98 protein-coding genes (2 of these 98 running past the window's edge) are annotated in these 115343 nt (G+C 70.8%); 52 read left to right on the top strand and 46 right to left on the bottom strand.

The genetic code is table 11. The annotated features are described in order from the left end of the window. Both yczE and LIU39_RS02305 read left to right on the top strand, forming a co-directional pair. Positions 1-485 carry the 3' portion of a membrane protein YczE gene (yczE, locus tag LIU39_RS02300; RefSeq protein ID WP_443742993.1) on the top strand. It extends 100 nt beyond the left edge of the window, so the window shows 485 of its 585 coding nt (coding positions 101-585); the start codon falls outside the window, past its left edge; its stop codon occupies positions 483-485. Positions 486-614: 129 nt separating this feature from the next. Further along, complete coding sequence (locus tag LIU39_RS02305) at positions 615-1382, top strand: SDR family oxidoreductase (protein ID WP_227043962.1); 768 nt, start codon at positions 615-617, stop codon at positions 1380-1382. A 66-nt stretch (positions 1383-1448) separates the two neighbouring features. Here the strand turns inward: LIU39_RS02305 and LIU39_RS02310 are convergent, their stop codons facing one another. The 8 genes from LIU39_RS02310 to LIU39_RS02345 form a co-directional block, all read right to left on the bottom strand. After that, entirely contained in the window at positions 1449-2762 is a 1314-nt protein-coding gene (locus LIU39_RS02310) for a cation:proton antiporter (RefSeq protein ID WP_227043964.1), read from the bottom strand. 222 nt (positions 2763-2984) lie between these two features. Then, positions 2985-4250 carry an ATP-grasp domain-containing protein gene (locus LIU39_RS02315; protein ID WP_227043966.1) on the bottom strand — a complete coding sequence of 422 codons (1266 nt, stop codon included), beginning with the start codon at positions 4248-4250 and terminating at the stop codon, positions 2985-2987. 33 nt (positions 4251-4283) lie between these two features. Further along, positions 4284-5693: a hypothetical protein gene (locus LIU39_RS02320; protein WP_227043967.1), complete on the bottom strand. Its 1410-nt coding sequence runs from the start codon at positions 5691-5693 to the stop codon at positions 4284-4286. Between the two features lie 28 nt (positions 5694-5721). After that, positions 5722-7029: an MFS transporter gene (locus LIU39_RS02325; protein WP_227043969.1), complete on the bottom strand. Its 1308-nt coding sequence runs from the start codon at positions 7027-7029 to the stop codon at positions 5722-5724. A gap of 102 nt (positions 7030-7131) precedes the next feature. After that, positions 7132-8328, bottom strand: coding sequence for an acetylornithine deacetylase (gene argE, locus LIU39_RS02330; protein WP_227043971.1), 1197 nt, complete (start codon positions 8326-8328; stop codon positions 7132-7134). Positions 8329-8497: 169 nt separating this feature from the next. Then, positions 8498-9421: a TauD/TfdA dioxygenase family protein gene (locus LIU39_RS02335; protein ID WP_372463776.1), complete on the bottom strand. Its 924-nt coding sequence runs from the start codon at positions 9419-9421 to the stop codon at positions 8498-8500. 58 nt (positions 9422-9479) lie between these two features. Continuing rightward, positions 9480-9953, bottom strand: coding sequence for a GNAT family N-acetyltransferase (locus LIU39_RS02340; RefSeq protein WP_227043974.1), 474 nt, complete (start codon positions 9951-9953; stop codon positions 9480-9482). 204 nt (positions 9954-10157) lie between these two features. Next, on the bottom strand, positions 10158-11090 hold the full coding sequence (locus tag LIU39_RS02345; RefSeq protein WP_227043976.1) for a phytanoyl-CoA dioxygenase family protein: 933 nt from the start codon (positions 11088-11090) through the stop codon (positions 10158-10160). 389 nt (positions 11091-11479) lie between these two features. Between LIU39_RS02345 and LIU39_RS02350 the strand changes: the two genes are divergently transcribed. Both LIU39_RS02350 and LIU39_RS02355 read left to right on the top strand, forming a co-directional pair. Continuing rightward, positions 11480-11713 (top strand): hypothetical protein, encoded by a 234-nt coding sequence (locus LIU39_RS02350; protein ID WP_227043978.1) that lies wholly within the window; start codon positions 11480-11482, stop codon positions 11711-11713. A 665-nt stretch (positions 11714-12378) separates the two neighbouring features. After that, positions 12379-13167, top strand: a complete 789-nt coding sequence (locus tag LIU39_RS02355; RefSeq protein WP_227043980.1) for a VOC family protein — start codon at positions 12379-12381, stop codon at positions 13165-13167. Positions 13168-13311: 144 nt separating this feature from the next. Here LIU39_RS02355 and LIU39_RS02360 read toward each other — a convergent pair whose 3' ends face one another. From LIU39_RS02360 to LIU39_RS02375, 4 genes are read right to left on the bottom strand one after another with little or no spacing between them, the layout of a single operon-like run. Continuing rightward, positions 13312-14337: a GNAT family N-acetyltransferase gene (locus tag LIU39_RS02360; protein ID WP_227043981.1), complete on the bottom strand. Its 1026-nt coding sequence runs from the start codon at positions 14335-14337 to the stop codon at positions 13312-13314. Further along, positions 14324-15859 (bottom strand): glutamine synthetase family protein, encoded by a 1536-nt coding sequence (locus LIU39_RS02365; protein ID WP_227043982.1) that lies wholly within the window; start codon positions 15857-15859, stop codon positions 14324-14326. The genes LIU39_RS02360 and LIU39_RS02365 overlap by 14 nt, the downstream gene beginning before the upstream one ends. Beyond that, positions 15856-17262: an amidase gene (locus LIU39_RS02370; RefSeq protein WP_227043984.1), complete on the bottom strand. Its 1407-nt coding sequence runs from the start codon at positions 17260-17262 to the stop codon at positions 15856-15858. The genes LIU39_RS02365 and LIU39_RS02370 overlap by 4 nt, the downstream gene beginning before the upstream one ends. Continuing rightward, a complete protein-coding gene (locus LIU39_RS02375; protein WP_227043986.1) occupies positions 17255-18883 on the bottom strand; it encodes a hypothetical protein in 1629 nt (542 codons plus the stop codon). Before LIU39_RS02375 ends, LIU39_RS02370 begins: the two co-directional genes overlap by 8 nt. 549 nt (positions 18884-19432) lie before the next feature. On the opposite strand from LIU39_RS02375, the gene LIU39_RS02380 reads away from it, so the two are divergent. The 11 genes from LIU39_RS02380 to LIU39_RS02430 all read left to right on the top strand — a co-directional run bounded on the left by LIU39_RS02380 (position 19433) and on the right by LIU39_RS02430 (position 31053). After that, a complete protein-coding gene (locus LIU39_RS02380; protein ID WP_227043988.1) occupies positions 19433-20770 on the top strand; it encodes a phosphotransferase family protein in 1338 nt (445 codons plus the stop codon). Positions 20771-20780: 10 nt separating this feature from the next. Continuing rightward, a complete protein-coding gene (locus LIU39_RS02385; protein WP_227043989.1) occupies positions 20781-21521 on the top strand; it encodes a class I SAM-dependent methyltransferase in 741 nt (246 codons plus the stop codon). After that, complete coding sequence (gene purB, locus LIU39_RS02390; protein WP_227043991.1) at positions 21518-22810, top strand: adenylosuccinate lyase; 1293 nt, start codon at positions 21518-21520, stop codon at positions 22808-22810. Before LIU39_RS02385 ends, purB begins: the two co-directional genes overlap by 4 nt. Further along, a complete protein-coding gene (locus tag LIU39_RS02395; RefSeq protein WP_227043994.1) occupies positions 22797-23201 on the top strand; it encodes a GNAT family N-acetyltransferase in 405 nt (134 codons plus the stop codon). The genes purB and LIU39_RS02395 overlap by 14 nt, the downstream gene beginning before the upstream one ends. Then, positions 23198-23986 carry a gamma-glutamyl-gamma-aminobutyrate hydrolase family protein gene (locus LIU39_RS02400; RefSeq protein WP_227043996.1) on the top strand — a complete coding sequence of 263 codons (789 nt, stop codon included), beginning with the start codon at positions 23198-23200 and terminating at the stop codon, positions 23984-23986. Before LIU39_RS02395 ends, LIU39_RS02400 begins: the two co-directional genes overlap by 4 nt. After that, complete coding sequence (locus tag LIU39_RS02405) at positions 23983-25365, top strand: methyltransferase domain-containing protein (protein WP_227043998.1); 1383 nt, start codon at positions 23983-23985, stop codon at positions 25363-25365. The genes LIU39_RS02400 and LIU39_RS02405 overlap by 4 nt, the downstream gene beginning before the upstream one ends. Next, positions 25362-26609 carry an MFS transporter gene (locus LIU39_RS02410; protein WP_227044000.1) on the top strand — a complete coding sequence of 416 codons (1248 nt, stop codon included), beginning with the start codon at positions 25362-25364 and terminating at the stop codon, positions 26607-26609. The genes LIU39_RS02405 and LIU39_RS02410 overlap by 4 nt, the downstream gene beginning before the upstream one ends. Before the next feature lie 290 nt (positions 26610-26899). Beyond that, the gene (locus tag LIU39_RS02415; protein ID WP_227044227.1) at positions 26900-27685 is read left to right on the top strand and encodes a glutamate racemase; all 786 of its coding nucleotides are present in this window, start codon (positions 26900-26902) and stop codon (positions 27683-27685) included. 57 nt (positions 27686-27742) lie between these two features. Then, the gene (locus LIU39_RS02420) at positions 27743-27985 is read left to right on the top strand and encodes a hypothetical protein (protein ID WP_227044002.1); all 243 of its coding nucleotides are present in this window, start codon (positions 27743-27745) and stop codon (positions 27983-27985) included. A 337-nt stretch (positions 27986-28322) separates the two neighbouring features. Next, the gene (locus LIU39_RS02425; protein ID WP_227044003.1) at positions 28323-29705 is read left to right on the top strand and encodes a family 2B encapsulin nanocompartment shell protein; all 1383 of its coding nucleotides are present in this window, start codon (positions 28323-28325) and stop codon (positions 29703-29705) included. After that, complete coding sequence (locus LIU39_RS02430; protein WP_227044005.1) at positions 29692-31053, top strand: SufS family cysteine desulfurase; 1362 nt, start codon at positions 29692-29694, stop codon at positions 31051-31053. The genes LIU39_RS02425 and LIU39_RS02430 overlap by 14 nt, the downstream gene beginning before the upstream one ends. A gap of 67 nt (positions 31054-31120) precedes the next feature. Here the strand turns inward: LIU39_RS02430 and LIU39_RS02435 are convergent, their stop codons facing one another. Further along, positions 31121-31396 carry a hypothetical protein gene (locus LIU39_RS02435; RefSeq protein WP_227044008.1) on the bottom strand — a complete coding sequence of 92 codons (276 nt, stop codon included), beginning with the start codon at positions 31394-31396 and terminating at the stop codon, positions 31121-31123. A 143-nt stretch (positions 31397-31539) separates the two neighbouring features. On the opposite strand from LIU39_RS02435, the gene LIU39_RS02440 reads away from it, so the two are divergent. Then, the gene (locus tag LIU39_RS02440) at positions 31540-31980 is read left to right on the top strand and encodes a CBS domain-containing protein (protein ID WP_227044230.1); all 441 of its coding nucleotides are present in this window, start codon (positions 31540-31542) and stop codon (positions 31978-31980) included. Positions 31981-31998: 18 nt separating this feature from the next. Here the strand turns inward: LIU39_RS02440 and LIU39_RS02445 are convergent, their stop codons facing one another. After that, positions 31999-33246 (bottom strand): M20 metallopeptidase family protein, encoded by a 1248-nt coding sequence (locus LIU39_RS02445; RefSeq protein WP_227044010.1) that lies wholly within the window; start codon positions 33244-33246, stop codon positions 31999-32001. Positions 33247-33365: 119 nt separating this feature from the next. Between LIU39_RS02445 and LIU39_RS02450 the strand changes: the two genes are divergently transcribed. The 6 genes from LIU39_RS02450 to LIU39_RS02475 all read left to right on the top strand — a co-directional run bounded on the left by LIU39_RS02450 (position 33366) and on the right by LIU39_RS02475 (position 39655). After that, positions 33366-34412 (top strand): Lrp/AsnC family transcriptional regulator, encoded by a 1047-nt coding sequence (locus LIU39_RS02450; protein ID WP_227044011.1) that lies wholly within the window; start codon positions 33366-33368, stop codon positions 34410-34412. A 207-nt stretch (positions 34413-34619) separates the two neighbouring features. Beyond that, complete coding sequence (locus LIU39_RS02455) at positions 34620-36443, top strand: pectate lyase-like domain-containing protein (RefSeq protein ID WP_227044013.1); 1824 nt, start codon at positions 34620-34622, stop codon at positions 36441-36443. Positions 36444-36590: 147 nt separating this feature from the next. Next, positions 36591-37832: a cytochrome P450 gene (locus tag LIU39_RS02460; protein ID WP_227044015.1), complete on the top strand. Its 1242-nt coding sequence runs from the start codon at positions 36591-36593 to the stop codon at positions 37830-37832. Positions 37833-38042: 210 nt separating this feature from the next. Next, the gene (locus tag LIU39_RS02465) at positions 38043-38522 is read left to right on the top strand and encodes an Lrp/AsnC family transcriptional regulator (RefSeq protein ID WP_227044017.1); all 480 of its coding nucleotides are present in this window, start codon (positions 38043-38045) and stop codon (positions 38520-38522) included. 22 nt (positions 38523-38544) lie between these two features. Beyond that, complete coding sequence (locus tag LIU39_RS02470; protein ID WP_227044019.1) at positions 38545-39264, top strand: HAD family hydrolase; 720 nt, start codon at positions 38545-38547, stop codon at positions 39262-39264. 148 nt (positions 39265-39412) lie between these two features. Next, positions 39413-39655 carry a DUF2087 domain-containing protein gene (locus LIU39_RS02475; protein WP_227044022.1) on the top strand — a complete coding sequence of 81 codons (243 nt, stop codon included), beginning with the start codon at positions 39413-39415 and terminating at the stop codon, positions 39653-39655. 21 nt (positions 39656-39676) lie between these two features. Here the strand turns inward: LIU39_RS02475 and ligD are convergent, their stop codons facing one another. Next, positions 39677-40681, bottom strand: a complete 1005-nt coding sequence (gene ligD, locus LIU39_RS02480) for a non-homologous end-joining DNA ligase (RefSeq protein WP_227044024.1) — start codon at positions 40679-40681, stop codon at positions 39677-39679. Between the two features lie 100 nt (positions 40682-40781). Between ligD and LIU39_RS02485 the strand changes: the two genes are divergently transcribed. Then, positions 40782-41843, top strand: coding sequence for an ATP-dependent DNA ligase (locus LIU39_RS02485; protein WP_227044026.1), 1062 nt, complete (start codon positions 40782-40784; stop codon positions 41841-41843). A 120-nt stretch (positions 41844-41963) separates the two neighbouring features. Here the strand turns inward: LIU39_RS02485 and LIU39_RS02490 are convergent, their stop codons facing one another. After that, a complete protein-coding gene (locus LIU39_RS02490) occupies positions 41964-42614 on the bottom strand; it encodes an SDR family NAD(P)-dependent oxidoreductase (RefSeq protein WP_227044027.1) in 651 nt (216 codons plus the stop codon). Between the two features lie 80 nt (positions 42615-42694). Here LIU39_RS02490 and LIU39_RS02495 point away from each other — a divergent pair, with 80 nt between their 5' ends. Both LIU39_RS02495 and LIU39_RS02500 read left to right on the top strand, forming a co-directional pair. Further along, complete coding sequence (locus tag LIU39_RS02495) at positions 42695-43423, top strand: class I SAM-dependent methyltransferase (protein ID WP_227044029.1); 729 nt, start codon at positions 42695-42697, stop codon at positions 43421-43423. Between the two features lie 304 nt (positions 43424-43727). After that, positions 43728-44831: a chitinase gene (locus LIU39_RS02500; RefSeq protein WP_227044031.1), complete on the top strand. Its 1104-nt coding sequence runs from the start codon at positions 43728-43730 to the stop codon at positions 44829-44831. A 300-nt stretch (positions 44832-45131) separates the two neighbouring features. Here LIU39_RS02500 and LIU39_RS02505 read toward each other — a convergent pair whose 3' ends face one another. The 4 genes from LIU39_RS02505 to LIU39_RS02520 all read right to left on the bottom strand — a co-directional run bounded on the left by LIU39_RS02505 (position 45132) and on the right by LIU39_RS02520 (position 48914). Continuing rightward, positions 45132-45659, bottom strand: coding sequence for a DUF4232 domain-containing protein (locus LIU39_RS02505; protein WP_227044033.1), 528 nt, complete (start codon positions 45657-45659; stop codon positions 45132-45134). Positions 45660-45971: 312 nt separating this feature from the next. Continuing rightward, the gene (locus LIU39_RS02510; protein ID WP_372463777.1) at positions 45972-46841 is read right to left on the bottom strand and encodes a D-alanyl-D-alanine carboxypeptidase family protein; all 870 of its coding nucleotides are present in this window, start codon (positions 46839-46841) and stop codon (positions 45972-45974) included. A 215-nt stretch (positions 46842-47056) separates the two neighbouring features. Next, on the bottom strand, positions 47057-48160 hold the full coding sequence (locus tag LIU39_RS02515; RefSeq protein WP_227044037.1) for an NAD(P)-dependent alcohol dehydrogenase: 1104 nt from the start codon (positions 48158-48160) through the stop codon (positions 47057-47059). Between the two features lie 94 nt (positions 48161-48254). Further along, complete coding sequence (locus LIU39_RS02520; protein WP_227044039.1) at positions 48255-48914, bottom strand: GntR family transcriptional regulator; 660 nt, start codon at positions 48912-48914, stop codon at positions 48255-48257. 95 nt (positions 48915-49009) lie between these two features. Here LIU39_RS02520 and glyA point away from each other — a divergent pair, with 95 nt between their 5' ends. From glyA to LIU39_RS02540, 5 genes are read left to right on the top strand one after another with little or no spacing between them, the layout of a single operon-like run. Further along, positions 49010-50362 carry a serine hydroxymethyltransferase gene (glyA, locus tag LIU39_RS02525; RefSeq protein ID WP_227044041.1) on the top strand — a complete coding sequence of 451 codons (1353 nt, stop codon included), beginning with the start codon at positions 49010-49012 and terminating at the stop codon, positions 50360-50362. Continuing rightward, complete coding sequence (locus tag LIU39_RS02530; protein ID WP_227044043.1) at positions 50359-51579, top strand: sarcosine oxidase subunit beta family protein; 1221 nt, start codon at positions 50359-50361, stop codon at positions 51577-51579. Before glyA ends, LIU39_RS02530 begins: the two co-directional genes overlap by 4 nt. 12 nt (positions 51580-51591) lie before the next feature. Further along, positions 51592-51942: a sarcosine oxidase subunit delta gene (locus LIU39_RS35170; protein WP_308409334.1), complete on the top strand. Its 351-nt coding sequence runs from the start codon at positions 51592-51594 to the stop codon at positions 51940-51942. Then, positions 51939-54833: a sarcosine oxidase subunit alpha family protein gene (locus LIU39_RS02535; protein ID WP_308409335.1), complete on the top strand. Its 2895-nt coding sequence runs from the start codon at positions 51939-51941 to the stop codon at positions 54831-54833. The genes LIU39_RS35170 and LIU39_RS02535 overlap by 4 nt, the downstream gene beginning before the upstream one ends. Continuing rightward, positions 54826-55443: a sarcosine oxidase subunit gamma gene (locus LIU39_RS02540; RefSeq protein ID WP_227044045.1), complete on the top strand. Its 618-nt coding sequence runs from the start codon at positions 54826-54828 to the stop codon at positions 55441-55443. Before LIU39_RS02535 ends, LIU39_RS02540 begins: the two co-directional genes overlap by 8 nt. Positions 55444-55494: 51 nt before the next feature. Here the strand turns inward: LIU39_RS02540 and LIU39_RS02545 are convergent, their stop codons facing one another. Further along, on the bottom strand, positions 55495-56331 hold the full coding sequence (locus LIU39_RS02545) for an arylamine N-acetyltransferase family protein (protein ID WP_227044047.1): 837 nt from the start codon (positions 56329-56331) through the stop codon (positions 55495-55497). Positions 56332-56538: 207 nt separating this feature from the next. Between LIU39_RS02545 and LIU39_RS02550 the strand changes: the two genes are divergently transcribed. The 3 genes from LIU39_RS02550 to LIU39_RS02560 all read left to right on the top strand — a co-directional run bounded on the left by LIU39_RS02550 (position 56539) and on the right by LIU39_RS02560 (position 61982). Next, entirely contained in the window at positions 56539-59169 is a 2631-nt protein-coding gene (locus LIU39_RS02550) for a PA14 domain-containing protein (protein ID WP_227044049.1), read from the top strand. A 126-nt stretch (positions 59170-59295) separates the two neighbouring features. Continuing rightward, positions 59296-61560 (top strand): FUSC family protein, encoded by a 2265-nt coding sequence (locus LIU39_RS02555; protein ID WP_372463779.1) that lies wholly within the window; start codon positions 59296-59298, stop codon positions 61558-61560. 98 nt (positions 61561-61658) lie between these two features. After that, positions 61659-61982 carry a putative quinol monooxygenase gene (locus tag LIU39_RS02560; protein WP_227044051.1) on the top strand — a complete coding sequence of 108 codons (324 nt, stop codon included), beginning with the start codon at positions 61659-61661 and terminating at the stop codon, positions 61980-61982. A gap of 72 nt (positions 61983-62054) precedes the next feature. On the opposite strand, the gene LIU39_RS02565 is transcribed toward LIU39_RS02560, so the two are convergent. Further along, complete coding sequence (locus LIU39_RS02565) at positions 62055-63362, bottom strand: glycosyltransferase 87 family protein (RefSeq protein WP_227044054.1); 1308 nt, start codon at positions 63360-63362, stop codon at positions 62055-62057. 457 nt (positions 63363-63819) lie between these two features. Between LIU39_RS02565 and LIU39_RS02570 the strand changes: the two genes are divergently transcribed. Then, positions 63820-64254, top strand: a complete 435-nt coding sequence (locus tag LIU39_RS02570) for an Asp23/Gls24 family envelope stress response protein (protein ID WP_227044055.1) — start codon at positions 63820-63822, stop codon at positions 64252-64254. 13 nt (positions 64255-64267) lie between these two features. On the opposite strand, the gene LIU39_RS02575 is transcribed toward LIU39_RS02570, so the two are convergent. Further along, positions 64268-65029 (bottom strand): LysR family substrate-binding domain-containing protein, encoded by a 762-nt coding sequence (locus LIU39_RS02575; protein ID WP_227044057.1) that lies wholly within the window; start codon positions 65027-65029, stop codon positions 64268-64270. Positions 65030-65087: 58 nt separating this feature from the next. On the opposite strand from LIU39_RS02575, the gene LIU39_RS02580 reads away from it, so the two are divergent. After that, a complete protein-coding gene (locus tag LIU39_RS02580) occupies positions 65088-65492 on the top strand; it encodes a DUF5997 family protein (protein WP_227044059.1) in 405 nt (134 codons plus the stop codon). An 84-nt stretch (positions 65493-65576) separates the two neighbouring features. On the opposite strand, the gene LIU39_RS02585 is transcribed toward LIU39_RS02580, so the two are convergent. Genes LIU39_RS02585 through LIU39_RS02605 form a run of 5 tightly spaced genes read right to left on the bottom strand, consistent with a single transcriptional unit; the run spans position 65577 to position 70938 of the window. Then, positions 65577-66743 (bottom strand): MFS transporter, encoded by a 1167-nt coding sequence (locus LIU39_RS02585; RefSeq protein ID WP_227044061.1) that lies wholly within the window; start codon positions 66741-66743, stop codon positions 65577-65579. A 6-nt stretch (positions 66744-66749) separates the two neighbouring features. Continuing rightward, positions 66750-67319, bottom strand: coding sequence for a GNAT family N-acetyltransferase (locus tag LIU39_RS02590; protein ID WP_227044063.1), 570 nt, complete (start codon positions 67317-67319; stop codon positions 66750-66752). Beyond that, complete coding sequence (locus tag LIU39_RS02595) at positions 67320-68564, bottom strand: type III PLP-dependent enzyme (protein WP_227044064.1); 1245 nt, start codon at positions 68562-68564, stop codon at positions 67320-67322. After that, complete coding sequence (locus LIU39_RS02600; protein ID WP_227044066.1) at positions 68561-69892, bottom strand: DUF6271 family protein; 1332 nt, start codon at positions 69890-69892, stop codon at positions 68561-68563. The genes LIU39_RS02595 and LIU39_RS02600 overlap by 4 nt, the downstream gene beginning before the upstream one ends. Further along, a complete protein-coding gene (locus LIU39_RS02605) occupies positions 69874-70938 on the bottom strand; it encodes a phytanoyl-CoA dioxygenase family protein (RefSeq protein ID WP_227044069.1) in 1065 nt (354 codons plus the stop codon). The genes LIU39_RS02600 and LIU39_RS02605 overlap by 19 nt, the downstream gene beginning before the upstream one ends. A 646-nt stretch (positions 70939-71584) precedes the next feature. Between LIU39_RS02605 and LIU39_RS02610 the strand changes: the two genes are divergently transcribed. The 4 genes from LIU39_RS02610 to LIU39_RS02625 all read left to right on the top strand — a co-directional run bounded on the left by LIU39_RS02610 (position 71585) and on the right by LIU39_RS02625 (position 76762). Further along, positions 71585-73096 carry a glycoside hydrolase family 3 protein gene (locus LIU39_RS02610; protein WP_227044070.1) on the top strand — a complete coding sequence of 504 codons (1512 nt, stop codon included), beginning with the start codon at positions 71585-71587 and terminating at the stop codon, positions 73094-73096. A 658-nt stretch (positions 73097-73754) separates the two neighbouring features. Further along, on the top strand, positions 73755-74309 hold the full coding sequence (gene ssuE / locus LIU39_RS02615) for an NADPH-dependent FMN reductase (protein ID WP_227044072.1): 555 nt from the start codon (positions 73755-73757) through the stop codon (positions 74307-74309). Positions 74310-74408: 99 nt separating this feature from the next. Next, complete coding sequence (locus LIU39_RS02620; protein WP_227044074.1) at positions 74409-75590, top strand: SfnB family sulfur acquisition oxidoreductase; 1182 nt, start codon at positions 74409-74411, stop codon at positions 75588-75590. A 26-nt stretch (positions 75591-75616) separates the two neighbouring features. Next, positions 75617-76762, top strand: a complete 1146-nt coding sequence (locus tag LIU39_RS02625) for an LLM class flavin-dependent oxidoreductase (protein ID WP_227044075.1) — start codon at positions 75617-75619, stop codon at positions 76760-76762. Positions 76763-76991: 229 nt separating this feature from the next. Here LIU39_RS02625 and LIU39_RS02630 read toward each other — a convergent pair whose 3' ends face one another. The 10 genes from LIU39_RS02630 to LIU39_RS02670 all read right to left on the bottom strand — a co-directional run bounded on the left by LIU39_RS02630 (position 76992) and on the right by LIU39_RS02670 (position 87429). Further along, positions 76992-77420 carry a hypothetical protein gene (locus tag LIU39_RS02630; protein WP_227044233.1) on the bottom strand — a complete coding sequence of 143 codons (429 nt, stop codon included), beginning with the start codon at positions 77418-77420 and terminating at the stop codon, positions 76992-76994. A 286-nt stretch (positions 77421-77706) separates the two neighbouring features. Beyond that, positions 77707-79065, bottom strand: a complete 1359-nt coding sequence (locus LIU39_RS02635; RefSeq protein WP_227044077.1) for an LLM class flavin-dependent oxidoreductase — start codon at positions 79063-79065, stop codon at positions 77707-77709. Further along, positions 79062-80729 carry a dipeptide ABC transporter ATP-binding protein gene (locus LIU39_RS02640; RefSeq protein ID WP_227044078.1) on the bottom strand — a complete coding sequence of 556 codons (1668 nt, stop codon included), beginning with the start codon at positions 80727-80729 and terminating at the stop codon, positions 79062-79064. Before LIU39_RS02640 ends, LIU39_RS02635 begins: the two co-directional genes overlap by 4 nt. Next, the gene (locus LIU39_RS02645) at positions 80729-81580 is read right to left on the bottom strand and encodes an ABC transporter permease (RefSeq protein ID WP_308409336.1); all 852 of its coding nucleotides are present in this window, start codon (positions 81578-81580) and stop codon (positions 80729-80731) included. The genes LIU39_RS02640 and LIU39_RS02645 overlap by 1 nt, the downstream gene beginning before the upstream one ends. A 3-nt stretch (positions 81581-81583) precedes the next feature. Then, the gene (locus tag LIU39_RS02650) at positions 81584-82540 is read right to left on the bottom strand and encodes an ABC transporter permease (RefSeq protein WP_227044080.1); all 957 of its coding nucleotides are present in this window, start codon (positions 82538-82540) and stop codon (positions 81584-81586) included. After that, positions 82537-84186, bottom strand: a complete 1650-nt coding sequence (locus LIU39_RS02655; protein WP_227044082.1) for an ABC transporter substrate-binding protein — start codon at positions 84184-84186, stop codon at positions 82537-82539. Before LIU39_RS02655 ends, LIU39_RS02650 begins: the two co-directional genes overlap by 4 nt. 65 nt (positions 84187-84251) lie before the next feature. Beyond that, positions 84252-85427 carry an acyl-CoA dehydrogenase family protein gene (locus tag LIU39_RS02660; RefSeq protein WP_227044083.1) on the bottom strand — a complete coding sequence of 392 codons (1176 nt, stop codon included), beginning with the start codon at positions 85425-85427 and terminating at the stop codon, positions 84252-84254. Between the two features lie 189 nt (positions 85428-85616). Next, on the bottom strand, positions 85617-85712 hold the full coding sequence (locus LIU39_RS35465) for a putative leader peptide (protein ID WP_372463783.1): 96 nt from the start codon (positions 85710-85712) through the stop codon (positions 85617-85619). Between the two features lie 221 nt (positions 85713-85933). After that, positions 85934-86806 carry a YceI family protein gene (locus LIU39_RS02665; RefSeq protein ID WP_227044084.1) on the bottom strand — a complete coding sequence of 291 codons (873 nt, stop codon included), beginning with the start codon at positions 86804-86806 and terminating at the stop codon, positions 85934-85936. A gap of 200 nt (positions 86807-87006) precedes the next feature. Further along, positions 87007-87429 carry a secondary thiamine-phosphate synthase enzyme YjbQ gene (locus LIU39_RS02670; RefSeq protein WP_227044086.1) on the bottom strand — a complete coding sequence of 141 codons (423 nt, stop codon included), beginning with the start codon at positions 87427-87429 and terminating at the stop codon, positions 87007-87009. 133 nt (positions 87430-87562) lie between these two features. On the opposite strand from LIU39_RS02670, the gene LIU39_RS35470 reads away from it, so the two are divergent. From LIU39_RS35470 to LIU39_RS02695, 6 genes are all read left to right on the top strand, one after another. Beyond that, complete coding sequence (locus LIU39_RS35470; protein WP_372463791.1) at positions 87563-87646, top strand: putative leader peptide; 84 nt, start codon at positions 87563-87565, stop codon at positions 87644-87646. A gap of 261 nt (positions 87647-87907) precedes the next feature. After that, on the top strand, positions 87908-88807 hold the full coding sequence (locus LIU39_RS02675) for an ABC transporter permease (protein ID WP_227044088.1): 900 nt from the start codon (positions 87908-87910) through the stop codon (positions 88805-88807). Next, positions 88780-89574, top strand: coding sequence for an ABC transporter ATP-binding protein (locus LIU39_RS02680; RefSeq protein WP_227044090.1), 795 nt, complete (start codon positions 88780-88782; stop codon positions 89572-89574). The genes LIU39_RS02675 and LIU39_RS02680 overlap by 28 nt, the downstream gene beginning before the upstream one ends. Positions 89575-89668: 94 nt before the next feature. Continuing rightward, positions 89669-90718: an ABC transporter substrate-binding protein gene (locus tag LIU39_RS02685; protein ID WP_227044092.1), complete on the top strand. Its 1050-nt coding sequence runs from the start codon at positions 89669-89671 to the stop codon at positions 90716-90718. A gap of 1 nt (position 90719) precedes the next feature. After that, positions 90720-91913, top strand: a complete 1194-nt coding sequence (locus LIU39_RS02690; RefSeq protein ID WP_227044094.1) for an LLM class flavin-dependent oxidoreductase — start codon at positions 90720-90722, stop codon at positions 91911-91913. Positions 91914-91972: 59 nt separating this feature from the next. Beyond that, entirely contained in the window at positions 91973-93130 is a 1158-nt protein-coding gene (locus LIU39_RS02695; protein WP_227044096.1) for an NAD(P)-binding domain-containing protein, read from the top strand. Positions 93131-93428: 298 nt separating this feature from the next. Here the strand turns inward: LIU39_RS02695 and LIU39_RS02700 are convergent, their stop codons facing one another. Next, positions 93429-94742, bottom strand: a complete 1314-nt coding sequence (locus tag LIU39_RS02700; protein ID WP_227044098.1) for an MFS transporter — start codon at positions 94740-94742, stop codon at positions 93429-93431. 274 nt (positions 94743-95016) lie between these two features. On the opposite strand from LIU39_RS02700, the gene lacZ reads away from it, so the two are divergent. Beyond that, a complete protein-coding gene (gene lacZ, locus LIU39_RS02705; RefSeq protein ID WP_227044100.1) occupies positions 95017-98214 on the top strand; it encodes a beta-galactosidase, LacZ type in 3198 nt (1065 codons plus the stop codon). Between the two features lie 60 nt (positions 98215-98274). Here the strand turns inward: lacZ and LIU39_RS02710 are convergent, their stop codons facing one another. After that, positions 98275-98661 carry a DoxX family protein gene (locus tag LIU39_RS02710; RefSeq protein WP_227044102.1) on the bottom strand — a complete coding sequence of 129 codons (387 nt, stop codon included), beginning with the start codon at positions 98659-98661 and terminating at the stop codon, positions 98275-98277. A gap of 108 nt (positions 98662-98769) precedes the next feature. Next, positions 98770-100614 (bottom strand): ABC transporter ATP-binding protein, encoded by a 1845-nt coding sequence (locus LIU39_RS02715; RefSeq protein ID WP_227044103.1) that lies wholly within the window; start codon positions 100612-100614, stop codon positions 98770-98772. 107 nt (positions 100615-100721) lie between these two features. On the opposite strand from LIU39_RS02715, the gene LIU39_RS02720 reads away from it, so the two are divergent. The 4 genes from LIU39_RS02720 to LIU39_RS02735 all read left to right on the top strand — a co-directional run bounded on the left by LIU39_RS02720 (position 100722) and on the right by LIU39_RS02735 (position 106479). Continuing rightward, a complete protein-coding gene (locus tag LIU39_RS02720; protein ID WP_227044106.1) occupies positions 100722-101180 on the top strand; it encodes a MarR family winged helix-turn-helix transcriptional regulator in 459 nt (152 codons plus the stop codon). A gap of 28 nt (positions 101181-101208) precedes the next feature. Continuing rightward, positions 101209-104151: an FAD-binding and (Fe-S)-binding domain-containing protein gene (locus tag LIU39_RS02725; RefSeq protein ID WP_227044108.1), complete on the top strand. Its 2943-nt coding sequence runs from the start codon at positions 101209-101211 to the stop codon at positions 104149-104151. Between the two features lie 276 nt (positions 104152-104427). After that, positions 104428-105321, top strand: a complete 894-nt coding sequence (gene sigJ / locus LIU39_RS02730) for an RNA polymerase sigma factor SigJ (protein ID WP_227044110.1) — start codon at positions 104428-104430, stop codon at positions 105319-105321. 54 nt (positions 105322-105375) lie between these two features. Next, positions 105376-106479 carry an NAD(P)/FAD-dependent oxidoreductase gene (locus LIU39_RS02735; RefSeq protein WP_227044112.1) on the top strand — a complete coding sequence of 368 codons (1104 nt, stop codon included), beginning with the start codon at positions 105376-105378 and terminating at the stop codon, positions 106477-106479. 145 nt (positions 106480-106624) lie between these two features. Here LIU39_RS02735 and LIU39_RS02740 read toward each other — a convergent pair whose 3' ends face one another. The 3 genes from LIU39_RS02740 to LIU39_RS02750 form a co-directional block, all read right to left on the bottom strand. Next, a complete protein-coding gene (locus tag LIU39_RS02740; RefSeq protein WP_227044114.1) occupies positions 106625-108067 on the bottom strand; it encodes a pyridoxal phosphate-dependent aminotransferase in 1443 nt (480 codons plus the stop codon). A 319-nt stretch (positions 108068-108386) separates the two neighbouring features. Then, a complete protein-coding gene (locus tag LIU39_RS02745; RefSeq protein WP_372463784.1) occupies positions 108387-108560 on the bottom strand; it encodes a hypothetical protein in 174 nt (57 codons plus the stop codon). Positions 108561-108666: 106 nt separating this feature from the next. Beyond that, complete coding sequence (locus LIU39_RS02750) at positions 108667-110034, bottom strand: alpha-amylase (RefSeq protein WP_227044116.1); 1368 nt, start codon at positions 110032-110034, stop codon at positions 108667-108669. 360 nt (positions 110035-110394) lie between these two features. Between LIU39_RS02750 and LIU39_RS02755 the strand changes: the two genes are divergently transcribed. Next, on the top strand, positions 110395-111894 hold the full coding sequence (locus LIU39_RS02755; RefSeq protein ID WP_227044118.1) for a Gfo/Idh/MocA family protein: 1500 nt from the start codon (positions 110395-110397) through the stop codon (positions 111892-111894). A gap of 61 nt (positions 111895-111955) precedes the next feature. On the opposite strand, the gene LIU39_RS02760 is transcribed toward LIU39_RS02755, so the two are convergent. After that, positions 111956-113326 carry a cation:dicarboxylate symporter family transporter gene (locus LIU39_RS02760; protein WP_227044120.1) on the bottom strand — a complete coding sequence of 457 codons (1371 nt, stop codon included), beginning with the start codon at positions 113324-113326 and terminating at the stop codon, positions 111956-111958. Positions 113327-113658: 332 nt separating this feature from the next. Beyond that, positions 113659-114417, bottom strand: a complete 759-nt coding sequence (locus tag LIU39_RS02765) for a L,D-transpeptidase family protein (protein WP_227044122.1) — start codon at positions 114415-114417, stop codon at positions 113659-113661. Between the two features lie 747 nt (positions 114418-115164). Here LIU39_RS02765 and LIU39_RS02770 point away from each other — a divergent pair. After that, positions 115165-115343: the start of an ABC transporter transmembrane domain-containing protein gene (locus tag LIU39_RS02770; RefSeq protein WP_227044123.1), read on the top strand. The gene runs 1960 nt beyond the window's last position; 179 of the gene's 2139 nt are visible here — the first part of the coding sequence; its start codon is at positions 115165-115167; its stop codon lies off the right edge, out of view.

Below are 115343 nucleotides of genomic sequence, written 5' to 3' on the forward strand. Positions count from 1 at the left end.
GGGTGCTCGTCCTGCTGCTGTGGATCCCGCTCAAACAGGCGCCGAAGCTCGGCACCTTCGCGAACATCGTGGTCCTGGCGTGCTTCTCCGACCTCGGCCTCTTCCTCATCCCCCCGGACCTCGGGCTCCCGGCTCGGGCCGGCCTGCTCGTCGGCGGGATCCTGCTCAACGGGCTGTCCGTCGCCGTCTACGTCGGCGCGCGCTTCGGCCCCGGGCCGCGGGACGGCCTGATGACCGGCGCGTCCGCGGTGACCGGGCGTTCCATGCGACTCATCCGCACCCTGATCGAGATCAGCGTGCTCGCGGTGGGCTGGCTGCTCGGCGGGACCGCGGGCATCGGCACGGTGCTGTACGCGCTCACCGTCGGCCCCATCACCCAGTTCTTCATGCCGTGGTTCGCGTACCGCAGCATGGCGGAAGGCGGGGGCGAGGCGGCGTGTTCCGAGGCGGCTCTGTCCAACGAGGGGTCCAGTCAGGGTGTTTGAAGATTCCGTTCAGCGGGAGGAGCGGGCCGGATGCCTGCCAACCTGCCATCTTCCACTGCCCGTTCGGACAGACCCGGTTCATCGATTCCGGCATCGCACTCGCCGGGCGGGCCAAGGCAGAATGAGGCTATGGATCTTGGACTGAAGGACCGTACGTACATCGTCACCGGAGCGACCCGCGGGCTCGGCCACGCCACCGCACGCGAGTTGGTCGCCGACGGCGCGAACGTCGTGATCACCGGCCGCACGTCCGAGGCGGCTGCGGACGCGGCCGCCGCGCTCGGCCCGCGGGCCCTGGGCATCGGCGCCGACAACGCCGACCCGGCCACGGCCGAGCGCCTGGTCACCGCGGCGCGTGACCACTTCGGCGCCCTGCACGGCATCTTCATCAGCGTCGGAGGACCGCCCCCCGGCAGCGGCGCATCCGGGGAGACCGCCAACACCGACGAGCAGTGGCAGGCCGCCTTCTCCGCCGTCTTCCTCGGCGCGGTCCGGCTCGCCCGCACGGCCGCGGGCGCCCTGCCCGAGGGAGGCGTGATCGGCTTCGTCCTCTCCCGCTCCGTCCACGAGCCGATCCCCGGCCTCACGCTCTCCAACGGTCTGCGCCCCGGGCTGGCCGGTTTCGCCAAGTCCCTCGCCAACGAACTCGGCCCGCGCGGCATCCGCGTGCTCGGCCTCATCCCCGGCCGCATCGCCACCGACCGCACGAAGCAGCTGGACGAACTGTCCGGCGACCCGGAAGCCGCCCAGGCCCGCAGCTCGGCCGCCATCCCGCTGCGCCGTTACGGCTCCCCCGAGGAGTTCGGGCGCGCGGCCGCCTTCCTCCTGTCCCCCGCTGCCTCTTACGTCACCGGCGTCATGCTTCCGGTCGACGGCGGTGCCCAGCATGGTTTCTGAGGTGTATTGCGGGGGCGGATTCTCTGGGACACGTGACCGCTGCCGCTGAATCGACAGGGCTCGGAATCAGAGGGATGGGGACATGAATTCCCGCTCGCGTTCTCTCTCGGCGTCGGTTTTGGTCATGCGCTGAGTGGTACGGCGCAGGATCGGCGGAGCCATGACCGAGGTGACCACCGCTACCAGAACCACGATGGTGTACGAGGCGGTCGTCAGCACACCGAGTTGCAAACCGACGGAGGCGAGGATGATTTCCACCACGCCGCGGGCATTGAGGCCGGCGCCGATGGCGACGGATTCGGTGTGCGCCAACCGGCCGGCGCGGGCCCCCAGATAGCCGCCTGCGAATTTCGCCCCGATGGCGACAAGGAGCGTGATCAACGCGGCGACGAGTACCTGGGGCTCCGCCAGAGCGGTCAGGTCCACCTGGAGGCCGGCCGTCGCGAGGAAGAGAGGGGCGAGCGTCGCCATGATGAATGCCCGCATGGAGTCCAGCGACCTCCGGCTTTCCGTGCCGAGGGAGCCGACCACGATGCCGCAGAGGAATGCACCGAGGACGGGTTCCATGCCCAGTGCGTGGGTGCCGGCCGCGGACAGCACGATCAGCACCGCGATGGCGGAAAGGCTGACCTCACGCCCGGCCGACCGCTCGACGGTACGCAAAAGCCGTCCGATCAAGGGCCGGGCCACATAAGCCGTGGCCACCAGCACGAGAATCAGGTAGCCGACGGATTCCGTCAGCACCCCGATCCGGAATCCGAACGTCGCCATGGCGGACACCACCGACAGCAGCAGCCAGCCGATGATGTCGCTCACCGCGGCCGCCCCGATGATGATCTGGCCGACATTACGGTGCAACAGCCCCATGTCCAGCAGAGTTTTGGCGATGACGGGGAGCGCGCTCACGGCTACGGCCACGCCCATGAACAGGCCGAACGTCAGGCGGTCGCTGGCTTTCCCCATCAGCGAGTCAGGAAGCAGCAGACTGAGCACGAATCCGATGACGAGCGGCAGCAACACGCTTCCTGCACTGACCCAGCTGATGGCCCGCCGCTTGCGCCGGAGCAGTCCCAGGTCGATGTGTGCGCCCGTGATGGCCACGAGAAATATGACGCCCAACTGTCCGACGGCACCGAGGAGATGTAATTGCTCGGGATTCCGCGGCAGCAGCCAGTTCGATACGTCCGGTGCGAGATTGCCCAGCAAAGAGGGGCCGAGCACGACTCCGGCGGTGAGTTCGCCCACCACGGAGGGCAGGCCCACGCGTGCCGCAAGCCGGCCGAGTCCGACGGCAACGGTCAGAAGAACACCTATCTGCACGAGAAACACGAGCATCTGATGATGACTGATAGCGGGCACGGGCCCCATGGCCAGTGTCATCGAGTTCCTTTCACAGCTGATCCATGAGCCTCAGCTGTCCCCCTGACATAACCGGCGGCCCTGAGACATCGATCCGTTTGATGAGCGAGAGGTAGCTGGTGAGGGTCGCACGGCCATCCCGACGCGGCGATGAACCGACGGGCCCCGGCCGCCCGCCGCCAGGATTCACCGCGCGAACGGCTCGGCCCGGCGGCGGCCGCCGGCTGCCACAGATCCTTGCCCTCAGACGTGCCGCCCGGCAGAGCCGGTGCGAACACCGCCGGTGTAAAGGCCCTCTTCCTCCATGTCCCGCAGCGCGCGGTAGTCACGCTCGATGTCCTGCGGGTCCTCGGCAGCGAGATACACATATCCCGGCGAATTGATCAGATCAGTGGTCGCCGCGAGATGTTCCCCCACCTTGACTCCATGGGTGAGCGTGACCAGCGTGGGCAGCGCCTCGATCCGCTCCGTCCAGTCCAGGGAACGCACCTGCCCGGCAACGGGATTGATGAGTGCGACGTTCCGGACCGTGCGGAACCACGTGGTGGCCGCGTCGTCGAATTCTTCGAGACGCCGGGGATCGATCAGGGTGTCGGCGAGGAGACTGGTCTGGGAATTCCCGGAGAATTTCTCCACGACGGCCGGTGTGGTTCCGCCACCCAGCCGGGCACCGCTTTCGATGAGCACCGGACCGCGGGCCGTCATCATCACCTCGGTATGGGCGGCGCCGGACACCACACCCAAGGCGTCAAGGGTCGCGGCGACGAATGCACGCAGCGGTACCGCCTCGGCCGAGGCCACCGGTACCGGCTCTTCGTAGTCGTATATCGGGTACCCCGCGCTGCCGACCCGCTTGGTGTACCGCCACAGTTCCGCTATGCGGTGCACACCCTCGTGGGAGACGGTGTTCGCGTAATACTCGATGCCGCGCACGCGTTCCTGGACCAGTGCCACGGTATTGCGCTGCCCGTACAGGTTGACCGAGTTCAGCACCGCCTCACAGGCGCTGTGCACCTCGGCCGGTGTGCGGCAGAACCGCACATTGTCGGTGCCCGCGCTGCTCGTCGGCTTGACGACGCCTTCTTCCAGGCCGTGGGACACGAACCATTCCGCGGCCGACGCCGCATCGGCGAATGCCCCGCCGAGAGGAGTGGCCACGCCTGCGGCGGCCGCGGTATTGCCCATCAGAACCTTGTCGCGGCGGGCCGCGATGGTTTCGTACCTGTTGCCCGGCAGTCCCATGAGATGCGTGAGGGTGTCGGCGAGTATGACGCCTGATTCCGTTCCGGCCACCACGCGCTGCGCGCCCAACCGGGAGAGTTCAGCGGCGAGTTCGGCGGGATCACCGCTGCTCAGTACGGCTTCGTAGTCGTCCGCGTGGAATCCACGGGTGAAGTAGTCCGACATGTCCGGGGAACTCTGCACATGAATACAGGCGCTTCCGCGGTTGCGAAGTGCACTGACGAGTGTACGTCCGGTTGAATAACCGTCGACAACTGCGATCTTCATGATGTACGGCGTCCTCGATATCCCGCCGGCTGTTTAAGCCGGCTCGCTGGTTTCATGGAAGGCGCAGGCGACCCGAGCGCCACCCGACATGCTGACGACGCCGACCTGGGGATCGGTGCTTCCCCGTACCAGACACCCGTTGTATCCGTCCTCTCCGGTGACCGTGGGATCGGTGAGGAAGACGCCCCAGTTGAGGAAGAGTTCCTGAGTACCGTTGCCCTCGTCGGCGGGGAATGTCTCGGGCAGCGGGCGAATGCGCTGCTGCACCACGTAGGGGCCGTCCATCGCCTCGGAGAGACGGGCCTTCCATTCGTCCGCGGTGACGGTCCAGCCGGGAACGATGCCGTTGCCGCCGTGCAACAGCGTCGGCTTGAGAATCAGATCCTGCTGCTGGGCAACGGCGTGCTGTACGAGGTCGATTTCCTGCCCGTGCAGGTCGGTTGCGGTGCGCCTGACGTACCGGGTCCACGGAAGGAAGCGATCGATGCAGGCGCGCTCCTCCGCCGAGAAGGCCGACCTGTTGCGGTCGTCGGACAGCATGGCGAGTGCGCCCTTGTTTCCGTAGAGCTCGGCGTCGAGCCGGCTGAAGAGCCCGACCGTGCCCTTTTCGACCGCACGCAGAATGGGTTCGACGAGCGCGGCGTCGGCGGGGGTGACGATCTCTTCGACGAGGAAGAAGCGGTACACCACGTCAATGCGCTGGCCGTCCAACTCAAGGTGCCCGTCATTCTCCCGGATATGGCCCACGTGGCAGGGAATGGCGTCGATTCCCATGCCGTCGAACAGCGCGGCCATGACCTTCAGGCGGGGCTCGTACGACAGGAAGCTCTCGGGCCAGTCGACCAGCGCGACGACGGGCCGGCGGCCTTCTTCGATATGCGCCGCGCATTCGGCGAAGAGGGTGTCGACGATGCCGCGCAGCGTGTCGACGTATCCGAGCCGGTGTTCCGCGACGAACTCGGACAGGGCCGGGTGCGTCAGCATGGCCCGGTTGATTCCGGCGTTCTCGAAGCCGCCGAGGGCACTGGTGATGTTGAGTTCGAGGAGCTTGAAGCCGTCGGCTCCGCGGTAGAGGTCGGACCGTGCGAGCGGGAGCAGTTGCGGGCCCGCCTTCGCCGCGCGCTCGACCACGGAAGCCTGCGTGTCCGTCATGCCGACGGCGCGGGCCAGGGCGCCTATGTCGCCGCCGAAGAGGCGCTCGGGAAGCTGGGTCAGCAGGGTGTGGACCATCAGCAGATCGGCAGCGAGCGTGCGGCGTTCCGCGGCCGAAAGGAATACCGGCGAGGCGAGGAAGCGGCCTTGGTAGGCCACCGTCACCAAATCGTCGGCGACAACCTGCTTGATCAGGTCCGCAGGGTCGGCGTCGCGCTGGGAAAGGGTCTTCAGGTATTCGGCGCCCATTTCCGACCTGGGAACGTGCGGAGCGGGGAGGGGCTGCGTCATGGCGGGGTTCTCTTTTCGTTCGGGGATTTCACAATTTCTGCGCCTGCGCGTCGGCGAACCAGTGCCTGCGGGCGCCGATCACGAGGCGTACGGCGACGGCGGCCATGATTCCGGCGCCGAGTCCGTACACGGCGGTCGCGCCCAGCCCTTTGGAGACCACTCCGGCCAGTCCGGCGCCCACCGGCATCGCGCCCCAGGCGAAGAGCCGGTAAATGCTGTTGACGCGGCCCTGGAGGGATGGGGGAATTATCGTCTGGCGCAGGACAACCACGACGACATCCCAGGTGATGCTGGCACAGGCGCCGAGGGCGAGGGCGAATCCGACCACCCAGGCCGTGGAGGTCTGCCAGATCACCGCATCGCCGACCGCCATGGTCGTCACGACGCATACCAGTGTCCATTCACCGCCGATGCGCCGGACCAGTAGCGGAGACAATTTCGCCGCGGCGACGGCGCCGATTGCCTGGCAGGCCAGCAGCACGCCGTACCCGAGATCGCCGAGTCCCAGCACCTTGTGCGCGTAAACGACGAGCACCGCCAGCGAACCGGTGTAAACAAGGTTGATCGCGCCCGCGGTCAACGACAGGTTGCGCAGCAACCGGTGGCGCATCAGCCACCGGGCCCCGGTGGTCATGTCGGCCAGCAGTCCGGGGCGCTCCGCCGGTGCGACGCGGTCGTGGGGAGTGGTGGTCCGCAGGCGGGTGAGCAGCACGGCGGAGACGAAGAAGGTGACCGAGTCGAGCCCGAACGGTACGGCCGGCGCCAGCACGAAAAGGGCCGATCCCACCAGTGGCCCGACGAATTGATTGGCGGCGGTCTGCGCTCCCAGAAGCCGCCCGTTGGCGTCGACCAAGCGGTCGTCCGCGACGACGGACGGCACAAGAATCTGTGAGGCGTTACGGAAGAATGTCTCGCAGGTGCCGATCAGGAAGAAGCACCCGTACATCACGCCGAGGCCGGCCCAGCCGAAGGCGACCGACAAGGCGAACATGAGCACCAGGCCGCCGCGGAAGAAGTCGATGCGGGCCATGGAACGCCGCAGGTCGACCCGGTCCGCAAGGACTCCCGCCGGAATTCCGAAAAGGGCGTACGGCAGGGTCAGGGCCATGGTGACACCGGCGATGAGCCGGGGGTCGTCCGTGAGTGTGCTGGCTATGAGCGGCGCGGCGGTGAGCGATATCCCGTCGCCGATGGCCGAGGTGGAAGAGGCGGTCCACAGCTTCCCGAATTCCCGGCCGAGGCGGCGCGACGCTGCGACGCCGACGGCCGCACCGGAGGCGGACGCCCCGCCACTGACGGTCTTCGTGTCAGGGCCGCGAGGGCTGTCACAGGTCAACAGTTCTCCTTATCGAAAGGGGCGCACGCAGTGGGTTGGCCGCCTGGTGCGCATCCCCTGGGGACCGGCCGGATGGTGACCGGCCGGACCGACGGTTTTCCTTCAGGCGAGCGGCAGTTGCTGAAGCCGCGACAGACAGAGCTTCAGCTGTTCCAGCGGCACGGATTCATCGGCCGTGTGGGCTTGGCTGATGAATCCCGGTCCGCACACGACGGCCGGAACGCCGGCCTTCCCCCAGATGAGTCCGGCTTCCGTTCCGAAGGGCACGTATTCCGGAGGCTCTTCCTCGCCGAAGGCCGACCTGACCAGGTCGACGAACGCATGCGACTCGTCAATGGCGAACGAGGGTGTATCGGAGAGCTGTTCCACGGAAATGTCGGCCAGTTGAGACTTCTTCTTCATCTTCGCCAGCAGGCTTTCCGCGGCGAAGCGCCTCAGCTCGTCGGCGATACCGTCGCAGTCATGGCCCGGAACGGCTCGGATTTCCAGCTCCATGAGGCAGTTGTCCGGGACGATGTTGGGCTTGACGCCGCCGTCGATCCTGCCGATGTTGATCCAGGAGTGGTCGATGGAGAATCGCTGGTCGTGCGGCCCTTCCGACTGGAACTGCTCGTTCAACGACTGGGCGAAAGCGGCCAGTTCGGATGCCGACACGATGGGGTTGGGCATTTCCGGCGCAAGGGCGGCGTGCTTCGGCTCGCCCTTGAACCGGATCCGGTAGTTCTGCTTTCCCTTGTGGCCGATGACCACCTTCATGCCCGTGGGCTCACCGACGACGCACCCGATGCTGTCGTCGGCCCACGTCTGCATCTCCGGCACCAGCCGGCGTGCTCCCACACAGCCCACTTCTTCCTCATAGGTGAGGAGGAGCGTGACGGGAACGGTCAGGGCCTCGTGATCGACCTGGGACAGGATAGCCAGACAACAGGCGATGAAGCCCTTCATGTCCGCGGTGCCGCGGCCGATGGCCTGACCGTCCGTCACTCGCAGTGTGAAAGGATCCGCCGTCCATTTCTGCCCGTCCACGGGGACCACGTCCGTATGGCCCGACCAGATGATTCCGCGCTGTCCGCCGCTGCGCGGCCCCGCGGTCGCTACCAGGTTGGCCTTGGTGCGCTCGTCATTCCAGTGGAGAGTGCTGTCGATGTTGTTGCTCGAAAGGAGCCCCTGGACGTAATTGATCAGCTCTAGATTGGACTTATGGCTCGTGGTGTCGAAGCCGACCAATCGCTCAAGAATGCTGAGCATCCGGGAGTACAGCTCGCTGCTTGAGCACCGTACCGGGAACCTGGCAGACATGATGACTCGCTAACGTCGGGTAGGGCCTGGGTATCGAGGATGTGCGGGCGCCCCGGCGGGTGCGACGCAGGGCGCCCGCAACAGCGCACGTTTCGCTATCGCAGCGGATGTTCCTGCCCCGGCGAAGGCGAAACAGGTGGCCTCGCCGTTCCGTTCATCCGCCGCGGTTTCACTTCGCGGGTGACCGCCTGCTGTGGCCCACTTCCGGAAGGGACGGCGTGACCGGCTGGCCGTGCGTGGTCAGGCGCAGCAGCCGCCGTACGTGCTTTTCGTCGAGGTCCTTCGTCGTTGCCGAGTGCAGCACACACCGGTTGTCCCAGACCACCACGTCGAGCGGGCTCCACTTGTGCCGGTAAACGAAGCGTTCGCTCGTGATGTGCGTAATCAACTCCTCAATGAGAGCGGTGCTTTCCTTCTCTTCCATGTCATCGATCGCCACCACACTGCCGATGATGCGCGGCTGGATGAACAGCGTCTCGCGGCCCGTGTCGGGGTGCCGGCGGACGAGCGGGTGGGTGATCTCCGGAGTCTGCTTCCGCTCTTCCGGGCCGATGTACTTCCAGCGCGCCCAGGGGTCCTCGCGGTCCGGCGACCACCGGTACTGGTGACGGACCCGCAGCGTCCTGAGATATGTCTTCCGGTCCTCGGGGAGGGCCGCAAAGGCCGATTCGGCATCGGCGAAGAGCGTGTCCCCGCCCTCGCCCGGAATGCTGGTGCCGTGCAGCATCGTCGCGCTGCCGGGCACCAGCTTGTAGGAGTAGTCGGAGTGCCATCCCTGGCCCGACGTCTTCATCTCCTTGTTCCTACCGGGCTCGTCCTGGTTGGAAAGGAGGGTGAGGGTGGGCTCTTCCGGGTGGCGCAGCTTGATGACGTGGTGCTCTTCGGGACGCCCGAAGATGGTGCCGAACTCGGCGAACGTGCGGGCCGAGATGTCCTGGGCCCGGAAAACCAGGACCTTGTGGTCGAGGTACGTCTCGTAGATCGCCCGGCCCATTTCCCGGATGACGTCCTGCGTGATGACGGGCTCTTTCACCTCCGCGGCGAAGGTCTCGGCGAGTCGATTCGCAATCGGCGTAGACTGAGGGGTAACCACTGTGCGCTCCCATTCACGTGATGGTCGAGGACCTTCGAGTTTTTGCGCGGTCTCCGCTTCACCCAAGCTCTTTGCAGAAGAAGACCCGGTTGGCCTCGGCCGTCTGCTCGGAGTGAGTGATGGCGTAGTGAAGTCTCTCGTAAAATGCGATGTTGTCGCTCATTTCGGCACGGGTCCACAGGCGGACGCCTTTCAGATTGGCCACCTGTGCCATATTCTCCACAAGTGAAACCAGTCTTTTGCCGATTCCTTTTCCCTGGCAGGACGGCCGCACCGCGAGGTTTCTCAGGATCAGGTGGGGATCACTTGGCTCCACCGTGACCATGCCCACCACTTCGCCCGCATCCACCGCAACGTGCGTGCGGCCGGCGGAGGCGACGTCTTCGTAGTCGAGCAGCGTGGGTGCCGGCGGTTCATCCACCAGGTCCAGATATTTCCCGTACGCTTCCTGCGCTATTGATGCCAGTTGGGGGCTGTCCTCGGGCCGGGCCGGCCGCAGCACAACTTGAGTGTCATTCACGATGCCTACCATGATCTTCCCATTCCTGAGACGCACCATCCGGCGGTCGATCGCATATCACGGCGACGCGAACGTCTTCCCGGAGTTGAGCGGAGTACGACGCCGGAGCAGAGATGGAGCGCGACGACCCCGCCGGGCACCGAGTTCTCCCGGGCCGAGAAAAGACGGTGCCAGGCGAAGAGACGTCGCGGCTACACGTGAACAAAACGCGTCACATCAGGCGTGCGTCGGCACGTCGTTCATGTCGAGCGTGCGGGCCTCGCGCGTGCCGTCGAAGTGGGGGCTGCTGTAGACGGCGTCGCCGTCGTGGGTGCCGACATTGTCGTTGAAGTGGCTGCCGACGTCGTAGTTGAAGGTCACCCGCGGGAATGCCAGCGCATCCACCCGGCGCTTGTCGTACCGTGCGTCGATCGACGAGAAACGCAGCGCATAGGCCAGGCGGGAGGGGATGGGGCCTTCATCGAGCCGTACGCTCCGGTGGAGAACGTACTTGTCGAAGATCAGGGCGTCGCCGGGCTCGAAGGAGTCCTCGACCGCGAAGTGGTCGAGCAGCTTCGCCATCTCGGGCGAGTTGAGCAGATTGTTCTTGAGCTGACTGAAGTCGCTGAAGGTGAGTTCCTTGCCGGCGGCTATCTCGTCCTTCATGTAGTCCGGCAGCAGGTTGATGTGCTGGTACACGAATTCGCCGGACAGTACCTGCTTGGACAGGTACTTCATGCCGCCGCGCTGGCCTTCCGGGTCGATGGCGCACAGCGGCGTCCAGATCGTGAAGCCCTGGTCCTGCCTGCGCTGGAAGCCGAAGCTCTGCGTCCCTACGTGCCAGGGGAATCCCGTGCTCTTGTTCTTCTCCAGCTCGAAACCCAGTCCCTGCGTGAAGAAGAGGGACGTCTCGGTGAGCCGTGTCATGGCGCTCGAAAATGCTGGATCGCTCATGAGCGAGAGAATCTTGGGGTCGTCGTTTCCGACGTCGTACTTGAGCTTGCTGAAGCCCGACCCGTAGTTGTCGCCGGGAGGTGCAACCTGCGAGGTGCTGATGTTCCGCAGGTGCTCGGTGAACTCTTCCGAGAAGATGTTCCGCAGCTTCAGGAAGCCGTGCTCCTTGAAGTACTCGACGTCGTCCTTGCTGATGGAGAAGGTGGGATTGATCATGTCAGTTCCTGTCTTCTGATTGATGTGCGAATCAGCTTGAATCTGCGAGATGAACACTGCGCTGAAGACATGGGTCTGTCCTATGCAGTGACGGTCTGCGGCTCATCGATATCAGCGTATCGTTCGCTTGGAAAAGGACACCCTCTGCACCGTATTCGGGAGCGATAAACACGCACCCTTGCGCGCTTGCGAACCGGAGACAGAACCAGTAATCGCCCAGAAGAATGTCAGGCTGCTTGCCCGAATGCAACGCCGGAACACTAACACGACATCGGAAGTTTGCGATCGTGGCCGGTTTCTCGTCTTGTCAGTGTCGGTTGCCGTTCGAAGACGTACTCAATGGCCTTTCAGCCGGTGGGCGGCCGCGCGGGGCACTTATCCCAACGGATGTGGCAACACAGACAGCGGATCACCGGATTTCCATCGCGCTACAGGCGGCGGAAGGTTCGCTGCTGAGGGCGATAGGTGGCACTCCTGGCATTGTCGTCAGCGCTCGCTTGCGTGTCGGTGAACAAGGAACACTGCCGATGATGCTGGTGAGTCGCGATATGAGCAAGGGGGTCCATGAGGTCTGGTCAGTCTCTGGCCTGAATCGCACCTTCGCGGCAATATTTTGGCAATGACCCGTGCCCGGCGCCACTCCATTCCATCAAGGCTTACGTCCTTTCGATCTTCCTACGCCGTCGAACCCTGTCCAGGAACAGTGGCTGGAATCAGGAGGGCATCCAGACATCTGCCCCGCCCGGCCGTGTGTCATCGAAATCGGATGAGCTTTTTCACGTTTGAAGAGCGTGCGCATCGACCAAGGCGGCTTCGTGCCTGTGCCGTGTTCATACCGTCGTCACCTGGGCCCGAACAGCATTACCCGTGCGCGTACTACAGGTCAGCGGAGGAAACCCGAACTCTTGGTGAACGGGACGGACAGCCCCGTTACGCAGCCGTTTCGAGGGCCGACGACCCGGTGCTCCGCGCGTGTCCGGCCCCTGAAACGGCTGCGGACCCATCGGTATCGCGAGGGTCATATCGGGAGAAGGTTTGCCGCGTCTCCCGGCGAGGGAAGCAGTTCACCGGCGATTCCCCGGTCTTGCTGGAGACGTATCGGCGGCACACTCACTGGGTTAGTCTGCAACTGCCCGATAGATGATCATGGGCGCTCACCCGCGGTCCGCGGCCGCGGCAACCCGGCCGGCGGCAACCCGCCACGCCTCCCGAACTCCGCTGGATACGGCGTTCGTTGACGAACCGTGGCGCCCCGCGCAATTCCCCAGTCCGCAAGGAGTAAATCCCCATGACGGTGCGAGATATATCGCATGTCGAGTTGTACACGAGAGACAAAGTCGCGGCTGTCCAGCACTTCGTGTCGGCCATGGGCTTCACACGGGTCGCCGACTCCGTCGAAGTCGACCGGAGTTCCGTGCTGCTCCGGCTGGCCGGCTTCCACCTTGTCGTCACCTCGGGCTGGGGGACGTGGAAGTACGTCTCCGAATACGGCGCGGGGGTGGCCGACGTCGCGGTGCGGTGTGCCGACGTCGCCGCGACCCGCGATGCGGCGCTGGCGGCCGGCGCGACGGTGGAGCATTCGCCGCAGGGAAACCCGGTCGTGTCCGGATTCGGCGGTTTCTCGCACACCCTCCTCCCGGCCGCCCGGCGCGAAGGCCACTCGCTGCCCGCAGGCCGCAGGTGGACCGCCACCCCGGGGGCGCCGTCGGAGCCGGCCGCGCCCGCCCGGCTGCCCGGCTCCCTCGCTTTCCGGCTCCCGGCGGACGATCCCGGCGGCTACGCGGCCTTCTGCGAGGAGGTCTTCGGCTTCGCGCGCCTGGCCGCCGGCCGCGTCCCCCGCAGCGGCCGCCCGGCCGGCTCAGTCGCCGTACGCGGCGCGTCGGAGCAGGTGGCCCTGGCCCTGCCGCCGGCCGCGTGCCACGGCCCCGGCGAGCGCGGTGCGTTCCTGGACGGGAGCGACGGGGCGGAGGCCGACCGTCTCGTCTTCCTGGTGGACGACATGCCGTCTGCGGCGCGGGAGTTCGATGATCTGGGGGTGCGGTTCCTCGATCCGTTCGATGCCGGGCACGCCGGGTGACGGACGGGGAGCGGGGAGCGCGCCGACGGTCCGTGAGGGCTTGAGGAAAGGCGAAGACCTCCGTGTGGTGGGGCTGCTCACGCCGCACCGCACGGAGGTCTTCGTTGCCGCAGGCCGTCCCGTCGCGGCCGCTGCGGGCGGTGGTCAGCCCGCGACGTCCGTCATGAAGGCCATCAGCTCCTGCGGGCGCATCCCGTAGCGGATCTTGAAGTGGCCGTTGCGGCGGCCGCCTTCGAGTGTGGGGACGCCGATGCGCAGGCCGAGCTTGATGATGGCCGACATCAGCACGTAGTACGAGCTGAAGGGCCGGCCGCTCGCCTCGTCGGCGTGGCGGTCGTAGCCGCCCGCCCAGGCGTGGATCTTCTTGGACTCGATGAAGACGACGGCCTTGGCGATCAGCGCACCGTCCTGGGTCACCTCGATGATGCGGGCGCCCTTGCGCGTGTAGCGGAGGAAGGCCGCGATCCGTTCCTTGCTGTAGTACCCGGCGGAGCCCACGTTCGCCATCAGCGCCTCGAAGATGCGGAGCGTCTCGGGGTCCTCGTTCTCCTGCGGTTCGCGTTCGCTCACCTGCACGCCGCAGTCGTCGGCGCGGCGCAGCTGCCGCGCGTACTCCCTGCGGGCGTTGTACCGCAGGGATGCCAGGTAGCCGTCCCAGTTGCCCACGGCCGCCAGGTCGACGGTGTAGCGGGTGTCCAGGTCCGTGCCTGTCAGGCCGGCCGCTTCCAGGGCGAGTGCGGTCGGTGAGCCGGTCGCGACGTTGATGAAGCCGCAGCGCGACAGGCCCTCGTCGGCGGCGATCCGGCGCATTTCCGCCACCACGGCCCGCGCCACCTCGGGGCCGGTGCGGGTACTGGCGAGCTGGGTGTCGGAGCAGTGCCACACGTGGCTGAGGAGGGCCTTCTCGTCGGCGGCCAGGCCCAGTGCGCGCAGCGGGTCGCCCTGGACGTAGCAGGGGGTCAGGCCGATGACGCGGTCGTCGTGGTCCAGCACCTCGATGTAGTACACCGCGTGCACGGGCTGGATGGGCTCCCTCTCGTACGCCCGCAGGAATTCGTGTCCGTAGTAGAACTCCGAGGCTCCCGCCGCCGAGGCCAGCTCCTCGGTCTCCGGCGCGAGGTCCTCGACGGTGCGTACGACACGCGTGCGGTAGGTCTCAGTACGTCGCAAAGAACTCACGGTGCTCCCATTCAGATACAGCTCGGTCGTCCGTCCGCCCGGCGGTGGCGCACCACTGCTCGTAGCGCCGCAGCTCACTGCTCTTGAGCTGCCGCAGGCACTCCGCGAGGGGGTTGCCCAGGACCTCGCGGTGGAACCGGCTTTCGGTGAAGGCCCGCAGGGCTTCGCCCAGGCTGCCGGGCAGCGCCGGCAGATGGGTGGCGTGCGGGTCGTCGGCCGACGGGCCCGGTGCCTTGCCCTGGTGCATTCCGTCCAGCCCGGCGGCGAGTTGGGCGGACATGTAGAGGTACGGGTTGGCGCAGGGCTCGCCCAGGCGGTTCTCGATGTGCGCCGCCGGGTCTCCGTGTGCGCCCAGCACCCGCAGGAGTGCGCCCCGGTTCTCGACCGACCAGGCCACGCGGCTCGGGGCGAGCGAGAAGCCGCCGTTGATGCGGCGGTATCCGTTCAGTGTGGGGACGCACAACAGGGCTCCGGCGGGGGCGTGTTCGAGGAGGCCGGCCAGGAATGCCTCGCCCGTCGGGGACAGTACCGCGTCGCCGTCCGGTGCGCTGAAGAGGTTGCGGCCCGTGGACGCCTGGGCCAGGGACTGGTGCAGGTGCCAGCCGCTGGCGTCGAAGCCGGGCAGGGCGGGGAGGGCCATGAAGGACGCGTGGTGGCCCTGCCGGGCGCAGATCTGCTTGGTCACGGTCCGGAACAGCAACATGCTGTCGGCGGCGTCCAGGGCGTGCTGCGGGGCGAAGGTGAACTCCAGCTGGCCGGGGCCCGATTCGTGCTCCACGGAGCGCAGCGGCAGGCCGAGCTGCCGGAGCGCGTCGGCGAGCGGGCCGGTCACGGGTTCCAGGGCGTCGGTGAGCGAGTCCAGGTTGAACTGGAAGCCGCCGTTGACCGGGGTGACGGCGGGCGGTTCGCCCTGCTCGCCGAAGCCGCCGACCGAGCCGGTGAAGTGGCCGTCCACGAGGCGCGTCAGGTACCACTCGACTTCGAGGCCCACGACGTAGTCGAGGTCGCGGGAGCGCAGTCCGTCCAGGAGGCGGCGCAGCACGGCGCGGCCGGACAGCGGGTGCGGGCGGCCGGAGCGCAGGTACTCGTCGCCGATCACCCAGCCGGTGCGGGCCCGGGTGTAGGGCAGTCGGCGGAAGGTGGTCGGGTCGGGCACGAGGACGAAGTCGCCGGCGCCCTGGAGTTCGTCCACACCGATTCCGGCGTCGCTGAGGGTGTAGTCGACGGCGACGGCGTGTCCGGTGTCGAAGACGAACGGGCCGGGGCTGTAGTCCATGCCGTTGCGCAGCACCGTGCGGAAGGCGTCGGCGGTGAGCGTCTTGGAACGGGCGAGGCCGTGCGGGTCGGCGAAGACCACGCGTACGTAGTCCAGCGTGTCCAGGGCTGCTTCCAGGTCACGGGCGGCCGCTTGCCGCCGGTCGTCCCACAGCTCGTGCCGGGCGATGAAGTCGCGGCTTCCTGTGCTCAGTTGGTGATATGCGGCATTGCCCGGCCGGTCGGCTCTTGGGGTCACGTCTGTCGACGGTCCTCTCCGGGGTAGGTGGGTGGCGAGGGGAGCGAGCGTTCGATCTCGCGGGCGACGTGCAGGACGAGCGCGTCGTGTCCCGGGGCGGCCGCCAGCTGGAGGCCGACCGGCAGCCCGCGGGCGCTCAGGCCGACGGGGAGGGAGAGCGCCGGCATCCCGGCCAGGTTGAAGGGATAGGCGGCGGGCGCCCAGGCCAGCCACGACAGCGGGTCGTGGTTGCCGTCGGCGGGGCGCCAGGCGTCGACGGGGAACGGTTCGACGGTGAGGGTGGGCATGGCCAGCAGGTCGAAACGGTCGGTGCACGCGGCCAGTTGGGTGCGCAGTCCGCCCCGGGCGGCTTCCGCGTGGACGAGGTCGGCGGCGCCGAGCCGCCTGCCGTGCTCGACGATGCGCAGCCGCTCGGGGTCCGCCCACGCGTCGTGCTCCGGGGGCGATCCGGCCGCTTCGGCGGCGGCCAGGATCGTCACCAGGGCGGGGTAGGGGTCGTCGAAGGGCAGCGGGATCCGCTCGATCCGGTGGCCCTCGTCCGCGAGCGCCTGGACGGCGGCGCGCTGCGGGGCCGTGAGGTGGTCGGCGGCGGCCGGTCCTGGTGTCTCGATCCAGGCGATCCGGAGCGGGCGTGCGGGGACCGGGAGTTGGCCGCCATGCCGGGCGGAGTACGAGTCGGGGTCGCGTGGGTCGGCGCCGGTCATGACGTCCGCCAGCAGGCCGGCGTCGGCGACCGTGCGGGTCAGCGGCCCGAGGTGGGAGTGGCGGTCGGGGCAGTGCGGGACGTACGGGATGCGGCCGTGGGTCGGTTTGAAGCCGACGACGCCGCAGAAGGCGGCGGGGATCCGGATCGAGCCGGCCCCGTCGGTTCCGGTCGCGGCGATGCCGAGACCGGCGGCCACCGCCGCGGCCGCACCGCCGCTGGAGCCCCCGGCGCTGAGGGAGGTGTCCCAGGGGTTGGCCGCCGCGGGGCCCAGCCGGTTGACGGTGGCGGCGCTCCAGCCGCCTTCCGAAGTGGTGGTCTTGCCCAGGATGACGGCGCCCGCCTTCCGCAGCCGTGCGACGGCGGGCGCGTCCTCGTCGGGGGTCGCGTCGCGCAGCCGCAGGGAGCCGCGGGTGGTCCGCAGTCCCCTGGTCGCGGTCAGGTCCTTCACGCTGACCGGGACGCCCAGCAGCGGCTGTTCGTCCCAGGCCGCGGCGCCGAGCGCACGGATGCGCGCCTCGGCTTCGGCCGCGGCCGCCCGCGCCTGATCGGCGGCGACGGTGACGAACGCGCCGAGCGAGGGCTGCTGCGCGTCGATGAGGTCCAGGGTGTCCTGGAGGAATGCGGTGGGTGAGAGTGCACCGGTCTCGTACAGCCTGCGCAAGCCGACGGTGTCCGTGTGACGGAGGCTGTCATCCATAGAAGGTGCGGAACCACCCGTTGTCGAAGTCGCGTACGGTCGGCCCGTAGGGGCTCATGGCCTGGTGGAGCGCGCCGAGGAGCCGGCCGGCGGCGACGGTGGCCCGCAGGTCGGCCACCGTGTACTGCTCGCCGCGGGCGCGCATCAGACGGAGGTCGTACAGGCCCGGCAGGTAGCGGCCCGCGTACTCGATGCCGAGCGGCACCCTGATGGCGAAGCGGACACCGAAGGTGACGTGTCCGGTGTGGTGCTGGTCGGACCAGTGCGTCAGGTCGGGCATGGACGGCGCGAAGAACCAGTCGTCGCGGCCCGGTCGGCGCTCGTGCACGTTCAGGGTGTGCGGGAGGTAGTGCCAGGTGTTGAAGCGCATCCGGGCGCTGTAGGCGCTCAGGGTCTTCACCAGCGTGGCCCGGTCGTCGGCGAAGTGCCTGGCGAAGCCTTCGCCCGGGGCCACGCAGCAGAAGAAGTCGTTGGTCCGCAGCTGGAGCGGGGCGCCGTTCTCGACGTTGTCGGGGTGCAGCGGTGCCAGCGAGCGGGGGCCGCGTCCCATGGCCGCGTCCGATCCGGAAGCCTGGGCCAGGGTGGTCATGAAGCGGGTGAGCAGGGCTTCGTAGGCCGTGTGGAAGCCCGCGGGGGCGGGGCTCGTGTGGAGTGCGCCGGCCAGCCGGTCCAGTGCGGGCCCGGTGTCGTCGAACGCGGGGGTGTCCGCCGGGATTCCGGCCGTCTGGGCGAACAGTGTGCGGATCGCCAGGGGGACGTCCGCGTAGGTGACGGCCTGCGGCAGCAGGTGCTCGGACTTGTTGAGGTTGACGCCATGGATGAGGCGGTAGAAAACCGCCCCATTGGCGAGTTGGGCGCGCCGTTCCCGGGCGCAGGTGTCCGCGAGTGCTGCGAGGTGGGAGGCGGTTATCGAGTTCTGTGGCGAAGGAGGCGGCTGAGCACCGTAGTTGCGTATGCGGTCGGTGAGGAAATCCATCACGCCGACCGGTGAGAGCTGGGTGCCGTTGACCTCTTCCAGGCGGGCCTGGATTCCGCTGCGGAGCAGGAAGTGGGTCAGGGCAACAAAGCAGGTGTCTTCGGTGGACCACTCGGTGACGTCGGTGGCGGCGAGCCGGTTCAGGAGGTTCCGGTCGTCACTCGCGTTGAGTGATCTTCCCGGGAGATTGCTGAACTGGCCGAAATTGGAGTAGTGCCGGTCGCCTACGTAGAGCAGGACCGGGGCCATGTGCTGCACCACATAGGCGAGGCGGTCGAGGAGGTCCTGTACGTCCTCCCGGGGTAATTCCCGCAGCCAGCGCCGCATCTCGGCGCTTGCGCTCTCGTCGGCGGCGCGCGCGGACTCGTAGCGGCGGGAGATCCGGTGGATCAGCTCGCGGTCGGCCACGAGGGAGCCGACGAGCAGGGCGTCGGCGGGGATGTCGGCGCCTGCCAGGACGAATCGCGTCCGGCCGGTGGCGTCGAGCACGAGGACGTCGGGGGTGGAGGCGGCGGGGTCCAGGAGCGCGCGCTGCTCGACCGGAGTGTCCGCCACGGAGCGGTCCGCGGAGCTGAGTGCGGCGCGTCCGATGGTTTCGGGGATATGACCGTCGAGGGTGAGGAGCGTCTTTAACGCTTGATCCATATCCGTGGTCTGCCGGGCTGCCTTAACCACCGACTTGAGTAAAGACGCGAAGCCGTCAGATCTCAATGAAGTTATTTCTGCCACGCCCACGAGTCAGTTCCCTTCGACGCCCAAGCAGTACAAGGCGGCACCGTAAACGGGAAGTTACCAACAGCCATACCTCTTCATGCTGTGACCATGATCACCACGACGAGGGGCTCGCCCGGTCCTGCCTCTCATGTGAGCATGGTCCGCGGCGCCGAGGGGGCAAGTTTGCTCCGTATTTCCCGTGTGTCAACGGGCGCGTCAGGTAGGAGCATTACGGACATTGCCCCTCAATATCCTCGAAACGCAAGAAGAGGTACCTCAGACGTGCGTGAATACCTCGTGGATTTAGCCAGGCCGGCCACCCTTGGAGAGCTGGTCAACCTCTATTCAATTCTCAACGAAAAGAACGTCTTAACCGACACCATCGTCCCCTCGGTGATCGTCGCGGAATGCCCGTCAGCGGAAAACCCGGGAAGCACCGTGCCCGGTCTGACGGAACGTTTGCAGCCTTACGGTGTTCGTGTGGCAGCTGTTGCGGACCGCGCCCTGGCGACGGGAAACGCCGAAGACGCCGCCGAACGGCCGTCGCGCAGAACCTTCCTGATCGGCGGCGAACTGCACGGCTGGTGCCTGGACTCCGGCGCCGTGCCACCCGCGGAGACCGGCGAGCGGGCCACGGCGGACGACGAGACCGAGCTGATCAGCGCCGCCGTCATCGCCTCACGGCTGCGGACCTGGGCGGCACTCGCCGGCCCCGCCCCCGCCTTCACCACCGCGCACCGCCCCGGCTCGGACTCCACCGGCGTCGTCCAGTTCCGCACCGGCGGCAAGGACGGCAAGGAAATCGTCGCGAAGATCGGCGACGCGGCCATGATCCGCTCCGAGACCGCGTTCATCGCCAGGACGAACAGTGCCGTCACCGCGATCGGCCGCGACCCGCTCTTCCCCGAACTGCACGGCGTCCACATCGAAGGCCACCAGGGCGTGAGCCTCATGGAAGCGGGACACCCCGCGGAACTGGACGCGCAGCTCTTCCAGGACGATGCCCGCACCGAGCTGCGCCCCGACGCCGCCGACACGCTCGGGCCCTATCTCGACCAGCTCGGCAGCTGGTACCGGCTGACCGCCGCCGGCCACACCCCCACCAGCGGCGACTACCTCTACCGCGAGCGCTTCCACGCGCTGCGCGAGCAGCCCGCCTTCCTCAGCACCTTCCGCGCCTTCTTCGGCGATCTCGACCTCGACGCGCTGCTCGGCGCCGAGCTGCTGCTCCCCGGCGGGCAGCGCATCCCCGGATACACCGAAGCGGCCGCCTGGCTGGACGAGCACGCGCCCGGCCTGCTGCCGCGCACCGGCAGCCAGGTCCACGGGGACATCTTCCCGACGAACATGCTGCGCCGGGCAGGCGGCGGCCCGATGTTCATCGACCCGCGCACGGTGTGGGAGAAGCGGCAGCGGCCCGACGTCGGCTACGGAGACCCCGTCTTCGACCTCGCCACCCTGCTGCACGGTCTGCTTCCCATGACCGCGATCCTCCAGGCGTCGAAGCAGGACCGGCCGCAGGACCTGTTCGGGCAGCTGGACCTCACGCGCCCGCACGACCTGTCCTCGCTGCGGCTGCCGATGCACTTCTCGCCCGAACTGCGCGCCATGGAGAGCCGCCTGGCCGCCACCGCGCCCGGCGACGAGCCGGTCGATGCCGTCCGGTGCCGGCTCTACATCGGCGCCGCCTGCTCACTGGCCGGCTGGCTGAAATACGAGCATTCCCTGCGCTCCCCGCACGCCTGGCTGGCGACGTACGCGTACACCGCCTGGTACCTCTGGCAGGCCAGAAGCGTCCACGAGAACCACTCGTCGTAAAGGAATCCTGTTGAACAGCTTGGACTACAACCAGCTCGCCGCAGAGTACGCCCGGCACCGGCGCCCCTACCCCCAACTCGTGGAGTTCCTGGCCGAGTCGGCGGGCATCGGCGCTTCCTCCCAGGCCATGGAGATGGGCTGCGGCACGGCCAATCACCTCGCCAAACTCCAGCAGCTCACCGGATGCACCGCGCTCGGCGTGGACCCCTTCGACGACATGCTCAAGGTCGCCGCGTCCCACGAGGCGGAGCTGGAGCTGCGCGTCGGCCGCGCCGAGGAGATCGCCGCACTGGACCTCCCCGAGGCATCGCTCGACCTCATCTTCTCCGTCGACATGATCCATTACGTGCGGGAGCCCGCGCGGTACTTCGCGGGCGCCTTCAAGGCACTCAAGCCGGGCGGCGTGCTGTGCACCGCGACGGACTCGGAGTGGATCATCCGTAACCGCATTCCGGTGGCCCAGCACTTCCCCGCCACCATCGAGGTGGAGCTCGCCCGGCACCACCCGATCGACGCCCTGCTCGCCGCACTGGAGGACGCCGGATTCGTCCACGGGCAGCAGCGCCTGTTCGAGAGCGCCTACGAGCTGACCGACGCCACCAAGTACCGCGAGAAGGCGTTCTCCTCGCTCCACCTCATCTCCGACGAGGAGTTCGAGACCGGGCTCGCCTCCCTCACCGCCGAGCTGGCCCGCGGCCCGATCGCGGCGAACAACCGCACCTGCGCGGTGCTGGCCAGGAGGCCCGCGTGATCCCGAGATACTCCCTGCCCGAGATGTCGGGGCTGTGGACCGACGAGGCCAAGTACGCCTCGTGGGTCCACGTAGAGGTCCTCGCCTGCGAGGCCCAGGCCCGGCTCGGGAAGGTGACGGACGCCGACCTCGCCACGATCAGGACCGGCCGGGTGCCCACCCCCGAAGAGGTGCAGGAGCAGGAGCGGACCCGGGACCACGAGATCCTGGCCTTCCTCGCCGCCTACACCGCAACCCTCCCCGACGACGCCGCGCGCTGGGTCCACTACGGGATGACCAGCTACGACCTGGTGGACACGGCCCTGGGCCACACCCTGGCCCGGTCCTGCGACGTGCTGCTGGCCGCCGCGGTCCGGCTGCGCACCGCGCTCGCCGCCAAGGCCACCGAACACTGGGACACCGTGTGCGTGGCCAGGACCCACGGCATCCACGCCGAACCCACCACGTTCGGGCAGAAGATGGCCGGCTTCGCCCTCGGCGTGGACCGCTCGGTCCGGCGGCTGCGGGCGGCGCGTACCGCGGTGGCCGTCGGCACGATCTCGGGTCCTGTGGGCACCTACGCGCGCATCGACCCGTTCGTCGAGTCCTACGTCTGCGACGCACTGGGTCTCGGTGTCGAGCCCGTCCCCACCCAGGTGGTGGCGCGCGACCGGCACGCCGAACTGCTGTCGGCCGTCGCCGTGCTGGGCGCCGTCATCGAGCAGATCGCCCTGGAACTGCGGCTGCTGCAACGCACCGAGGTCAGGGAGGTGGAGGAGCCGCGGTCCAGTGCCTACCAGGGCTCCAGCGCGATGCCGCACAAGCGCAACCCCACGTCGAGCGAGCGGCTGTGCGGCCTGGCCCGGATCCTGCGCGCCAACCTCGGCGCGGTGCTGGAGGACGTGGCGCTGTGGCACGAGCGGGACCTCGCCCACTCGTCCGTCGAGCGGATCGCCCTGCCCGACAGCCTGATCGCCGCCCACTACCAGGCGACCGGCGCGGCCGAGGTCATCGAGGGCCTGCGGGTCTTCCCCGACCGCATGCGGGCCAACCTGGAACAGACCGACGGGCTGATCCACAGCTCCACGGTCATGCTGGACCTCGTGGCCGCCGGCACCGAGCGCGAGAAGGCGTACCGGACGGTCCAGGACGCGGCGACCGAGACCTGGGAGACGGGCCGTCACCTCCGCGAGACACTGCGGGAGAGAGGCATCGAGACCCGCCCCGAGCAGTACGACCCCGAGCGTTTCCTGCGCTCCAGGGCCGTCATACGAGAACGAATGGAGACCTTGCTCGATGTGGAAAACTGACGTGGTCGACGCGGCCGGTCTGGACGTGGCCGAGGTCGCGGCGCTGTACCGCGCTTCCGGGCTGGCCGAGCGCCGCCCCGTGGAGGACGAGCGCCGGTTCACCGCCATGGTCAAGAACGCCAACCTCGTCGTGGTCGCGCGGATCGACGGCCGGCTGGCGGGCATCGCCCGGTGCCTGACGGACGGCGGCTATGTCACCTACCTGTCCGACCTGGCCGTCGACCGTGAGTTCCAGAAGCGCGGCATCGGCGTGGACCTGATCCGCCGGATCCAGCAGGAGGCACCGGACGCGAAGATCGTGCTGCTGTCCGCGCCGGCAGCGGCGGACTACTACCCGCACATCGGGTTCACCCAGCACGGTTCCGCGTGGGTGCTGGACGCGACGAAGTGACCGGAGCCGAGGGGGCCGTCATCAGCAAGCCGACCGTGGGCATCACCACGTACCAGGAAGACGCCTCGTGGCGCGGGTGGAACCGGCACGCCTCGCTGGTGCCGACCGACTTCCTGGCCGCCGTCGCCGCTGCCGGCGGCGTCCCCGTACTGCTGCCGCCGTACGGCGGCGCCCAGGAGGCGGCCTCCGTCATGGGCGGCCTCGACGGGCTGCTGCTGGTCGGCGGCGCCGACATCGACCCGGCCCTGTACGGCCGGACGGCGGGCCCGCACACCTCCGGGCTCGCGCCGGACCGCGATACCTGGGAGAGCGCGCTGCTGCGGCTCGCGCTGGCCGAGGGGCGCGCGGTGCTGGGCGTGTGCCGGGGAATGCAGATGATCAATGTGCTGCGGGGCGGCACGCTCACCCAGCACCTGCCCACCGCGCTCGGTTCGGACGACCACCAGCCGTCCGAGCCGGTGTTCAGGCCCGCCGCGATCACCCTGAGCCCCGATCAGCTGCCCGGCAGCGTGGTCGGCGACCACTGGGACATCCCGTGCTTCCACCACCAGGCGGTGGACACGCTCGGCGACGGCGTCCTCGCCACCGGATGGAGCGCCGACGGCGTGATCGAGTCGGTGTCGATGCCGGATCAGCGCTTCGTGGTCGGGGTCCAGGGGCATCCTGAAGCGGCTCCGGTGCAGGCGCTGTTCGCGGCCTTCGTCGCCGCGGCCGAAGAGATACGCACCGCACGGGAGACCACGGTGGCCAACGACGACGCGCAGGACGGTGTAAGGGCGGCATGACGTCACACGAGGTTGCAAAGCTGCTGCGCGAGCACCACTTCGCGCAGCGCGTCGAGTACGCCAGGCGGCGCGCGGCACAGTCCTACGAGCCGTGGCCGTCGAGCGGGCCCGCAGGCCCCGGGCACGATAGCGGCGCGAGTCTGTGGAACCTGCTGCACTTAGGGTCTCTGGCACCGTCCTCCCTGGATTCCGCCCTGACGGGACAGCTGGCCGACCTCGGTCTGACGGATCGTCATTCCGGGCCGGGCAAGTGGGAACTGACCGCCTTCCGTGGCGTGTTGGCCGCCCGCGACCGTGCCGAACGGCCGGGCACCGGCACCGTCTACATCGGCGAGGACTCCCTCCGTTTCGTCGACACCATCCTCGACGCCCTGCCCACCGGCCGGGCCCTGGACGTGGGGTGCGGATCCGGCATCACCAGCTGCGCGCTGGCCCGCACCTGCGACGACGTGACGGCCGTCGACCTCCAGGAGGAATGCCTGGAGGCGACCCGGCTGTCCGGCGCACTCAACGGCGTCGGCGAACGGATCCGCACCTGGCACGGCGACTTCTTCCGCGATTTCACCGCCGACACCCCGCTCAACTGCATCTGCGCCAACCTGCCCTACGTCCCCGTGCCACCGGACCTCGGCTACTCCGCCGCGGGCAACGGAGGCCCGGACGGCCTGGATCTGAACCGGCGGCTGCTGCGGGACGCGAGGCACCTCCTCGACCCGGACGAGGGCATGCTGGTGATGCGCTTCCAGTCCTTGGGGGACTCGTCGGGGCCGATGCTGCTGCGCGAGATCGGCGAGTTCGCGAAGGCCACGGGACACGACGTGTCCGTGGTGGCGGACGGGCGCACGGTGCCCGAAGTCCGCGCCGCCCTGACGGCGCTGCACGCCCAGCGGCACAATCCCGCCCTGTCCCCCGACGCCGTACTCGCCGTCATCGACGCGCACCAGAGCCGCTTCGAGCAGCCGTCCTACTTCGCGTGCTCCCTCGTCAGCCGCTCCGGCGGGACGGGCCGCGTGACCTTCACCGACCTGTCCGGTGGTGTCGGCATGGACGCCGGGCTGGCCGCCGGCCGGGCCCCGGCGGGCGCGGCAGGTACCGCCGAGCAGCTCTACCGCGGGCGGGCCGCCGACCTGCCCGACGGTTTCTGGGAACTCGGCGGCCCGCCGGACGTGGCGGCCCCGCTGACCGCGCTGCCCGAGCTGGTCCGCGCCATCGGCGACGCCCCGCGGGACGGCATCACGGGCCGCGCGCTGACCGAGACCGTCTTCGCGGACCGCTTCGCCGCCGACGCGACGCGGGCCCGCGCCCTGTACGTCACCACCGAGCTGATGCTCAACTGCCTGGCGGACGCCGGACTTGCACGGGTCCAGGAGGCCGGGTGACGGCCGGCACCACCGGGGCGCGTATGCCCCACAGGCTCGGGGTCTTCCTGCTGGCCTTCGGCGCGTTCGCGGTCGGCACGGACGGCTACGTCATCAGCGGCATCCTGCCGTCCATCGCCGCCGACCTCCACATCTCCGAGGGGCTGACGGGCCAGCTGGTCACGGTCTTCGCCCTCAGCTACGCCGTCAGCGCCCCGGTGATGATGACCCTGACGGCGAACCTGGAACGGTGGGTGGTCCTCCAGTCGTCGCTCGGGCTGTTCCTGGTCGCCAACCTGCTGGGCGCGCTCGCGCCCGGCTACGGGGTGCTGATGGTGGCGCGCGTGCTCGCCGGGGTGGGCGCCGCGGTCTTCATGAACAGCGCGGTGGCCGTGGCGACTTCCGTGGCCGGCGACCGCCATCAGGGCCGGGCGGTGTCCCTGGTCGTCGGCGGGCTGACCGTGGCCACCGCCTTCGGCGTGCCCATCGGCTCCCTGGTCGGCGCGCTGGGGAGCTGGCGGCTGACCCTGGTCCTGATCACCGTGCTCGCGGCGCTGAGCATGGGCGGCCTGGCGCTCGCGCTGCCCGCCGCGCCCAGGCCGCCGGCCGTCACCATGGCCAGCCGGCTCCGGGTGGCCGCGCAACCGGCCGTCCTGGTCGCGGTGTTCATCAACATGTGCGCGGTGGCCGGCAGCTTCGTCGTCTACACCTACCTGGCCGTACTCACGCACGAGGTCACTCCGCTGAGCGCGGCGGGGGTGAGCGCGGTCCTGCTGGTCTGGGGTGTCGCGGCGGCGGTGGGCAGCACCCTCGGCGGCAGGTTGAGCGACCGCCACTCCCCCGACCGCACCTTCCTCAGCGGGCTGACCGGCGTACTGGTGGCCTTCGCCGCCATGGGCCTGGTCGCCGCAGCGGCCCCGTTCGGAGCGGTGCCCACGACGGCGGCGTTCCTGCTGGCGACCCTCGTCTGGAGCGCGCTGTACTGGCTGATCCCGGGGGCGCAGATCCAGCGCGTCATGGGCCGGGCGCCCAGCGCCCCGACCATCGCCGTCTCCATCAGCAGTGCGTCCTCGTACCTGGGTGTCGCCCTCGGCGGTGCGGTGGGCGGCCTGACCCTGACGGCGGCGTCCTCCGCCGCGCTGCCCTGGGTGGGCGGCGCCCTGGTGGGCTGCGCGCTCCTCATCGCCACCACGTGGGACCGCCGCGTCACCGCCTCTCCCCCGGCCACGCGTCCCGTCGCGGCGCTGGACGGGACGGAGAGCTGACGCCGCGGCCAGCCGGCAGGGGTACCCGTCCAGCCCTCGGCGCGCTCGACGGGTGCCCCTGCCCACCGGCCGGAACGGCGCCGCCCGAGCCGACCATTCTCCCTGAATTGGCCATGTTATCCAGGCCAATTGCTGTGCAGGATCGCCTTCAGTGGCATTGAGGCTGCGACACGAGCACACCGGAGGCGACGCGCACCATGGGGCAGAACAGCACGGACCGGCACCTGCACGGAGGCCGGCACAGACCCGGGGAACGCACCGCGGCCGCACCGCCCCGTGACCGTGCCCCGCTGAAGATCGCACTCATGGACGTCGGCATCGGACTGCTGACGGCCGCCGCCGCGGTCCGCGGACTGCGCCCCGACGCCGATCTCGTCCTCTCCTCGGACCCCGCCGGCATGCCGTGGGGACCGCGCACCCCGGAGGACATCACGGCCCGCGCCCTGGCCACCGCCGAAGCGGCCGCCGCACGCCGCCCCGACGCGCTGATCGTCGCCTGCAACACCGCCACCGTGCACGCCCTGCCCGCCCTGCGCGCCCGCTTCGAACCCGGCCTGCCGGTCATCGGCACGGTCCCGGCGGTCAAACCGGCCGCAGCGGGCGGCGGGCCCGTCGCCATCTGGGCCACCCCCGCCACCACCGGCAGCCGCTACCAGCGCGGCCTGATCGACGCGTTCGCGGCCGGCGTGCGCGTCGTCGAGGTGCCGTGCCCAGGGCTCTCCGACGGCGTCGAGTACGCGAACGAGGCGGACATCGCCTTCGCGGTCGCCGCAGCGGCAAGGCGGACCCCGGACGAGGTACGCGCCGTCGTCCTGGGCTGCACGCATTACGAACTCGTCGCCGGACGCATCCGCGCCGCCCTGCAACGGCCCGGCCTGCCGCCGCCGGTCCTGCACGCTTCGGCCGACGCGGTCGCCGCCCAGGCGCTGCGCCGCATCGGCGCGCACCCCGCCCCGGAGGCGCCTGCCACCGGCACGCTGACCGTGCTCCTCAACGGGCGCGAAGCAGCCCTTCCGGCAACGGCGCCGGCCTACGCCGAAGGCCGGCTGCTGCACACCCTCGCGCCCACGCGCTGAGGACCGCGTGATGAACAGGCGTTCTGGGACCGGCACTTCACGGAAATGGGGAGCAGCGTGACCGCGACGCAACAGCATGCACTGGATTCCTTACGGGCCCTCCAGCGAGGCGAGGGACCTCCGATATCCCCGGGAGCGGGCGACCTCCAGGCGCTGCGCGAGTTCCGCACCTGGTGGCGATTCCGTGCCGTGGTGGGCGACCTGGCCGAGCACCGACGGACGTCACCGGGGCGCGTGCTGCGGCGGGCGTTCCTCCGCGGCAGGTCCTGGATCGCCGACCGGCTGCTCAAAGACTCCTGATACGCCGTCAAACTCCTTGCTATAAGCCGCACTTTAGGAAGTCCAAAGCCGCTTCATGAGGGCAAATCACGTCGCATACGGGGCCCCGGGTGCCACGGAAAGAAGCGCCGGGACGCCGTGTCAGGTACACGCCCCGCAGCGATACGCAAGGTAGTGGCGATGCGACAACAGGTAGTCGCACATGGGTACGAAACCGCGCATTCAGTGCGGTGCACCTTTCCGGCCGCACCCCCGCACCCGGCCGGTTGCGGGGGTGCGGATCACGAACCGACGATCAGCTCTCCGCGTGCCGGTCGGTCACATCATCCGACCGGCACTTCCTCGGCAAGGAGATCCTGTGACCGACCGGACAAGTCTCGCCCCCGATGCAGCACGGCAACTCGCGACGACCACCAAGACCACCCCCCAGATGCGCGGCATCACCCCGCGCTACCTCCTGCGCGCCCTGCCGTGGGTGGACGTCGAATCCGGTGTCTTCCGGGTGAACCGCCGCCGGACCTACGTCCTGGGCGACGACCGCATCAGCACCCACAGCGACGGCGGTTCGCCCCGCGTCATCCCGGGTGACCTGCGGGAGCTGCCGTACCTCCGGGAGGCCGACGACGCCCTGCTCACCGAACTGGCGAACGCGTTCACCGAAGTCAGCTTCGAGGCCGGGCAGCTGCTGGCCCAGGACGGCGACGCGCACGACCGGCTGTGGGTGATCGCGCAGGGCCGCGCCGAGAAGCGGGTGAGCGGCCGCTACGGCGAGGACGCCGTGCTCGAAGTGATCGGCGACGGCCAGTTCTTCGACCTCGACGCCTGGACCCGCTCCGCGTCCCTGCCCTACCGCGTCAAGGCGCTCACCCCCGGTGTGGCGCTGTGCGTCGACCGCAGCGTGCTGGCCGGACTGTGCGACCGCGACGCGACGGTACGGGGAGCGCTGGACGCCTACCTCGCGGCGGACGGCGTCCTGCCGGGCACCGAGGTGCCGGTCGACCTCAGTGCCGGGCACATCGGCGAACCCGAACTCCCCGCGACGTACGTCGATTACGAGGACACCCCCCGCGAGTACCACATGACCCTCGCGCAGACCGTGCTGCGCGTGCACACGCGGGTATCCGACCTCTACAACGGGCCCATCGACCAGACCCGCGCGCAGGCCAACCTCACCGTGCACGCGCTGCGCGAGCGGCAGGAAGCCTCGCTGCTCAACCACCCGGAATTCGGCCTCTTCAACAATGTGGCCCCCGGGCAGCGGGTGCAGGCGCGCACCGGTTCCCCGACCCCCGACGACCTGGACGAGCTGCTGACCCGGGTCTGGAAGCAGCCCGGCTACTTCCTCGCGCACCCCCGCGCCATCGCCGCGTTCGGCCGGGAATGTACCCGCCGGGGTGTGCCCCCGATCATCGACAACCGGTTCGGCAGCCCGCTGCTGACCTGGCGCGGCGTGCCGCTGCTCCCCTCCGACAAGGTGCGGTTCTCCGGCGGTGCGGGCATCGGCACCACCGAGATCCTGCTGATGCGCACGGGCGAGGCCGAGCAGGGCGTGGTGGGGCTGCGTCCCGCGAAGGTCGAGGACGAGGTGGAGCCCGGCCTGGCGATGCGGAACATGGGCGTCGACCAGAAGGGCGTCACGTCGTACCTGATGACGGCGTACTTCAACTCCGCGGTGCTGGTGGAGGACGCGCTCGCCGTGCTCCAGAACGTCGAGGTCTCCAACTACCATGACTACTCCTGACCTCACCCGGAGCCGGTGGACGGGCACGCCCCCGGCTCCGGATCCGCTGCCGGGCGGCGTGCCGTCGGCCGGGGCCGTCACCACTCCGTCCGCCGCGTCCGCGCACCCCTCCGGTCTGCCCGGCCAACGCGCCACCTTCTCACCGGAGTTGGTGCGCGGGGACTTCCCGATCCTGCACCGTACGGTGAACGGGCACCCGCTGGTCTGGCTGGACAACGGCGCCACCACGCAGAAGCCGCGCCAGGTGATCGAGACGCTGGCCGCCTTCTACGGATCCGCCAACTCCAACATCCACCGCGGTGCGCACACCATGGCCCGGGAGGCCACCGAGGCGTACGAGGGAGGCCGGGCGGCGGTCGCCGATTTCCTGGGCGCGCCGTCGCCCGACGACATCGTCTTCGTGCGTGGCACGACCGAGGCGATCAACCTCGTCGCGCAGAGCTGGGGACGCACCAACCTCGGGCCGGGGGACGACATCCTGGTGCCGGTCCTTGAGCACCACTCGAACATCGTGCCCTGGCAGATGGTCGCCAAGGAGACCCGGGCCCGGGTGGTCCCCGTCCCGTTGCAACCGGACGGGCAGATCGACCTCGACGCGTACGCCGATCTGCTGTCCATGCGCACCCAGTTGGTCGCGATCAGCCATGCGTCGAACGTGCTCGGCACCGTACCGCCGGTGCGCGAGATGACCGCGCTCGCCCACAGGTACGGCGCCAAGGTGCTGGTGGACGGGGCACAGGCGGTGGCGCACTTCCCCGTCGACGTGCAGGATCTGGACGCCGACTTCTACGTGTTCTCCGGCCACAAGCTGTTCGCCCCCACGGGCATCGGCGCGCTCTACGCGAAGCCGGAGGTCCTGCACGGCATGGCGCCGTGGCAGGGCGGCGGCAACATGATCGAGTCGGTCGGCTTCGGCGGGACCACCTTTGCGCCCGTGCCCCACCTCCTGGAGGCCGGTACCGGGCACATCTCCGGTGTGGTCGGCCTGCTGTCGGCGCTGAACTGGCTGACCTCCTTCGACCGGGACGCCATCGCCGCCTACGAAACCTCGCTGATGGCGTACGCCCAGCAGGCCATGGCCACCGTGCCGGGGCTTGATCTGCTGGGCTCGGCGCCGGACCGGATCGCCGTGCTGACCTTCACGCTCGCGGGACACGATCCGTCGGAGATCGCGGCCTGGCTCGACCGCGACGGCATCGCCGTACGGGCCGGCCACCACTGCGCCCAACCGGCGCTCGCCCACTACGGCGTTCAGAGCGCGGCCCGCGCCTCGCTCGCGCTCTACAACACGGCGGAGGAGGTGGACAAGCTGGTGGCGTCGCTGCTCCGGCTGCACGAGTCGGCCTGACGCTCCGGCCCCTGGCCCGCCGCCCACCGGCATCCGGTGGGCGGCGTCGCCGTGTCCCGGCCCGCGGTCAGTCGTCCGCCCATTCGGCCAGCCGGAACGGACCCGCGGCGCCGGGGCCGAACATCACCGGCAGGCTGTTGCCCTGCGGCACCACGACGAGCGGCTGGTCGGCGTACTCCCGGAGAAAGTTCTCCAGCGGCTCCCAGATCAGCTCCCGGTACCCCGATTCGGAGTGCTGGCGCTCGAAGGAGAGGGTCAGCGCGGAGCCCGTGACCGTGACGCTGACCGCGCCCACCTCCAGCCATTCCGCACCGATCCAGGCTTCGAGCCGCACATAGGACATGGCGCCAGCGTGCCTCTTTTCCCGGCCGGCCCGCAATGCCTTCCGGCGCCGCATCCGGCCCGGACGCGGCGCCGGTCCATCCGTGGTGTCATCGAAGGGAGGGAATCCACGTTCCGAAGGCGGGAGGAATCATGACCAGCAACATGGCCGGCGCACTGCGGGCACGAGACATCATGTCCGCCGGGGTGCAGTGCGTCGGCGCGCACGAATCGCTGCTCCAGGCGGCGCGGATGATGCGCGATCTGAAGGTCGGCTGCCTGCCGATCTGTGGTGACAACAACAAGCTGACCGGCGTGATCACGGACCGCGACATCGTCATCCGCTGCTGCGCCGAGGGCATCGACCCGGCGACGGTGCAGGCCGGATCCCTGGACGGGCCGCTGCACTGGATCGACGCCGCGGCGGACGCCTCCGAGGTACTGGCCACGATGGAACGGCACCAGATCAAGCGGCTGCCGGTGATCGACGTCGACGGCGGCCACCGCCTGGTCGGCATGATCACGGAGGCCAACCTCGCGAAGAACCTCAGCGATGAGCAGATCGCAGAATTCGCGGGGCGGGTCTACGCGACCACGGCGGGATAGCGACCGCCGCGGCCGCACTCAGCAGCCAACGGCCCTTCCGGATACGGACGTTGCGGCAGAGAGCCGTTCGGCCGCGGTACGGGACAGGCGGCCGGCGGCGAGTTCGCCGAGCAGGGCCGCCTGGCGGGGCAGGACCGCGTCGTCGAAGACCGCACGCGGGGAATGGTTCATCGGCGCGGTCGCCGGATCGCTCCCCTCGGGCGCGGCGCCGAGCAACAGCATCGCGCCGGGCACCTGTTGCAGGACGAACGCGAAGTCCTCGGAGCCGCCGGCGGGCTGCGGGGAGAGCCATACCTGCTGGTCGCCGAGGAGTTCCCTGGCGGTGTCGAGCGCGAAGCCGGTTTCCCCGGGCTCGTTGACGGTGACCGGGTAGAGCACCTCGTAATCGACCTCGGCGTGCAGGCCGTGGGCCGCGGCGATGGACCTGACCAGCCGGGGCAGGCCCTCGGCGAGCCGCTCGTGGTGGGCCTCGGAGTAGCTGCGGACGGTCGCGTCGAACGTGGCCGTCTCGGGGATGACGTTGTGCTGGGCGCCGGCCGTGAAGCGGCCGACGGAGACCACGACCGGGTCGAAGACGTCGAAGGTGCGGCTGGTCCAGCTGTGGATCGCCGTCACCATCTCGCAGGCTGCGGGCACCGGGTCGGCCGCGGTGTGCGGCTCCGATCCGTGGCCGCCCCGGCCCCTGACGGTCACCCGCAGCACGTCGGACGCGGTCATCACGGTGCCCGGACGGCTGACGACCAGGCCCTGCGGGACGCGGTTGGCCGAGACGTGGATCGCGTAGGCGGCGTCCAGGGGCTTGCCCGCCGCCTCCAGCACCCCTTCCCCGATCATCCGGCCGGCGCCGTTGTGGCCTTCCTCGCCGGGCTGGAACATGAACACCACGTCGCCCTGGAGCGTCTCGCGCCGCGCGCTCAGCAGGCGGGCGGCGCCGACGAGTCCGGCCGTGTGCAGGTCGTGGCCGCAGGCGTGCATCCGCCCGTCGGTGCGGGACGCGTAGTCGACGCCGGAGGCTTCCTGTACCGGCAGGGCGTCCATGTCACCCCGGAGCAGCACCGCGCCTCCGGGGCGGCCGCCGCGCAGCACCGCCGTCACGGAGCCGATGTCCCGGCCCGGCGTGATCTCCAGCGGCAGGCCGTCCAGGGCCGTCAGCACCTTCTCCTGCGTACGGGGCAACTCCAGCCCGAGTTCGGGTTCCCGGTGCAGGGACCGCCGCAATGCGACGAGGTCGTCCCGCAGTTCCTCGGCGTCCGCCAGTACCGACACCTCACACCACCTTCCGATCGTTCCAGCCGCCCTGCCGTGCGGCGGCCTGGCCCCCAGAGTGAAGTCACCACCTCAGCAGGGGCCAGAAACCGCCGGAAACTCGCAGTAGGGTTTTCTCCATGCAGGATTTCGACCGGCTCGACGAAACGGACTCGGCCCTCGTCCACGCCCTCCAGATCAGCCCGCGAGCCGGCTGGGCCCGTATCGCCCAGGTGCTCGGCCTGGACGCGGTCACCCTCGCCCGCCGCTGGAAACGGCTGAGCACGCGGGGCGCGGCCTGGATCAGCTGCTACCCGGGGCCGGCTCTCGCGGCGTCGGGCGAGGGCTGCCTGGCGTTCATCGAGGTGGACTGCGCCAACGGTCAACTGCTGGAAGCGGCCGAACAATTGGCCCGGCAGCCGATGGTTTCCACGGTCGAGCACGTCAGCGGTGACCGCGACCTGCTCCTGACCGTCATGACGACCGACCTGGGCGCCCTGTCCCGGTGGGTCACCCGGGTACTCGGCTCGCTTCCTGGTGTCACGTCGGCGCGGACCCAGCTGGCCGGGGCCATCTACACGGAGGGCAGCCGGTGGCGGCTGCGTGCGCTCACCCCCGCACAGGTGGCGCAGTTGTCGGAAGGGCAGCCGGCCCGGGAGCGGGCGGCCGGGCCCGTGCTGTCGGCGCTGGACCGGAAGCTCGTCGTGGCGCTGTCGGCGGACGGGCGGGCCTCGTACACCGCACTCGCCGACGAGTGCGGCACGAGTGTGGACACCGTACGCCGGCGCACCAAGCGGCTGCTCGGCTCCGGGGCGGTCCAGATCCGGTGCGAGATCGCCCGTCCGCTGTCGGAGAGGCCGGTCGCGGCGGTGCTCTGGGCCCAGGTGCCGTCGGACACCGTCGAGCACACGGCGCGGGTGATCGCCGGGATGCGGGACATCCGGCTGTGCGCGGGGATCACCGGGCGGCACAATCTGCTGGTCATCGCCTGGGTGCGGTCGGTGGATGACATCCAGCGGCTCGAAACCCGGGTCACCGAGCAGGCGCCCGGCCTCGTCATCGGCGACCGGGCCGTCGCACTGTGGCCGGTGAAGCTGAGCGGGCACCTGCTGGACGAGGACGGCTACCGTCGCGGAACGGTGCCCATCGACGGCTGGCACGCACCGGCGGCGGGCCGGGGCGGATGAGGCGGCCGGGGCGGGGCGGACGCCGGCAGCGGTCGCCCTGACCGGTCAACGCCGTTGCCCCGGCGTGGACTTCGCACCCCGGCGAACGCCCCGGACCGGGCGGGCGCCTTGACGCCATGCGCTCGCCCTCACACCATGAACATGCATCGCACAAGAGAGCGCTCTCAAGGACGTCAATCGTTCACTACCTGAAGCAGGAGAGCTTCCATGCCCCGTCCCCCCACACCTTCCGAAACCCCTTCCGAGGCCGCATCCGGGCTCTCGCGCCGAAGGGTCGTCGCCTCGCTGGCCGCCGCCCTTCCCGCCGCCGGCCTGCTGGCCCTGGACTCGTCGTCCCCGGCCACCGCCACACCCGCCAGGACCGGCGCCCCCACCGCCGGCCCGCTGCCCGGCGGCGGCGACCTCGGCCCGGACGTCATCGTCTTCGACCCGTCAACTCCCGGTATACAGGCCAGACTTGACGAGATATTCCATCAGCAGGAGACCGCCCAGTTCGGCACCGGACGGTATGCGCTGCTGTTCAAGCCGGGCACCTACGACGGGCTCAACGCCCAGCTCGGCTTCTACACCTCGATCGCGGGCCTCGGCCTGTCACCCGACGACACGACCATCAACGGCGATGTCACCGTCGACGCCGGCTGGTTCAACGGCAATGCCACGCAGAACTTCTGGCGCTCGGCGGAGAACCTCGCCCTCAAGCCGGCCAACGGCACCAACAGGTGGGCGGTCGCCCAGGCCGCGCCGTTCCGGCGGATGCACGTCAAGGGCGGGCTGAACCTGTCGCCGGACGGCTACGGCTGGGCCAGCGGCGGCTACATCGCCGACAGCCGCATCGACGGCACCGTCGGACCGTACTCGCAGCAGCAGTGGTACACCCGCGACAGCACGGTGGGCGGCTGGGAGAACGCCGTGTGGAACATGGTGTTCTCCGGTGTCGAGGGAGCCCCCGCGCAGAGCTTCCCCGACCCGCCCTACACCACCCTCGACACCACCCCGGTATCCCGCGAGAAGCCCTTCCTGTACCTGGACGGCGACACGTACAAGGTCTTCGTCCCCGAAAAGCGCACCGACGCGCGCGGCACGAGCTGGGGCAGCGGCACGCCGCGCGGCGAGTCCCTGCCGCTTGACCGGTTCTACGTGGCCAAGCCCGGCACCGACGCGGCGACCCTGAACGCCGCGCTGGAACAGGGCCTGAACCTGCTGCTCACGCCCGGCATTTACCACGTCGACCAGCCCGTCGAAGTACGGCGCGCCAACACCGTCGTCCTCGGCCTGGGGTACGCCACGATCATCCCGGACCACGGCGCGACCGCCCTGAAGGTCGCCGACGTCGACGGAGTGCGGCTCGCCGGATTCCTGATCGACGCCGGTCCCGTCAACTCCACCACGCTGCTCGAAGTCGGGCCCGAGGGCGCCTCGTCGGACCACTCCGGCAACCCGACGACCGTGCAGGACGTGTTCGTACGGATCGGCGGCGCGGGCCCCGGCAAGGCGACGACCAGCATGGTGATCAACAGCAACGACACCGTCATCGACCACACCTGGGTCTGGCGCGCCGACCACGGCGACGGCGTGGGCTGGGAGACCAACCGCGCCGACTACGGCATCCGCGTCAACGGCGACCGGGTGCTGGCGACCGGCCTGTTCGTCGAACACTTCAACAAGTACGACGTGGAGTGGCACGGCGAGCAGGGCCGCACCATCTTCTTCCAGAACGAGAAGGCGTACGACGCACCGAACCAGGCCGCCATCCAGAACGGCGACACCAAGGGCTTCGCCGCGTACGCCATCGCCGACGGGGTGAACGCCCACGAGGGGTGGGGCCTGGGCAGCTACTGCTTCTACAACGTGGATCCTTCGATCCGCCAGGGCCACGGCTTCAGGGCACCGGACAAGCCGGGCATCAAGCTCCACGGCCTGCTGGTCGTGTCGCTGGGCGGCAAGGGCCAGTACGAGCACGTGATCAACGACATCGGCGCCCCCACATCGGGCGAATCGACGGCGCCGTCCACCGTCGTCTCCTACCCCTGACCGGCCCCGGCCGTCACCCCGGCCCGTACCCGCGGGCCGGGGTGACGGGCACGGGCCTGGCACCCTGGACGGCACGGGCCCGGTGGCCTAGCGTCGGGGCCCCGCCGCCGGAGCCCGAACTCCCCAGGGGAGAAGCGAGGTTGTGCCGTGACCACCGTTCCGCCGCCGCCCGACATCCTCTCCCCCGAGTTCGACGCCGACCCCTATCCGGCGTACCGCATCCTGCGCGACCACTACCCGCTCCACCACCACGAGGGCACCGGCAGCTACCTGATCTCCCGGTACGAGGACGTGCAACGGGCCTTCCGTGAGCCGGTGTTCACCACCGACAACTACGCCTGGCAGATCGAACCGGCGCACGGCGGCCGCACCCTGCCCCAGATGAACGGCAGCGAACACGCCGTGCGCCGCGCCCTGGTGGCACCGGCGTTCCGCGGCCGGGCGCTGCGCGAGAAGTTCCTGCCGGTGATCGAACGCAATGCCTGGGAGCTGATCGACGGGTTCCGTGACGCACCGGATGCCGATCTGGTGGCACGGTTCGCCACCCGGCTCCCGATCAACGTCATCGTCGACATGCTCGGCCTCGACCGGGCCGACCACGACCGCTTCCACGGCTGGTACACGGCGGTCGTCGACTACCTCGCCAACCTCGCCCAGGACCCCGCCGTCGCCGCCGCCGGACTCGCGGCGCGCGACGGACTGTCCGCCTACCTCCGCCCGATCATCCGCGAGCGCCGCGCGGCGCCCGGCGACGACCTGCTCTCCGAGCTGTGCACCGCCGAGATCGAGGGCACCCGGATGAGCGACCAGGACATCACGGCGTTCGTCAGCCTGCTGCTCGCGGCCGGCGGCGAGACCACGGACAAGGCCATCGCCGGGATCTTCCGCAACCTGCTGGCCCACCCCGACCAGTTCGCGGCGGTGCGCGCGGACCGCTCCCTGGTGCCGGTGGCCTTCGCCGAGACGCTGCGCTACAGCCCGCCGATCCAGATGATCATGCGGCAGCCCGCGGCGGACGTCGTCATCGGCGGCGGCACCGTGCCCGCCGGCGCCACCGTCACCTGCCTGATCGGCAGCGCCAACCGCGACGAGCGGCGCTACGCCAGGCCCGAGGCGTTCGACATCCACCGCGGCGACCTCACCGTGGACAACGCCTTCAGCGCCGCCGCCGACCACCTGGCGCTCGGCCTCGGACGGCACTTCTGCGTGGGGGCGCTGCTGGCCAAGAGCGAGGTGGAGGTGGGGGTGAACCAACTGCTCGACGCGTTCCCCCGGATGTCCTTCGCGGACGGCGAAGCGCCCGCCGAGACCGGGGTGTTCACCCGCGGCCCCCGCACGGTGACGGTGCGGCTCACCCCGGCCGGCCGGACGGCACGCCCCGCGGGCTGAGCCCGGGGCCGGTGCGCGGGAGTCTGCCGGGCCGATCCGGTTCGTCGGGCGCCGCGAACTCGGGAACGCCGCCCGCCACGGGTCCGCCGAGGCACGGCCGTACGCCCTCCGGTCCGGAGAAATCCGCCGACAGGGTGCCATTGGTACAGTCGCCGGGAGCCGCCCGGCCCCACCGGTCGGCCGTGGAGACCGTGAGGAGGCCGTGCGGCCATGGCCGTTGACACGCTCGACGCAAGGATCCTCGGGCTGCTGCTGGAGCAGCCGCGCACCAGTGTGCGGGAGTACGCGCGGCTGCTGGGTGTCGCCCGCGGGACGGTGCAGGCGCGGCTCGACCGGCTGGAGCGGGACGGAGTCATCACGGCCTACGGTCCGCGTCTTTCGCCCGCGGCGCTGGAGCATCCGGTGCTGGCCTTCGTGCACATCGAGGTGACACAGGGGCACCTGGAGGAGGTCGCCGACGCGCTGGCCGACGTGCCGCAGATCATCGAGGCGTTCTCGACGACCGGCGGCGGTGACCTGCTGGCCCGGGTGGTGGCGCGGGACGCGGCGCATCTGGAGGACGTGATCCAGCGGCTGATCAGTCTGCCGGGTGTGGTGCGTACCCGTACGGAGGTGGCGCTGCGCGAGCGGGTGCCGCACCGGATGCTGCCGTTGGTGGAGGCGGTCGGGAGCGCCGCGGGGCCGCGCTGACCGCTCTTGGCATGCTGGGGGCATGAACAGCTTCTCCGCGTCCTGCACCCCGTCCGCCCGCGCCGTCCCGGTGATCTTCGATCTGGACGGGACGCTGGTGGACAGCGAGCCGAACTACTACGAAGCCGGGCGGCGGGTGCTCGCCGGGTACGGCGTGACGGACTTCAGCTGGGAGCACCACACCCGCTACATCGGCATCGGCACCCGCGAGACACTGCTCGCGCTGTCACGGGAGTACGGCATCGACACGCCGGTCGATGAGCTGCTGGCCGCGAAGAACCGGGCGTATCTGGAGCTGGCGCGGGCGCACACCCGGGTCTTTCCGCAGATGCGCGTATTCGTGGAGCGGCTGCACGCCGCGGGGCACCCGATGGCGGTGGCGTCCGGCTCCTCGCGGACGGCGATCGAGACGGTCCTGGCGGGCACCGGTCTCGATGCGCAGCTGACCACCCTCGTCTCGGCCGAGGAGGTGGCGCACGGCAAGCCGGAGCCCGACGTGTTCCTGGAGGCCGCACGCCGCCTCGGTGCCGAACCGGGCGACTGCGTGGTGCTGGAGGACGCACCGCCCGGAGCGCAGGCCGCGCACCGGGCGGGTATGCGGTGCATCGCCGTCCCGTACGTCACGGGCACGGCGGGCGACCCGGCGTTCGCAACGGCCGGGCTGCGCTTCGACGGCGGCCAGGAACAGTTCACCGCGCAGGCCGCGTACGACTGGCTCGGGCAGCCGGCCCGGTCCTCCTGATCCTTCCGGTGGCGGCGCGACACGGTGCCGTTCACCGGCCGTACGGCCCCCGGCGCGGTGCCGCCCGTGCGAAAAGATGTTGCCGAGGACCGGCCGGTGCGCGAGGCTCCCGGCCCTGTCGGACAACGGAACAGGCAGTTCGCGCGGGGTGTCCGCGCTCTTCTCCGGAGGGCGGCTGACGGCGATCCCGCGCAAGGCCGTCCGCCGCGGGCAGTTGCTCACCCATCTCACGGAGACGCTGTTCGCGCGCGACCGGGAGTACAACGAGCGCGAGGTCGACGAGGCGCTGCTGACGGTGCACGAGGACTGTTCGGGCCTGCGCCGCCATCTCGTCATCGCGGGCCTGCTGACCCGGACCAGGGACGGCGGCAGCTACCGGCGGGTTCGGTAACGAGCGCCGGGGCGGCCGCGGTTACTTCTTGGCGCGGCTCGGCTGGACCCGCTTCGGCTCGCCCTTCATCTTCGGGTGCTCCGGCGGGTAGGGCAGATCCCCCAGGCCGTGGTCGCGTTCGTCGCGGGCGGCCAGTTCGAGTGCCGCGTCCAGCCGGAACGCGTGCGCGTCCATGTCGGCGTGCACATCGCCGGCCTCCGCGAACCGGGCGGGCATCGTGGCCAGGTCGAAGTCCTCGGGTACGGCACTGGTCAGCTCGTCCCAGCGCAGCGGCGCGGAGACCAGGGCGCGCGCGGAGGGGCGTACGGAGTAGGCGCTGGCGATGGTGCGGTCCCGCGCGGTCTGGTTGTAGTCCACGAAGATCCTGGCGCCGCGCTCCTCCTTCCACCACGCGGTGGTGATCCGCTCCGGTGCGCGCCTCTCCAGCTCCCGGGCCACGGCGATGGCCGAGCGCCGTACCTGCGTGAAGACCCAGTCGGGTGCGATCGGCACGAAGACGTGCAGGCCGCGGCCACCGGAGGTCTTGGGCCAGCCGGTCAGGCCCAGTCCGCCGAGTACGTCCCGGAGTTCGACGGCGGCCCGCACCGCGTCGGCGTACTCCGTGCCGGGCTGCGGGTCGAGGTCGATGCGCAGTTCGTCCGGGTGGTCGGTGTCGCCGCGGCGTACCGGCCAGGGGTGGAACGTCAGGCACCCGAGGTTCGCCGCCCACAGCACGGCCGCCGGTTCGGTGGGGCAGATCTCGTCGGCGTAGCGGCCGCTGGGGAACGCGATCCGGCCGGTGGGGATCCAGTCGGGGAGGTTCTTGGGCGCCCGCTTCTGGAAGAAGGACTCGCCGTCGATGCCGTCGGGGTGCCGCTGGAGCGTCGTGGGACGGTCCCGGAGCGCGCGCAGGATGCCGTCGCCGACGCTCAGGTAGTAGCGGGCCACGTCGCCCTTGGTGAAGCCGCGCTCGGGGAAGTAGACCTTGTCCGGGTGGGACACCCGCACCGTCCGGCCGCCCGCGGTCAGCTCCAGCGTCTCTGCCATGACCTCACGCTAGGCCGACCGGGCAGGCGCCGCCTGTCGGCTGCCGTCCGGGCGGCGGCCCGGCGGGCGGGGCCCCGCGTGCCCGCGCACAATCAAGATCATGGACCTTCCGGTGATGCCCCCCGTGCATCCGATGCTGGCGAAGACCGCCGCGGCCATCCCGTCCGGTATGCAGTACGAGGCCAAGTGGGACGGCTTCCGGGCGATCGTCTTCCGTGACGGGGACGAGATCGAGCTGGGCAGCCGTTCGGCCAAGCCGCTGACCCGCTACTTTCCCGAGCTGGTCGCGGCGCTGCGCGAGCATGTACCGCCGCGCTGCGTCCTCGACGGCGAGATCGTGATCGCCCGCGACGGGCGGCTGGACTTCGACGCGCTCCTCGAACGCATCCACCCGGCGGACTCGCGGGTCCGTCATCTGGCGGAGGTGACCCCGGCGAGCTTCGTGGCGTTCGACCTGCTCGCCCTGGGGGACGCGGCGCTGATGCCGCAGCCACAGCGGGCCCGCCGCCACGAACTGACCGCTGCGCTGCACGACGCCGCCGCACCCGTCTTCACCGCGCCCGCCACCGATGATCTCGACCTGGCCCGCAGCTGGTTCGACCGCTTCGAGGGCGCGGGGCTCGACGGGGTCGTCGCCAAGCCTCCAGGGTTGGCCTACCGGCCGGGCGAGCGCGTGATGACCAAGGTCAAGCACGAGCGGACCGCCGACTGCGTGGTGGCCGGTGTCCGCCACCACAAGAGCGGTCCTGTGGTCGGCTCCCTGCTGCTCGGCCTCTACGACGACACCGGCCGGCTCCAGCACGTCGGCGTCTGCGCCGCCTTCCCCATGCGGCGGCGCCAGGAGCTGATGACCGAGCTGGAACCACTGCTGATGGCCTCCGTCGCGGGGCACCCCTGGGAGCAGTGGACCAGCGAGGAGGCCCAGGCCACGGGCCGGCTGCCGGGCGGGCCGAGCCGGTGGACGGGCAAGAAGGATCTGTCCTGGCTGCCGCTGCGCCCGGTGCGGGTCGTCGAGGTCGCCTACGACCACATGCAGGGCGACCGCTTCCGGCACACCGCCCGGTTCCGCCGCTGGCGCCCGGACCGCGAACCCGACCAGTGCACGTACGCGCAACTGGCCGAGCCGGTGCGCTACGACCTGACGGAGGTGCTGGGCAGTTAGGCCGGCCGGTTCAGAGGCCGCGGCCGGGCCCCGGCGCGTCCCCGTCCGCCACCTCCCCCTCGTCCCAGAGGCGTTGCGGGGCCGGGTGGAACGTCTCCAGGTCGTGCGGCAGGGAGCGTTTCACGCGCCGGGCGGCGGCGTCCGCGAGCACTTCCTCCTCCCTGGCGTCCACCGCGTCGAGCGCCTGCGCGGCGACGTGCTCGGGGCGGCTCTTGGGGCTTCGACATGTGCGGCCATGTCCGTGTCGATGAGACCCGCGTGTACGCCGACGACCAGCGTGCCCTGGCCCCGCAGTTCGACCCTGACGCCGTTGGTCGGCGCCCAGGCCGCGGCCTGGGAGGCGGAGTAGGAACCGGATGCGGGGTCGGTGAACCAGCTCACCACCGACAGCATGTTGACCTGCGCGCCGCCGTTCCTGGCGAGCACCGGCGCGAAGGCCCGGCACATGGCCGGCGTGCCGAAGTAGTTGACCTCCATTTCGCTGCGGGCACCGTCGCCGGCGTCCATGCCGATCAGCGGGCTCGCCGACATCGCCGCGGCGTTGTTGATCAGCAGGTCCACCCCGGCGCAGCGCGCGGCGGCGACCGTCACCTGCGCCGGATCCGTGACGTCCAGGGCGACGGGGACGACGCCGGGATCCGTGACGGCCGACGGATCCCGCGCGGCCCCGTAGACGGCCTTCGCCCCGCGGTCGAGCAGGGCACGCGCGAAGACCAGGCCGAGACCGCGGTTCGCCCCGGTGACCGGGGCAGCGGCGTGATGTATCTGCATGATCTTTCCCCCCGGCCATCGCGTTCGCCCCCCCATTCTTCCCCTCTCCCGCAGACCCGGCACCCGTATGCTGGGCCGCCATGTTCACCCGTGAAGGTCCCACGCTCCGCGAACTCACCCAGCAGGCGCTGTCGTCGGTGGAACGCGGCTACGACCTGCTCGCCCCCAAGTTCGACCACACGCCCTTCCGGACACCGGATGCCGTGCTGGACGCCACGGCGGCGGCCGTCCGCGAACTGGGGCCGTTCCACAGCGGACTTGACCTGTGCTGCGGCACCGGCGCCGGGATGGGCGTGCTGCGGCAGGTGTGCCGGACGCGGGCCGTGGGCGTGGACCTCAGCGCCGGGATGCTCACGGTGGCGCGGCGTGCGCAGCCCGTCGCCGATGGCGGGCCGCGAGTGAACTGGGTGCGCGGCGATGCGCGGGCCCTGCCGTTCGGGCCGGTCTTCGATCTGGCGGTCAGCTTCGGGGCGTTCGGCCACTTCCTGCCGCGCGAATGGCCCGGCGTGTTCGCGCGGGTGCACGCCGTCCTGCGGCCGGGCGGACGGTTCGTCTTCCCCCTCGCGGCCCCCGCGCGCCCGGGAAGCTCGCTGTACTGGGCCGTGGCGGCCTTCGACGCGGCGATGCGGGTGCGCAATCTTCTGTGGCGCCCGGCCTTCGTCATGTACTACCGGCCGTTCCGTCTGACGGAGGTCAGGGCGGAGCTGGTACGGGCCGGTTTCTCGGTACGCCTGCGTGACCTGCCGGAGTTGGGCCTGCGATCGGACCGCAGCCCGCGCTGCCGCCTGGTGGTGGCCACCAGGGTCTGACCCCCGTCGCGTTCGTGCCGCCGATGCGCGGCGCCGACGGCCTCTCACGTACGGACCGCACGCTGCCCCGAGTAGGTCCAGACCTCTTGACGACAGGTCTGGACCAACTTACGGTGTGGCGCGCCACCGCGTCACTTCACGTACGCCTCCAGGCCACCCCCTCCCCGCTCCACCGCCGGCCGGCCGACCGGCATGCGACGCGGCGCGACCACCGGTGGCTGCTACCCACCCACCCCGCGCCATGCCCCCACGGGCACCGCAGCGGATGCGCTGCGGGCCCGCCATGGCAAGAAGGGAGCACAGCATGAAACGTCGGACGTCACACCTGCTGGGAATCGGCCTGGCAACAGCCTTCGTCACGCAACTGCTGCTCGCCGCGGCACCGAGCGCCCCCGCCGTCTCGCACGCACCGAGCGTCCCGGCCGCGCGTGCCGCCCACGCACCGAAGGACGACCCCTGCGCGGTCAGATCCAAGCCCGCGGGGAAGGTCGTCCAGGGCTACTGGGAGAACTGGGACGGCGCATCGAACGGCGTGCACCCGCCGCTGGGCTGGATTCCGATCACCGACAAGCGGATCCGTGACCACGGATACAACGTCATCAACGCCGCCTTCCCCGTGGTCCGTTCGGACGGCACCGCCCTGTGGGAGGACGGGATGGACTCGACGGTGAAGGTCGCGACGCCGGAGGAGATGTGCCAGGCGAAGAGTGACGGCCTCACCGTCCTGATGTCCATCGGCGGCGCGACGGCCGGCATCGACCTCAGCTCCAGCACCGTCGCCGACCGGTTCGTCGAGACGCTCGTGCCGATCCTGAAGAAGTACCACTTCGACGGCATCGACATCGACATCGAGACCGGCCTCAGCGGCAGCGGCGACATCAACAAGCTGTCGCCCTCGCAGTCCAACCTCATCCGCATCATCGACGGCATCCTCGGGCAGATGCCGTCGAACTTCGGCCTGACGATGGCGCCCGAGACGGCGTACGTCACCGGCGGCAGCGTGACCTACGGCTCGATCTGGGGCGCGTACCTGCCCATCGTGAAGAAGTACGCGGACAACGGCCGCCTGTGGTGGCTCAACATGCAGTACTACAACGGCAGCATGTACGGATGCTCCGGCGACTCGTACTCCGCTGGCACCGTCGAGGGGTTCACCGCCCAGACCGACTGCCTCGACAAGGGGCTGGTCGTCCAGGGCACCACGATCAAGGTGCCCTACGACAAGCAGGTCCCCGGACTGCCCGCCCAGGCAGGCGCCGGGGGCGGCTACATGACACCGGACCTGGTGTCGAAGGCGTGGAGCACCTACGCGAACGGGCTGAAGGGACTCATGACCTGGTCGATCAACTGGGACGGTTCCAAGGGATGGACGTTCGGCGACAACGCCAGGTCTCTGCAAGGGCGTTGAGGAATTCCTGAGCGGCACGCCGGAATTCGCCCCGGCTTCCATATCCGCCTCAAGGGGGACGAGTTGAGGCGGAGAGGATTCCCGTGAACCGACAAGGAAGCGGGGGCTTTCCGGCACATTCGAACCCTACGTTGACGGTATTGCGCCGGGCGCGCGCCATCGGAGCGAAGCACTCGTCAGGCGGATACAAAGAAAACGGTTGAACTGCCGTCCCGGAAAAGGGAGATGCCGTACGTTCATTTGCTTATGGCTGCGGGCCGGCGCCCTCGAATTGAGGGTGCCGGCCCGCGCTACAGAGGATCAGGAAACCGGCAGCTTCGCCGACCAGGCGGTGACGGCCAGCGTGCCGTTGTCCACTTCCTGGTCGAAGGATATGACGCTGTGCGCGTTGCTTCCGGTCGGGGAGATCTGGAGGTACTTGGCGTGGGCGGTGGAGGCGCCGGTGTGCGTCCAGACCAGGTCGGCGTAGGCGGCCTGGCCCGGCTTCAGGGTGATCTTGTGGGCTCCGGGGTCCTTGGCGAAGTAGGTGTCGCCGTGCCGCGCCGTCGTCTTGAGTGCCGTGTGGCCCTTGCCTTCCAGGGCGAGGCCCGGGTAACCGCTCAGCGAGCAGCCGGTCTTGCCGGTGTTCTTGACCGTCAGGTAGGTCCCCGCATGGTTCATGCCCGCCTGGGTGCCGCCCGCGTCGGTGGTCGTCACCTTCAGCGTCCCCGGCTGGCAGGCCCCGGCGCCGGACGCGCCGGTGGTCGCGGCGGAAGCGACACCCGCGGTCATCCCGCCGACGAGCGCGACGGCGGCGGTGGCAATAAGGGCGGTACGCAGACCACGCATGGTCATCATCTCCTCGAATCCGTATCAGAACGGGGGAAGCGACCGACGCCGCGGCTTCGGGGGGCCGGCCCGTTCCGTGCCGCGTGCCTCGCGCGTGCGTCGCGCGACGGCCGCGGACGGCGGAACCGCACACGTTTCCGGCCGGTGACGTCGCGTTCGTTTCCCCCCGCACACCACAGTGCAGGGCGGCGCTGGCGAACGGCTAACGGATCACTAACGTACGGGCGTTGGTGCCGCAGCGGTCCCGCACGGCGAAGGGGCCTGCCCGCCACCCGGAGGTAGCGGACAGGCCCCTGCCGGGTGCCGGCGGTGTTACTTCTTGAAGCCGTAGTCCATCAGCTTCTTCGCGTCCGCCGTGCGGTTGGCAACCGAGGAGGACGTGAGGACGGTGCCGATGACCGTCTTGCTGCCGCGGGTGGCGGCGAAGACGAGGCAGTACTTGGCCTCCGGGCCCGAGCCGGTCTTGACGCCGATCGCGCCCTTGTAGCTGCCGAGCAGGGTGTTCGTGTTGGTCCACGACATGTTGCGGTAGCCACCGCTCTTCATCGTGACCTTCTGCGTCGTCGACTTCGTCTTCACGACGTTGCGGAAGGTGGAGTACTTCATCGCGCTGCTGGCGAGCTTCGTCAGGTCGCGCGGCGTCGAGTAGTTCGCGCCGTGACCGATGCCGTCGAACGAGTCGAAGTGCGTGTTCTTCAGGCCGAGGCTCTTGGCGGTGGCGTTCATCTTGCCGATGAACGACTTCACGCGGGCGGCCCGGGTGGAGCCGCTGCCGAACTTGTCGGCCAGCGCGTACGCCGCGTCGCAGCCGGACGGGAGCATCAGCCCGTACAGCAGCTGACCGACAGTGACCTTGTCGCCGACGATGAGGCGCGCCGAAGACGCGCCCTTCGAGACGATGTAGTCGCTGTACGCCTTCTGGATCGTGACCTTGGAGTTCAGGTTGAGATTCTTCTGCCCGAGCACCACCCGGGCGGTCATGATCTTGGTGGTGGAACCGGTCGAACGCCGAGTGTCCGCGGCCTTGGTGAAGAGAGTCTTCCCCGAGCCGTTGTTCATGACGAAGCCGCCCTTGGCGACGATCGACGGCGCCTTGGGCGCGGCAGCCTGCGCCGGGACGGTGAACGCCCCGGCGGACAGGACGGCTCCCGCGGTGACGACAACCGCGGAAGTGCGCTTCATGCCCCTATTTCCGATTTTCAAGATAAATGCTCCAAATACCCTTACAGGACGGGCACATGAGGATGCCCGTTTGCCCATGAGACGCATGAGACGGGTGCATGGATGCACACCCGCAGGATTATTATCCTCCGGTTCGAGCCAACTAAGTGCCGTTCGACGGATGACAGTTCCTCAAAACCTCGTATGCGCGGCGGAATTCTGTCGCCTTTACCACATCACGACGGGAACCTGACCACGGCCTTGGTGACCTTTCCGTGATGAGCCGCGTCGATCGCCTCGTTGATCTCGTCGAAGGGGAATACCTCGACGAGCCGGTCGAACGGGAACCGGCCTTCCCGGTGGAGCAAGATCAGCCGCGGAATGAAGGCGTGCGGGTCGGCGTCGCCCTCGATGACGCCGATCAGCGAACGGCCGAAGAGCAAATGGCCCTGGTCGATGGTGATGTCATTGGCGGTGCCCTGGAATCCGACCGTGGCGCAGACGCCGGGCACGGCCAGGCACTCCATCGCCTGGCGCACGACAGCGGGGAAGCCGATGCAGTCGACCGCGTGATCCGCCCCGCCGCCGGTGATCCGTACGACGGCCGCGGCCGGGTCCTCGTCCGCGGGGTCCAGGACGTGCGTGGCGCCCAGTTCGGCAGCCAGCGCGCGGCGGCTCTCCTGCGGGTCGACGGCGATGATCGCCGCGCAGCCCGCCACCTTCGCCGCCATGACCGCCGAGAGGCCGACCGAGCCCGCGCCGAAGACGGCGAGCGTGCTGCCCGGCGCCGGGTCCAGGGTGTTCAGCACGGCTCCTGCGCCGGTCTGGATCCCGCACCCCAGCGGGCCCAGCAGTTCCAGCGGCAGGTCACGGTCCACCTTGACGACATTGCGCGGCGTGGTCACGACGTGCGCCGCCCACGAGGACTGGCCGAAGAAGTGGCCGTGCACCGACTCGCCTTCGGCGCGGTACGCGGTGGTGCCGTCGGCGCGGGCGCCGCCGAAGTTCAGCGCCTTCATGTCGCGGCAGTGGACGAACCGGCCGGCCTTGCAACGGGCGCAGTCGCCGCAGTAGGCGTAACTGAGCACGACGTGGTCGCCGGCCTCGACCTCGGTGACGGATGCGCCGACCTGTTCCACCACGCCGGCGCCTTCGTGCCCGAGGATCAGCGGCAGCTGCGCCGCATCCGCGGTCGCCATCACCCCGAGGTCGGTGTGGCAGACGCCGGACGCGGTCACCTTGACCAGCACCTCGTCGTCGCGCGGCGCCTCCACGTCGACAGGCTCGATGGACAGCGGCGTGCGGGCGGCGCGCAGTACGGCGGCGAGGGTCCTGGGCATCGAGCGGCTCCTTGCTGACGACAGGGGTGACGGGCTCGTCAAATACCTTATGCGGCCTGCTCGTTCGGGGGTTATGGCGAGGTGGTGCGCGGCGTCAGACAGCGGCGCGGATGGCCCGTTCGAAGCCCTCGACGTGACGGTCGGCGAGTTCGGCCGCCTTGTCCGCGTCGCCGGCGATGACGGCGCGCAGCAGCGGGCCGTGCTCGCCGATGTGTCCCGCCATGCCGGGCAGCCGGTCGACGAAGAGGCACCACACGCGGGTGGCCAGGTTGTCGTAGTGCACGAGGGTGTCTTCGAGGTACGGGTTGCGCGTCGCGGCGTACACGGCGCGGTGGACCTGGAGGTCCAGGCGCATCAGCGTCTCGGCGCTGCGCTGCGCTGCGGTGTCGTCCTCCAGCTCTTCGAGGAGGGCGGTGAGGGCGACGCGGTGGCCGTCCGTGGCGCGTCGCGCGGCCTGCGCGGCGGCCATCGGCTCCAACTGGCGGCGCACTTCGGACATATGGGCCAGGTCCGTGATGTTGACCTCGGTGGCGAAGGTGCCGCGCCGCGGGTAGGTGGCGATCAGCCGTTCGTACTGGAGGCGCTTGAGTGCCTCGCGGACCGGGGTGCGGCCGAGTCCGAGTGACTGTGCCAGCTGGTCCTCGCTGATCGGGGCTCCCGGGCGGATCTCCAGCATGACGAGCCGGTCGCGGATGGCGCGGTAGGCACGCTCGGCGAGCGAGATCTCCTCAACTCCGGGCTCCGCGCGCTTCATCCGGCCCCCTTGACCTGTTCCGTTGACTCCCATACGTTACCGCAAGCTTCTGATATATCAGTTGCTCGTCAGACGCATTTTAGGACGGTGCGCAGATGCCAGCGAACCCTTCGGTCACCACGGACGCCTCCTCCCTCACCCTCCCGCTGAGCACGCTCGACCCCGAGGTCGCCGCCGCGATCGACGCCGAACTGGACCGCCAGCAGTCGACCCTCGAAATGATCGCGTCGGAGAACTTCGCGCCGACGGCGGTGATGCAGGCGCAGGGATCGGTCCTCACCAACAAGTACGCCGAGGGCTACCCCGGCCGCCGCTACTACGGCGGCTGCGAACACGTCGACGTCATCGAGCGCCTCGCCGTCGCCCGCGCCAAGGAACTCTTCGGCGCCGAAGCGGCCAATGTGCAGCCGCACTCCGGCGCGCAGGCCAACGCCGACGCCATGGCCGCGCTGCTGGAGCCGGGCGACACCCTCCTCGGCCTCGACCTGGCGCACGGCGGCCACCTCACGCACGGGATGCGCCTCAACTTCTCCGGCCGGCTCTACGACGTCGTCCCGTACCACGTCCGCGCATCCGACCTGCGGGTCGACATGGACGAGGTGGAGAGGCTCGCCCGGCAGCACCGGCCGAAGATGATCGTCGCGGGCTGGTCGGCCTATCCGCGGCGGCTCGACTTCGCCGCCTTCCGCCGGATCGCGGACGAGGTCGGCGCGTATCTGCTGGTGGACATGGCCCACTTCGCGGGTCTGGTCGCCGCCGGTCTTCACCCCAGCCCCGTGCCATACGCCGATGTGGTCACCACGACCACGCACAAGACGCTGGGCGGACCGCGCGGCGGGGTGATCCTGAGCCGGGCCGCGCTCGCCAAGAAGATCAACAGCGCGGTGTTCCCCGGCCAGCAGGGCGGGCCGCTGGAGCACGTCATCGCGGCGAAGGCGGTCGCCCTGCGCGTCGCCGCAACCCCCGCGTTCCGTGCGCGCCAGCAACGCACCCTGGACGGCGCGCGGGCGCTGGCCGGGCGGCTGCTGGCCGACGATGCCGCCGATGCGGGTATCTCCGTGCTCACCGGCGGCACCGAGGTCCATCTCGTCCTCGTCGACCTGCGGAACTCCGCGCTGGACGGCCGGCAGGCCGAGGACCGGCTGCACCGCATCGGCATCACCGTCAACCGCAACGCGGTGCCCTTCGATCCGCGGCCCCCGATGGTGTCGTCGGGGCTGCGCATCGGCACCCCCGCGCTGGCGGCCCGAGGCTTTCGCACCGAGGAGTTCCGCGAGGTCTCGGACGTCATCGCGCAGGCCCTGATGGGCGATCCGGGCGCGCCTCACCAGGAGCTGAGCGAGGCGCGGGCCGCCGCCCTGCGCGACCGGGTCGCGGCGCTCGCCAAGGCGTTTCCGCTCTACGACGACCTCTCCGCCCACGGCCACCTGAAGGGATCCGCCGGATGACCACCGAGCCCCTCCCCGAGCACCCCGAGCCCCTCTGGCGCAATCCCGAGCCCCGCTCGTCCTACGACGTCGTCATCGTCGGCGGCGGCGGGCACGGCCTCGCCACCGCCTACTACCTCGCGTCGGTGCACGGCATCACGAATGTCGCCGTCCTGGAGAAGGGCTGGCTGGCGGGCGGCAACATGGCCCGCAACACCACGATCATCCGCTCCAACTACCTCTGGGACGAGAGCGCGGCGCTCTACGAGCACGCGCTGAAGCTGTGGGAGGGACTGCCCGACGAGCTGGACTACGACTTCCTCTTCAGCCAGCGCGGCGTCCTCAACCTCGCGCACACCCTCCAGGACGTACGGGAGGGCACCCGCCGGGCCAACGCCAACCGGCTCAACGGCGTGGACTCGGTGTGGCTCGGCCCCGACGAGATCGCCGAGGTCTGCCCGATCCTCAACACCTCACCCGACACCCGCTATCCCGTGCTCGGCGGCACATACCAGCCGCGGGCCGGCATCGCCAAGCACGACCACGTCGCCTGGGCGCTGGCCCGGCGGGCGGACGCGCTGGGGGTCGACCTCATCCAGGGGTGCGAGGTCACCGGGTTCCTGAAGGACGGGAACCGGGTCACCGGCGTCGAGACCACCCGGGGCCGCATCCACGCCGGACGGGTCGGGCTGGCCGCCGCCGGCCACAGCAGCGTCCTTGCCGAACTGGCCGGATTCCGGCTGCCGGTGCAGTCCCACCCGCTCCAGGCGCTGGTCTCCGAACTCCACGAGCCGGTCCATCCGACCGTGGTCATGTCCAACCACGTGCATGTGTACGTCTCGCAGGCGCACAAGGGCGAGCTGGTGATGGGCGCCGGCGTCGACGCGTACAACGGGTACGGGCAGCGCGGCGCGTTCCACGTCATCGAGCAGCAGATGGCGGCGGCGGTCGAGCTGTTCCCGGTCTTCGCCCGCGCGCACGTGCTGCGCACCTGGGGCGGCATCGTGGACGTCACACCCGACGCCTCGCCGATCATCGGCGCCACCCCCGTCGACGGCCTCTTCGTCAACTGCGGCTGGGGAACCGGCGGTTTCAAGGCCACCCCGGCGGCCGGCTGGACCTTCGCGCACACCCTCGCCACCGGCGTCCCGCACCCGCTCAACGAACCCTTCTCCCTCGACCGGTTCACCACGGGGGCGCTCATCGACGAACACGGCGCCGCCGCCGTGGCCCACTGAAAGAAGGTCACCGTGCTCCTTGTGACATGCCCGTGGTGCGGTCCGCGCGACGAGACCGAGTTCCACTACGGGGGCCAGGCCCACGTCCCCCACCCCGCCGACCCCGCGGCCCTCGACGACCGGCAGTGGGCCGAGTACGTCTTCTACCGCGAGAACCCCAAGGGGCCGTTCGCCGAGCGGTGGATGCACGCCACCGGGTGCCGCCGCTGGTTCAACGCCCTGCGGGACACCGCGAGTTACCGGATTCTGGCCACGTACCGGCCGCACGAACCACGGCCCTCGCCGCAGCCCGTCGAGACACCCACCGCACCACCGTCCCCGGGCGACCGCCGGGCGGCCGGATCCTCCGGAGGGAACCGATGACCGAGCAGCACCGCAGGCTGCCGCACGGCGGCCGCATCGACCGCACCACCACGCTCCGCTTCACCCTCGACGGGCGGGAGCTGACCGGCCACCCGGGTGACACCGTCGCCTCCGCGATGCTCGCAAGCGGCATCATCGAGGTGGCGCCCTCCCTCTACCGCGGGCGCCCGCGCGGCATCGTCGCCGCAGGTGTCGATGAGCCCAACGCCCTTCTCCAGCTGGCCGGTCCGTGCTCGGAGGGGATGCTGCCTGCCACCACCGTCGAGCTGTACGACGGTCTCGCCGCCACCACGCTCTCCGGCCGCGGCAGGCTGGACCCGACGCCGGACACCGCGGTCTACGACAAGAAGTACGTGCACACCGACGTCCTGGTCATCGGCGCGGGACCGGCAGGACTCGCGGCGGCCGCCGCGGCGACCGGGGCCGGCGCACGGGTCGTCCTCGTCGACGAACAGCCGGAAACCGGCGGCGCGTTGCTCTCCGAAGGCGACGGCGACGGCACCGGCTCCGGCGAGGCCGCCCGCGCCTGGGCCGCCGCGGCCCGTGCCGCGCTCGACGCCGCGCCCGATACCCGAGTACTCACCCGCACCAGCGCCTTCGGCTCGTACGACGGCAACTACGTGCTGGCCGTGCAGCGGCGCACCGACCACCTCGGCGCGGGCGCCCCGGCCGGGGTCTCGCGGCAGCGGCTGTGGCACGTCAGGGCCCGCCAGGTCGTCCTGGCGACCGGCGCCCATGAGCGGCCGCTGGTGTTCGCGGGCAACGACCGGCCCGGCGTGATGCTGGCATCGGCGGTGCGCACCTACGTCAACCGCTACGCGGTGGCGCCCGGTGCGCGGGCCGTGGTCGCCACCACCAACGACAGCGCCTACGACACGGCCGCCGACCTGCACGCGGCCGGAGTCACCGTCGCGGCCGTCGTCGATTCCCGTCCCCACCTGTCCACCAGAGCAGCAGAGTTCGCCGATGCGACCGGTGTGCCGGTGAGCACCGCGAGCGCCGTGACCGGCACCGCGGGCGCGGCCCGGCTCACCGGCGTCACCGTCCGCGCACTGGACGACGAGGGGCAGCCCGCCGGGCCCGGACGGTCCTTCGCCTGCGATCTGCTGGCGGTGTCCGGCGGCTGGAGCCCGGCGGTGCACCTGCACAGCCAGCGGCAGGGCGCGCTGCGCTGGGACGCGGACCGCGCCGCCTTCGTCCCCGGCGGCCCGGTCGATGACCAGCAGTCGGCCGGTGCCGCCCGCGGCACCTACGATCTCGCGGGCTGTCTGGCCGATGGCGCGCAGGCCGGGGCCCGTGCGGCGGCGGCAGCCGGGCATCCGGGGGCACCGGCGCCGGACGAGCCGCCCCCGTGGGCGGCCGGATCCGCCGGGCCCGGGACCGTGCGCCCCCTGTGGCTGATCCCCGGCGACGACGGCGACGAGGACACCCACTTCGTCGACCTCCAGCGCGATGTCACCGTCGCCGACATGCGGCGCTCCACCGGCGCCGGTATGCGCGACGCCGAGCACGTCAAGCGCTACACCTCGCTCGGCACCGCGGGCGACCAGGGCAAGACCTCCGGCGTCAACGCGATCGGCGTCATCGGGACGCTGCTCGGCGTGAGTTCGCCCGGGGCGCTCGGCACCACCACCTACCGCGCGCCCTACACGCCCGTGGCCTTCGCGGCGCTGGCCGGCCGCGAGCGGGGCGCGCTCTTCGCCCCCGAGCGCAGGACGGCGGTGCACGACTGGCACGTCGGGCGGGGCGCGGTGTTCGAGGACGTCGGCCAGTGGAAGCGGCCCCGGTACTACCCGCGGCCCGGCGAGGACATGGACCGCGCGGTGATCCGCGAGTGCCGGGCGGCCCGGGAAGGGGTGGCGTTCATGGACGCGTCCACCCTCGGCAAGATCGAGATCCGGGGCGCGGACGCGGGCGAATTCCTCAACCGCATCTACACCAACGGCTTCAAGAAGCTGAAGCCCGGCTTCGCCCGCTACGGCGTGATGTGCACGGCGGACGGCATGATCTTCGACGACGGCGTCACCCTCCGCCTCGCCGACGACCGCTACTTCATGACCACCACGACCGGAAACGCCGCCGCCGTACTGGACTGGCTGGAGGAGTGGCTGCAGACCGAATGGCCGGAGCTGGACGTCATGTGCACCTCGGTCACCGAGCAGTGGACCACCGTCGCCGTGGTCGGTCCCCGCTCCCGCGACGTCATCGCCCGCCTCGCGCCCGCCCTGGACGTCTCGAACGACGCCTTCCCCTTCATGGCCTTCCGCGAGACCACCCTGGCCGGTGGCGTGCCCGCCCGCGTCTGCCGGATCTCCTTCTCCGGCGAACTCGCCTACGAGATCAACGTGTCGGCCTGGTACGGCCACGCCGTCTGGGAACAGACCGAGGAGGCAGGACGCCCCTTCGGCATCACCCCGTACGGCACCGAGGCCATGCACGTGCTCCGCGCCGAGAAGGGCTTCATCATTGTCGGCCAGGACACCGACGGCACGGTCACCCCGCAGGACGCCGGCATGCCCTGGGTCGTCTCCCGCCTCAAGGACTTCGTCGGCAAGCGGTCCTTCTCCCGGCCCGACACCGCGCGCGAGGACCGCAAGCACCTGGTCGGGCTGCTGCCCGCAGACCGCAGGACCCGGCTGTCCGAGGGCACCCAGATCATCGGCCGTGGCGTGCCCGTCACCCCGGAGGACGGGCCCGTGCCGATGCTCGGCCACATCACCTCCAGCTACTACAGCCCGGCACTCGGCCGGCCGTTCGCGCTGGCGCTGGTCGCCGGCGGCCGCGACCTGGCAGGCCGCACCCTCATCGCCGTGGACGGCGACGAGCTGGTGCCCGTCGAGGTGCACTCCCCCGTGCTCTACGACCCCGAAGGGACCAAGCGTGATGGCTGACCTCACCGCCACCGGACCGGCCGCGCTGCGCCGCAGCCCCCTGGCCCACCTCACCGACGCCCTGCGGGCCGCGACGGTCACCGGGCCGCGCGCGGTGGCGCTGGCCGAGTGGCCCTGTGCCGCGATGGTGAGCCTGCGCGTCGACCCCGCTTCGCCCGCCGCGGGCCGGATCGCGCAGGCCCTGGGCGCCACCCTGCCCGCGCGGTGCGGCCGTACGGCGTCCGCCGGATCCCGCACCACGCTGTGGCTGGGGCCCGACGAATGGCTGGTCGTCGCGCCGCCGGGAGCGCCCGCGCCCACCGCGGAGCTGGCCGCCGCACTCGGCGAGGAGCCGGGGTCCGTCGTGGACGTCTCGGCGAACCGCACCGTCCTGGAACTGCGCGGCCCCGCCGCCCGCCAGGTGCTGGAGAAGGGCTGCGCCCTGGATCTGCATCCGCGGGTCTTCGGACGGGGGCAGGCGGTCAGCACCCTGGTCGGACCGGTGCCCGTCGTCCTCTGGCGGACCGGTGTCGACAGCTACCGCCTGCTGCCGCGCTCCTCGTTCGCCGACCACCTGGCGCGCTGGCTGATGGACGCGATGAGCGAGTACGCGCTGCCCGAGGTGGACTGAGGGCCGGTGTCCGGGCCCCGGCCGGGTCGGCGCCCTCACCGGCGGCGGCGCTCAGAACAGCCGGGCCAGTGCGGCGTCGAGACCGGGCAGGCCCGTCAGGTCCAGCAGGAAGTGTTCCTCCAGGACCTGGCACACCTCGGACGGGCCCTGGAGGGTGCGCCGTTCGGTCGGCCCGTCCAGGTGGTGCACGGCGAAGGCGGCGCCGTTGAGCGCGTAGCGGCGGTCGGGAGCCGGCCGTGCCGCCATCAGGGCGGAGACGAACGGCGAGGCGGGGTGGTGGGAGAGGTAGTAGTTGCTCACCTGGTAGTCGGCGAGGAGCTGCTCGCCGAGGTCGAAGGTGTATACCGGCCGCCAGGTGTCACGGACCTTGGCCTGTAGCACGTAGCCGTTCCGCCCGTCGGGCCAGAGGCGGAACGGCTCGTGCGGGGTGGGCTGTTCGGTCTCGGGCTCCAGCGCGAGCACGCCGGTCAGCGTCACGCCGCCGAATCCCACGTCGACCAGGTGCGGGCCCTGCGGAAGCTCGACCCGCAGCAGCATGTGCGTACGGGCTCCGGGTGCGGCCCCTTCCGGGCGGCCCCACACCACGCGGGCCCCGAGCCCTGTGGTGCGAAAGCCGAGCGCGTCCAGGGCACCCTTGAGCAGCAGGTTCTGCTCGAAGCAGTAGCCGCCCCGGCCGCCGTGCACCAGTTTCGCCGTCAGCGCTTCCTGGTCGAGCGGGACCTCCCGGCCGGTGAACGGGTTGAGGTTCTCGAACGCGATCGTCTGCGCGTGCGCGGCCACGATGCGCCGCAGTGAGTCGAGGCCGGGGCCCTGGACGGTGTCGAGACCGATCCGGTCGAGATAGGCGGGCAGGTCGAGGCCGGCGGGCGGCTCGGGCGTCGTAGTCATGGCCCCATCCTCCGTCCTCGCGTACCCGGAGGGCCCACCCGGGGGAGGCCGTCCGTACCGGGTGTCCTGCCCCAAGTGGCCTGGACAGCGCTCCGCGCGCCGTGCTGTCATGCCCACCACAGTTCCTTCCCGGCACGTCGGCGCCGTACCACCGGGCGCCCGTCCGTACCGGTGACGAGCCGCCACCTTCCGCACCAAGGAGGCCCCGTGCGCACCCGACGAATCGGACGACATCTGGCGCTGCTGCTCGGCGCCGCACTGGGCCTGGCCGGCCTCGGCGCGTGCGCCGCGCCCGCCGTTCCCGCTGCGCCCGCCGCGAACGCGGCAGCCGTCACGGACGGGCCGCACGGGCTGAAGGGCGAGTACTACACCCAGTCCGCGCCCGGCGCCTTCGACTTCCACACGCTCAAGGCCACCGGCTTCGACCCGGACATCGACTTCGGCAGCCTGGACTCCCGGCTCCGGTACGCCACCGGCCAGGACGACAACACCAGCGTCCGCTGGACCGGCAAGGTCGTACCGGAGAAGTCGGGGCCCACCACCTTCTCGATGAGCGGCGACAACGGCTTCCGGCTGTGGGTGGACGACAAGCTCGTCCTCGACCACTGGGTCGACGACTGGGACAACGAACAGACCTCCCGGCCCGTGGAGTTGACCGCGGGAACCGCCCACGCCCTCAAGATCGAGTACTTCGAGCACATCGGCGGCTCCAACCTGCACCTGCGCTGGACCGAACCCGGCGAGGCCAAGAAGGCCGTCCCGTCCTCAGCCCTCCGTCTTCCCGACGGCTACGACTACGACGGCGCCGTGGCCGCAACCGTGCTCCGGGACGGCCGCCGGCTCCGGCTCGACTTCGCGCAGCCCGTCGCGGCGCCCCCGGCCGGCCTCGCGACCCATCTCCAGGCCGTCATCGGCGGCGCCACCTGGCCGCTCGGCAGTGTCACCGCCGATCCCGAGGACCCGCGCGTCCTGCTCGTCGGCCTCAAGGAACCCGTCGTCGGCAAGAAGGGCGGCGGCGCGGCGGGCACCGCCGAGCTGCGCTACGACGGCAAGGGCGGCCTGACCGGCGGCAACGGCAAAGCCGTCGGATCCTTCTGGGCGAGCGGCCCCAACTCCTCGCAGTACGAACTGCGGACGCCATGGGCCGACAAGGTGGGCCCCGGCAACGCGCACCCCGAGTACCCGCGCCCGCAACTCACCCGTGACGCCTGGCAGAACCTCAACGGCACCTGGCAGTTCGCCGCCGCCAAGGCGGGCGAGAAGCCGCCGGTCGGCAAGCGGCTCGGCGAGAAGATCCTGGTGCCCTACCCCGTCGAGTCCCAGCTCTCCGGCATCGAGCGGCACGAGGACCGCATGTGGTACCGCCGCACCTTCACCGTCCCGGCCGGCTGGCACGTCGGCGGCGGCACGCGGCTGCGCCTCAACTTCGGCGCCGTCGACTGGCAGTCCACCGTGTACGTCAACGGCACGAAGGTCGCCGCGCACCGTGGCGGGTACGACAGGTTCAGCGCCGATGTCACCGACGCGCTCCGGCCGGGCCGCACGCAGGAGCTGATCGTCGGCGTCCACGACCCGACCGACGCGCCGGACGGCCCGAACCCGCCGGTCGGCAAGCAGCGCCAGGACCCCAGCGGCATCTGGTACACCCCGTCGTCCGGCATCTGGCAGACCGTGTGGATGGAGCCGGTCGCCGCCGACCACGCCGACTCCCTCACGCTCACCCCCGACGTCGGACGCCGCACGCTGACCGTCGAGGCGCGCGGCGTACGCGCCGGGGTGCCGTTCACGGCCACCGCGTACGACGGGAAGAAGAAGGTCGCCACGGCCCGCGGACGCACCGGCACACCACTGCGGCTGACGATCGCCGACCCTCATCTGTGGTCGCCCGACGACCCGTTCCTCTACGGGCTCAGGGCCGCCATCGGCCACGACCGGGTCGGCAGCTACTTCGGGATGCGCTCGGTGGCCGTCACGAAGGTGAACGGCGCCCCGCGCACCCTCGTCAACGGCCGGCCCACCTTCCTGATGGCCACGCTCGACCAGGGCTTCTGGCCCGACGGCCTGCACACCGCGCCGACCGACGAGGCGCTCGCGTACGACCTGACGATGCACAAGAAGATGGGCTTCAACTCCGTCCGCAAACACATCAAGGTCGAGCCCGACCGCTGGTTCTACTGGGCCGACAAGCTGGGGCTGCTGGTCTGGCAGGACATGCCCGCGATGAGCCGCACTCCGGACACCGCCGCGCGCGCCGAGTACGAACGCGAGATGAAGGCGATGATCGACCAGCACCGCAGCAGCCCCTCGGTCATCATGTGGGTCACCTTCAACGAGGGCTGGGGCCAGTACGACCAGGCCCGCGTCGCCGGCCAGGCCAAGTCCTGGGATCCGGCCCGCCTGGTCGACAACATGAGCGGCGTCAACTGCTGCGGCGCCGTGGACGGCGGCAACGGCGACATCGCCGACGCCCACGGCTACCCGGGCGCCCAACTGCCCGCGCCCGACGGCGAACGGGCCCGGGTCAGCGGCGAGTACGGCGGCCTCGGCCTCGCGGTGCCCGGCCACGCCTGGTCGGTCCAGCAGTCGTACATCGACGTGGACCCCGCGACGTACACGGACGACTACCTGGAGCGGCTCGGCGAGGTCCGCAAGCTGGCCTGCCAGGGCGGCAACGGCGCCGTCTACACGCAGATCACGGATGTCGAGGGCGAGTTGAACGGCCTGCTGACGTACGACCGGAGGGTGATCAAACCCGACGTGAAACGGCTGAAGGCGGCACACCAGGCCCTGATCCGGGACGCGTCACGGCCGGTACCGGCCAACTGCCCCGCCTCCTGAGCCCCGCGAGACCCCTTCGCCCGACGCGCACCGGTCCGCCACTCGAACACACTCGCCCCGCGGTGACCGCTCATGGGATGCTGAGGCGTCCACGGATCATGGCAGCGATCAGGAGAGTCCGGCAGCGTGAAGGCAGTGACACGGCGGGTCTGGACCGGCACGTGGGATCGCTTCTCGGCGTCCGACCCCGGTTTGCTGCGGCTGATGGCGGGGCTGCGGACGGTGTCCGCGATCGGTCTCACCCTCGTCGCCCTCGCCCTGCTCGACACCGGCGTCAAGCTGATGGTCGCGGGCGCGATGGCGGCGATGGTGTCGACCTTCGCCATCAAGGAGAAGGACGTACGCGGCCAGGCGGTGACCCTCGGGCTCGGCCTGCCGGTGGCGCTCGCCGCGATGTCCCTGGGCGCGCTGCTGAACCACCGGGTCATCGCGGGCGACGCGTTCTTCGTGGTGCTGATCTTCGGCGCCGTCTACAGCCGCCGGTTCGGCGACCGCGGTACCGCGCTCGGCCTGATCGGCTTCCAGATCTACTTCATCTCCCTGTTCGTGGGCGCATCGGTGGCCAAGCTGCCCGTGCTGTACCTGACGCTCGCCCTCGCCTTCGCGTGCAGCGCCGTCGTCAGGTTCGCCGTCATACCGGAGACCCCGCAACGCATCCTCAAGCGGCTGCGCGACGCATTCCGGGCCCGGCTCGCGCAGCTCGTGGCCGGCCAGATAGAGCTGCTGGACGCCGAACCCGAGCAGATGGACAAGGTCCTCGACGACCTGCGGCGGCGCACCGCCCGGCTGCACGAGGCGGCGTTGATGATCCAGAGCCGCCTGGAGGAGGGCTCCCGCGACGCGGCCACCGCGGCCCTGCTCCAACGACGGGTCGCGGACGCCGAGATCGCCACGGAGCGTCTGGGCATGCTGCTGCTGAACGCCCGCAGCGCCGAGCGCGCGGACACCCTCACCCTCCACCTGCCGCACGCGCCCGTACCGGCCACCGGAGACCTGTTCACAGTCGAGGACGACGCGACCGTCACGCTCCGCCGGGACCTCAACGCCCTGCACCTGCTGGTGTCCCGCCCGGCCTCCGCGGGCCAGGGCTCCGGTGTGGCCCACGTACGCAACAGGCTGCTGGGCTACCGCGACGAGGAGAAACTGCCGCGCGCATCGACCGCCGTCCAGGACGTCTTCCGCGGGCTCGGCGAGGCGGCCCGTTCCGTCCTGGGCCTGCGGCTCGCGCTGGACGGGCCGCAGGACGAATCCCATGACTCGCCTGCGACCACCCGTTCCCGTGAGGAGTTCGACGCGGAGGACGTCGCGCTCGCCGGTCCCGACGAGCCCGAAGAGGACGACCGCACCGGGCTGCAACGCCTCACCACCCGGGCCGCGTTCCAGGTCTCGGTGGGCTCGGTGCTGGCCATCATCGGCGGCGAGTTCCTCTCCTCCCAGCGCTGGTACTGGGCGGTGCTGACCTGCTGGGTGGTCTTCCTCAACACCGCGTCCACCGGCGAGATCCTGGTCAAGGGCTACCGCCGGCTGATCGGCACCATCCTCGGGGTGATCGCCGGTGTCGCGCTCGCGGGCCTGGTCGGCAACCACACCTGGATCGCCTTCGCCCTCGTCCTGCTGTTCATCTTCGCGATGTTCTTCACCGCTCCCCTGTCGTACGCGCTGATGTCCTTCTTCGTCACGGCGATGCTGGGGCTGCTCTACACGCTGCTGAACACCTACAGCCTCGACGTGCTGGTGCTGCGCATCGAGGAGACCGCCCTGGGCGCCGTCTGCGGGATCATCGCGGCGGTGCTGGTGCTGCCGGTGCACACCGACCGGCGCACCGACGAGCTGCTGGGCACCGTCCTGGACCGGCTGGGCGATGTGGTGTCGGCGGCGGTGGAGCAGCTCTGCGGCGGTCCGGCATCCGATCTGCTGGGCAGGGCACGGGACCTGGACACCGCGCTGGACGAGCTGCGCGCCTCCACCAAGCCGTTGACGCATCCGATCACCCCGCTGCGCGGCCGGCGCCAGACCGCCCGCTACCTGGTGGCGCTGCTGGAGACCTGCGCGTATCACGCCCGTTCGCTGGCGGCGACGGCCGAGCTGGTGCCGCACAGCAAGAACGTCGCGGCCGACCCGCGCCTGGAGCGGGCCGGGCTGCGCATCGCCCACAACATCGAGGTGATCGCCGCGCACGTCAGGGAGGAGGAGACCGGGAGCAAGGTCGAGTCCGGTGCCAGCATCGCGTCGATGATCAAGGGCGACGGCGCCGCGACACCGCCGTCCGGCTCGGTGGCCTTCCGCGTGCTGCGCCATCTCCAGCGCCTGGACGAGGGAGTGGCGGGCCTGGCCCGCCCCCTCGACGTGCCGGTCACCGACCGCACCGAGACCAAGGCCGCACGGGGCTGACGGCGGGCGTCCGGCACAGCCCGGCGACAATGCCCTGACCTGCTGCTCCACTCGGTGCCGCGCGGGCCGGGGCGCGGCATATGACGTAGAATCGACGGATGATTTTTATTGTCGTGAAGTTCCCCGTAAAGCCCGAATGCGTCGAGGAGTGGCGCACCCGCGTCGACGCGTTCACCGAAGGCAGCCGCGCCGAGCCGGGCAACCTCTGGTTCGAGTGGTCCCGCAGCCTCGAAGACCCGAACACCTTCGTCCTGGTGGAGGCGTTCCAGGACGACGCAGCCGCGGCGCACGTGAACTCCGAGCACTTCCGTGCCGGCCTGGAGACGATGCGCCCGATGCTGCGGCACACGCCGGAGATCGTGAGCACCGTGATCGAGGGTGCGACCGGCTGGAGCGCGATGGGCGAGCTGACCATCGACTGACCTGGTGCAGAACTGCCGCGCCGGGGGCTCCCCTTGAGGAGAGCCCCCGGCGGTCCGGTGGTCAGCCGGTGGTCAGCCGTTCGGGGTGAGCGCCGCGTCGGTGCCCTTCCGGGGCTGCGGGACGTCCACCGCCGCCTCGTGGTCGTCCTCCTGCCGTCGGGACGCCAGGCCCGCGGCGAAGCGCGGCCAGACGAGGAGCACGACGGGGTAGATGAGGTAGCCGATGCGGGTGGCCGGGGACAGCACGATGGCCAGGATCAGGCCCAGCGCCAGCCGGTTGGCGGCCGCGACGGTGTTGCGCGGCGCGCGGACCAGCAGCGAGATGCCCACGCCGAGAGCGCTGAGCCCGATGAGCACGACGGTGACCGCCTTGCCGTTCGGCACCAGCGAGACGATCAGGCTGCCGAGCAACGGGCTCTGCGCGGACGACGCCGTGGGGCCCAGGCCCAACGGGTAGAGCACGACGTTCTGGTAGAACGCCCCGCCGTCCACGAGAGCCACGGGTATCGCGGAGAGCACCGCGAGTCCTATGGAGCCCAGCGCGCACTTGACCGCAGCACGCTTCCCGTACACCACCGCGAACATCACGACGAGGACCGGAATGGCGGGCCAGGCCGTCCACTTCAGCGCGGCCGCCGCACCCAGGGCCAGCCCGGCGCGGCCCGCGTCGCCCCGGTGCGCGAAGGCGAGGGCCAGGCATATCAGGCCGATGACCGGCGGGTCCACGCCGCCGATGGCGATGGGCAGCGCGACCAGCGGGCAGGCGATCAGCCACAGGAGACCCAGTCCCCCGGTCATGCCGCCGCCCACGTTCTCGTTCAGGCCGAGCGAGCCGCTCTTCGAGCCCCTGGCCAGCACCCGCACGGCGCAGATCGCGGCCGCGAGGAAGCCCAGCAGGAACCACAGCCGCGCGCTGCCGAGCGGAGTGTCGCCGAACAGCATGTGCGGGATCCCGAAGAGCGTCATCCCCGGCAGGTAGGGGTTGAAGTCCGCGACGATGTGCGGCGCGGCGTTGTACGGGGTACCGGACGAGAACAGCAGGTCCGCGCCCCGCTCGACGACTCCGACCTCCATCTGTTCCTTACTGATCACCGTGAGATACAGCAGGGGCATGACAGCTGCACCGATGACGGAGATCACGGCGGGGATGCGCGCCCACGGCTTCGCCGACTTCAGGGCGACCAGGGCGGCAACGAGGTACCCGGCCGCCGCGGTGATGCCCCACGCCTGCTGCGAGGTGTCCGGCGGCGAGGAGAGCCCCACCGCGAGCGACGACACCGCACAGACCAGCAGCACCGGCCAGTCCCACCGACGGCCACCGCCCGCGGACGCGGATGACGGGTCGGCGTCCGACCGCCGCTTCTGAGCAGGAATCAGCATCAGGCGTCGACCCCTCGGCGGGTCCGGTGCCTGTCGGGAACGGAGGTAGGATCGGCGGAGCGCATGAGGCCGCAACCGTGAGGTGAACCGGATGCGGTGAGGCCGTTGGAGGGATGGCGGTGGATCATAGTATGACTGTACATGCCGTGTATAGCTGCGCGACCCTGCCCCCCTTGCGGCGCCCGCACCGCCACTGACGATCATCCCGATCCCACCGCGAGCCTCGGCATCCGTGCCGCGAGACGACGGCGTGGCACCCCAACTCCCGCGGCACACCGGACAGTTGGGCCGTCACCCGACCATCCCGCCCGGCCCCCTGTGGCGTTCGTCTCACCGTCGGCGCGACCGCGCACCGAGCGTCCCGCACCGCCGCCCCGAGAGGCAGATCCCCCGATCGGCCTCTACCGTGAGGAGTGGATCGACTACTTCCCCTCGATGCCGCCTTGAGGTGATCGGTATGAACGAGACCGGAGGACAGAGCGGGCAGAGCGCAGCCGGAGGGCGCGGCCGTACGACCATCGCGAGCACGGTCGTCGAAAAGGTCGCGTACTTCGCCGCTCGGGACGTCGACGGTGTGCACGCACTCGGCAGCGGGCTGTCACGTTCGGTCGGAGCCCTGCGCCAGCGCGTCCCCGGGGGCGCCACCCCCACCCACGGCGTCAAGGTCGACGTGGGAGAGAAACAGACGGCGATCGACCTGGATCTCGTCGTCGACTACGGCGAGCCCATCACCGAAGTGGCCGGTGCCGTACGGGAGAGCGTCATCTCCTCCGTCGAGCGGATGACCGGCCTTGAGGTCGTGGAGGTCAACATCGCCGTCAGCGACGTGAAGCTCCCCGATGAAGAGGAAGAGACCGAGGAGGAACGGAGCCCGGGGCAGCGGGTGGCCTAGGGTCTCTCCACCCCTACGACCGGCGGCGGGGCTTGCCGCGTTTGCCGCTCTTGGGACCGCCGGAGCCGCTGCGGGCGTTGCGGCCGGCCGGCTTGCCTGCGGGCTTCGCGCGGGTGCCGCCCGACTCGGGGCGCTTGCGCTTCGGCTGCTCGGCCTGGGGCTGCGAACGGCCTCGTGAGCTGTTGACGGTACGGCCGCGGACGATCCCGATGAAGTCCTCCACCAGGTCGGTGGTCTCGGCCTCCGGCCAGGACAGCGCGACGCGGGACTCGGGGACGCCGGAGACCGGCCGGTAGGTGAGGTCCTTGCGGTGGTGCAGGCGGGCGAGCGACTGCGGGACGACGAGCAGGCCCACACCAGCCGCGACCAGTTCGATGGCGTCCGCCGTCGTGGCGGGCCGCTCGTTGGCGGGCCGTCCCGGCGGGTGTTCCCAGTCGAGGGTGTCGTCGAGGGGGTGCAGCACCAGCTCGTCGGCCAGGTCGTCCGCGGAGATCTCGTCGACCGCCGCCACGATGTGGTCCTTCGGGACCACGACCACCGTCGTCTCGGTGTAGAGCGGGATCGCGCTGAGGTCGGTCCGGTCGATCGGCAGCCGGACGAAGCCCGCGTCGGCGGCGCCGGTCCGCAGCACCTCGCCCGCTTCGGCGGCGGACACCGCGGTCAGGGTCAGCGGGATACCGGGCAGTCGCTCGTTCCAGATCCGCACCCACTTGGTGGGCGTCACTCCCGGGACATACGCCAGCCGGAACGAAGGGGATGCTTCCGAGCCTGTCACCCCGCCAGGTTACCGGTCGTGGTCAGCGGTAGCGCACACGCTCGATACCCTTGACACCATGACGTCGCACCAGAGCACCCAAACCATGAAGCCCGCCACCGCGGCGAAGAAGCTGGGTGTGTACCTCGAAGCCACCCCCGCCGAGTTCCAGGAGGGTGTCGTCTCGCGCACCGAGCTGAACGCGCTGCAGACCGATCCGCCCGAGTGGCTGCGGGAACTGCGAGGCAACGGCCCGCATCCCCGGCCGGTGGTCGCGGCGAAGCTCGGTGTCTCCATCGCGGGCCTCGCCCGTGGCGGGGTCACCGAAGCCCTCACCACAGAGCAGATCGACGCGCTCAAGCAGGAAAGCCCCGAGTGGCTCCAGCGGGAACGCGCCACCCAGGCCGATGTCCGCAAGGAAGCACAGCGGATCAAGGAGAAGAACGAGGAGAAGAAGGCGAAGGACGCGGCGCGCGGCGAGTAGTCGCCCCTGCCACATCCCTGGCCTTCTTCCGTTCGGCGCCGGCGTCCCCCACGGGGGCGCCGGCGCCGTATCGGCCGCTCGTGCTCAGGCGCTCTTCCACCGGATCCGGGTGCCGCACAGCGCCACGACGATGGCCGAGGCGGCGACGGCGGCCAAGCCCCACACCAGACCGGCGGCGTTCGCCAGGAAGCCGATGAGCGGCGGTCCTGCCAGCAGGCCCGTCGTTCCCATGGCGGCGACCAGCGTCAGCGCGTCGGAACCCTGTCCCGCCGCAGCCACGTAGACGCACGGGGTCACCGCCGCGATGCCCAGGCCAACGCAGGCGAAGCCGATCAGGGCCGGGATCACGCCGCCGGACAGCAGGGCGAGCGCAAGACCGGCTCCGGCCAGGGTGCTGCCGACCCGGACGATGCGTCCGTCGCCCCACCGGCTGCGCCAGCCGTCGGCGAACAGGCGGGCCAGGACCATCATTCCGGAGACGACGGCGATGCCCATGGGCGCCAGTTCCGCGGATGCCTTGGCGACGTCCTTCAGGTAGAGGGCCGACCAGTCGTTCATGGCGCCTTCGGTGACGGTGCCGAACGCCATGGCGCAGCACATCCACAGCACCATGCGGGACGGCAGGGTCCAGCCGCCGCGGCTCTTCCGCGGCTTTTCCGTGGCGGGCCGGTCGTCGGCGGGCCGGTCCTCCGTGAGCAGTCCCGGTGCCGCGCAGACGACCAGGAGCAGCAGGATGACGGCGGCCACACCGAAATGCGCGGCCACGGTCGAGGTCACCGCGTTCATTCCGGAGGCGAGCAGGGCGGCCAGGAGTGACCCGCCGCTGAACGCCGCGTGGAGTTTGGACATGGCATTGCGCCGGTGGGCGGCTTCGAGTGCGGCTCCCTGGGCATTCATGGCGACGTTCAGGCAGCCCACCAGGATGCCGTCGCCGCACATGACCGTCAGGGCGCTCGGATAGTTCGGCGCGAAAGCCAGCGCGGGGAGCAGTGCGGCCAGGCCGAGCGCCGACAGCAGTGCGAGGCGGCGCGAGCCCAGCCGTCTCATCAGCACCGCCACCAAGGGAAACGAGGCCGCGGCGCCCACTCCGGCGGCCATCAGGAACAGGCCCACCTCCGCGGCGGTCAGGCCGAGGTGCGTCTTGAGTGCGGGGAGCCGGGATGCCCAGGTGGCGTACTGGAATCCGAGGGAGCAGAACAGTGCGGTGATCGCCAACTGGGCGCGGCGGAACGGATCGTCGAGGCGGAACATGTGCCCTCAACCCCTTCCGTGCTGCGCGGACGGGCCGCGCAGCACGTCGCCGGCCGGCTGCGGTTTCAGGACGCGGTCCGACGGTATTGCCCGGTACATGTAGACGGCGTCGGCGCCATAACTCTCCGGGGGCACGGCCTCGTCGTGGGGCAGGAACCCGTTCGCCGACCAGAAAGGCGCGCTGCCCGCTACGGCGACCAGGGACAGCTGCCGGTATCCGTGCGCCGCGGCCTTCGCGGTGAGGTGGTGCAGAAGGCGGTGTGCCAGGCCCCTGCGTCGAAGGCCCTCCGCGATGACGAGGTCGTGCAGATGCAGATTGCGCGAGGGAAAGGTGATGTCCTCGGCCCGGGTCAGGTCCGGATACCGGAACATCGGGTACGGCAGTGCCAACAGGTAGCCCACAAGCCGCTTTTCGAGGTCCAGTACGAAACAGGTGGCCGGGGAAGCGCGGGCCCTGGATTCCAGTGCGGCGCGGTCCTCCGACAGTCCGATGGCGCCGTATGCACGGGATTCCAGTGCCACGATGCCGCCCCAGTCGTCCGGGGATATGTGCCGTATCTGCACGTCCTGGCTCATTTACCGCGCGCCTTTCCTGGGAGTACCGGCACCGGGCTGCGGAACCTGCCGGTTCAGTCCGTTCCGTTCGCTGTCCTTACCGCGTATGCAGAGGGACGGAAGGGGGCGGAATCCGTTGAAGCCCCGCGTCATGTAGCTGGTGGCGTAGGCGCCGCAGGACAGCACCCATACCGGGTCTCCCGATGCGAGCGATTCGGGGACCTGGACCAGGCCGTGCTCGTGTGCGTACGCGTCGTCGCTGTCGCAGGTGGGGCCCGCGACGACGGCGGGGACTCCGGGGGTATCGGGGTGCGTGGGGAACACCAACCGGTATTGCAACGCGTCCATTTCGTAGAGGCCGTTGAATTTTCCGCAGCTCAGGTAGAGCCAGTGCTGACGTTCACCGTTCAGCTGCTGTCGGGCGGACAGCCGGGCCACGTGTGCCCGGATGAAGCCGTGGTCGGCGACGAGGTAGCGGCCCGGTTCCACCAGGAATTCCAGAACGTGTCCCGGTATTTCCCGCAGGTTCTGCATTCCCTCCCGGATCACGGCGAATATCTTGTCGAGCGGCGGGTCGAGCGGCCTGCCGCGCGTGTCGAGATATCCGAGAGCCGGCAGGCCGCCGCCCAGATTGACGTGGTCCAGGGATATGCCGCGCCGGCTGAGTTCCGTGAGGACGTCGGCCAACCGCTCGAAGGCGTGTCGCCAGGCTTCGGCCGTCATCTGCTGGGAACCGACGTGGACGGAGAGTCCCGACGGGGTGAGTCCCTTGTCGCGGGCCGTTTCCAGGACGCTCACCGCGTCGGCCGCGGAGCATCCGTACTTGTTGCTGAGGCCCCAGAGCGCACCGTCACCATCGGTGGCCAGCCTGCAGAACACCCGGGCGCCGGGTGCGTGGACGGCGAGTGCCGCCACGTCTTCCCGGCAGTCGGTGGCGAAATCCCTGATGCCGAGGCGGTGGGCTTCGGCGATGTTCCGGTCGGATTTGATGGTGTTGCCGTAGTGGATACGGTCGGCCGGCACTCCGGTTCCGAGTGCCTGGGCGATCTCCTGGGGCCCGGCCGCGTCGAACCCGGAGCCGATCTGCGCCAGGCAGTCCAGTACCTCGTCAACGGGGCAGGCTTTCATCGCGAACCGGACGGCGACGCCGGGCAGTTCGCGCCGCAGGTTTGCGTAGCATTCTTCGATTCCCGCGAGGTCGAAGACGATCAGGTCTTCGGTGGCGGCCGCCAGGGCTGCGTACGCGGACGGGTTCCGGGGACTCATCGAGGGTCTCGGCCGTGCTGACGTGCGGCGGGGTAGGGGTTGGTGACCTTGCTCGCGGCCATCATCGGTTCCCACGCTTCGATCAGCAGGGCGAAGTCCTCCATGTCGTGCCGGGCTTCGTCGAGCAGGCGCTCGCGGCGGGCCGCCAGGGTTTCGGCGAACACGGCATATCTGCCGCCGAGTTTCCGGTAGGACCTTTCGAGGCTGTCCAGTCGCCGGATGTTCTCCGCCGGGTCGAGCAGGGCGCTTTCCCTGACCATTTCGGCGATTTCGGCGGCGCGTACCCGATGCCGGTCGTCGAGGAGGGACACCTGGGCCTTGGCCATCCTGTCGTAGAGGTGATGGAAATAGAGCATGGAGAGGACGAACTTCGTGAACCGCAGGTGGTAGGCCAGGAATCCCGGATCCGTCCGGCGTTCCCGGGTGTAGAAATTCACGATGTTGCGGTTGTGCAGCACGCCGGGGAGCGCGGCGTCCTGGACGAGGTGCATGAGGAAGTAATCGCTGCCGATGGTGTCGGTCGCGGGCGGCAGCGGGATCTGTTCGTGCACCTGCTGGAAACTGATGTTGCACATGTCCACCCGCATGGGGTCGACGAGGGCCAGGGTCGCCTGGTCGCCGCTGAATGCTTCGGATCCGGCCCCCCGGAAGGACTCGTCGACGAGCTGCCGCTTCGCCTCGTCCGGCCAGTCTTCCGGAGCCCACAGGCTGACCACGTCGTAATAGATGTCGCGGTCGAGCCGGTATATCTCGCCGATGTCGACGGACAGTTCGCCCACGAAGGAACTCCCCACCATGGCCACCGGCTTGTCCGCGTGTTCCGGGTCCAGCGCGTTCTCGGTGACGCCGTGTACCGCGTCGGCCGCGCGCTTTCCCAAGGACATGAGTTCGTGGTGGATGGGAAAGACGGGTGAGCCGTTCACGACCTGGTAGCGGCTGTCGGAATCCCTGCGGTGCAGGGACCGGCATCCCAGCGCGGCGCCGATGAGGAATGCGCGGTTGGTGCAGGCGCCGTAGGACACCTCGGCCGGGAGCATGAGGTCGAGCATCAGCTCGGGCTTCGGGACGCCGGCGTGGTGGATGACCCGCTGGAGGAATTCCCGCTGTTCCGCTTCACCGAGATGGTGCACGTGCACCCGCGGCACCGCGGGAATGCCGCGTGCGGCCGCGGCGTGCTCCGCGAACGCGGAGCCGTCGCAGGAGTCCAGAATCAGCAGGTGGACCTCGACGTCGAAGCGTTCGGCCGCATAGGCCGCCTCTTCGCCGATGGCCGATATCGTCGCGGCGCAGGCCCTGTTGGTGGGAAGGGTCAGACAGATTCGGCGCATGTCCGTTCTCCGGTTGCCTTTTCGAGTTCCGTACCGCTCCAGGATTCGAGGCCCAGCAGTCTGGCCCCGAGGTCGTTCAGTTCGGCGGTTCCGTAGCGCAGCGCTTCGGGTTTCTCGGCATCACCGAGGAGCGTCGCGTTCCAGTCCGGCGTACGGAGATGCCGCCAGGAATCGACCCGGGAGCGCCGCAGTTCCTCGTGCGTCTCCAGCGCCGGCATCATCGAGAGGTACTGGACCGCGCGCACGCCGTTCCGTGAGGTGTTGGGGGCCACGCCGTGCGCCAGCAGACCGTTCCAGATCAGCAGGTCGCCGGCCTCCAACTCGGGCCGCACCACAGGAAGTTCCGTCCGGTCGAAGCGGGGCCTTATCGGATCCCGGTCGGCGGGCTGAAGGGCCTTCCAGTGGTCGAATTGACGGAAGAGTTCGGGCGCGCACTGGAAACCGCCGTGGTCCGGTGCGGTGTCGTTGAGGGCGATGATTCCCTGAACCCGCTGCGGCAGCACGCCGAGCGTGGTGTCGACGTCCCAGTGCAGATCGATGTCGAATCCCCGCTCCGTCGCGGGGATCAGCGCGCGGTCGCGGTTCTTGATGTTGGGCGGGTTCAGGTTGAGCCGGTCCAGGGTGACCCAGAGCTGCTCGCAGTCCCACACATCGACGAATGCGTCGTAGACCCGCTGCGTCTGGCGGCTGTCCCACAGGAGTTGATGGTGGTACGCCTCGACGAAGCCGTAGATGTGCAGTTCCCTGTCGAGGTCCGACCGGAATGCACGGTCCTGATACCAGGTGTCCGGGCGTCCTGGGTCGAGCTGCTGGAATTCCCAGGTGAATTCCAGGAGACGCGCCGCCGCCGATGGCGTTATCGCCTGCTTCACCACGACGTAACCGTAGGTCTGCCAGAAGGCGAAATCCTCGTCGGACAGCACGCGGAGCTGCCGCGTTTTCCGGAGGTCGCGTAGGGGTGTCCTTACCAGGTAAGTGTCGCCGTCCGAGCTGAAATACGGGACGTCCGATGGACTTCGGTGCAGGTAACTGTCGGGTTCCGGCATGCATACGCTCCATGGCTCGAAGTGTCCTGAGACTGGTCGGATCGCCCCGGACGACCGCCGTACCGGGGCGCGTCAGCCGGAGGGAGTCGTACGGGGCCGGCGCGAAGCGGACTGCGGTGCGCCGGCCGCTGCCCATGCCCGTCGCAGGCATGGCGCAGTCACAGGTGGCCGTCGGTGAGGGAGTTGACGCGGGCAGCGGCAGGAGTCGTGTCAGGGGATGCGGGCTGGTGCGCCACATCTGCCCCTTGCTGCACTCGCGTCCCACTAAAATGGACTAGACCAACTTCCGGTGTCAACACCGGAATCGGTGAAAACGGGCGGCCGAAGCGCGGACCGGAGTCGCCTCCTCGCGGAGAACCGCTGGTGAACAGCGTGACGGCGGGACAACTCAACGAGGCTTCACCGGGGGCGAGTTCCTGAAGGCGGACGGCGCGCCGCATCACCACCGCGCCCGCACCCCTCCCCCTCCGGCCCAGCTTCGCGGCCGGGCCACACCGGCACCGCGCGAGGCGGACACCGGCGTCAGCCCCCGCACCTGTACCCCGGCGTCCTTGACACCATCGATTGGCCTAGGCCAATATCCCTTGGTCTGTACCAATGACCGCCCCTGTGATCGATGTGTCGGCACTATCCGGAAGGCCAGTCGATGTCCTCCAGCAAGCACAGCAAGGTGTTGCGACGGCTCGCGCTCTCCGTCCTACAGCCGGGATTCGTCGGCACACAGGCGCCGGACTGGGTGCTTCGGGCCATCGACGAGGGTCTGTCATCCGTCGTGCTGTTCACCCGCAACATCAGCAGTCCTGAGCAGGTCGCCCTGCTGACCTCGCAACTCCGCGCGGAGAACCCGGCGTTGATCACCGCCATCGACGAGGAGGCCGGGGACGTCACGCGGCTGGAATCCGCCACCGGCTCGTCCCGGCCGGGCAACTTCGCCCTCGGCACCGTCGACGACACCGAGCTGACCGAGGCCGTCGCCCGCGACCTGGGGCGTCAGCTGCACGCCGCCGGGGTGAGCCTCGACTACGCGCCCAGCGTGGACGTCAACTCCAACCCCGACAACCCCATCATCGGCGTCAGGTCCTTCGGCGTCGACGCCACCGTGGTCTCCCGGCACACCACCGCATGGGTACGGGGGCTCCAGTCCGCCGGTGTCGGCGCCTGCGCCAAGCACTTCCCCGGCCACGGCGACGTCGCCGTCGACTCCCACCACGGCCTGCCCAGTTACGACGCCGGACTCGACGAGATCATCACGCAGGCGCTGCCCCCGTTCCGTGCCGCCCTGGACGCCGGTGTGCGCGCGGTCATGAGCGGCCATCTCCTCGTGCCCGCCTACGACCCGGACCTCCCCGCCACCCTCAGCCCCCGCATCCTCAACGACCTGCTCCGCAAGGAACTCGGGTTCGACGGGCTGATCGTCACCGACGCCATCGAGATGGGTGCCGTCGCCGACCTGTACGGCATCGGCGGCGCCGCGGTGAAGGCCATCGCGGCAGGCGCCGACGCCATCTGCGTCGGCGGGGAGAACGCCGATGAGGCGACCGTCGAACTCCTCGTCGGTGCGCTCGTCGACGCCGTGGCCTGCGGTGACCTCGCCGAAGGGCGCCTCGCCGAAGCAGCCGACCGGGTCCGGGAGTTCGCCGGCTGGTCGGCCCACCTGAGGCAGGCCGTACCGGCCGACCCGGTCAACGGCGACATCGGCTTCGTCGCCGCCCGGCGCGCCATCCGGCTCACCGGCTCCGTGCGCGACGCACTCCCCCTGGCCGCCCCGCCGCACGTGGTCGAGCTGGTGCCCGCCACCAACCTCGCCATCGGCAAGGAGACTCCGTGGGGTGTCGGCGCCCCCCTGCGCGAGCGGCTGCCAGGAACGACCTTCGCCCGGGTGCACCATGACGACTGGGCAACCCGGCCCGCCGTCCTGGAGGAGCACGCGCTGGCGCCCGCATCGGGCCGTCCGGTGGTCGTCGTCGTCAGGGACGCCGCCCGGCACGCGTGGATGGGCCGCGCCCTCGCCGACCTCACCACGGCGCGCCCCGACGCGATCGTGGTCGAGATGGGCCTGCCTGGCACCGCCGTTCCCGGTGCGGTCCAGGTCTTCACGCACGGCGCCACCGCCGCCTCCGGCGTCGCGGCGGCGGAGGTGCTGGCCGGTTCCCGATAGGGGGACGGCCCCCTGGGTTCTTCCGTTCGGCGGTGCCGGCGGACCGTCGTCGGCCGGGTCCGTACGGCCCGGTGGAAGGGCGCGCTGCGGCACCGCCAGGATGCGGGTCGCCCGCGCCCGCCCGGCACGTGGCGCGGTACGCCGGGCCGCGGGCCGACTCCGGCGTATCTCCGGCGACTCCGCGGCCGGGCCGGGTGCTGCTCCCCCGGCTCCCGGCCCTGCCGCTCCCCTGCCCTCCCGTGGCAGGGAATCCCTATCAGGGCGTAGCCATTACCGTCTCGACGCGCGTGCGGCCGGCTGCTTCAATCGCAGGTATGGATGCAGTGCGACACCCCCTCACGCGGCGACGTCACGTCGACCTCGCGCGGGTGTGCAGTGCCTCCTGTCGACCCTGCCGCTGAGCCCTTCCGGGCGCGCTCGCCCCGCCTCGTGCGCAGGTATCCGCCGGTGTCCGGCGCCCTGTGACGTCTTTGTGGCGCCCTGCCGAGCCGCCCCGTTTGTGGCGCCCTGCCGAGCCGCCCCGCACGCGCCGCGTCTTCCGTGACGCCGGCCCGCCGTGCCACCCGGCGCACTCACCGCACCCGCGGAACTGTCGCCCGCCGCCCCGCACGTCTCCGCTCACCGGCCCCTGCGGCCGCGTACCCAAAGGATTTCCGCCATGGCCACCGTCCTCACGCTGACCGGCAGCGCCTCCGCCCCCGGCTCCTCCCGCACCGCGCGTCTCGTCCAGCACCTGAGCCGCGAACTGACCGCGCAGGGCCACCAGGTGCACAGCCTCGACGTCCGCACGCTGCCCGCCGAAGCCCTCCTCGCCGCCGACACCTCGCACCCCGCGGTGGCCGACGCCGTCGCGCTCGTCGAGCGTGCCGACGCGCTGCTGGTCGGCACGCCCGTCTACAAGGCCGCCTACTCGGGCGTCCTCAAGACCTTCCTCGACCTGCTGCCGCAGTACGCGCTGCGCGGCAAGAGCGTCCTGCCGCTGGCCACCGGCGGCTCCCCGGCCCACGTCCTGGCCGTCGACTACGCGCTGCGTCCCGTCCTGACCTCGCTCGGCGCCGACGTCGCCCAGGGCTGGTTCGTCCTGGACCGCCACATCACGGCAGCCGATGACGGCACCGTCTCGCTCACCCCCGACGCGGACGCCGGTCTCGCGCCGGTCGTCGCCCGCTGGCGGGACGCGCTCGCTAAGCCGCAGCGGCTGGCCGCGGCCTGAAGGCCATCGGCTTTCCCTTCCGCGCCGGCCTCCCCGATACCCGTGGCGGCGGCCCCACACCCGCCGCCCGGCACGCATGTGCACCGAAAGGCACGTCCCATGCCCCGCATCCCCGCATCCGCCGCCGAGGCGATAGCGCGCGCCCGTCAGATGGCCGAACGCCTCGCCGTCGACGACGCACGCCGCGATGCCGAGCGCACCCTCCCGTACGACGAGGTCCGCGCCCTCACCGAAGCCGGCCTGTTCACCCTCACCGTCCCCCGCGCGCACGGCGGGCCCGAACTCGGCGCCCGCAGCCTCGGGGAGGTGTTCACCGAGCTGACGGCCGGAGACGCGAGCGTCGGCCAGATCCCGCAGAACCACTACTTCTTCGTCAACGTCCTGGCCCATGCCGGCACCGAGGAGCAACGCGCCTTCTTCCACGCCGAGATCCTCGCCGGCCGCCACTTCGGCAACGCACTCTCCGAGCGCGGCACCCGCACCGCCCGGGACTTCGCCATCGGCTTCGCGCGGCAGGACGACGGCAGCCGCGTCCTGGAGGGCACCAAGTTCTACGCGACCGGGACGCTGTTCGCACACTGGATCACGGTCTACGCCAACGACGAGGAAGGCCGCACGCACGCGGCCTGGGTGCCCGCCGACCATCCCGGCGTGCACATCGAGGACGACTGGAACGGCATGGGCCAGCGCACCACCGGCAGCGGCACCGTCCGCTTCGACCGGGTGCGGGTGCCCGCCGAACACCTCGTGCCGGTCCACACGATCTTCGAGAAGGACGAGGTGTTCGGCGCCTTCGGCCAGTACCTGCACGCCGCCATCGACACCGGGATCGCCGTCGCCGCGCTGCGCGACGGCAAGCGGCTGATCCACTCGCTGGCCCGCCCGCGGCTGGAGACGGGGGTGGCGCGGGCCGCCGACGACGATGCCGTCATCGACGGGTTCGGCGCGCTGGCGCTGCGGGTCCGCGCGGCACGTGCCCTGCTGCGCGAGGCCGGGGACGCCCTGGACGCCGCCCGCGCCGAGCCGACCGCGGAGCAGGCCGCCGAGGCGTCCGCCGCGGTGGCCGCCGCCCGCGCCCAGTCCGACGCGGCCGCCCTCGCCGTCTCCAGCGGCATCTTCGAACTCATCGGCACCCGCGCCGCCGACCGCGACCTCAACCTCCACCGGCACTGGCGCAACGCCCGCACCCACACCCTGCACGACCCGCGCCGCCTCAAGCTGCGCTACCTGGGTGCGTGGGAGCTGAACGACACCCCGCCGCCGCGCAACGGCCTGGTCTGAACCCACCGCAGAGGACATCGCCACCCATGACCCTGACCTTCCACTGGTTCCTGCCCACCAACGGCGACAGCCGGCACATCGTCGGCGGCGGCCACGGCGTGCCCACCGGATCGGCCGGCGGCGACCGGCCCGCGAGCCTCGCCTACCTCGGCCAAGTCGCCCGTACCGCCGAACAGTTGGGCTTCGAAGGCGCACTGACCCCCACCGGCGCCTGGTGCGAGGACGCCTGGCTGACCACGGCGATGCTCGTCGAGGCCACCGAGCGGCTGAAGTTCCTGGTGGCCTTCCGGCCCGGACTCGTCGCACCCGCCCTCGCCGCCCAGATGGCGGCGACCTACCAGCGGCACTCCGGCGGCCGCCTGCTGCTGAACGTCGTCACCGGCGGCGAGGACCACGAGCAGCGCGCCTACGGCGACTTCCTGGACAAGGACGCGCGCTACGCCCGCACCGACGAGTTCCTGCACGTCGTCCGTGCCCTGTGGCGCGGCGAGACCGTCGACTTCCAGGGGCAGCACGAGCGCGTGGAGCAGGCCCGCCTCGCCCGGCTGCCCGACCCGGCGCCGCCCGTCTACTTCGGCGGCTCGTCGAAGGCGGCCGGCCCGGTGGCCGCCCGGCACAGCGACGTCTACCTCACCTGGGGCGAGCCGCCCGCCCAGGTCGCCGAGAAAATCGGCTGGATCAGGACGCTGGCCAGGGCCGAGGGCCGCGAGGTCCGCTTCGGGATCCGACTGCACGTCATCGCCCGCGACACCGCCGAGGACGCCTGGGCGCAGGCGCACCGGCTGCTGTCCGGCGTCGACCCGGCCGTCATCGAGAACGTGCAGCAGGGCCTGGCCAGGTCCGGCTCCGAGGGGCAGAAGCGCATGCTGGCCCTGCACGGCGGCTCCACCGACCGCCTGGAGGTCTACCCGAACCTGTGGGCCGGCATCGGCCTGGTGCGCGGCGGCGCGGGCACCGCCCTGGTCGGCTCGCACGCCGAGATCGCCGACCGCATCGCCGAGTACCACGCCCTGGGCATCGACGAGTTCGTGCTCTCCGGGTACCCGCACGTCGAGGAGGCGTACTGGTTCGGCGAGGGCGTGCTCCCGCAGCTCGCCGCGCGCGGCCTGTGGCAGCACCCCGACGCGGCCTCCCACGACGAGACGCCGGCGGCGGTGCCGTTCGCTTCGTAGGGGATAGTGTCTGGCGGGTACGGGAGGCTCCCGGAACCGACGAATTCCGGGGGCGCACCGTGGTGAGTTGTTCAAGCCGCGAGCAGTTCGGACAGACGCTCGGCTGGGAAATCCCGGCCGAGCGTCTCGCTGCGCTCCTGGCCACAGCCAGTTGATCACTTGTGTTGGAACGACCTCTCGAATTCGCCTTTTGCCGGGGCGGGGCTGTTCTTGTCGTCCTAGAGCACGGCTAGTCGCGTGTTGCCCCGTCCGGCCAGACCACCTCGACCGGCACTCCGGCACTCCGCGCGTAGGCCACCACATCCGCCGTGCCGCCATATCCCCGGGCCGGTTGGCCGTCCCACACGGCAATGAGCCGGTCAACCAGCCCTACAAGGATTTCGCTTCCGCGCATGTGCGCTCGCGAGGTCGACTCGCGCTCGCCCGTGTGATGTACCTCGGTCGCCTGCGCGAGCAACGCGTCATGGGTGGCGTGGTGCGATTCCGGTAGGCCGGCGCGGTATTCCTCAGCCGGAACGACGACTTCGAGCCTGCCACCGTGGTCGAGAACAGCCTCGGCGAACCACGCGTCAGGGCCGTCAGCGATGCACGACACCCCGCACAGATCGTCCACGTCATACACCTGCAATGCGGTGTCCAGGCGGTCGCGGACTTGCAGTTGAGTGAATGCACTACCCGAAGCCGGGAAGGAAACGCCTGATCGACAACCGCGCGAAGCAGCCCCTCTGCTCCCAGCGATCCGGGTCGCCGCGCGAAGCGGACCCGCTCAGTGCAGGGGCCCGCGACTTCGCCCCCCTCTTCCCAACTCCCCCCAGACGTCCCGCCATGTCAGCCCCGAGGCGTAGCGGGACGGCCGAACGCCGCGGGCAGGAGAGCGGCGGCCGGCAAAACCCAGCGGGGCACCGGTTCCGCCTGGGCTCCGGGGGACTTCGACATCCGCCCCCTCACCCCCGCCGATGCCGCGCCCCCGGATGGCCGGCAGGCAGCCGGTCGCCGCGGCCGAACAGCTTCTGGCGGAGGGTGCCTTCGGTGTACTCGGTCTTGAGCAGGCCGCGTTTTTGCAGCACCGGCGCCAGGTGGTCGGCGAAGTCCGCGAAGGAGCCGGGGGTGGTGACGTAGGAGAGGTTGATGCCGTCGATGCCCGCGCGGCGCCACTGTTCCAGTTCGTCGGCGATCCGCTCCGGCACTCCGGCCACCGGCCGCGTCCAGGCGCGTGCCCGCAGTGCCTCGCCGAACGTCCAGGTCTTGTCGGGCGCGCCCTCCACCAGGGAGCGTACGAAGCCCTGCACTCCGTTGGTGTCGATCTCGCCGACCGGTGCGTCGAAGTCGACTTGGGATAGGTCGAGTTGGAGGGAGCCCGACAGGTGGGCGGCGAAGCCGTCGAGGCTGGTGTTGTCGCGGTAGGCGGCCAGTTTGCGCGCGGCCTCCTCCTCGGTGGAGCCGATGATCAGCGTCAGGCCCTGGAAGAAGAGGATGTCGCCGGCGTCCCTGCCGTGCGCCACGGCTCGCGCGCGCACGTCGTCGACCTGAGCCCGCGCGCCCTGTGGCGAGATCGCGCCGAGGAAGACGGCCTCGGCGTTGCGGGCCGCGAACTCCCTTCCCCGCTCGGATGATCCGGCCTGGAAGAGCAGCGGGGTCCGCTGCGGTGACGGCTCGGAGAGGTGGGGGCCGTTGACGCGGTAGAAGCGGCCTTCGTGGTGGACGTCGTGGATCCGGTCGGGGTCCGCGTAGACGCCGCGCGCCCGGTCGCGGACCACGGCGCCCTCCTCCCAGCTGCCTTCCAGGAGCTGGTAGAGGACGTCGGTGTACTCCTCGGCGCGGTCGTAGCGCTCGTCGTGCAGGGGCAGTCCGTCCAGGCCCAGGCCCTTGGCGGCCGACTCCAGGTAGGAGGTGACGACGTTCCAGGCGACGCGGCCCTTGGTGAGGTGGTCGAGGGTGGACAGGCGACGGGCGAAGTTGTAGGGCGGCTCCTGGAGGACGGACTGGGTGAAGGCGAGACCGAGGTGCTCGGTGGCCTGGGCGAGGGCCGCGACCAGCAGCGACGGATCGTTCACGGGGATCTGGAGGCCCTCGCGTACCGCCGTCTCGCGCCCGCCGCGGAAGGTGTCGTACGTGCCGATGACGTCCGCGAGGAACAGCGCGTCGAAGTGGCCGCGCTCCAGGGTGCGGGCCAGGTCCACCCAGGTGTCCAGGTCGGTGTAGGAGGTCTGGCGGGTGTCGTCGCGCGCCCATTGGCCGTGGTTGATGTGCGAGACGCAGTTCATGGCGAAGGCGTTGAAGCGCAGCGGTTCGAGGTCGGTCATCGGGTGGCTCCGGAGGGGGTGAGGGGGCGTACGGCGTCCAGGAGGGCGCGGGTGTGGGGGTGGGCGGGTGCCGCGAACACGGCGGCGGCCGGGCCCGCTTCGACGATCCAGCCGTCCTGCATCACGAGCACGTCATCGCTGGTGTGCTGCACGACACCCAGGTCGTGCGAGATGAAGAGGTAGGCGAGGCCGAAGGCGTCCTGGAGTTCGGCGAGCAGGTCGAGGACCTGGGCCTGTACGGAGACGTCGAGCGCCGAGACGGGTTCGTCGAGGACGAGTACCGAGGGGCGCGGCGCCAACGCCCGTGCCAGGGCAGCTCGTTGGCGCTGTCCGCCGGACAGGTGCAGCGGGTGGCGGTCGAGGGTGTCGGCCGGGAGTCCGACTTGGGCGGCCAGTTCCCGGGCGCGCCCGGCCGCCTCGGCGGGGCCGGGTGTCCGGTGGCCGGGACGGTGCAGGCGGACGGCGTCGGTCAGCGTGCGGCGCACCGTCCAGCGCGGGTCGAAGGCCGACAGGGGGTCCTGGTGGACGAGTTGGATGTGGTGGCGGAGGTGGCGGCGGGCCTTTTCGGCGGGCGCGCTCCACTCCTCGCCGTGCAGGGTGACGGTGCCGCGGTCGGGGCGGGTCAGGCCGAGGGCGATGCGGGCGGTGGTGGACTTGCCCGAGCCGGACTCACCGACGATGCCCAGGGTGCGTCCGGCGGCGAGCGCGAAGGACACGTCGGCGACGGCCGTCCGGCCCCGGTAGGTCTTGTGCAGTCCTTCGGCGGCGAGGACCACGCCGCGCGGCCGCTCCCCTTCCGGCTCGGGCAGGGCCGGCCGTGGCGCCGCCGACAGTCGCGCGCCCTTGGGGTGCAGGGCCGGGTCGGCGGCCAACAGGTGCCGGGTGTAGGCGTGTTGCGGGTCCTGGAGGACGTGGCCGACGGGCCCCTCCTCGACGATCTCGCCGCCCCGCATGACCGCGACCCGGTCCGCGAGGCGCCGCACCACCGCCAGGTCGTGGGTGATGAACAGCAGGCCGCGCTCCCGGCTGCGGGCGGCGGCCAGCAGGTCGAGGATCTGCGCCTGCACCGTCGCGTCCAGGGCCGTCGTCGGCTCGTCGGCGATCAGGAGCGGCGGGTCGAGGGCGAGCGCGGAGGCGATCAGGGCCCGCTGGCGCAGGCCGCCGGACAGTTCGTGCGGGTACTGGGCGGCCCGCAGCGCGGGGTCGGGGATGGCTACCTGTTCCATGACCTCGCGCACCCGCGCGCGCCGTGCGGCACGATCGCCGTAGGCATGCAGCTTCAGCGCGTCCTCGATCTCCTTGCCGACCGGCCGCAGCGGGTCGAGCGAGACCAGGGCGTCCTGGAGGACGAAGCCGATGCCACGGCCACGTATCCGCCGCCGGCGCCGCTCGCTCCAGGCGCGGACGTCCTCGCCCTCCCATTCCAGGCGGTCGGCGCGCACCCGGGCCCCGGGTCCTGTCAGGCCGACGAGGGTGCGGGCGGTGACGCTCTTGCCCGAGCCGGACTCGCCGACCAGGGCGAGGGTCTCGCCGCGGTGCACGGTGAGCGAGACACCGCGGACGACGGTACGGCCGCCGAAGCCGACCGTCAGGTTCCCGGCGTGGATCAGCGGCACGGGCTGCGCGGACGCGGGCGGCGGAACGGGTTTCTCCGGTGTGGGCATCAGCTGCTCCTCGCGTCCAGCCAGGCTTGCAGTCGCCGGCCGATGACGGTGGTGGACAGGGTGGTCAGGACGATGAACAGGCCGGGGAAGAACGAGGTCCACCAGGCGTACTGCAGGAAGGTGCGGCCGTCGGCGAGCATCGCGCCCCATTCGGCGGCCGGCGGCTGGGCGCCCAGTCCCAGGAAGGACAGGGACGAGGCCCACACCACGGACTGGCCGATGCCGAGCGTGGCGAGGGCGGCGAGCGGGCGCAGCACGTTCGGCAGGACGGTGCGCCGCACCACGCGCAGCGGCGGATGGCCCAGGCCGCGGGCCGCTTCTACGTAGCCGGAGCGGACCACAGTGGTGGCCTGGGCGCGGATCAGGCGGGCGTATCCCGCGGCCTCGCCGATACCGACCGCGACGGCCGCGGTGACGGCTCCGGTGCCGAACACCGCGATGAACAGCAGCGCGAGCAGCAGCCCGGGGAAGGCGAAGAGCACTTCGAGTACCCGGCCGACCGCGAAGTCGGCGCGCCGCCCGCCGAGCGCCGCGGTCAGGCCGAGCGTGATGCCGAGGGTGAGCGAGAGGGCGGTGGCGCCGAGGCCGATGAGCAGCGACTGGCCGGCGCCGTGGACCAGGCGGGTGTAGACGTCGCGGCCGTTCTGGTCGGTGCCGAACCAGTGGGCGGTGGAGGGGGGTTGGAAGAAGTCGGCCGGTCTGATGGCGTCGGGTGCGTAGGTGGTGAGCAGACCCGGCGCGAGGGCGGCCGGCACGACGAGGGCGAGGAAGATCCCGGCGGCGGTGAGGCCGGGGCGTATCCGGCGCACAAGCGGCTCGGCCTGGGCGGGGGCGGTCAGGACGGTGGTCACGTGTCACAGCTCCCGGGGCGTGCGGATGCGCGGGTCGACCACCGCGTGGAGCAGGTCGACGGCGAGGTCGACGAGGACGTACACGGCGGCGATCAGCAGCACGATCCCGGTGACCAGCGGCAGGTCGCGGGCGAGTACGGCGTTGAGGAGGGCACGGCCGATGCCCTGGCGCGCGAACACGGACTCCACCACGACCTCGCTGGAGAACAGCGCGCCGACCGCCCAGCCCGACAGCGTCAGCGGCGGCAGCAGCGCGTGCCGCAGGGCGCGGCGGGCGCGCACCGCTGCGCTGCTCATGCCGCGCAGCCGTGCCGAGGTGACGAACGGCTGCTCCAGCGCGGTCAGCAGGGCGCCGCGGGTGACCTGGCCGAGGTAGCCGGCGAGGGGCACGGCGAGGGTGAGGGCGGGCAGGACGAGCCCGGCGATGCCGGTGCCGCCCGCGACGGGGAACCAGCCGAGCCGGAACGCGAACACGTACAGCAGCACCACGCCGAGCCAGAAGTGGGGCAGCCCCGCGGCCACCGTCTCCAGGCCGGAGCCGAGGGCGCGGCCGAGTGCGCCGCGGCCGGTCGACAGGAGGACCACGGCGCCGGCGAGCAGCCACGCGAACAGCAGGGCCAGCGCGGTGAGTTCGATGGTGGCCGGGAGCTGCTGTGTGATCACCCCGGCGACCGGTTCCTTCAGGGACGTGGACACACCGAGGTCCCCGGTGACCAGCCGTCCGATGTGGTGCAGGTACTGCGCGTACAGCGGCTGGTCGAGTCCGTAGGCGTGCCGGATGGCGGCGATGGTCTCGGGGGTGGGGTTGGCGCCGGAGCCGCCGCCGAGCAGGACGAGTACCGGGTCGCCCGGCACCAGGTGCAGGGCGAGGAAGGTCACGGTGGCGGCCGCCCACAGGACGAGGGCGGCGCCGGCCGGCCGGACGCCGTAGCGGCGCAGGCGGGCGACGGTGGCGGTCATCGGGCGTTCACCCACGCGTCGTAGAGGTAGGGCAGGGACAGGGCGGGTTCGAGGGCGGCGCCGCGGACGCTCGCGCGGTGCGCGGCGAGCCGGGTGGTCTGCGGGTAGAGGGTCAGCTGGTAGGCGCCGGCCGAGATCAGCTGCTGCGCCTTGCCGTACAGCCGCCGCTGGCTGTCCTGATCGGTGGTGGCCTGCGCGGTACGCAGCAGCCGGTCGATGGCGGGGTCCTTGGCGTAGGAGGCGTTGGAGTGGATGCCGTGGTGTACGGCGTACTCGCTGCCGAAGACGGTGTGCAGCACGTCCGGGGTGTTGGTGTTCCAGTAGCCGTCGCGCAGGTCGTAATCACCGGCGAGGTAGCGGGTGTTGACGGTGGCGGCGTCGAGTCCGAGGAGTTCCAGGTCGAAGCCGACGTCCTTGGCGGTGGCCTGGATCTGCTCCATCAGGGCCAGCTGGTTCGGGCTGATGTCGGACTTCAGCAGGACGTCGGCGCTGAGCCTGCGCCCCTTCCTGATGCGGTATCCGGCGCCGTCCCGGTGTCCCCAACCCGCCTTGTCCAGCAGCGCGTCGGCCTTCTTCGGGTCGTGCGGCCAGGCGTTCTCGTACCCGCCCGCGTAGTCGGGGGTGACGTAGCTGAGCGGGCCGCCCGCGCGGCGGTACTGGCCGAAGAAGACGCTCTTGAGGCCGTTGACCACGTCCGCCGAGTACAGGAACGCCGCGCGCACCCGACGGTCGTCGAAGGGGGCACGGGAGGCGTTCAGGGCGAGATTCGTCGGGTTGCCCGGCCGGTCGCGGACCACGGCCTTCAGGCGGCTGTCGCGTTCGGCGGACGCCTGGTCCTCCGGCGGCAGCGCGTCGATCACGTCGGCCTGCCCCGACTGCACGGCGGCGAACCGGGTCGCGGGTTCCGGGATGAACCGCCACACCACCTTGGCGAGGTGCGCGGGTCCGGTGTGCCGGGCGTACGGGGGCGGGGAGTTGTAGTGCGGGTTGCGGACCAGCTCGACGTCCGACTGCCGGTTCCACTTCTGCACGATGAACGGCCCGGTGCCGACCGGGGCCGCGCAGTTCGCTTCCTTGCCGCGCTCGATCGCCTTCGGGGACTCCATCCCGAGGAACGCCTGCGCGAGCATGTTGAGGAAGGGCGAGTAGGGGCGGTCCAGGTGGACGCGGGCGGTGAAGGCGCCGATGACCTCGGTGTTCTTGTACGGGGCGAGGTAGCCGCCCGCGGTGCCCGACTGGGTGGCGGGGTCCACCATGTGGTCGAGGTTGGCCTTCACGGCCGCCGCGTCGAAGCGGGTGCCGTCGGTGAAACGTACGTCGCGGCGCAGGTGGAAGGTGTACGTGGCGGCGTCCTTGGAGACGTCCCACGACGTGGCCAGCCACGGCCTGATCCGGCCGTGCGCGTCGAGGGCCACCAGCGAGTCGAGGAACTGCTGCGCCACGTACGCCTGCGGCATGTCGCCCGACACGTGGGGGTCGAGGCAGGTCGGCTCGCGGTCGGTGGCGTAGGTGAGGGTGCCGCCGGGCGCGGGCCGGTCGCCGAGCGGTGCGGTGGCGACGGCGCCGGCGCCGCATCCGGTGGCGAGGACGGTCAGGGCGAGGGCCGCGAGCGAGGTGACGGCTCGCCTGCGGGAGGGGGGCTTCACGGGCAACTCCGGGGAGGGGGCCGGGACGAGGGGCCGGAAGGCGGGGCGAGGGGTGGGGCGGGCGGTCAGAAGAAGCCGTTCAGCGGGGGCGGGGTGCCGTTGAGGAGCCAGTCGCCCGCCACTCGCGCCTTGTGGGCGACGGGGTTGTGCGAGGCGAGGGTGCGGGCGTTGCGCCAGTGCCGGTCGAGGTGGTGTTCGCGCAGCGTCGCCGAGGCGCCGCCCACGTCGTACAGCCGCTCCCCCGCGTCCAACGCGGCGCGTGCCGCTACCACTTGCACCTGCGACACCTGTACCGCCGTGTCGTGCAGGGCGTCGGGCAGACCCGCGACACCGTCATCGCCACGCACCGCCAGCGCCGCGTCGAGCGCGTCCGCCGCCCGCAGCACGGCGGCCTCGGCGGCATAGCCGAGCGCGGCGATCGAGCCGACCGTGTGCTGGACCAGCGGGTCGTCCACGGCGCGTGCGACCCCGGCGTGCTGCACGGGCCGCGCCTTGTGGCGCGCGTAGTCCACGGCATCGGCCACGGCGGCCTTGGCGATGCCGGTGTGCACGGCCGCCAAGTAGAGCTGGTAGTACGGGCCCAGATGGGTACGGCGCTGCCGGGCCGTCGCGTCGATGGCCACCTCGTCGGCGAAGGCGCGCACTCCCCGCAGCCGCGTCGTGCCGCTGGCGGTGGTCCGCTGGCCGAGCGCGTCCCAGTCGTCGGACAGTTCCAGGCCCTCGCGGTCGCGCGGCAGCACCACACGGACCCGGCGCTCCTCGCCGTCCAGGGCGATGGCGACGACGTAGTCGGCGAAGAGGGAGCCGGTCGAGTAGAACTTGGTGCCGTCGACCCGGAAGTGGTCCCCGTCGGCCGTGATGCGGGTCCGGATCTCCCCGGGGTGGGCCGTGCCCCGCTCGGACGCGGCGTTGCCGAACAGCGCGCCGCCCGCGACGACCGGGAACCAGCGCTTCCGTTCGGTCTCCGTGCCCTGGCTGATCAGCAGCTCCACGAATCCGAAGTGCGGGCGGAGTGCCTGCGCCACGTTGGAGTCGGCCTCGGCGAGGTCGATGACGACCCGGAACAACGCGGCGAGCGAACCGCCGCGCCCGCCGTACTCCACCGGCGCACGGAGCGCCCCCAGCCCACTGTTCCGCACCAACTCCACGCTCTTGTAGGGAAGTTCACGGCGGGCTTCGAGTGCGGCGGCATCGGCGCGAAGGCGCGCGGACAGTTCGGGAGGGAGGGCGGACGAGGGCATGCGGGGGCCTCCGGGGGCGGTGAGCGGGCACCCGGGCAGCGCCGGGCCCGGCCGCACACGCGGGCCGTACGGCATCGGACGGCCGTCGCGCGCGGGAAGAGGGGGAGGGAGCAGTGAAGAGGAAGGAAGAAGCAGAGCCGGAACGGGCGGCGCGGAAGCTACCGGAGACGCGCGCTGTCCACAGTGCGCTCAGGCCCGAGCGGCCGCCGAGGTACAGACGGCGCTGGAAACCCGCGACAGGTCGACATGGCGACGCCGCGTGAGTTCCTGCCGTTCCTCGGTCATGCCGCCGATTGAATCAGGCCGACCGCCCCCGGTCGAGACGGCTTTGACGAAACGGCTATCGGGATTCCCTACCAGCCGCACTCACGTCCCCGCCCACGACCTGCGGAAACGAAATCGCTGACAGGGAATCCCGCTCGCCCCCGCCCCGGCCACATATGACGTCGCCCCGCCTCCCCGGCCATCTGCCGGAAAGGCGGGGCGCCCCTCTCACTCCCCGGCCGCTACTCCGGCCGAACCGCCTGAATATCCAGATCGATCCGGATCGTCGCACCGATCGCGGCGATGCCCCTGGCCAGCATCTTGCGCCAGTCCAGGGTGAAGTCCTCGCGGTGCAGTTCGGTGACGGCCCGGCAGGCCGTGCGGGTCTCGCCCGCCATGCCCGTGCCGATGCCCAGGTAGCGGGTGTCCAGCTGGACGTTGCGGCTGACGCCGTGCAGGTGCAGCACGCCCTGCACGGCCCACCGGCTGCCGCCCTTGTGGACGAACTTGTCTCCGGCGAACTGGAGGTAGGGGAAGCGGGCCACGTCCAGGAATTCCGCCGACCGCAGATGCTCGTCCCGCATCCGTACGCCGGTGTCCAGGCTCGCCGCGTCGATGGTCACCTCGACCCGGGAGTCCTGCATCCGTTCACCGATCCACAGCCCGCCCTCGAAGGTGTTGAAGCGGCCGTAGATGTCGGCCAGTCCGATGTGCCGGGCGGCGAAGCGGATGGCGGAGTGGTCGGGGTCGATCCGCCACTGGCCGGGGGCGGGCAGCGGGACCGCCGGTGCCAGTTCCAGCGTGACCGGGCGCTGCACGGTCCGCTCGCCCGCCATCACTTCGGCCTCGCACCGGACCGGGCTGAAGCCGTCGGACGTCACCACGAGCCGGTAGCCGCCGGGCGGCAGCGTCACGGTCAGCCGGCCGTTGGGATCGGTCCGGCCCTGCGTCACTTCCCGGCCACCGGAGTCCAGGACCGAGATCTCCACCCCCGCCATCGGCAGTCCGACGGGATCGTTGACGCACAGGTCCAGCGCACCAGCCCCGCGCGGGAGGGAGGGCTGGGGACTGTGCAGCGTACGGTCGCGCAGACGGTGGAGGAAGGTGAGCGGCATGGCAGGACGGGGCCCATCGATTGTCTCGGTCCGGGGAAGGACGGAGGCTGGCAGGATTACGGATTGAAATCGCACGAAAATGGTGCGGAATCCCTTCTATCCTGTCATCGCCACGTCGCCCAAATTGACCATCAGGTGTCAAGACCTAGCTAAAGGTGATGCATCTCGCACCGCTGTGGTCAACGCCTGGGCTGCCTCGGTCATCCCAGGAAACTCAGCCGGACCTCGCGGTGGGGGTTGTCCTTGTTGGTGTCGACGAGGCACACGGACTGCCACGTCCCCAGGGCCATCCGCCCCGCGACGACCGGCAGGGTGGCGTGCGGCGGGACGAGTGCCGGGAGGACGTGGTCGCGGCCGTGTCCGTGGCTGCCGTGGCGGTGCCGCCAGCGGTCGTCGGCGGGCAGTAGATCGTGCAGCGCGGACAGCAGGTCGTCGTCGCTGCCCGCGCCGGTCTCCAGGATGGCGATGCCTGCGGTGGCGTGCGGGACGAAGAGGTTGAGGAGGCCGTCGCCGCCGCGGGCGGCCTCCCGGAGGAAGGCGTCGCAATCGGCCGTCAGGTCGGCGACGGTCTCCGTCGAGCCGGTGGTGACGTCGAGGGTGCGCGTGATGAATGTGGTGCTCATGTCCCCATCCTCGTACGGCGGCTCATGCCGGGGCCGCAGCCCAGGGGCCGCTTCCGCCATACGCCCGTAACAAAGGTCCACCTGCCGAGACGGCGATTGACCCTCCTCTCGGCCCGCCGCTACGTTCGGCGGCATGTCTACGTCAGCCCAGCTCACCACGCGTGGTCACATCGACCTGCTGCGAGTGGCCTCCGCCACCTGTCGACGCGGCTGCTGACGCTTTTCCCGGTCAGGGCGTCCTCCGTCTGACACTTTCCGAGGGCTCCCGTCCGAAGGCTTCCGGCCTTTCCCGTTGTCACGGGTCCTCGGTCCGCGTTCCGTAGCGCGACGTTCCCTGCGCAAGCGTGCCCCCTGCCCGTACCCACGCGCCGCTTCCGGTGCCCGGCGTCGGCCGGGGTCCTTCGGCGCGCGCCGGCCAACTCCGTTTCCGCGCGCCCCCATTCCCCTCTTCCTCCCCTCCCCCCTCCGTGGAGTTCCGATGAGTCTCGATCAGGCCGTGGCCGGACAGGCGCCACCCGATACGTCTGCCGGGGCCGCGGCGCTCGCCGAGGAGGGCGCGCCCGCCGGGCCGCCTCCCGAGTTGTCGCGTGTGGTGCCCGTGTCCGGGCGGCGGCGGTCCGTGCCGCGGTGGCTGCGCCGTACGGTCGGGCCGGTGGCGCTCCTGGTGTTGTGGCAGATGCTGAGTGCGACCGGCGCGCTGCACGAGGACATCCTGGCGTCGCCCGGCACCATCGCGGCCACCGGAGCCGGGCTGATCTCGGACGGGACGCTGCCGTCGGCAATGGTGGTGTCGCTGCAACGGGTCGCTGTCGGGCTGGTGTTGGGCGGGGTGGCAGGTGTCGCGCTGGCGCTGGTATCCGGGCTTTCGCGGCTCGGCGAGGATCTGGTCGACGCGACCGTGCAGATGCTGCGGTCCATCCCCTGGGTGGGCATGATCCCGCTGTTCATCGTCTGGCTGGGGATCGGCGAAGCGCCGAAGATCGCGCTGATCGCGCTGGGTGTGGCGTTCCATCTGTATCTGAACGTCTACGCCGGAATCCGGGGCGTGGACGCGCAGTTGGTCGAGGCAGGCACCTCGCTCGGGCTCGGCCGCTGGGGGCTGATCCGGCACGTGGTGCTGCCGGGCGCGCTGCCGGGCGCCATGACCGGGCTGCGCTACTCGCTGGCCACCGCCTGGCTTGCGCTGGTCTTCGGGGAGCAGGTCAACGCCGATGACGGCCTCGGCTTCCTGATGAACCAGGCCAGGGAGTTCTTCCGTACCGACGTGATCGTGGTCTGCCTGGTGGTCTACGCGATCCTCGGCCTGCTCGCCGATTTCCTCGTCCGCGCCCTCGAAAGGCTGCTGCTGCAATGGCGACCGACATTCACCGGACGGTGACCCCCGAGACGGCCGACGGGGCCGGTGCGGCCGTGCGGGTCGCCGGCCTGGTGCGGTCGTTCGACGGCCGGGCCGTCATCGATGACCTCGAACTGACGTTGCGACCGGGCGAGTTCGTGGCGCTGCTCGGGCGCAGCGGCTGCGGCAAGTCGACGCTGCTGCGGGTGCTGGCCGGCCTCGACCGGGAGATCGAGGGCGAGGTGCTGGTGCCGCGCCGTAAGGCCGTGGCCTTCCAGGCGCCTCGGCTGATGCCCTGGAAGAAGGTGTGGCGCAATGTCCTGCTGGGGCTGCCGGGGCGTCCCGATCGGGGTACGGCCGTGGCGGCGCTGGAGGAGGTCGGGCTCGGGCACCGCGCCGACGCCTGGCCCAAGACACTCTCCGGCGGTGAGGCCCAGCGCGCCTCGCTGGCCCGCGCGCTGGTGCGGGAGCCGGATCTGCTGCTGCTGGACGAGCCGTTCGGCGCGCTGGACGCGCTGACCCGGATCAAGGCCCAGCGGCTGGTGGCCGACCTGTGGCAGCAGCGGGGCTGTGCGGTGCTGCTGGTGACGCACGACGTCGACGAGGCGCTGCTGCTCGCCGATCGCGCGCTGGTGATGGAGGACGGCCGGATCGCGTACGGGACGACGGTGGACCTGCCGCGGCCGCGCGACATCTCCGACCCGGGGTTCACGGCGCTGCGGGCCCGGCTCCTGGGCCGGCTCGGCGTGGCGGGCGCGGAGGAGCAGGAACAGGGGCAGGAGACGGCGGGGCCGACCGTCGCGCACTGAACACCCGGCCTCGCGCGGACGGTGTGCAGGGAACGCACCGCCGCGCACGCACACGAGAGCCGCGCACGCACACCAGAAGAGAAACGGAACGTCGATGAGATCACGACCACGGCACCTCGCCCCGGCCCTGCTGCTCCCGCTCGCCCTGCTGGTGGCCGCCTGCGGCGGCGCGGCGGGGGCGGGCGGCTCGGCGGGCGGCACCGGAAGCGGGACCGACGGCAAGGGGTCGCTGACCCTCGACGTCGGTGACCAGAAGGGCGGTTCGGAGGCCGTGCTGCGGGCCGCAGGGGAGCTGGACGACCTCACCTACAAGATCAAGTGGTCCACCTTCACCTCGGGGCCGCCGCTCCTTGAGGCGGTGAACGCCGGGGCCGTCGACATCGGTGGGGTGGGCAATACGCCGCCGGTGTTCGCGGCGGCGGCGAAGTCGAAGATCAAGGTGGTCGCCGGGGCGCACAGCCGGGCGGACGGCGACGCGGTCCTGGTGAAGAAGGACTCGCCGCTGCACCGTGCCGCCCAGCTCAAGGGGAAGTCGATCGCGGTGGCACAGGGCAGTTCCGCGCACTACCAACTCCTCGCCCAGCTGCGGAAGTCCGGGCTCTCCCCCAAGGACGTCACGCTCAGCTACCTCCAGCCGGCCGATGCGCTGGCCGCGTTCACCCGCGGCAAGGTGGACGCCTGGGCGGTGTGGGATCCGTACACCTCGCAGGCCCTGGAGCAGGCCGACGCGCGGGTGCTGGCGACCGGGCAGGGGGTGGTCAACGGCCTGAGCTTCCAGGTCGCCGCGCCCGCGGCGCTGGGCGACAAGAAGAAGGCGGCGGCGGTCAAGGACTACGTCCAGCGGCTGCGCCGGGCCCAGGACTGGGTGCACGCGCACCCGGCCGCCTGGGCCGAGGTCTGGGCGAAGGAGACCGGGCTGCCGCAGGACGTGGCGCTGGCCGCGGTCAAGCGCACCCGGGGCACGGCGGTGCAGGTGGCGGTGGACAAGGAGGCCATCGCCTCGGAACAGAAGATCGTCGACACCTTCGCCGCGTTCAAGCTCATCCCCCGCTCCTTCGACTTCGGCGCGTTCGTCGACCCACGCTTCAACGGTGGTCTGCCGCCCTCCGGCACCGCGCCGCGCACCTATGGAAAGGCCCGCTGACATGTCCGTACACCTGCACTGGTTCCTGCCGACCGGCGGCGACGGGCGCACCCTCGTCGACCGGCACGCCTACACCGACGGCGGCGTCCGGCGCGACCGCATCACCCCGGTGCGCGGGGTGCGCGGCCCCGACATCGAGTATCTGGCCCAAATCGCCAAGGCCGCCGAGCAGTTGGGCTTCGAGGCGGTGCTCACGCCGACCGGTACGTGGTGCGAGGACGCCTGGCTGACGACGACGGCGCTGACCCAGGTCACCGAGCGGCTGAAGTTCCTGGTGGCGTTCCGGCCCGGGGTGATCTCGCCGGTACTGGCCGCGCAGATGGCCGCGACGTATCAGCGTCTCTCGCGCGGGCGGCTGTTGCTGAACGTGGTCACGGGCGGCGACTCGACCGAACAGAAACGGTTCGGGGATCATCTCGGCCACGACCAGCGGTATGCCCGTACCGACGAGTTCCTCCAGGTCGTGCGGGGGGTGTGGAGCGGCGCGCCGTTCGACTTCCAGGGGGAGCACTATCAGGTCGAGGGCGGCCTGACGGCGCTGCCGCCGGATCCGCTGCCGCAGATCTTCTTCGGCGGCTCGTCGGCGGCCGCCGGGCCGGTCGCCGCGCGGAACGTGGATGTGTACCTGACCTGGGGCGAGCCGCCCGAGCAGGTCAAGCAGAAGATCGACTGGATTCGCGGTCTCGCGGAGCGGGAAGGGCGCACGGTCCGGTTCGGCATCCGGCTGCACACCATCTCGCGGGACACGTCGCAGGAGGCGTGGGCGACCGCCGACCGGCTGCTCGGCGATCTCGACCCGGACACCGTCGCGGCGGCCCAACAGGCCCTGGGCAAGAGCGAGTCGGTGGGCCAGCAGCGGATGCTGGCGCTGCACGGCGGGTCGCGCGACAAGCTGGAGATCTCACCCAACCTGTGGGCCGGGGTGGGCCTGGTGCGCGGCGGCGCGGGCACCGCGCTGGTCGGCAGCCACGCGGAGGTCGCCGACCGGATCGAGGAGTACCACGCGCTGGGCATCGAGCACTTCGTGCTGTCCGGCTACCCGCATCTGGAGGAGGCGTACTGGTTCGGCGAGGGCGTACGGCCCGAGCTGGCGGCGCGCGGCCTGCTGGATGCCGGAGCGGGCGGCACGCAGGGCGGCGGCCGGCCCGCGTGCGCGTCCGGCGGGGCTCCGCTGCTGGTGGCAGGCGGGCGCTGAGACACATGCTCCGCCCCGCCGGCGGGAAGACCTGACCGCCCTCCCGAGTTAGTAGAAACATGAACTACAGCGGAGGGCGTCCCGACGACGCGGCGCGCGAGATCGAGGTCGCGGTGATCGGCGCCGGGCAGGCCGGCCTGGCCGCCGCCTTCCACCTGCGGCGGGCCGGCTACGTACCGGACCGTGACGTCGTGGTGCTCGACCACGCGCCACACCCCGGCGGCGCCTGGCAGTTCCGCTGGCCCACCCTGACCTACGACAAGGTCCACGGAATGCACGCGCTGCCGGGCATGGAGCTGACCGGAGCGGATCCCGCGCGGCCCTCGTCGGAGGTGATCGGCGCGTACTTCGACCGCTACGAGCGGGCCTTCGGACTGCGGGTGCACCGGCCGGCGGACGTCGCGGCGGTGCGCGAGGGGGCAGGCGGCCGGCTGCGCGTCGAGAGCTCCGACGGGACGTACGCGCCCCGTGCGCTGATCAACGCGACCGGCACCTGGGACCGACCGTTCCTGCCGCGCGTCCCCGGACAGGAGACCTTCGCCGGACGGCAGCTGCACAGCGCGCAGTACCCCGGCCCCGAGGCATTCCGCGGACAGCGGGTCATCGTCGTCGGCGGCGGGACGTCGGCGGTCCAGCAGCTGCTGGAGATCGCGCCGGTCGCGGCGGCCACGACCTGGGTGACCAGACGCCCGCCGGTCTTCCGCGATGGCCCGTTCGGCGAGGAGCAGGGCCGGGCCGCGGTCGCGCGGGTCGAGGAGCGGGTGCGCGAGGGCCTGCCGCCGCAGAGCGTGGTGAGCGTGACGGGTCTGCCGATGACGGAGGCGATGCGGCAGGCCCGTGTGCGCGGCGTACTGGAGCGGCTGCCGATGTTCGCGCGCGTCACTCCCGGCGGGGTGGTCTGGGCGGACGGGCGGACGGCCGACGCCGACGTCCTGCTGTACGCGACGGGCTTCCGCGCGGCGATCGGCCACCTCGCACCGCTGCGGCTGCGCGAGGCGGGCGGCGGCATCCGCCTGGCCGGCACCCGCGTGGTGCGTGACCCGCGGATCCATCTCGTCGGCTACGGACCGTCGGCGAGCACGATCGGCGCCAACCGGGCGGGCCGGGCCGCGGTCCGTGATCTGCGGCGGCTGCTGGGTCCAGCCGACGAGCCGGGGCCCGGCACTCCCGCATGGGAACACACGAACGCGGGATCGAGTGTTCGCCAGAAAGCGTGATCGATGCCGAAAGGGGTTTCCAGGGCACCTCGCGCCGGGTGATGCTTACGGGGCGCAAGCGACGGACTGCAGAACGTCACAGCACCTCCGGTCGACTCCCTTGCTGGGCCGGAGAGTTGGTCCCACATTGCACATTCGCACAAGGAGAAACACCCCATGGACATCATCACCAACCTGCTTGCCGGCGTCTTCCACTTCGTGGGTTGGCTCGTCTGACGGACCGTGCTCCACGGCGCCGCTCCTCCCCGTCCCAGGGAGGGGCGGCGCCTTCCGTTGTGCCGGGGCGGCCGCCCGTCCGTCACGTGTCCATCGTCGTGCGCGCCGTCTCCGGCAGCGTCAGGTAGACGCAGAACGACACCAGGCAGAGCACCGCGACGTACCAGGGGAACAGGTCGGCGTGGCCTGCCGACTTGAACCAGGTGCCGACGTATGGGGCGGTGCCGCCGAAGAGGGCGACGGTGAGGGAGTACGGGAAGCCGATGCCGGCGGCCCGCACCCGGGCGGGGAAGACCTCGGCGTTCACGGCCGCGGCGACCGCGGTGTAACCGGTGAGCAGCACCATGCCGGCGCACTGCACCAGCAGCAGTGAGACGAAGGTGTCGGAGACCAGGTGCAGCAGCGGCACGGCGAGCACCGCGAAGCCCAGCGCGAAGCCGAGCAGCAGCGGTTTGCGGCCGATGCGGTCGGAGAGCATGCCGCCGAGCGGCTGCAACAGGGCGAAGAACACCAGCGAGATGGTGCCGACGGTGAGCGCGTCGCCCTTGTCGAAACCGGCGTTGACCTGCGCGTAGGTCGGCAGGTACGTGGTCCAGGTGTAGTAGGCGAGGGTGCCGCCCGCGGTGATGCCGCAGATCAGCAGGGACTGGCGGGGGTAGCGGCGCAGCCCTTCGAAGAGACCGGGGCGCGCGGCGTCCTGCTGTGCGGCGCTGTGTGTTTCCTGCGCGCCGCGCCGGATCCACAGGCCCAGCAGGCTCAGCAGCGCACCGCCGAGGAACGCCACCCGCCAGCCCCACGCGCCCATCTGCTCCTCGGTGAGCTGTGCGGCCAGCAGTGCGGCGGTGCCGGACGCCAGTAGCTGGCCGATGGTCGTGGAGACGTACTGGAAGCTGGAGAACAGGCCGCGTCTGCCGGGGCCCGCCGATTCGACGAGGAAGGTGGTGGAGGCCGCGAACTCGCCGCCCACGGACAGACCCTGGACCAGGCGGGCGATGACGAGCACGACCGGGGCCAGGACGCCGGCGGTGGCGTAGGTGGGGGTGGCGGCGACGAGCAGGCTGCCGGCGCCCATCAGCAGGATGGTGACGGTGAGCGCGGCGCGGCGGCCTCGGCGGTCGGCGACCGAGCCCATGAGCAGGCCGCCGATCGGGCGCATGAAGAAGCCGACCGCGAAGACCGCGAAGGACGACAGCAGCGGGACGAGGGGGTTGCCTGCGTCCTCGGGGAAGACCTGCCCTGCGAAGTAGACGGCGAGGAACGAATAGGCGTACCAGTCGTACCACTCGACGGCGTTGCCGACCGACGCGGCGGCCAGCTGGCGCAATGGGGACGGCGGCCTGCGCGCACCGGGTGGCCCGGCTTCCGCCAGGGGTCCGTGGTGATCCGCACTCGACATGGTCCTCCGCTCTGGGTCCTTCGCCTGAGCCCGCCGCCGAGGGCAGGCCCGTCCAACACGTGATCATGTACCGCGAGGGCGGGCGGCCGCCAGGGTCGGGGGGCGGACGAAATGTGCGGGCAACATGAGGGGCCGCGGGGCGGACTGCCCACCAAGGCACGGAGCGCCTCCGGTGGGCGACGGCGCGTGGTGAAGTGGCGTACCGGGGGCTTGTGTTGGGGCGCGCGGTGTTCGATCCTGCTGCTTCCTGTTGCCTTACGTTCGGAGTTGTCGCATGCCTGCTCGCCGCATGTCCCGCCGTTCGTTCCTGGTCGCCGGCAGCGCACTGGCGGGCTGGGCCGCCTTCGCGGCGCAGAAGAGCGCCTTCGCCGCGGGCAGGACCGCGACCGCGGGCGGCGAGTGGAACGCGCAGCCGCAGGTCTTCCAGGTGAACCGCGAGGCGGCGCGGGCCCGACTGATCCCGTACCGGGACGCCGATGCGGCGCTGGCCGGTGTGGCAGCGGAATCCCCGTACTACAGATCCCTGAACGGCAGTTGGCGCTTCCACTGGTCCAAGAACCCGGACGAGCGGCCGGCCGGATTCCACGAACCGGGCTACGACGACAGCGGCTGGGACCTGATCCCCGTACCGTCCAACTGGGAGATCCAGGGCTACCCGGAGCCGATCTACCTCAACATCAAGTACCCCTGGACCGGTTACGAGACGCCGGTGCCGCCACACGTCCCGGAGGGGTTCAACCCGGTCGGCTCCTACCGCCGCGCCTTCACCGTGCCGGGCGACTGGCACGGGCGCCGCACCCTGCTCTCCTTCCAGGGCGTCAAGTCGGCGTTCTTCGTCTGGGTCAACGGCGAGCGGATCGGCTACAGCGAGGACAGCTACACCCCGGCCGAGTTCGACATCACCGACGCGCTGAAGCCGGGCCGCAACACGCTGGCGGTCGAGGTCTACCGCTGGTCCGACGGCAGCTGGCTGGAGGACCAGGACATGATCGACCTGTCCGGGATCTTCCGCGACGTCCACCTCTATGCGATACCCCCGGTGCACGTCCAGGACCTGGAGATACGCACCACCCTGGACGACGCACTGCGCGACGCCGAGCTGACCGTGACGACGACCGTACGCAACCGGGGCGCGGCAGCCGCAGGCGCGCACCGGCTGACCGCGACGCTCCACGACGCCGACGGCACGGAGGTGCTGCCGAAGCCGCTGACCGCGGACGTCGGCTTCGGCGACGGCAAGGACGTGACGGTCGCCCCGCACACCACCGTCAAGGCCCCCCGCCTGTGGTCGGCCGAGGATCCGCACCTCTACACCCTGGTGGTCACGCTCGCCGACGCCGCCGGCCGTGCCGTCGACGTCCAGCGCACCCGGCTCGGCTTCCGCAGCATCGCCCACGGCCCCGGCACCTTCACCGTCAACGGGCAGCCGATCGTGCTGCGCGGCGTCAACCGCCACGAGTCCGACCCGGACCACGGCCAGGCGGTCACCGCGGAACGGATGCGACAGGACATCCGCATCATGAAGCAGCACAACATCAACGCGGTCCGCACCTCGCACTACCCCAACCACCCGTACTGGCTGGACCTCTGCGACGAGTACGGCCTGTACGTCGTCGGCGAGGCCAACCTGGAGTCGCACGGCGTCCGCGAGGTGCTGCCTGCCGGGCTGCCGGAGTGGACCGATGCCTGCCTGGACCGGATGCGTTCGCTGGTCGAGCGGGACAAGAACCACCCCAGCGTGGTGGTCTGGTCGCTCGGCAACGAAGCGGGGCAAGGCGCCAACTTCCGCAAGATGGCCGACTGGACGCACGGCCGCGACCCGTCCAGGCCGGTGCACTACGAGGGCATGAACGACGTCGCCGATCTGCACAGCGAGATGTACACCGCGCCGGACGGCGTCGAGAAGTACGGAAAGTCCGGCAACCCGAAGCCGTTCATCCTGTGCGAGTACGCCCACTCGATGGGCAACAGCACCGGCAACTTCCAGGAGTACTGGGACGTCTTCGAGCGCTACCCCAACCTGCACGGCGGCTTCATCTGGGACTTCGTCGACCAGGCCATCCGCCTCCCGGTCCCCGGCGATCCCCGCCGCAGCTACCTCTCCTACGGCGGCGACTGGAAGCCCGGCTACCCCACCGACAAGAACTTCTGCTGCAACGGCATCGTCTCCGCCGACCGCACCCTGCACCCCGCCGTCCACGAGGTGAAGAAGGTCTACCAGACGATCCGGATGGCCGCGGCCGACCCGGCGAAGACGCAGATCACCGTCACCAACCGGCAGCTGTTCCGCGGTCTTGAGGACTACGAACTGCGCTGGGAGGTCACCCGCGACGGCGAGCGGATCCAGCACGGCAGGCTGCCCGCGCCCGCCGCCGGGCCCGGCGCCGACGCGACCGTCCGCATCCCGGTGAAGCGGCCGGCGCGCCCCGCACCCGGCGCCGCGTACTGGCTCAACCTGTCGTTCGTGCTGCGGCAGGACACGCGCTGGGCGGAGGCCGGACACAGCGTCGCCGCCGAGCAGTTCGCGCTGCCCTGGCACAGCCCGGCACCGGCCGATCCGGCGCCGTCGTCGCTGCCGCCGCTGAAGCTGTCCGAGACCGACGCGAAGGTCACCGTGACCGGCCGCGGCGTCGAAGTCGTCCTGGACCGGGCCACCGGCACCCTGACCGCCTACCGGCACCGCGGACGCACCCTGCTCTCCGGCGGCCCGGTGCCCAACTTCTGGCGGGCGCCCACCGACAACGACATCGGGCGCGGCGCCCAGGACGCGCTCGGGACCTGGCGCGATGCGGGCAGCGGGCGCACCGTGACCGGCGTGCGGGCCGCCCAGCCGTCTCCGTCCGAGATCACCATCGAGGTCACCGCCACCCTGCCCACGTCACCCGCCGTCTCGCACTGGGACACGGTGTTCACGGTGCGCGGCGACGGCGAAGTGCGGGTCGCGCACACCCTGCGTCCCGGCGTGCTGCTGCCCGATCTGCCGCTGGTCGGCGCGCTGTTGACGGTGCCCGCCGGTCTGGACACCTTCGACTGGTACGGGCGGGGCCCGCAGGAGAACTACTGGGACCGGCACACCGGCGCGTTCGTCGGCCGCCACCGCACCACCGTCGAGGCCCAGTTCGGCCCGTACGTCCGGCCCCAGCAGACCGGCAACGTCACCGACGTACGCACCGCATCGCTGACCGCCCGTGACGGCACCGGGCTGCGGGTGAGCGCCGAACCGGGCGAGGGTGCACCGCTGTTGGAGCTGAGCGCGCTGCACCACACCCCGGCCGACCTGGACGGTCCGTTGCATCCCTACGAGCTGAAGCGGCGCCCGGAGATCCATCTGGGCGTCAATCACCGGCAGATGGGGGTGGGCGGCAACGATTCCTGGGGCGCGCCGCCGCTGGAGAAGTACCTGCTGCACGCCGACCGTACGTACCGCTACGGCTACCGGCTCGCGCCCGTCCGGGGCGGGTCCGCCGGGTGACCTGCCCATGGGCAGGCAGCGGGTGCATACGCAGCGCGGGGGCCGGTGTCCCCCGCGCGGCTACTCTGCGGGTGCCCGTCCCGCCGTGCGGGCGGCGTGCAGGGCGAGGGCGATGAGCGGGAGCTGGCCGGGCAGCCGGCCGTAGGCGAGGGCCTTGAGCGGGGCCGGGCGGTGCCGCCAGTCGTAGGCCATCTGGACGTTGGCGGGGAAGACGGCGGCGAACAGCCCGGCAGCCGCGAGCGCGCCGGCCCTGCGGGTGCGCAGCAGGGCGACGGCGGCGGCGACGGCGAGTTCGGCGGCGCCGCTGGCGTAGGTCCAGGCGCGGGCGCTGCCCGGCAGGTGGCGGGGCACGATCGCGTCGAACGGCTTGGGCACGAGGAAGTGGGCGACGCCGGCCGCGGCGAGCGTACGGGCCAGCAGTCGGGCGGAGAGTGCGGTGGCTGCCACGGTGTGCTCCCGGAACGGTCTGTCGGGCGGCCGGGACGCAGGGTGGGTGCGGCGGCCACCCCGACCATGGAACCGGCCACCGCGGGCCCGACCTTACCCGTGGGTCACTTACCGGGTCACCACCTGATCACCGGCAGGTGTGAGGCGTGCGTCACGGCCGGCAGGATCCTGGTGCGCGTCGCGCCGCAGCAGCGCGGCATAGCGTCCGTCGGCGGCGAGCAACTGGTCGTGGGTGCCGCGCTCGGCGATCCGCCCGCCGTCCAGGACCACGATCTGGTCGGCGTCGCGGACGGTGGAGAGGCGGTGCGCGATGGTGACCGTCGTACGGCCCCGGGACAGCGCGTCGATGGCCCGCTGGACGGCGTGTTCGGTGCGGGTGTCCAGGGCGCTGGTGGCCTCGTCGAGCACCAGGACGGGCGGGTCGCGCAGGATGGTGCGGGCGATGGCAAGACGCTGTTTCTCGCCGCCGGAGAAGCGGTAGCCGCGCTCGCCGACGAGGGTGTCGTAGCCGTCGGGGAGCGACGCGATGTGGTCGTGGATCTGGGCAGCCCTGGCGGCGCGTTCGATCTCGTCGTCGCTCGCGTCGGGCTTGGCGAAGCGGAGGTTATCGGCGACCGAGGCGTGGAAGAGGTAGGTCTCCTGGGAGACCACGCCGATCGCGCGGGACAGGGTGGCGAAGTCGAGTGCGCGGACGTCGGTGCCGTCGAGGGTGACCCGGCCTTCGGTCGCGTCGTAGAGGCGTGGCACGAGGTAGCTCAGGGTGCTCTTGCCGCTGCCGGTCGCGCCGACGACGGCGAGGCTGCTGCCGGCCGGGACGGACAGGTCGATGCCCTGGAGGGTGGGCGCGTCCGCGGTGTCGTAGGCGAAGCCGACGTGCTCGAAGCGGATCTCGCCGCGGGGGGCCGCGAGGCGTACCGGTTCGGCGGGCTCGGTGAGGGCGACGGGCAGGTCGAGGTATTCGAAGATGCGCTGGAAGAGGGCGAGCGAGGTCTGCATCTGGACGCCGGTCGACAGCAGCGAGACGGTGGGCCGCAGCAGGCCCTGCTGGAGCGAGACGAAGGCGACCAGAGTGCCGAGGGAGAAGGCGGGGCCGCCGATCTGGAGGACGAGTCCTGCGGCCCAGTAGATGAGCGCGGGCATGGCGGCCATGACGATGCCGATGGTGGCCATCCGCCAGCGGCCCGCCATGTTGGAGCGGATCTCCAGGTCGACCAGGCGCTCGGACTCGTCGGCGAAGCCGCGGGTGAGGGAGTCGGCGCGGCCCATGGTGCGGCCCAGGAGGATGCCGCTGACCGACAGCGATTCGGTGACGATCGCGGACATGACGGCCATCTGCTTCTGCCGCTGGGTGGTGATCCGCTTGCGTTCGTTGCCGACCCGGCGGCTGATCCAGACGAAGAGCGGGAGCAGCAGCAGCGAGACGAGGGTGAGCCGCCAGTCGAGAGCGAGCATGGCGACGACGGTCGCCACGACGGAGGTGAGGTTGGAGACCAGGGAGGTGGCGGTGGAGGTGACCGTGGCCTGCATGCCGCCGATGTCGTTGGCGATCCGGGACTGGACCTCGCCGGTGCGGGTGCGGGTGAAGAAGGCCAGCGGCATCCGCTGGAGCTTGGCGTAGACGGCGGTGCGCAGGTCGTGCATGACGCGCTGGCCGACGGTGGTGGAGAGCAGGGTCTGCAGGACGCCGAAGACGCTGGTGATCACGGCGGTGAGGATCATGCCGAGGGCGAGCAGGGTCAGCAGGCCGGTGCGGCGTCCGGGTATCGCCACGTCGAGTATCTCGCGCAGCAGGAACGGCGAGGCGACCGAGACCAGCGAGGAGGCGCCGACCAGGAGGCCGACGAGGGCCAGGCGGCCACGGTAGGGACGGAAGAGTGCCAGGATCCGCCGGAGCTGGACCGGCTGGTCCGGGTCCTTGGGCGGTGGGGTCCACTCGGATTCTTCGCGGCGCATGAGCTCCTTCGGGAGTGTGCGGGGAGGCGGACGTCGTGCGACGGAAACGGAGCCTAGCTCATTGTTACCTATACTCACAATGAGCGAGGTCCTGTTATCCTCCGTCCATGTCCTCACCCGAGCCGACGCACAGCACCTCCCAGGTCGCCGAACAGCTGGTACGGCTGACCCGGCGGATGCACCGCGCGCAAAAACGCCGCATGGAACAGCTGGACATCGCCTTCACCCCCGCGCAGTCCCGGCTGCTGCGGATCGTCGACCACCACCGCGACACCCCGCCCCGGATGGCCGACCTCGCCGAACGCCTCGAAGTGGTGCCCCGGGCAGTGACGACGCTGGTCGATGCCCTGGAGGCGCACGGCGCGGTCCGCCGGGTACCCGATCCGGCCAACCGCCGGGTGGTACGCATCGAGCTGACCGACACCGGGCGCGCCACGCTCGACGCGCTGCGCAGCGCGCGCCGGGCCGCCGCGGAGGACATCCTGGCTCCGTTGACCGCGGAACAGCGCGAGGTGCTCGGCGGCCTGCTGGCCACCCTGGTCGACGGGCCGGGGCCGCGCTGCTGAGCCGGTAGCCGAGACCGGAGGATTCGCCATGCCCCTGCTGGAGCCGAAGCCCGGGGCCCTGCGCCCGCACTCCACCGGGGCCCCCTCCCCCGACCGGGTCGCCGCGGCCCGTGCCCCCGGCACCCCCGAGCCGCTGCGCGGCGACCTGATCGCCCTGCTCGGCCCTGCCAAGGTGCTGCACACCCTCTCCGACCTGGTCCGCTACGCGTCCGACGCCAGCCCGTACCGCTTCGTCCCGCAGGCCGTGGTACTCGCCGAGGACATCGACGACATCTCCGCGGTCTTCTCCTACGCCCACGGCAAGGGCCGCCACGTCGTCCTCCGCGCCGCCGGGACCTCCCTCAACGGCCAGGCACAGGGCGAGGACATCCTCGTCGACGTCCGCAGGTACTGGTCCGGCATCGAAGTGCTCGACGGCGGTGCCCGCGCCCGCATCAGGCCCGGCACGACGGTGCTGCGGGCCAACGCGGCGCTGGCCCGGCACGGCCGGGTGCTGGGGCCCGACCCGGCCAGCGCCGTCGCCTGCACGCTGGGCGGCGTGGTCGCCAACAACGCATCCGGGATGACCGCGGGCGTCACCCACAACTCCTACCGGACGCTGGCATCGGTCACCCTCGTCCTGCCGTCGGGCACCCTCGTCGACACCGCGGACCCGGCGGCCGACGCGGAACTGGCGCACGCCGAGCCCGAGTTGTGTGCCGGGCTGCTCGCACTCAAGGACACCATCGAGGCGGACGCGGACCTGGTCGCCAGGATCCGCGCCAAGTACGAGATCAAGAACACCAACGGCTACCGCCTGGACGCCTTCCTGGACGGCAGCACCCCGGCCGAGATCCTGCGCGGCCTGGCGGTCGGCTCCGAAGGCACCCTCGGCTTCATCGCGGAGACCGTCTTCGACACCCTGCCGCTGGACCGTCACACCTCCACCGCGCTGCTGTTCTTCCCCACCCTGCGGGCGGCGGCCGCGGCCGTGCCGCGGTTCAACGCGGCGGGCGCGCGGGCCGTCGAGCTGATGGACGGCAACACCCTGCGCGCCTCGGTGAACGTCGCCGGGGTGCCGGCCGACTGGGCCGGCCTGCCCAGGGAGACCACCGCGCTGCTGGTGGAGTTCCGGGCGTCCGACGAAGCCGCCGCGCACGCGTACGAGCAGGCCACCGAACGGCTCCTGGAAGAGCTGGAGTTGGTCACGCCGGTCGCCTCCGTCACCAACGCCTTCACCCGCGACGCCGGCACCATCGCCGGCTACTGGAAGGCCCGCAAGGCATTCGTGACGGCGGTCGGCGGCTCCCGACCGGCCGGCACGACGCTGATCACCGAGGACTTCGCGGTACCACCGGACCGGCTGGCCGACGCCTGCGCCGCGCTCCTCGCACTCCAGGCGCTGCACGGCTTCGACGCCGCGGTCGCCGGCCACGCCGCGCACGGCAACCTGCACTTCCTGCTCGCCTTCGACGCCGCGCGCCCCGACGACGTGGCCCGCTACGCCGCGTTCATGGAGGAGTTCTGCACGCTGGTCATCGACCGCTTCGACGGCTCCCTCAAGGCCGAGCACGCCACCGGACGCAACATCGCCCCGTTCCTGGAACGCGAATGGGGGCCACGGGCAACGGAGTTGATGTGGCGGATCAAGCGCCTCATCGACCCGCACGGCATCCTCGCCCCCCGTATCCTGCTCGACCGCGACCCCAAGGCCCACCTGCGCGGCCTCAAGACCATCCCGCGCATCGAAGCGGTCGCCGACCCCTGCATCGAATGCGGCTTCTGCGAACCGACCTGCCCCAGCCAGGACCTGACCACCACCCCACGCCAGCGCATCGTGCTGCGCCGCGAAATGCTGCGCCAGCCGCCGGACTCACCGGTCACCGGCGCCCTGCTGGCCGCCTACGGCTACGACGCGGTGGACACCTGCGCAGGCGACTCCACCTGCAAACTGGCCTGCCCGGTGGGCATCGACACCGGCGCGATGATGAAGGACTTCCGCCACCGGCGGCACTCCCCGCGCGAAGAACGGACGGCCGCGCTGTTCGCCCGGCACTTCGCGGCCGTCGAACGGGCCGCCCGCCTCGCTGTGGCCGCCGCCCAGCGGATCGACGACCGGCTGCTGGAATCGGCAACCGACGCCGCCCGCAAGGCCGTACGTCCCGACCTGGTACCGCGCTGGCTGCCGCAGATCCCCGGCGCCGCGGCCCGCGCCCTGCCCGCCACCGCGAAGACGGCAGCGGCCGCGGTCTACTACCCGGCCTGCGTGAACCGCATCTTCGGCGGCCCCGCGGGACTCCCGGGCCCCTCGCTGCCGGAAGCGGTGGTCGCGGTCTCCGGGCGGGCCGGCAAGCCGGTGTGGATTCCGCCGGACGTGACCGGGACCTGCTGCGCCACGATCTGGCACTCGAAGGGCTACGACCGGGGCACGGTGGTGATGGCCAACCGCATCGTCGAGGCGGCCTGGGGCTGGACGGCCGGCGGGCGGCTGCCGCTGGTCGTGGACGCCTCCTCCTGCACCCTCGGCATCGCCCACGAGGTGATCCCCTACCTGACCCCCGCCAACCGCGCCCTGCACGCCGAACTCACCATCGTCGACTCCGTCGTCTGGGCCGCGCACGAACTCCTGCCGCACCTGGAGATCCACCGGACGGCAGGCTCCGCCGTCCTCCACCCCACCTGCTCCATGCGGCACTTGGGCGACGAGGCGCAGCTGCGGGAGGTCGCCGCGGCATGCGCGCGGGACGTCGTGGTCCCCGACGACCTGCGCTGCTGCGCCTTCGCCGGGGACCGCGGCATGCTGCACAGGGAACTCACCGAATCGGCGACCGCGAAGGAGGCCGCCGAGGTCGGCGCCCGCGCCTTCGACGCCTACCTGTCCGCGAACCGGATGTGCGAGGTCGGCATGGACCACGCGCTGGGCCGCCCCGCCTACCACTCGGTGCTCGTGGAACTGGAGCGGGCCACCCGGCCGCCGGCACCCCGCGAGTGACACGGCACGGGCACCCACCCGGCCTCCCGTACGGGGACCGGGCGCTTGCGGGTGCGGATACAGGCTCTCCGACTCGGCCCGTCTCACCCGGGCACGCGGGAGACCTGGTACCCGTTACGGCCCCGCGGCCGAAGCACCGGAACCCGGGGCCGGCCGGGCCCAGCTCGCGCAGCCACTCCGGCGTGGTCGCCATGATCGATATGCCGTCGCAGGAGCGGACGCTCTCCTCACCGCCCCGACCACACCGCGCGCCGGCCCGCCTGCCATGCTGCCCCCGTGACCACGGAGGCTGCCGCAGAGTTCGCATCGCACCGGACTCGGCTCTTCTCGCTCGCGTACCGGATGCTCGGTTCGGCGAGCGAGGCCGAGGACGTCGTGCAGGAAACCTACCTGCGCTGGAGCAGGGCGGAGCCCTCCGCTGTCCGTACACCGGCCGCCTGGCTGACCAAGGTCATGACGAACCTCTGCATCAACCAGCTCACCTCCGCCCGCGCGCAACGGGAGCTGTACGTCGGGCCGTGGCTCCCCGAGCCGGTCTTCACGCACACGCGCGCCGCTGACCCGCTCGGCCCGCTGGAGACCGCCGAGCAGCGCGAGTCCGTGTCGTTCGCGCTGCTCACCCTGATGGAGCGGCTCACCGCGGCCGAACGCGCGGTGTTCATACTGCGTGAGGCGTTCGGGCACAGCCACCGGGAAGTCGCCGGAGCCGTCGGTATCGAGGAGGCTCACTCGCGGCAGTTGCACCGCCGCGCCCGCGAGCGGCTCGGCCGGCCACGACGGCACTTCGACGTCGACGACGAACAGCGCAGGAAGATCGTCGAGCGCTTCCTCGCCGCCGCCGTCGAAGGCGATGTGGCCGGTCTTGAGCGGCTGCTCGCCGACGACGTGGTCGCCTGGGCCGACGGCGGCGGCCAGGTGTCCGCGGCGCTCCGGCCGATCACCGGACGCGAGAAGGTGCTCCGCTATCTGCTGGGCCTGGGGGCCCGGCCCGAGGCGGCACAGGTCAGGGTCGAGTACGCCGAGGCGAACGGCGAGCCGGCGGTTGCCCTCTTCGCGGGTGAGGCGCTGTTCGCCCTTGTCGTTCCGGAGGTCCGCGAGGACCGGGTCGGCGGAGTGCGGATGGTCTTCGCTCCCGGCAAGCTCGCCTTCGCCGCCACCCAGCTCATGTGATCCACTTCATGCTCCGAGCTGTCCCGGATCCCCCCGCCTGCCGGTTCAGGAGGCATGACACATCACATCGTGGTTCTGGGAGCCGGATACGCCGGGCTGATGGCCGCAAAGGGCGCGGCCCGCAAGCTGCGCCGCAGCGACGTGCGCATCACGCTGGTCAACGCCGTCGGCCATTTCGTCGAGCGGGTACGGCTGCACCAACTCGCCGCCGGCCGGCCGCTGAAGGACCTGCCCCTGAGCAAGCTCCTCGCCGGCACGGGCATCGAACTGGTCGTCGCCCGGGTGACTGCCGTCGACGCCGCCGCCCGTACCGTCCAGGTCGACTCCGCTCCTCACGACATCCCATACGACACCCTCGTCTACGCCCTGGGCAGCGCGGCCGACACCGTCGCCGTCCCGGGAGTCACCGCGCACGCATCCGCGGTGGCCACCCATCAGGACGCGGTTCGCCTGCGTGAGCGTGCGGCGGAGGCCCAGGGTTCGCTGGCCGTGGCCGGGGCGGGCCTGACCGGCATCGAGACGGCCACCGAGCCGGCCGAGACCTACCCGGGGCTCACGGTGCAGCTGGTCACCGGCGGGGAGCTCGGTGCCGGGCTCTCGGAGCGCGGCCGACGCTACCTCCGCGCCGCCCTGGGCCGGCACGGCGTCGCGCTGCGCGAGCACGCCAATGTCGCCGAAGTCGCCGCACATGGCCTGGTCCTCGCCGACGGCAGCGAGATCCCGGCCGACTCCGTCGTCTGGACGGCCGGATTCCGCGTACCCGACCTGGCACGCGAGGCCGGTTTCGCGGTCGATGCCCACGGCCTGCTCACGGTCGACCCGACACTGCGCTCGGCCTCTCATCCGGAGGTCTTCGCGGCGGGCGACGCGGCGGCCTCGTCCGGGCCTGATGGCGCCGCATCCCGCATGTCGTGCCAGACCGGGCTGCCGATGGGCGCGCATGTCGCCGGCAGCGTCGCCGCCTCGCTCACCGGCCGCACCCCGAAGCCACTGCGCCTGCGCTATGTCTGGCAGAACATCAGCCTCGGCCGGCACGACGGCCTCACCCAGTTCACCCGCGCCGACGACAGCCCGGTCGCCGCAATCCTCACCGGCCGCGCCTCGGCCCGCTTCAAGGAGGCCGTCACAAGGAGCACGGTGCTGGCCCTGCGCCGCTGAGGGGACGGCCGGTCGTCCCCTGCCCGCCAGGTGACGAGCGGTCCAGCTCTTGAACGGCGGCGTGGTGCACCGAGTGCTCGGAGACCGCCGTCCCCGCGTGCGCCACCACGTCCACACGCGGGGACGGCGGTTTCACTCCGCTTGGCTATGCCTGGGACTTGAGCAGTGCCAGTGCCTTGCCCACCTTGTCGATGGCCTCGCAGACCTCCCCGGGCTGACGGGCGGTGTAGCACAGGCGGAAGAAGCCGGGCGCGGGGCTGTGCATCACGCCGCCGGGAAGCAGCGAGACCTCGGTGGGTGCCGCGCGGAGGTAGTCGAAGAGGCACTGCTCTCTCGGGTCCAGGTCGGGGTCCGTGAGGGGGAAGGGCGTGGCGTTGTCCTGGTCGGGCGGCACACACAGGTCGAGGTAGTCCCTGAGGTCGAGCCAGAAGAACTGGGCCGTGTTGTCGCTGTCCTTGTGGATGTACTTGATGCTGTTGTGCTTCAGGCGGGCCTTGACCTTGTCGTAGCTGGTGCTGAGGAGGTCGCGGTAGGTCCGCATGGCGTAGGTCGTGTACAGCTCGGATCCGGGGCCGTTGACGGAGGCGGAGAGGACGGCGCCGACGACGTAGTGCTTGAGCGAGTCGAAGGGCGTGAACCAGGACATCGGGTGCCGCTTCTCCGCCCCGGGGTCCTTGCTGCCCAGCATGGCGCGCTGGACCACGGTGTTCCGGGAGATGACGAATCCGGTGCGGAAGCCGGAGAGCCCGAAGTCCTTGGCGAAGCCCCAGACGACGTGGATGCGGTCGGGGTGCTCGGCGTAGGCGTCCAGGGCGACGGCGCTGGTGAACGGCGTGGTGCTGCTGTTGAGTTGGGAGTGGCAGTAGATCTCGTCGGAGATGATGTGCAGGTCGGGGTCGCCGAGCGCCCAGGCGTAGATGTCCTCCAACAGCTTCTTGGAGTAGTTGACGCCCAGCGGGTTGTGCGGGTTGGTGAGGACGAGGAGTCTGGGCGCCCTGCCGGTCTGCTTCTTGTGCTCCTCGTACTGATTCCTGACGAGTTCGAGCGTGAGCTGGAAGGCATGGGGGCCGTCGGTGGGGAGGTTCACCGGCACGCAGGTCAGCTTGGGCCGTTGCTCGAACGACCAGTTGAAGCCCTGCCAGTACGGCGCCGGAATCAGCACCGCGTCGCCGTCCACCAGCGGCGGCGGGCCACCGGGCTCGCTGTCCTTGAGCGCGAACGCCAGGCACTCCAGCGCGGAGGCGACGCCCGCCGTACCGAAGACGTTCTCCGCCGGCACGCGGGGGCCGAATGCCTCCGTCAACAGATCGGCCACCTGCTGGCGCAGTTCCGGGGTGCCGTACGGGGAGATGTAGTGGATGTATTTCTCGGGCAGCAGGTTCGTGTTGGCGAACACCATCTTCTGCATCGAATCGTCGTAGACGAGGACGTTCTCCGCCACGGACAGGTCGACCGCGGTGTCGGGCGCCAGGTGGCGGTGGTAGAAGGCGAGCGCCTGCTCCAGGTCGGGCATGCGCGCCAGGAGGGCGGTGGCTTCCTCGGGCGGCGTGCTGGAGTGCCGGCTGGTGGAGACAGCATTGGTCGTCATGGTGCTGATGTTCCTTGTCCCGGTAGCGGGTCCGATGGGACGTGCAGCGAACCTCCCGACGGTCCGCACACGCATGGCCAGCGGACCACGCGCCCGGGATGGCTGCCAGCATTCGGCAGCCATCTGCCCCAGGAGGGGGCCATGCGGGTAGCGCTGCGGGACGCTCCTCGCCGGCCCGCAGCCGACGAGGAAACACCGCGGCCGAAGCCGCTGTCGGTGCAGGTGTTGAGTGCAGAGGCCAGGGCGGACACGGCCGCCCCCGTACGCCGCCCGTTCGGGCCGGTGGCCGGCATCGGCCTGCCCCAGCATGTGCCGGATGTCAGCGACGGACCCTCGGGCCACCTGCCGGGGGCGGCTGGGTGCGGCGCCGGTTGAGGACGCTCATGTGTGCCGCGCTCCCGATGATGCCGACGATCACGAGAATGAGCCCGCCGAGATCGAGGGCGGCTCCGGCCATGTGCCGGTCCACCGCGAACGTGAGGATGGCGCCCACCGCGAGCAGAACGAAGCATCCGCCGATTCCCGTGATGCCCCTCTCCGCAACTTCCCTTGATGCAGGAGAAGTTGGCGTTTCGATCGCCTGGCAACAGCCGCCGGGCTCAGCTCCTGGCGCCCACGTGCAGGGCCACCGCGCTCCTGGCCGGCACGGTCAGCTGTACCGTGCCGTCGTCGCCGACGGTGACGGTGTTGCCGTCGCAGTGGTCCGGCGCGGCCTTGACGACGTTGCAGTAGGTGCCGCCCGGCAGGGAGGTGGTGAAGGTCTGCGTGAGGTCACCGTCCCCGTTGTTGAGGGCGACGAAGCCGGACGTGCCGCGGCCGAAGGCGAGGGCGCTGCCGCCGTTGTCCCACCAGTCGGTCAGCCCGGCCGAGCCCACCGCGTTGCGGAATCCGACCATCCCGGTGATCTCCTGCTTGGCGTGCTCGCCGGTCCAGCCACCCAAACCACTGGGCGGGCCCGCGTCCTTGTCGGACCACTCATAGCCGGAGTGGACGTTGGGCGAGCCGTAGGGCGAGGCCAGCATGAAGACGTTGGCGAGCGTGTAGGCCGCGCCGTCCTTGTAGGTCAGCGTCGAACCGTTGCGCTCGGTGTCCCAGTTGTCGACGAACGTACGGGCCGAGCCGCTGTCGAGCTTGCCGTCGGCGACCGACTTCAGCTGGGCGATGTCACCGCCCTGGAAGGCGTTCTTGAGGTGGCTGCCGTACCGGAATTCGTCGACGTCGCCGATGCCGGTGTACTCGTCGGGCTGGACCGCCTCGCCGCCGCCGTAGATGACCTCCTGCACCCAGTAGCCGGGCTCCTGGGCCATCTTGCCCTTGATCGCGGCGAGGTCGTCGGCCGAGATGTGCTTGGCCGCGTCGATCCGGAAGCCGTCCGCTCCCAGCGAGCGCAGATCGTCGAGGTACTTGGCGATGGTGGTACGTACCGCGTCGCTGCCGGTGTCGAGGTCGGCCAGGCCGACCAGTTCGCAGGTCTGGACGTCGTTGCGGTCACCGTAGTTGGAGATGTCCTTGCGGCAGCCGTGGAAGTCCTGGTCCTGGTAGACGCCGGGATAGCTGTACTTGGTGTACTGGGTGCCGCCGGTGCCGGTGCCCGAGCCGGACGACATGTGGTTGATGACCGCATCCGCGATGACCTTGACGCCTGCGTCGTGGCACGCCCTCGTCATCGCCGCGAAGTCGTCGCGACTGCCGAGGCGACCGGCGATCCGGTAACTGACGGGCTGATAGGAGGTCCACCACTGGCCGCCCTGGATGTGCTCGGACGCGGGTGACACCTCGACGTAGCCGTAACCGGCCGGGCCGAGTTCTTCGGTGCAGGACGTGGCGACGTCCTTGAAGTTCCGCTCGAACAGGGTGGCGGTGACGGTCTTCTCGCCCGGCGGGGTCGCCTGCGAGGTCCAGGGCGCGAACGAGGCGAGGCCGGCCGCGGCCAGTATCCCGGCCAGCACACGGGAACGGTGCTGCATCTTGCGGCTCCTTCGACAGTCGGGCGCGGCGCACCGCGCCCACGGAAAGCAGCCAGGCGCCGGGCCGCCGTGGGGGGGTCCGGACCGGAGCCTGCCGGTTTCTGCGTGAACACGTCAAGGTTTCCCCTCACCATTTCCCACTCCTTGCGAAAGAAGTTGCGGACACCGCGTCGCGCCTCGCCCACGCCATCCCGCTCGGCGCCGGACCGCGAAAAACACTACGCCGGACCACGACGTACAAGAGTCCAAGGGGCCGAACGAGGAATCCAACCGGCCCTCTTGTGTGTCGCGCCACCCAACCGCCAGGGTCCTGACCGAGGTTCACGTATGCACCGCGCCATCCGCTCCCCTGGAGGACCGATGAACGAGGCCCATTCGCAGAACCACCCGCAGCACCACGAAAACGAGCAGGCGGCCCGCCCCGGCGAGCCGCACCCCGACAAACCACGCCCCAGCCGCCGTTCGGTCCTGTGGACCGCTGGTGCGGCCGGCGCCGGACTGGGGCTCGGCGGGCTCACGGCAGGCAGTGCGGCAGCCACGGACCGGACCGCCGCACCGGCGGACGCGGCGAAGTCCGGTCCCGGGGCCTTGGGCGCGGCCGCCCCCGAGGCCCGGGGCCGGACCATGATCGGCGTACCGTTCGAAGGGCGCCGTACCGTACGCGTGGGGATCATCGGCCTCGGCAACCGCGGCGGCACCATGATCGACCTCTTCCTCGCCGTCCCCGGCGTCCGCGTCGTCGCACTGTGCGACCCGGTGAAGGAAAAGACCGCCAAGGCTGCCAAGAAGGTCACCGACGCCGGACAGCCCGCGCCCGCCGTCTACACCCACGGCGAGCACGACTTCGAGAACCTGTGCCGACGCGGCGACCTCGACTTCGTCTACGCCGCGACACCCTGGGACCTGCACTTCGAGATGGCCAGAACGGCGATGCTGCACGGCAAGCACGTCGGCGTCGAATGCCCCCTGGCGCTCCGGCTCGACCAGCTCTGGGAGCTGGTGGACCTCTCCGAACGCACCCGCAGACACTGCCTCCAGCTGGAGAACTGCTGTTACGGCAGAAACGAACTGCGGGTCCTGCGCATGGCGCACGCGGGACTGTTCGGCGACCTGCTGCACGGCGCCGGCGCGTACAACCACGACCTGCGCGGCCTCATGTTCGACCCGGAGTACTACGAGGGCCCGTGGCGCCGCCTGTGGCACACCAGGCTGCGCGGCGACCTCTACTCCAACCACGGTTTCGGCCCGGTGGCCAACTACATGGACGTCAACCGCGGCGACCGCGCCGTACGGATCTCCAGCTTCGGCACACCGGCACTGGGCCTCGCCGCGTACCGCAAGGCGCACATGCCTCCCGGCGACCCGAGCTGGAAGGAGTCGTACATCGAGAGCGACCGGACGATCAGCCTCGTGCAGACCGCCAAGGGCCGGGTGATCCGACTGGAGCACGACGTCTCGACGCCGCATCCCTACAGCCGGATCAACAGTCTCGGCGGCACCAAGGGCGTCTTCGAGGACTACCCGGAACGGATCTACCTGGAGCCCGACCAAAGCAACGACGAATGGGGCGACTTCGCCCGGTACGCGGACTGGGATCACTGGCTCTGGAAGGAGCACGCCAACCCTCCGGGCGGCCACGGCGGCATGGACTACATGATGGTCTTCCGGCTGATGCAGTGCATGCGGCTCGGCCTCGTACCGGACTTCGACGTCTACGACGCGGCCACCTGGACCGCCCCGGTCCCGCTGAGCGACGCCTCGCTCAAGGCGAAGGGCGAGCCCCAGGAGTTCCCCGACTTCACCCGCGGCCAGTGGAAGCACGCCCGGACGGGGATGGATTCGGCCAAGCCGGAGGAGTAGGCGGGCGCAGGGGCGGGAGCGCCCTTCCGGGGCCCGGCGCGGCGGCCGGGCCCCGGAGGCGTCACTGACCGGCCGGGGGCGTCACGGGCCGCGCGGGCGTACGGCCGTCCGGTGCGGCGGCCGAGTCCGGGGAGGCGGCCGGAAGTTCGCCGTTCATGACCTTCCTCGCCGTGACCCGGTCCAGCGCGCCCTCCCACCGGGAGACGACGAAGACCGCGACGCAGTTGCCGAGGAGATTGGTCGCCACCCGCATCGAGTCCATGATCCGGTCGACGCCGACCAGCAGGGCCACCGCGGAGGCCGGAATGACGCCGAGCGCGGACGCGGTGGCGGACAGCGCGAGGAACGCCGAACCCGGCACGCCCGCCATGCCCTTGCTGGTGAGCATCAGCACCAGAACGACGGTGATCTGCTGGCCGATGGAGAGGTCGACGCCGATGGCCTGCGCGATGAAGAGGGTGCCGATCGAGAGGTAGATCGAGGCGCCGTCCAGGTTGAACGAGTAGCCCGTCGGCAGCACGAGCCCCACCGCGTCGTCCCGGCAGCCGGCCGCCCGCAGCTTCTGCATCATCCGCGGCATCACCGTCTCGCTGGAGCCGGTCCCCAGGGCGAGCAGCAGTTCCTCGCGGGTGTAACGGACGAATTTCCACAGGCTCAGCCCCGTGACCGCCTTGAGCGCGCACCCCAACAGCACCAGGAAGGCCAGCGCCACCCCGTAACAGACCGCGATCAGCTTGCCGTACGTCGACATCGCGCCCACACCGTATTCACCGACGAGGTGAGCGGTGGCACCGAAGACCGCGAGCGGTGCGAGCTTCATGATGTAGCCGACGATGGTGAACACGACGTCCTGGGCCTGCTCGATGAACGGCAGGATCTGCGGCACCTTCCTCTGCCCGAGGTGCAGCAGCGCCGCGCCCACCAGGCAGGCCAGCACCAGGACCTGGAGCAGCGAGTTCTCGGCGAACGCGCCCACCGCACTGTTCGGCAGGGATTCCAGGACGAACTGGGCGGTGGAGGGCAGTTTCCCGCCTCCCGTCTCGGCGTCCACCGCCCCCTTGTCGAGCGTGGCCGGATCCACGTGCATCCCGGCGCCGGGGGCGAGGACATTGCCGGCCAGCAGCCCGATGACGAGCGCAACACTCGTCGCAACCTCGAACCAGATCAGGGCCTTGACCCCGATACGCCCGAACGCCTTGAGGTCACCGGCCTTGGTGATGCCGGCGACGACGACACAGAAGACCAGCGGGGCGATCATCGCCTTGATGAGGCGCACGAACGCGTCCCCGAGCGGTTGCAGTGACGATCCCACCTGCGGCCACAGGCGCCCGACGAGAACGCCGAGAAGCAGCGCGAGCAGGACTTGAGCGAACAGACCGGTACGCAGGAAACGCCCTGCGCGGCGGGCGAGGGTTCCGGTGGCGTGCGGCACGGGCACTCCTACATGGGCGAATTCTGTTATACGGAATCGGACTTCCGCGATCCGTCACTATCGCCGCTGCGCGTTCGCCATGAAAGAGGTCGGTACAACTTCCCGGTAAATCTTGGAGCTTGATCCAATCGCTTGGTTGTTTTGGGGGGTAAGGGGGTGATGCGGGGGTGATGTAGGGGTTATTGGGCCTGAGCGGTGGCTGGGGGGGCAGAGCGGGCCGGCGACCAGGGCAGGCCGACGATCGGAAGCGGGGCGGCGGCGGGTTGGTGGCCGGCGGCCCGTCCGAGGGGTCGCGCTCGCCCGCACTTACTCCCGATTGCTCCCGTTCGCCCTCACTTCGACAAGTGCGGCCAATCCCCCATGACCACCACCGGGTGCTGCGCCGGATCGAGCGACCGCAACAGCGCCGCCATCCCCGACTTGGAGATACTGACGCAACCGGACGTACCGCTCCCGTGGTCCATGTGCAACCAGATGCCGCCCCCCTTCGCCTCCCCTTCCGGGCGTGCCGGGTCCAGCGGAGAAGTGCCCTTGGCGCGGTTGTAGTTCACGGCGACGACGTAGTCGAAGTCGTGCCGGGTGTTCTTCGACCAGTACGTCGGCGGGGTGAACGCCGCCGAGTGGGTATAGGGCAGCTTGGCGCCCGGATCGGCGAGCACGCCGCCCGCGTCGGTCAGCGTGAAAACGCCGACCGGGCTGCGCTTGTCGCCTTCGTGGTGGTCCAGAGTCCAGCCGTGCCGACCGTTGTGCGCAGGCCAACTCCCTTTCTTGTCCCACCCCTTGGCACCCTTCTCGTAAAACACGACGGTGGAACTCGCCGAGTCCGCGTTCTTCCCGTAGACGGCCACCACCTGGCGCGAGCCGGACGGAATGCGGTCGCGCAGCGTCGCGCCGACGCCGGGGACGTCCCGCAGATGCGTGGTGGCGGAGTCGTGCGCCGGTCCGCCGGAACCCTTCCCCTGCCCCGCTCCGTCGCCCCTCCCGCCCTCGCCGCCGCTCGCGCCGCCCCCACAGCCCGCCAGAAGAACCAGCCCCGCCGCGGCCACGGCCGCGGTCCGTATCGCACTGCCCGCTGTTCGCATGGACCCCATCGTCCCACCGCGGACCCGACGCCCCTTCGGCGACCGCCTGTTACGTCGCCACCGCGCGCGACTGGCCCGATCTGCCCGGCGCCCGGAAAAACCGTTTGAAATCGACCGCCCGACGCGCCAGCCTTCCATGACTCATCCCCACGGCCCCCACCACCGTCCCGCACCCAGGACTGCCGCAACGACTTCCCGGCCGGACCACCACACCTCAGAGCCGCCAAACACCTGACAACACCACCGCACAACGGCAACGGCAACGGCAACAGAACTATGGACACGGCGCCACGGAGACGGTCACGGCCAGGGGGCCGGTTCACATGTGGATGCGACGCGTGACAGGGGCGAGCGCTCGTCCCACAACCGAGGGCTGACGGACGGGTTGGTACTGCGGAAACGAAGGCCCGACGCCCCGACCGACCGTGGACAGACGCATCAGCCGGCACGAACACGAGAACGGACACGAGCAGCGCCAGGCACGAGGGACACGGATACGAGCGGCGAACCGATGTGAGCGGGCCTGGACATATGCGATCCCGATTGCGTCCGGGCCTGGGCGTAGGCAGGCCCGCTGGCGTCCCTGCCTGGATGCAGGGAGGGACATGAGCCGGAGCAAAGGCGCGCGGCTCCACGTCGGCCGCCAGTGACCTCCCGGCCGGGCACCCCAGCCACTACCCAAAGCGTGACCGCTCCCGCCCCTCCCACCACCCCATCTCCCCATCCCCACCCACCACAACCACGCCCCTGGACATCATGCAGATTCGCGATCTTCCGTTCACCGACCCCGGCGACCCCGACGTACGAACCGGCGGCAGATTCCTCCTCTGGCTTTACAGAAAACAGCTCGGCGGGCAAATCAAGGCCCTCCTCTGGGGCCTGGTGCACACCGGCGCCCTGGCCGCCTTTCCGCTGCCGGTCGGCCTCGCCGTGCA

This window comes from Streptomyces pinistramenti (genome assembly GCF_020564935.1).
Classification (GTDB): domain Bacteria; phylum Actinomycetota; class Actinomycetes; order Streptomycetales; family Streptomycetaceae; genus Streptomyces; species Streptomyces pinistramenti.

Bases quoted from the DNA above. Each gene is read 5' to 3' on its own strand.
- LIU39_RS02305 (WP_227043962.1), top strand. From the start codon at position 615: ATGGATCTTGGACTGAAGGACCGTACGTACATCGTCACCGGAGCGACC.
- LIU39_RS02310 (WP_227043964.1), bottom strand. From the start codon at position 2,762: ATGACACTGGCCATGGGGCCCGTGCCCGCTATCAGTCATCATCAGATG.
- LIU39_RS02315 (WP_227043966.1), bottom strand. From the start codon at position 4,250: ATGAAGATCGCAGTTGTCGACGGTTATTCAACCGGACGTACACTCGTC.
- LIU39_RS02320 (WP_227043967.1), bottom strand. From the start codon at position 5,693: ATGACGCAGCCCCTCCCCGCTCCGCACGTTCCCAGGTCGGAAATGGGC.
- argE (WP_227043971.1), bottom strand. From the start codon at position 8,328: ATGTCTGCCAGGTTCCCGGTACGGTGCTCAAGCAGCGAGCTGTACTCC.
- LIU39_RS02340 (WP_227043974.1), bottom strand. From the start codon at position 9,953: ATGGTAGGCATCGTGAATGACACTCAAGTTGTGCTGCGGCCGGCCCGG.
- LIU39_RS02345 (WP_227043976.1), bottom strand. From the start codon at position 11,090: ATGATCAATCCCACCTTCTCCATCAGCAAGGACGACGTCGAGTACTTC.
- LIU39_RS02355 (WP_227043980.1), top strand. From the start codon at position 12,379: ATGACGGTGCGAGATATATCGCATGTCGAGTTGTACACGAGAGACAAA.
- LIU39_RS02370 (WP_227043984.1), bottom strand. From the start codon at position 17,262: ATGGATGACAGCCTCCGTCACACGGACACCGTCGGCTTGCGCAGGCTG.
- LIU39_RS02375 (WP_227043986.1), bottom strand. From the start codon at position 18,883: ATGGATCAAGCGTTAAAGACGCTCCTCACCCTCGACGGTCATATCCCC.
- LIU39_RS02395 (WP_227043994.1), top strand. From the start codon at position 22,797: ATGTGGAAAACTGACGTGGTCGACGCGGCCGGTCTGGACGTGGCCGAG.
- LIU39_RS02405 (WP_227043998.1), top strand. From the start codon at position 23,983: ATGACGTCACACGAGGTTGCAAAGCTGCTGCGCGAGCACCACTTCGCG.
- LIU39_RS02430 (WP_227044005.1), top strand. From the start codon at position 29,692: ATGACTACTCCTGACCTCACCCGGAGCCGGTGGACGGGCACGCCCCCG.
- LIU39_RS02435 (WP_227044008.1), bottom strand. From the start codon at position 31,396: ATGTCCTATGTGCGGCTCGAAGCCTGGATCGGTGCGGAATGGCTGGAG.
- LIU39_RS02440 (WP_227044230.1), top strand. From the start codon at position 31,540: ATGGCCGGCGCACTGCGGGCACGAGACATCATGTCCGCCGGGGTGCAG.
- LIU39_RS02450 (WP_227044011.1), top strand. From the start codon at position 33,366: ATGCAGGATTTCGACCGGCTCGACGAAACGGACTCGGCCCTCGTCCAC.
- LIU39_RS02455 (WP_227044013.1), top strand. From the start codon at position 34,620: ATGCCCCGTCCCCCCACACCTTCCGAAACCCCTTCCGAGGCCGCATCC.
- LIU39_RS02465 (WP_227044017.1), top strand. From the start codon at position 38,043: ATGGCCGTTGACACGCTCGACGCAAGGATCCTCGGGCTGCTGCTGGAG.
- LIU39_RS02470 (WP_227044019.1), top strand. From the start codon at position 38,545: ATGAACAGCTTCTCCGCGTCCTGCACCCCGTCCGCCCGCGCCGTCCCG.
- ligD (WP_227044024.1), bottom strand. From the start codon at position 40,681: ATGGCAGAGACGCTGGAGCTGACCGCGGGCGGCCGGACGGTGCGGGTG.
- LIU39_RS02485 (WP_227044026.1), top strand. From the start codon at position 40,782: ATGGACCTTCCGGTGATGCCCCCCGTGCATCCGATGCTGGCGAAGACC.
- LIU39_RS02490 (WP_227044027.1), bottom strand. From the start codon at position 42,614: ATGCAGATACATCACGCCGCTGCCCCGGTCACCGGGGCGAACCGCGGT.
- LIU39_RS02495 (WP_227044029.1), top strand. From the start codon at position 42,695: ATGTTCACCCGTGAAGGTCCCACGCTCCGCGAACTCACCCAGCAGGCG.
- LIU39_RS02500 (WP_227044031.1), top strand. From the start codon at position 43,728: ATGAAACGTCGGACGTCACACCTGCTGGGAATCGGCCTGGCAACAGCC.
- LIU39_RS02505 (WP_227044033.1), bottom strand. From the start codon at position 45,659: ATGCGTGGTCTGCGTACCGCCCTTATTGCCACCGCCGCCGTCGCGCTC.
- LIU39_RS02510 (WP_372463777.1), bottom strand. From the start codon at position 46,841: ATGAAGCGCACTTCCGCGGTTGTCGTCACCGCGGGAGCCGTCCTGTCC.
- LIU39_RS02515 (WP_227044037.1), bottom strand. From the start codon at position 48,160: ATGCCCAGGACCCTCGCCGCCGTACTGCGCGCCGCCCGCACGCCGCTG.
- LIU39_RS02520 (WP_227044039.1), bottom strand. From the start codon at position 48,914: ATGAAGCGCGCGGAGCCCGGAGTTGAGGAGATCTCGCTCGCCGAGCGT.
- glyA (WP_227044041.1), top strand. From the start codon at position 49,010: ATGCCAGCGAACCCTTCGGTCACCACGGACGCCTCCTCCCTCACCCTC.
- LIU39_RS02530 (WP_227044043.1), top strand. From the start codon at position 50,359: ATGACCACCGAGCCCCTCCCCGAGCACCCCGAGCCCCTCTGGCGCAAT.
- LIU39_RS02535 (WP_308409335.1), top strand. From the start codon at position 51,939: ATGACCGAGCAGCACCGCAGGCTGCCGCACGGCGGCCGCATCGACCGC.
- LIU39_RS02540 (WP_227044045.1), top strand. From the start codon at position 54,826: ATGGCTGACCTCACCGCCACCGGACCGGCCGCGCTGCGCCGCAGCCCC.
- LIU39_RS02545 (WP_227044047.1), bottom strand. From the start codon at position 56,331: ATGACTACGACGCCCGAGCCGCCCGCCGGCCTCGACCTGCCCGCCTAT.
- LIU39_RS02560 (WP_227044051.1), top strand. From the start codon at position 61,659: ATGATTTTTATTGTCGTGAAGTTCCCCGTAAAGCCCGAATGCGTCGAG.
- LIU39_RS02565 (WP_227044054.1), bottom strand. From the start codon at position 63,362: ATGCTGATTCCTGCTCAGAAGCGGCGGTCGGACGCCGACCCGTCATCC.
- LIU39_RS02570 (WP_227044055.1), top strand. From the start codon at position 63,820: ATGAACGAGACCGGAGGACAGAGCGGGCAGAGCGCAGCCGGAGGGCGC.
- LIU39_RS02580 (WP_227044059.1), top strand. From the start codon at position 65,088: ATGACGTCGCACCAGAGCACCCAAACCATGAAGCCCGCCACCGCGGCG.
- LIU39_RS02585 (WP_227044061.1), bottom strand. From the start codon at position 66,743: ATGTTCCGCCTCGACGATCCGTTCCGCCGCGCCCAGTTGGCGATCACC.
- LIU39_RS02590 (WP_227044063.1), bottom strand. From the start codon at position 67,319: ATGAGCCAGGACGTGCAGATACGGCACATATCCCCGGACGACTGGGGC.
- LIU39_RS02595 (WP_227044064.1), bottom strand. From the start codon at position 68,564: ATGAGTCCCCGGAACCCGTCCGCGTACGCAGCCCTGGCGGCCGCCACC.
- LIU39_RS02600 (WP_227044066.1), bottom strand. From the start codon at position 69,892: ATGCGCCGAATCTGTCTGACCCTTCCCACCAACAGGGCCTGCGCCGCG.
- LIU39_RS02605 (WP_227044069.1), bottom strand. From the start codon at position 70,938: ATGCCGGAACCCGACAGTTACCTGCACCGAAGTCCATCGGACGTCCCG.
- LIU39_RS02610 (WP_227044070.1), top strand. From the start codon at position 71,585: ATGTCCTCCAGCAAGCACAGCAAGGTGTTGCGACGGCTCGCGCTCTCC.
- ssuE (WP_227044072.1), top strand. From the start codon at position 73,755: ATGGCCACCGTCCTCACGCTGACCGGCAGCGCCTCCGCCCCCGGCTCC.
- LIU39_RS02620 (WP_227044074.1), top strand. From the start codon at position 74,409: ATGCCCCGCATCCCCGCATCCGCCGCCGAGGCGATAGCGCGCGCCCGT.
- LIU39_RS02625 (WP_227044075.1), top strand. From the start codon at position 75,617: ATGACCCTGACCTTCCACTGGTTCCTGCCCACCAACGGCGACAGCCGG.
- LIU39_RS02635 (WP_227044077.1), bottom strand. From the start codon at position 79,065: ATGACCGACCTCGAACCGCTGCGCTTCAACGCCTTCGCCATGAACTGC.
- LIU39_RS02640 (WP_227044078.1), bottom strand. From the start codon at position 80,729: ATGCCCACACCGGAGAAACCCGTTCCGCCGCCCGCGTCCGCGCAGCCC.
- LIU39_RS02650 (WP_227044080.1), bottom strand. From the start codon at position 82,540: ATGACCGCCACCGTCGCCCGCCTGCGCCGCTACGGCGTCCGGCCGGCC.
- LIU39_RS02660 (WP_227044083.1), bottom strand. From the start codon at position 85,427: ATGCCCTCGTCCGCCCTCCCTCCCGAACTGTCCGCGCGCCTTCGCGCC.
- LIU39_RS35465 (WP_372463783.1), bottom strand. From the start codon at position 85,712: ATGACCGAGGAACGGCAGGAACTCACGCGGCGTCGCCATGTCGACCTG.
- LIU39_RS02665 (WP_227044084.1), bottom strand. From the start codon at position 86,806: ATGCCGCTCACCTTCCTCCACCGTCTGCGCGACCGTACGCTGCACAGT.
- LIU39_RS02670 (WP_227044086.1), bottom strand. From the start codon at position 87,429: ATGAGCACCACATTCATCACGCGCACCCTCGACGTCACCACCGGCTCG.
- LIU39_RS35470 (WP_372463791.1), top strand. From the start codon at position 87,563: ATGTCTACGTCAGCCCAGCTCACCACGCGTGGTCACATCGACCTGCTG.
- LIU39_RS02675 (WP_227044088.1), top strand. From the start codon at position 87,908: ATGAGTCTCGATCAGGCCGTGGCCGGACAGGCGCCACCCGATACGTCT.
- LIU39_RS02680 (WP_227044090.1), top strand. From the start codon at position 88,780: ATGGCGACCGACATTCACCGGACGGTGACCCCCGAGACGGCCGACGGG.
- LIU39_RS02685 (WP_227044092.1), top strand. From the start codon at position 89,669: ATGAGATCACGACCACGGCACCTCGCCCCGGCCCTGCTGCTCCCGCTC.
- LIU39_RS02690 (WP_227044094.1), top strand. From the start codon at position 90,720: ATGTCCGTACACCTGCACTGGTTCCTGCCGACCGGCGGCGACGGGCGC.
- LIU39_RS02695 (WP_227044096.1), top strand. From the start codon at position 91,973: ATGAACTACAGCGGAGGGCGTCCCGACGACGCGGCGCGCGAGATCGAG.
- LIU39_RS02700 (WP_227044098.1), bottom strand. From the start codon at position 94,742: ATGTCGAGTGCGGATCACCACGGACCCCTGGCGGAAGCCGGGCCACCC.
- lacZ (WP_227044100.1), top strand. From the start codon at position 95,017: ATGCCTGCTCGCCGCATGTCCCGCCGTTCGTTCCTGGTCGCCGGCAGC.
- LIU39_RS02715 (WP_227044103.1), bottom strand. From the start codon at position 100,614: ATGCGCCGCGAAGAATCCGAGTGGACCCCACCGCCCAAGGACCCGGAC.
- LIU39_RS02720 (WP_227044106.1), top strand. From the start codon at position 100,722: ATGTCCTCACCCGAGCCGACGCACAGCACCTCCCAGGTCGCCGAACAG.
- LIU39_RS02725 (WP_227044108.1), top strand. From the start codon at position 101,209: ATGCCCCTGCTGGAGCCGAAGCCCGGGGCCCTGCGCCCGCACTCCACC.
- LIU39_RS02735 (WP_227044112.1), top strand. From the start codon at position 105,376: ATGACACATCACATCGTGGTTCTGGGAGCCGGATACGCCGGGCTGATG.
- LIU39_RS02740 (WP_227044114.1), bottom strand. From the start codon at position 108,067: ATGACGACCAATGCTGTCTCCACCAGCCGGCACTCCAGCACGCCGCCC.
- LIU39_RS02750 (WP_227044116.1), bottom strand. From the start codon at position 110,034: ATGCAGCACCGTTCCCGTGTGCTGGCCGGGATACTGGCCGCGGCCGGC.
- LIU39_RS02755 (WP_227044118.1), top strand. From the start codon at position 110,395: ATGAACGAGGCCCATTCGCAGAACCACCCGCAGCACCACGAAAACGAG.
- LIU39_RS02765 (WP_227044122.1), bottom strand. From the start codon at position 114,417: ATGGGGTCCATGCGAACAGCGGGCAGTGCGATACGGACCGCGGCCGTG.